General features: G+C 61.4%; 90 protein-coding genes and 8 pseudogenes. 48 read left to right on the top strand and 50 right to left on the bottom strand.

Annotated features, from left to right (window positions below; translation table 11 throughout):
* The 10 genes from QWY84_RS19730 to QWY84_RS19685 form a co-directional block, all read left to right on the top strand.
* Positions 1 to 307, top strand: a 307-nt coding sequence (locus QWY84_RS19730) for a Spy/CpxP family protein refolding chaperone (RefSeq protein ID WP_290204771.1), incomplete at its 5' end; no start/stop codon positions are given.
* A 92-nt stretch (positions 308 to 399) separates the two neighbouring features.
* Positions 400 to 600, top strand: a complete 201-nt coding sequence (locus QWY84_RS19725) for a DUF2933 domain-containing protein (protein WP_290204770.1) — start codon at positions 400 to 402, stop codon at positions 598 to 600.
* Positions 601 to 729: 129 nt separating this feature from the next.
* Positions 730 to 3,249, top strand: a complete 2,520-nt coding sequence (locus QWY84_RS19720; RefSeq protein ID WP_290204769.1) for a heavy metal translocating P-type ATPase — start codon at positions 730 to 732, stop codon at positions 3,247 to 3,249.
* Between the two features lie 41 nt (positions 3,250 to 3,290).
* Positions 3,291 to 3,773: a cupredoxin domain-containing protein gene (locus QWY84_RS19715; RefSeq protein ID WP_290204768.1), complete on the top strand. Its 483-nt coding sequence runs from the start codon at positions 3,291 to 3,293 to the stop codon at positions 3,771 to 3,773.
* 188 nt (positions 3,774 to 3,961) lie between these two features.
* Complete coding sequence (locus QWY84_RS19710; protein ID WP_290204767.1) at positions 3,962 to 4,300, top strand: SHOCT domain-containing protein; 339 nt, start codon at positions 3,962 to 3,964, stop codon at positions 4,298 to 4,300.
* A gap of 25 nt (positions 4,301 to 4,325) precedes the next feature.
* Positions 4,326 to 4,760 (top strand): DUF411 domain-containing protein, encoded by a 435-nt coding sequence (locus tag QWY84_RS19705; RefSeq protein WP_290204766.1) that lies wholly within the window; start codon positions 4,326 to 4,328, stop codon positions 4,758 to 4,760.
* Between the two features lie 15 nt (positions 4,761 to 4,775).
* On the top strand, positions 4,776 to 5,582 hold the full coding sequence (gene lgt / locus QWY84_RS19700) for a prolipoprotein diacylglyceryl transferase (protein ID WP_290204765.1): 807 nt from the start codon (positions 4,776 to 4,778) through the stop codon (positions 5,580 to 5,582).
* Positions 5,583 to 5,834: 252 nt separating this feature from the next.
* Positions 5,835 to 6,758: a cation diffusion facilitator family transporter gene (locus QWY84_RS19695; protein ID WP_290204764.1), complete on the top strand. Its 924-nt coding sequence runs from the start codon at positions 5,835 to 5,837 to the stop codon at positions 6,756 to 6,758.
* A complete protein-coding gene (locus tag QWY84_RS19690; protein WP_290204763.1) occupies positions 6,755 to 7,681 on the top strand; it encodes a DMT family transporter in 927 nt (308 codons plus the stop codon). Before QWY84_RS19695 ends, QWY84_RS19690 begins: the two co-directional genes overlap by 4 nt.
* Positions 7,682 to 7,881: 200 nt before the next feature.
* Positions 7,882 to 8,358, top strand: a complete 477-nt coding sequence (locus QWY84_RS19685) for a hypothetical protein (protein WP_290204762.1) — start codon at positions 7,882 to 7,884, stop codon at positions 8,356 to 8,358.
* A gap of 214 nt (positions 8,359 to 8,572) precedes the next feature.
* Here QWY84_RS19685 and QWY84_RS19680 read toward each other — a convergent pair whose 3' ends face one another.
* From QWY84_RS19680 to QWY84_RS19670, 3 genes are all read right to left on the bottom strand, one after another.
* Complete coding sequence (locus QWY84_RS19680) at positions 8,573 to 9,388, bottom strand: acyl-CoA thioesterase (protein WP_290204761.1); 816 nt, start codon at positions 9,386 to 9,388, stop codon at positions 8,573 to 8,575.
* Between the two features lie 120 nt (positions 9,389 to 9,508).
* Entirely contained in the window at positions 9,509 to 10,099 is a 591-nt protein-coding gene (locus QWY84_RS19675) for a 2-hydroxychromene-2-carboxylate isomerase (protein ID WP_290204760.1), read from the bottom strand.
* A gap of 22 nt (positions 10,100 to 10,121) precedes the next feature.
* Complete coding sequence (locus QWY84_RS19670) at positions 10,122 to 10,856, bottom strand: SDR family oxidoreductase (protein WP_290204759.1); 735 nt, start codon at positions 10,854 to 10,856, stop codon at positions 10,122 to 10,124.
* A gap of 102 nt (positions 10,857 to 10,958) precedes the next feature.
* Here QWY84_RS19670 and QWY84_RS19665 point away from each other — a divergent pair, with 102 nt between their 5' ends.
* From QWY84_RS19665 to QWY84_RS19650, 4 genes and pseudogenes are all read left to right on the top strand, one after another.
* Complete coding sequence (locus QWY84_RS19665) at positions 10,959 to 11,450, top strand: winged helix-turn-helix transcriptional regulator (RefSeq protein ID WP_290204758.1); 492 nt, start codon at positions 10,959 to 10,961, stop codon at positions 11,448 to 11,450.
* 161 nt (positions 11,451 to 11,611) lie between these two features.
* A pseudogene (locus tag QWY84_RS19660) lies at positions 11,612 to 13,050 on the top strand (IS1182 family transposase).
* 390 nt (positions 13,051 to 13,440) lie between these two features.
* Complete coding sequence (locus QWY84_RS19655; RefSeq protein WP_290204757.1) at positions 13,441 to 14,211, top strand: MBL fold metallo-hydrolase; 771 nt, start codon at positions 13,441 to 13,443, stop codon at positions 14,209 to 14,211.
* 23 nt (positions 14,212 to 14,234) lie between these two features.
* The gene (locus QWY84_RS19650; protein WP_290204756.1) at positions 14,235 to 15,194 is read left to right on the top strand and encodes a GlxA family transcriptional regulator; all 960 of its coding nucleotides are present in this window, start codon (positions 14,235 to 14,237) and stop codon (positions 15,192 to 15,194) included.
* A 40-nt stretch (positions 15,195 to 15,234) separates the two neighbouring features.
* On the opposite strand, the gene QWY84_RS19645 is transcribed toward QWY84_RS19650, so the two are convergent.
* The 5 genes and pseudogenes from QWY84_RS19645 to QWY84_RS19630 form a co-directional block, all read right to left on the bottom strand.
* Positions 15,235 to 15,534 carry a zinc-binding dehydrogenase gene (locus tag QWY84_RS19645; protein ID WP_290204755.1) on the bottom strand — a complete coding sequence of 100 codons (300 nt, stop codon included), beginning with the start codon at positions 15,532 to 15,534 and terminating at the stop codon, positions 15,235 to 15,237.
* Between the two features lie 112 nt (positions 15,535 to 15,646).
* Positions 15,647 to 16,051: pseudogene (locus QWY84_RS20185) on the bottom strand (alcohol dehydrogenase catalytic domain-containing protein); the annotation flags it as partial.
* Positions 16,052 to 16,275: 224 nt separating this feature from the next.
* Positions 16,276 to 16,554, bottom strand: coding sequence for a hypothetical protein (locus tag QWY84_RS19640; protein ID WP_290204754.1), 279 nt, complete (start codon positions 16,552 to 16,554; stop codon positions 16,276 to 16,278).
* A 160-nt stretch (positions 16,555 to 16,714) separates the two neighbouring features.
* A complete protein-coding gene (locus tag QWY84_RS19635) occupies positions 16,715 to 19,057 on the bottom strand; it encodes a heavy metal translocating P-type ATPase (RefSeq protein WP_290204753.1) in 2,343 nt (780 codons plus the stop codon).
* A 57-nt stretch (positions 19,058 to 19,114) separates the two neighbouring features.
* A complete protein-coding gene (locus tag QWY84_RS19630; protein ID WP_290204752.1) occupies positions 19,115 to 19,663 on the bottom strand; it encodes a cysteine hydrolase family protein in 549 nt (182 codons plus the stop codon).
* A 117-nt stretch (positions 19,664 to 19,780) separates the two neighbouring features.
* On the opposite strand from QWY84_RS19630, the gene QWY84_RS19625 reads away from it, so the two are divergent.
* Entirely contained in the window at positions 19,781 to 20,755 is a 975-nt protein-coding gene (locus QWY84_RS19625; RefSeq protein WP_290204751.1) for a GlxA family transcriptional regulator, read from the top strand.
* A 26-nt stretch (positions 20,756 to 20,781) separates the two neighbouring features.
* Here QWY84_RS19625 and QWY84_RS19620 read toward each other — a convergent pair.
* Positions 20,782 to 21,066, bottom strand: a pseudogene (locus QWY84_RS19620) (IS3 family transposase); the annotation flags it as partial.
* A 44-nt stretch (positions 21,067 to 21,110) separates the two neighbouring features.
* Here QWY84_RS19620 and QWY84_RS19615 point away from each other — a divergent pair.
* The gene (locus QWY84_RS19615; RefSeq protein ID WP_290204750.1) at positions 21,111 to 22,484 is read left to right on the top strand and encodes an IS30 family transposase; all 1,374 of its coding nucleotides are present in this window, start codon (positions 21,111 to 21,113) and stop codon (positions 22,482 to 22,484) included.
* A gap of 25 nt (positions 22,485 to 22,509) precedes the next feature.
* On the opposite strand, the pseudogene QWY84_RS19610 reads toward QWY84_RS19615, so the two are convergent.
* From QWY84_RS19610 to QWY84_RS19600, 3 genes and pseudogenes are all read right to left on the bottom strand, one after another.
* Positions 22,510 to 22,707 (bottom strand): annotated as a pseudogene (locus QWY84_RS19610) (DDE-type integrase/transposase/recombinase); the annotation flags it as partial.
* 80 nt (positions 22,708 to 22,787) lie between these two features.
* The gene (ltrA, locus tag QWY84_RS19605) at positions 22,788 to 24,299 is read right to left on the bottom strand and encodes a group II intron reverse transcriptase/maturase (RefSeq protein WP_290204749.1); all 1,512 of its coding nucleotides are present in this window, start codon (positions 24,297 to 24,299) and stop codon (positions 22,788 to 22,790) included.
* A gap of 679 nt (positions 24,300 to 24,978) precedes the next feature.
* Positions 24,979 to 25,670: pseudogene (locus QWY84_RS19600) on the bottom strand (IS3 family transposase); the annotation flags it as partial.
* Positions 25,671 to 26,007: 337 nt separating this feature from the next.
* On the opposite strand from QWY84_RS19600, the gene QWY84_RS19595 reads away from it, so the two are divergent.
* Positions 26,008 to 26,976 carry an IS1595 family transposase gene (locus QWY84_RS19595; protein WP_290204748.1) on the top strand — a complete coding sequence of 323 codons (969 nt, stop codon included), beginning with the start codon at positions 26,008 to 26,010 and terminating at the stop codon, positions 26,974 to 26,976.
* Between the two features lie 275 nt (positions 26,977 to 27,251).
* Here QWY84_RS19595 and QWY84_RS19590 read toward each other — a convergent pair whose 3' ends face one another.
* From QWY84_RS19590 to QWY84_RS19520, 15 genes are all read right to left on the bottom strand, one after another.
* Positions 27,252 to 28,052 carry a GntR family transcriptional regulator gene (locus QWY84_RS19590; RefSeq protein WP_290204747.1) on the bottom strand — a complete coding sequence of 267 codons (801 nt, stop codon included), beginning with the start codon at positions 28,050 to 28,052 and terminating at the stop codon, positions 27,252 to 27,254.
* Positions 28,053 to 28,280: 228 nt separating this feature from the next.
* Complete coding sequence (locus QWY84_RS19585; RefSeq protein WP_290204746.1) at positions 28,281 to 30,035, bottom strand: SulP family inorganic anion transporter; 1,755 nt, start codon at positions 30,033 to 30,035, stop codon at positions 28,281 to 28,283.
* A gap of 156 nt (positions 30,036 to 30,191) precedes the next feature.
* Positions 30,192 to 30,512, bottom strand: coding sequence for an EthD family reductase (locus QWY84_RS19580; protein WP_290204745.1), 321 nt, complete (start codon positions 30,510 to 30,512; stop codon positions 30,192 to 30,194).
* A gap of 11 nt (positions 30,513 to 30,523) precedes the next feature.
* A complete protein-coding gene (locus QWY84_RS19575) occupies positions 30,524 to 31,999 on the bottom strand; it encodes a pyruvate carboxylase subunit B (protein ID WP_290204744.1) in 1,476 nt (491 codons plus the stop codon).
* 42 nt (positions 32,000 to 32,041) lie between these two features.
* Positions 32,042 to 33,379 (bottom strand): acetyl-CoA carboxylase biotin carboxylase subunit, encoded by a 1,338-nt coding sequence (locus QWY84_RS19570; RefSeq protein WP_290204743.1) that lies wholly within the window; start codon positions 33,377 to 33,379, stop codon positions 32,042 to 32,044.
* Positions 33,380 to 33,401: 22 nt separating this feature from the next.
* Positions 33,402 to 33,959: an acetyl-CoA carboxylase biotin carboxyl carrier protein gene (locus QWY84_RS19565; protein ID WP_290204742.1), complete on the bottom strand. Its 558-nt coding sequence runs from the start codon at positions 33,957 to 33,959 to the stop codon at positions 33,402 to 33,404.
* Positions 33,960 to 33,992: 33 nt separating this feature from the next.
* Complete coding sequence (locus QWY84_RS19560; protein WP_290204741.1) at positions 33,993 to 36,092, bottom strand: acetate--CoA ligase family protein; 2,100 nt, start codon at positions 36,090 to 36,092, stop codon at positions 33,993 to 33,995.
* Between the two features lie 41 nt (positions 36,093 to 36,133).
* On the bottom strand, positions 36,134 to 37,282 hold the full coding sequence (locus QWY84_RS19555; protein WP_290204740.1) for an acetyl-CoA acetyltransferase: 1,149 nt from the start codon (positions 37,280 to 37,282) through the stop codon (positions 36,134 to 36,136).
* Positions 37,279 to 37,701, bottom strand: coding sequence for a Zn-ribbon domain-containing OB-fold protein (locus QWY84_RS19550; RefSeq protein ID WP_290204739.1), 423 nt, complete (start codon positions 37,699 to 37,701; stop codon positions 37,279 to 37,281). The genes QWY84_RS19555 and QWY84_RS19550 overlap by 4 nt, the downstream gene beginning before the upstream one ends.
* A 1-nt stretch (position 37,702) precedes the next feature.
* A complete protein-coding gene (locus tag QWY84_RS19545) occupies positions 37,703 to 38,473 on the bottom strand; it encodes an ABC transporter permease (protein ID WP_290204738.1) in 771 nt (256 codons plus the stop codon).
* Between the two features lie 83 nt (positions 38,474 to 38,556).
* The gene (locus QWY84_RS19540) at positions 38,557 to 39,600 is read right to left on the bottom strand and encodes an ABC transporter substrate-binding protein (protein ID WP_290204737.1); all 1,044 of its coding nucleotides are present in this window, start codon (positions 39,598 to 39,600) and stop codon (positions 38,557 to 38,559) included.
* Positions 39,600 to 40,424: an ABC transporter ATP-binding protein gene (locus QWY84_RS19535; RefSeq protein WP_290204736.1), complete on the bottom strand. Its 825-nt coding sequence runs from the start codon at positions 40,422 to 40,424 to the stop codon at positions 39,600 to 39,602. The genes QWY84_RS19540 and QWY84_RS19535 overlap by 1 nt, the downstream gene beginning before the upstream one ends.
* Positions 40,425 to 40,502: 78 nt before the next feature.
* A complete protein-coding gene (locus tag QWY84_RS19530; RefSeq protein ID WP_290204735.1) occupies positions 40,503 to 41,288 on the bottom strand; it encodes an SDR family NAD(P)-dependent oxidoreductase in 786 nt (261 codons plus the stop codon).
* A gap of 184 nt (positions 41,289 to 41,472) precedes the next feature.
* Complete coding sequence (locus tag QWY84_RS19525; protein ID WP_290204734.1) at positions 41,473 to 42,498, bottom strand: ABC transporter substrate-binding protein; 1,026 nt, start codon at positions 42,496 to 42,498, stop codon at positions 41,473 to 41,475.
* Between the two features lie 116 nt (positions 42,499 to 42,614).
* Entirely contained in the window at positions 42,615 to 43,595 is a 981-nt protein-coding gene (locus tag QWY84_RS19520; RefSeq protein ID WP_290204733.1) for an ABC transporter substrate-binding protein, read from the bottom strand.
* Positions 43,596 to 43,919: 324 nt separating this feature from the next.
* Here QWY84_RS19520 and QWY84_RS19515 point away from each other — a divergent pair, with 324 nt between their 5' ends.
* Together QWY84_RS19515 and QWY84_RS19510 are read left to right on the top strand one after the other, a co-directional pair.
* Positions 43,920 to 45,155, top strand: coding sequence for an aconitase X (locus QWY84_RS19515; RefSeq protein ID WP_290204732.1), 1,236 nt, complete (start codon positions 43,920 to 43,922; stop codon positions 45,153 to 45,155).
* Positions 45,152 to 45,571, top strand: a complete 420-nt coding sequence (locus tag QWY84_RS19510; RefSeq protein WP_290204731.1) for an aconitase X swivel domain-containing protein — start codon at positions 45,152 to 45,154, stop codon at positions 45,569 to 45,571. Before QWY84_RS19515 ends, QWY84_RS19510 begins: the two co-directional genes overlap by 4 nt.
* A gap of 195 nt (positions 45,572 to 45,766) precedes the next feature.
* Here the strand turns inward: QWY84_RS19510 and QWY84_RS19505 are convergent, their stop codons facing one another.
* Complete coding sequence (locus QWY84_RS19505; protein WP_290204730.1) at positions 45,767 to 46,042, bottom strand: DUF4242 domain-containing protein; 276 nt, start codon at positions 46,040 to 46,042, stop codon at positions 45,767 to 45,769.
* An 81-nt stretch (positions 46,043 to 46,123) separates the two neighbouring features.
* On the opposite strand from QWY84_RS19505, the gene QWY84_RS19500 reads away from it, so the two are divergent.
* Complete coding sequence (locus QWY84_RS19500) at positions 46,124 to 46,786, top strand: TetR/AcrR family transcriptional regulator (RefSeq protein WP_290204729.1); 663 nt, start codon at positions 46,124 to 46,126, stop codon at positions 46,784 to 46,786.
* Between the two features lie 216 nt (positions 46,787 to 47,002).
* Here the strand turns inward: QWY84_RS19500 and QWY84_RS19495 are convergent, their stop codons facing one another.
* The 3 genes from QWY84_RS19495 to QWY84_RS19485 all read right to left on the bottom strand — a co-directional run bounded on the left by QWY84_RS19495 (position 47,003) and on the right by QWY84_RS19485 (position 49,475).
* Positions 47,003 to 47,743, bottom strand: a complete 741-nt coding sequence (locus QWY84_RS19495) for a DUF429 domain-containing protein (protein ID WP_290204728.1) — start codon at positions 47,741 to 47,743, stop codon at positions 47,003 to 47,005.
* Positions 47,740 to 48,396, bottom strand: a complete 657-nt coding sequence (locus QWY84_RS19490; RefSeq protein WP_290204727.1) for a DUF3320 domain-containing protein — start codon at positions 48,394 to 48,396, stop codon at positions 47,740 to 47,742. Before QWY84_RS19490 ends, QWY84_RS19495 begins: the two co-directional genes overlap by 4 nt.
* A gap of 77 nt (positions 48,397 to 48,473) precedes the next feature.
* Positions 48,474 to 49,475: a hypothetical protein gene (locus tag QWY84_RS19485; RefSeq protein ID WP_290204726.1), complete on the bottom strand. Its 1,002-nt coding sequence runs from the start codon at positions 49,473 to 49,475 to the stop codon at positions 48,474 to 48,476.
* Between the two features lie 170 nt (positions 49,476 to 49,645).
* On the opposite strand from QWY84_RS19485, the gene QWY84_RS19480 reads away from it, so the two are divergent.
* The 11 genes from QWY84_RS19480 to QWY84_RS19430 all read left to right on the top strand — a co-directional run bounded on the left by QWY84_RS19480 (position 49,646) and on the right by QWY84_RS19430 (position 58,346).
* The gene (locus QWY84_RS19480; RefSeq protein ID WP_290204725.1) at positions 49,646 to 50,533 is read left to right on the top strand and encodes an alpha/beta fold hydrolase; all 888 of its coding nucleotides are present in this window, start codon (positions 49,646 to 49,648) and stop codon (positions 50,531 to 50,533) included.
* Positions 50,534 to 51,307: 774 nt separating this feature from the next.
* Positions 51,308 to 51,580 carry a hypothetical protein gene (locus QWY84_RS19475; protein ID WP_290204724.1) on the top strand — a complete coding sequence of 91 codons (273 nt, stop codon included), beginning with the start codon at positions 51,308 to 51,310 and terminating at the stop codon, positions 51,578 to 51,580.
* Between the two features lie 58 nt (positions 51,581 to 51,638).
* A complete protein-coding gene (locus QWY84_RS19470) occupies positions 51,639 to 52,091 on the top strand; it encodes a hypothetical protein (RefSeq protein WP_290204723.1) in 453 nt (150 codons plus the stop codon).
* A gap of 799 nt (positions 52,092 to 52,890) precedes the next feature.
* Positions 52,891 to 53,115: a DUF4224 domain-containing protein gene (locus QWY84_RS19465; protein ID WP_290204722.1), complete on the top strand. Its 225-nt coding sequence runs from the start codon at positions 52,891 to 52,893 to the stop codon at positions 53,113 to 53,115.
* A 78-nt stretch (positions 53,116 to 53,193) separates the two neighbouring features.
* The gene (locus QWY84_RS19460; RefSeq protein WP_290204721.1) at positions 53,194 to 53,565 is read left to right on the top strand and encodes a hypothetical protein; all 372 of its coding nucleotides are present in this window, start codon (positions 53,194 to 53,196) and stop codon (positions 53,563 to 53,565) included.
* Positions 53,565 to 54,134: a tyrosine-type recombinase/integrase gene (locus QWY84_RS19455; protein WP_290204720.1), complete on the top strand. Its 570-nt coding sequence runs from the start codon at positions 53,565 to 53,567 to the stop codon at positions 54,132 to 54,134. Before QWY84_RS19460 ends, QWY84_RS19455 begins: the two co-directional genes overlap by 1 nt.
* A gap of 481 nt (positions 54,135 to 54,615) precedes the next feature.
* Entirely contained in the window at positions 54,616 to 55,044 is a 429-nt protein-coding gene (locus tag QWY84_RS19450) for a hypothetical protein (RefSeq protein ID WP_290204719.1), read from the top strand.
* A complete protein-coding gene (locus QWY84_RS19445) occupies positions 55,037 to 55,564 on the top strand; it encodes a 3'-5' exonuclease family protein (protein ID WP_290204718.1) in 528 nt (175 codons plus the stop codon). Before QWY84_RS19450 ends, QWY84_RS19445 begins: the two co-directional genes overlap by 8 nt.
* A 130-nt stretch (positions 55,565 to 55,694) precedes the next feature.
* On the top strand, positions 55,695 to 55,910 hold the full coding sequence (locus tag QWY84_RS19440; RefSeq protein WP_290204717.1) for a hypothetical protein: 216 nt from the start codon (positions 55,695 to 55,697) through the stop codon (positions 55,908 to 55,910).
* A gap of 760 nt (positions 55,911 to 56,670) precedes the next feature.
* Positions 56,671 to 56,937 carry a hypothetical protein gene (locus tag QWY84_RS19435; protein ID WP_290204716.1) on the top strand — a complete coding sequence of 89 codons (267 nt, stop codon included), beginning with the start codon at positions 56,671 to 56,673 and terminating at the stop codon, positions 56,935 to 56,937.
* A gap of 173 nt (positions 56,938 to 57,110) precedes the next feature.
* Positions 57,111 to 58,346 (top strand): site-specific integrase, encoded by a 1,236-nt coding sequence (locus tag QWY84_RS19430; RefSeq protein WP_290204715.1) that lies wholly within the window; start codon positions 57,111 to 57,113, stop codon positions 58,344 to 58,346.
* 126 nt (positions 58,347 to 58,472) lie between these two features.
* Here the strand turns inward: QWY84_RS19430 and QWY84_RS19425 are convergent.
* From QWY84_RS19425 to QWY84_RS19400, 6 genes and pseudogenes are all read right to left on the bottom strand, one after another.
* Positions 58,473 to 59,546 (bottom strand): annotated as a pseudogene (locus QWY84_RS19425) (IS3 family transposase); the annotation flags it as partial.
* A gap of 71 nt (positions 59,547 to 59,617) precedes the next feature.
* Entirely contained in the window at positions 59,618 to 61,180 is a 1,563-nt protein-coding gene (locus tag QWY84_RS19420) for a class I adenylate-forming enzyme family protein (RefSeq protein ID WP_290204714.1), read from the bottom strand.
* A gap of 4 nt (positions 61,181 to 61,184) precedes the next feature.
* Complete coding sequence (locus QWY84_RS19415; protein ID WP_290204713.1) at positions 61,185 to 61,937, bottom strand: enoyl-CoA hydratase/isomerase family protein; 753 nt, start codon at positions 61,935 to 61,937, stop codon at positions 61,185 to 61,187.
* Between the two features lie 47 nt (positions 61,938 to 61,984).
* Positions 61,985 to 62,977 carry an NADPH:quinone oxidoreductase family protein gene (locus QWY84_RS19410; protein ID WP_290204712.1) on the bottom strand — a complete coding sequence of 331 codons (993 nt, stop codon included), beginning with the start codon at positions 62,975 to 62,977 and terminating at the stop codon, positions 61,985 to 61,987.
* A 123-nt stretch (positions 62,978 to 63,100) separates the two neighbouring features.
* Positions 63,101 to 64,150, bottom strand: a complete 1,050-nt coding sequence (locus QWY84_RS19405; protein WP_290204711.1) for a TRAP transporter substrate-binding protein — start codon at positions 64,148 to 64,150, stop codon at positions 63,101 to 63,103.
* Positions 64,151 to 64,393: 243 nt separating this feature from the next.
* Complete coding sequence (locus QWY84_RS19400; protein WP_290204778.1) at positions 64,394 to 65,194, bottom strand: IclR family transcriptional regulator; 801 nt, start codon at positions 65,192 to 65,194, stop codon at positions 64,394 to 64,396.
* 565 nt (positions 65,195 to 65,759) lie between these two features.
* Between QWY84_RS19400 and QWY84_RS19395 the strand changes: the two genes are divergently transcribed.
* The 9 genes from QWY84_RS19395 to fnr all read left to right on the top strand — a co-directional run bounded on the left by QWY84_RS19395 (position 65,760) and on the right by fnr (position 75,062).
* Positions 65,760 to 66,308, top strand: a complete 549-nt coding sequence (locus QWY84_RS19395) for a TRAP transporter small permease (RefSeq protein WP_290204710.1) — start codon at positions 65,760 to 65,762, stop codon at positions 66,306 to 66,308.
* A complete protein-coding gene (locus tag QWY84_RS19390; protein WP_290204709.1) occupies positions 66,305 to 67,591 on the top strand; it encodes a TRAP transporter large permease in 1,287 nt (428 codons plus the stop codon). Before QWY84_RS19395 ends, QWY84_RS19390 begins: the two co-directional genes overlap by 4 nt.
* Positions 67,592 to 67,902: 311 nt before the next feature.
* Complete coding sequence (locus tag QWY84_RS19385; protein WP_290204708.1) at positions 67,903 to 68,457, top strand: OsmC family protein; 555 nt, start codon at positions 67,903 to 67,905, stop codon at positions 68,455 to 68,457.
* A gap of 457 nt (positions 68,458 to 68,914) precedes the next feature.
* The gene (locus QWY84_RS19380) at positions 68,915 to 69,325 is read left to right on the top strand and encodes a hexameric tyrosine-coordinated heme protein (RefSeq protein ID WP_290204707.1); all 411 of its coding nucleotides are present in this window, start codon (positions 68,915 to 68,917) and stop codon (positions 69,323 to 69,325) included.
* Positions 69,326 to 69,544: 219 nt separating this feature from the next.
* Complete coding sequence (gene gdhA / locus QWY84_RS19375; RefSeq protein ID WP_290204706.1) at positions 69,545 to 70,897, top strand: NADP-specific glutamate dehydrogenase; 1,353 nt, start codon at positions 69,545 to 69,547, stop codon at positions 70,895 to 70,897.
* Between the two features lie 48 nt (positions 70,898 to 70,945).
* Complete coding sequence (locus QWY84_RS19370; RefSeq protein ID WP_290204705.1) at positions 70,946 to 71,692, top strand: Crp/Fnr family transcriptional regulator; 747 nt, start codon at positions 70,946 to 70,948, stop codon at positions 71,690 to 71,692.
* Between the two features lie 78 nt (positions 71,693 to 71,770).
* Positions 71,771 to 71,980, top strand: a complete 210-nt coding sequence (locus QWY84_RS19365; protein WP_290204704.1) for a heavy-metal-associated domain-containing protein — start codon at positions 71,771 to 71,773, stop codon at positions 71,978 to 71,980.
* Between the two features lie 67 nt (positions 71,981 to 72,047).
* A complete protein-coding gene (locus QWY84_RS19360) occupies positions 72,048 to 74,024 on the top strand; it encodes a heavy metal translocating P-type ATPase (protein ID WP_290204703.1) in 1,977 nt (658 codons plus the stop codon).
* 273 nt (positions 74,025 to 74,297) lie between these two features.
* Positions 74,298 to 75,062: a fumarate/nitrate reduction transcriptional regulator Fnr gene (gene fnr, locus QWY84_RS19355; protein ID WP_290204702.1), complete on the top strand. Its 765-nt coding sequence runs from the start codon at positions 74,298 to 74,300 to the stop codon at positions 75,060 to 75,062.
* A gap of 128 nt (positions 75,063 to 75,190) precedes the next feature.
* Here fnr and azu read toward each other — a convergent pair whose 3' ends face one another.
* The 6 genes and pseudogenes from azu to QWY84_RS19325 all read right to left on the bottom strand — a co-directional run bounded on the left by azu (position 75,191) and on the right by QWY84_RS19325 (position 78,808).
* Positions 75,191 to 75,646 (bottom strand): azurin, encoded by a 456-nt coding sequence (gene azu, locus QWY84_RS19350; RefSeq protein ID WP_290204701.1) that lies wholly within the window; start codon positions 75,644 to 75,646, stop codon positions 75,191 to 75,193.
* A 225-nt stretch (positions 75,647 to 75,871) separates the two neighbouring features.
* Positions 75,872 to 76,108: pseudogene (locus QWY84_RS19345) on the bottom strand (transposase); the annotation flags it as partial.
* Between the two features lie 71 nt (positions 76,109 to 76,179).
* Positions 76,180 to 76,608, bottom strand: a complete 429-nt coding sequence (locus tag QWY84_RS19340) for an OsmC family protein (RefSeq protein WP_290204700.1) — start codon at positions 76,606 to 76,608, stop codon at positions 76,180 to 76,182.
* 42 nt (positions 76,609 to 76,650) lie between these two features.
* A complete protein-coding gene (locus QWY84_RS19335) occupies positions 76,651 to 76,872 on the bottom strand; it encodes a rubredoxin (protein WP_435373005.1) in 222 nt (73 codons plus the stop codon).
* A gap of 199 nt (positions 76,873 to 77,071) precedes the next feature.
* The gene (locus QWY84_RS19330) at positions 77,072 to 77,551 is read right to left on the bottom strand and encodes a plastocyanin/azurin family copper-binding protein (RefSeq protein ID WP_290204699.1); all 480 of its coding nucleotides are present in this window, start codon (positions 77,549 to 77,551) and stop codon (positions 77,072 to 77,074) included.
* A gap of 147 nt (positions 77,552 to 77,698) precedes the next feature.
* The gene (locus tag QWY84_RS19325; protein ID WP_290204698.1) at positions 77,699 to 78,808 is read right to left on the bottom strand and encodes a multicopper oxidase domain-containing protein; all 1,110 of its coding nucleotides are present in this window, start codon (positions 78,806 to 78,808) and stop codon (positions 77,699 to 77,701) included.
* Positions 78,809 to 79,242: 434 nt separating this feature from the next.
* Between QWY84_RS19325 and nirK the strand changes: the two genes are divergently transcribed.
* The gene (gene nirK / locus QWY84_RS19320; protein WP_290204695.1) at positions 79,243 to 80,328 is read left to right on the top strand and encodes a copper-containing nitrite reductase; all 1,086 of its coding nucleotides are present in this window, start codon (positions 79,243 to 79,245) and stop codon (positions 80,326 to 80,328) included.
* Between the two features lie 161 nt (positions 80,329 to 80,489).
* Here nirK and QWY84_RS19315 read toward each other — a convergent pair whose 3' ends face one another.
* The 3 genes from QWY84_RS19315 to QWY84_RS19305 form a co-directional block, all read right to left on the bottom strand.
* Positions 80,490 to 81,149, bottom strand: a complete 660-nt coding sequence (locus tag QWY84_RS19315; protein ID WP_290204694.1) for a DUF542 domain-containing protein — start codon at positions 81,147 to 81,149, stop codon at positions 80,490 to 80,492.
* 117 nt (positions 81,150 to 81,266) lie between these two features.
* Positions 81,267 to 82,106 carry a succinate dehydrogenase iron-sulfur subunit gene (locus QWY84_RS19310; RefSeq protein WP_290204693.1) on the bottom strand — a complete coding sequence of 280 codons (840 nt, stop codon included), beginning with the start codon at positions 82,104 to 82,106 and terminating at the stop codon, positions 81,267 to 81,269.
* 160 nt (positions 82,107 to 82,266) lie between these two features.
* Complete coding sequence (locus QWY84_RS19305) at positions 82,267 to 82,524, bottom strand: hypothetical protein (RefSeq protein ID WP_290204691.1); 258 nt, start codon at positions 82,522 to 82,524, stop codon at positions 82,267 to 82,269.
* A gap of 120 nt (positions 82,525 to 82,644) precedes the next feature.
* On the opposite strand from QWY84_RS19305, the gene fdxA reads away from it, so the two are divergent.
* Together fdxA and ric are read left to right on the top strand one after the other, a co-directional pair.
* Positions 82,645 to 82,968: a ferredoxin FdxA gene (gene fdxA / locus QWY84_RS19300; RefSeq protein WP_290204689.1), complete on the top strand. Its 324-nt coding sequence runs from the start codon at positions 82,645 to 82,647 to the stop codon at positions 82,966 to 82,968.
* A gap of 23 nt (positions 82,969 to 82,991) precedes the next feature.
* The gene (ric, locus tag QWY84_RS19295; protein WP_290204688.1) at positions 82,992 to 83,666 is read left to right on the top strand and encodes an iron-sulfur cluster repair di-iron protein; all 675 of its coding nucleotides are present in this window, start codon (positions 82,992 to 82,994) and stop codon (positions 83,664 to 83,666) included.
* A gap of 137 nt (positions 83,667 to 83,803) precedes the next feature.
* Here the strand turns inward: ric and QWY84_RS19290 are convergent, their stop codons facing one another.
* On the bottom strand, positions 83,804 to 84,238 hold the full coding sequence (locus QWY84_RS19290; RefSeq protein WP_290204686.1) for an RrF2 family transcriptional regulator: 435 nt from the start codon (positions 84,236 to 84,238) through the stop codon (positions 83,804 to 83,806).
* Positions 84,239 to 84,540: 302 nt separating this feature from the next.
* On the opposite strand from QWY84_RS19290, the gene QWY84_RS19285 reads away from it, so the two are divergent.
* Entirely contained in the window at positions 84,541 to 85,140 is a 600-nt protein-coding gene (locus tag QWY84_RS19285; protein ID WP_290204685.1) for a hemerythrin domain-containing protein, read from the top strand.
* A 111-nt stretch (positions 85,141 to 85,251) separates the two neighbouring features.
* Here the strand turns inward: QWY84_RS19285 and QWY84_RS19280 are convergent, their stop codons facing one another.
* Positions 85,252 to 85,410, bottom strand: coding sequence for a hypothetical protein (locus tag QWY84_RS19280; RefSeq protein WP_290204684.1), 159 nt, complete (start codon positions 85,408 to 85,410; stop codon positions 85,252 to 85,254).
* Here QWY84_RS19280 and QWY84_RS19275 point away from each other — a divergent pair.
* A complete protein-coding gene (locus tag QWY84_RS19275) occupies positions 85,409 to 85,645 on the top strand; it encodes a hypothetical protein (RefSeq protein ID WP_290204682.1) in 237 nt (78 codons plus the stop codon). The genes QWY84_RS19280 and QWY84_RS19275 overlap by 2 nt on opposite strands.
* Positions 85,646 to 85,687: 42 nt before the next feature.
* Here the strand turns inward: QWY84_RS19275 and QWY84_RS19270 are convergent, their stop codons facing one another.
* Both QWY84_RS19270 and QWY84_RS19265 read right to left on the bottom strand, forming a co-directional pair.
* Positions 85,688 to 85,936, bottom strand: a complete 249-nt coding sequence (locus tag QWY84_RS19270) for a hypothetical protein (protein WP_290204680.1) — start codon at positions 85,934 to 85,936, stop codon at positions 85,688 to 85,690.
* 57 nt (positions 85,937 to 85,993) lie between these two features.
* Positions 85,994 to 86,302: a carboxymuconolactone decarboxylase family protein gene (locus QWY84_RS19265; protein ID WP_290204678.1), complete on the bottom strand. Its 309-nt coding sequence runs from the start codon at positions 86,300 to 86,302 to the stop codon at positions 85,994 to 85,996.
* A gap of 236 nt (positions 86,303 to 86,538) precedes the next feature.
* On the opposite strand from QWY84_RS19265, the gene QWY84_RS19260 reads away from it, so the two are divergent.
* The 3 genes and pseudogenes from QWY84_RS19260 to QWY84_RS19250 form a co-directional block, all read left to right on the top strand.
* Entirely contained in the window at positions 86,539 to 87,708 is a 1,170-nt protein-coding gene (locus tag QWY84_RS19260; RefSeq protein ID WP_290204677.1) for an NnrS family protein, read from the top strand.
* 169 nt (positions 87,709 to 87,877) lie between these two features.
* Positions 87,878 to 88,075, top strand: a complete 198-nt coding sequence (locus QWY84_RS19255; protein ID WP_290204676.1) for a DUF3565 domain-containing protein — start codon at positions 87,878 to 87,880, stop codon at positions 88,073 to 88,075.
* A gap of 120 nt (positions 88,076 to 88,195) precedes the next feature.
* Positions 88,196 to 88,636, top strand: a pseudogene (locus QWY84_RS19250) (cytochrome P450); the annotation flags it as partial.

Genomic DNA, 88,636 nt, shown 5'->3' with positions numbered 1-88,636 from the left:
CAGCGAACACCGCCAGGAGCGGTTCGCCCGCATGGCCGACATGCTGGATCTGCGCGACGAGATGCACGTCCTCATGGCTGAGCAGCGCCCCGACCCCGAAGCCGTTCGGGAGCTCCATGGCCGCATGGCCGATCTCCACGGCGACATGATGGCCGATCGCATCCGCCTGCAAAACGACATGCAGGACATGCTCACCGACGAGCAGCGCGAGCAGATGCGTGAGCGCATGCAGGAACGGCCCGGCCGTATGGACGGCGAACGCGGCCGTAGCGGCGACTATCAGCGCCACCACGGGGGCGGTTCGTAGCCCACGGCAACGACGGAACGGTGTTGCCGGGGCAACTCCCGTCGGGATCGGGGCCGCCCCGGCGACACGCTTAACGCGAAGAGGACATGCACATGTGGACGCGCATCACGCAACGCCTGGGAACGCCTTTAACAGTGGTTCTGATCGCCGGGTCCGCCCTCATCGGCGGCAGCCTTGCCGCGGACCACTGGGAGCATATCGTTGGCTTCGCCCCGTTTCTCCTGCTGGCGGGCTGTCTGATCATGCATCTGTTCATGCACGGCCACGGCGGAGGGCACGGGCATGACCGGTAGGTCATCTGCCGTCAGCGGGCCTTGTGGGCGTAGCGCCAGGCGCGACATCGCCGGAATGGTCCAGGAAAGCACCGCGGCTGACGCCACTAGAAGGGTCTGATGTCACACCGGCCACAGGACAGCAAATTTATGAATGAGCACGCCGCACGGACTACCGCCCCGAATGCAAGCGCCGAAAGCGTCTTGGTGGTACCGGGAATGGGCTCGGACCACTGCGCCGGCATCGTCCGCGCCGCACTGGAGCGCCTGGATGCGGTGAAGTCGGTCAACACCAATATCGCCAACCATCACGTCACCGTGCGGTACGACTCGAGCGCCGCGGACGCCGAGTCGTTGCGCACGGCCGTGGAAGGTGCCGGCTATGACGTCGCCCGAGTGCACGCCGGCGGCGGTGAAGGCACCACCATCAAGCTGGTGGTCCCCGGCATGGGGTCCGATCATTGCGCCGGCATCGTACGCGCCTCACTCGAGCGCCTGGAGGGCATCGACGACATCCGTACCAATATCGCCGATCACCGGGTCACCGTTACCACGGCGGCCGGCGGACCAGACGGCGAGGCCCTTTCTACGGCGGTGGAACACGCCGGCTACGATGTCGCCGCCGTGGAGACCGAAGACGGCGACGACCACGCGGACGATGCCGCCATCGACGAAGCCTACGTCAAACAGGCCTGGCGACGGCTGTGGATCGCGATGATTCCGACTGCCGCGATCATGGGGCTGATGATGCCCCACATGCTCTGGCAGCCGATTCCGGGGTATCTCGCCATCATCGCCGTGCTCGCCTTTCCGGTGGTGTTCCTCGCCGGCGGGCGGGCGACGCACAGCTCCGCCTGGCGCTCACTAAAGTCCGGCCACCTGAACATGGACGTGCTCATCTCCATGGGTAGCCTGCCACCCTACTTCCTCGGGCTTGTGGGGTTTGTCTACCCCATGACCTCGTTCATGGAGATGGCGGCGACCATCATGGCGTTCCACATGCTCGGGCGCTATCTGGAGCACCGGGCCAAGGGGCAGGCCTCCTCGGCCATCCGCAAGCTGCTGGATATGGGCGCCAAGACCGCCCGGGTCGAACGCGAAGGCGAGGAAGTGGAAGTGCCGGTCAAGGAACTCCAGGCCGGCGCCATCATGATCGTGCGCCCCGGGGAGAAGATCCCCACCGACGGCGAGGTCATCGAGGGCGAGAGCAGCGTGGACGAATCCATCGCCACGGGGGAATCGGCCCCGGTCGAGAAAGCGACCGGCGCTACCGTGTTGGGCGCGACCATCAACCAGCAGGGGCTTCTCAAGGTGCGCGCCACCCGGGTGGGCAAGGACACCTTCCTCTCCCAGGTCATTCGCCTGGTGGAGGAGGCTCAGGGCTCCCGCGTGCCCGTCCAGGAGCTCGCCGACCGAATCACCGCCCGGTTCGTGCCCGCCGTGCTGGGCGTCGCCGCACTGGCGTTCATTGCCTGGCTGGCATTCAGCGGCGCCCTGGAGCCGATTCTCCGCTGGGGCGAAGGGTTCCTGCCCTGGGTAGACGCCGACCAGCCCCCGCTGGTGCTCGCCATCCTGGCCGCCATCGCGGTGCTGGTCATCGCCTGCCCGTGCGCCCTGGGCCTGGCAACGCCCACCGCGCTCATGGTCGGCTCCGGCATGGGCGCCGAGCGCGGCGTGCTCATCCGCTCCGGCTCGGCGATCCAGAGCCTCAAGGACATCCGCGTCGTGGTCCTGGACAAGACCGGAACCATTACCCGGGGCGAGCCGGCACTGACCGATGTCATCCCGGCCGAGGGTGTCGAGGAGAAGCGCGTCCTGGCCGCGGCGGCAGCCGTGGAGGCGGGCTCGGCCCACCCGCTGGCCGAGGCTATTGTCCAGGGCGCCAGGGAGCGTGGTCTCCCGATCGGCAACGTCACTGGCTTTCGGTCCCACACCGCCCGCGGCGTGGAGGCGCAACTCGACGGCGAGCGTGTGCTCGTCGGCAGCCGCCGGCTTCTCACCGAGCACGACATGGATATCACAGCCCTGGAGGAGACGCTGACGCGTCTGGAGACCGCGGGCAAGACGGCCATGCTGGTCGCCATCGGTGACCAGCCGGTGGGCATCGTGGCCGTAGCGGACACGCTGAAGGAAGACTCCGCTGCGGCAATACGGGCCCTCCAGGAACTCGGCATTCGGTGCGTCATGGTCACCGGCGACAACGAGCGCACCGCCTACGCCGTGGCCGAGCAAGTGGGCCTCGACGAAGTCCGTGCGGGGGTGCTTCCCGAGGGTAAGGTCGACGCGATCCGGGCGCTCCAGGAACTCCATGGGCAGCACGTGGCCATGGTGGGCGACGGCATCAACGATGCCCCGGCACTCAAGCAGGCCAACGTCGGCATTGCCATCGGAGCCGGCGCCGACGTGGCCATCGAGGCCGCCGACGTCACCCTGGTCCGTGGTGAGCTCACTAAAGTCGTGGAGGCCATCAACCTCTCGCGGCTGACGTTCCGCAAGATCGTCCAGAACATGTTCTGGGCCTGGGGCTACAACGTCGCCGCCATCCCCATCGCCGCCACGGGGCTGCTGCACCCGATGATCGGCGTCGTCGCCATGACGGCGAGCTCGCTGTCGGTAATCGGCAATTCGGTACTGCTGAAGCGCGCCCGCTTGAGCGACGGCGACGGATGAACCACGTCAACGCGAACCATCGACCGACACAGGAGTCGACCATGACATTGAAGCACGTTCTTGCAGCCACGCTCCTGGCCACGGCCACAGCGGTCACCGCCGGCCCCGGCGGCGAGGGCCACAGTCACGGCCATGCGGAAATGGCCGGCGGGCGGCCGGGCAACGCCGACGCAGTGGATCGCACCATCCATATCGATGCCGCGGATATCGAGTTCAACCGACAGAAGATCGAGGTCGACGCGGGCGAGACGATCCGATTCGTGGTCACCAACACCGGCCAGCTCGATCATGATTTCACGCTGGGTACGCCGGCGATGCAGCGCGCCCACCAGGAGGAGATGCGGAAGATGATGGCCGAGGGCGGCATGCAGGGCCACGACGACCCCAACGCGGTCATGCTCGAGCCCGGCGAGACGAAAGAGCTGATCTGGCGATTCGCCGAGGCCGATGAACTGGAGTTCGCCTGCAACGTGCCCGGCCATTACGAGGCCGGGATGCGGGGCGAGGTCGTGTTCGATGGTTAGCAGAACGGCCGAGTGTCTCCAGGGCGTACCCTTGACCCCGGTCAAGGCGTCCGGAGTCCCGGTTGATAGGCTTGAGCCTGTCGCAAGGACACCATGGCTCGCAGAGCCGGTAATCCACCGGGATATGCCAACGACCTGATCGCAGCACGTTGCGGCGATCGGGTCATCGATTCACCAGGAGACCGATAATGAAAAGCCGGTTGTACGCCGCGTTCTTGTTTCCGGCCGGGCTGCTCCCGGCGTTGCCGGCCGTCGCGCAACGCTATGATGAGATGCATGGCATGTGGCATCCCGCTTCCGGCTGGGGACACATACTCTTCGGCGGCTTGATGATGGTGCTCGTCCTCGGTGTGGTGATCGGGCTCATCGCCGTAGTAGTACGCGGCCTGGCCGGCACCGGCACGGCACCGCCGGTGCGGACGCAAGCGCGTGGCCGCAGCGCGCTTTATGTCCTCGACGAGCGCTACGCCCGGGGCGAGATCGATCGCGAAGAGTATCAGCAGCGCAGGCAGGACCTGACCCGATAGGCACAACAACCGAGAGGACCGACGCATGATCCACCAGCTTCGACGACTCGCCATGGTCGCCGCACTTGTGCTCCCCGGAGCCGCACTCGCAGCCACGGCCACGGTGCACAAGACGCCCACCTGCGGCTGCTGCAGTGCCTATGCGGAGCATCTGGCGGCGAGCGGCTTCGATGTGCAGACGGTCGATCACCACAGCATGACGTCCGTCTTCCGGGAGGCCGGGATCGGCCGCTCCCTGGCCAGTTGCCATATCACCCAGGTCGGCCCCTACACGGTGGTGGGACACGTTCCCGCGGCCGTCATCGAGGATCTTCTCGCCGAGCGCCCCATGATCCGCGGCATCGCCCTCCCCGGGATGCCCACGGGCTCACCCGGCATGCCCGGCGACAAAGATGGGCCATTCACCGTCTACCGCATCACTGGGGACGCCGAGGATCCGGAGGTGTACGGGCGCTACTGAAGCGCCCGGTAGGCCATGCTGACCTATCGCGACATCGACCCGGTCGCCATCCAGCTCGGCCCCGTTGCCGTGTACTGGTACGGCCTCATGTATCTGATCGGCTTCGGCGCCGCCTGGCTCCTCGGCCGCTGGCGTGCCCACCGCGATGACAGCCCAATTCATCCCCGGCAGATGGAAGACCTGCTTGTCTACGGGGCCATCGGGGCCATTGTGGGTGGGCGAATCGGCTACGTCCTCTTCTACGGACCCGGCCTGCTCACGACCGACCCGCTCGCCGTCATCCGCATCTGGGAAGGCGGCATGAGCTTCCACGGCGGCCTGATCGGCGTGCTCGCCGCTCTGTGGTTGTTCGGCAAGCGCACCGGCAACGTCTTCTTCCGCCTCGCCGACTTCGCCGCACCCCTGGTGCCCATCGGCCTCGGCGCCGGGCGCATCGGCAACTTCATCAACGGTGAGCTCTGGGGCCGGGTCGGCGACGTCCCCTGGGCCATGGTGTACCCGCCCATGGGCCCCGATCCGCGCCACCCCAGCCAGCTCTACCAGTTCTTTCTGGAAGGCGTCGTGCTGTTCATCGCGCTGTGGCTGTTCACCCGCAAGCCGCGGCCGACCATGGCCGCCTCCGGGCTGTTCCTGGTGCTCTACGGCAGCTTCCGCTTCATGGTCGAATTCGTGCGCCTGCCCGACGAACACATCGGCTACCTCGCCTTCGACTGGGTGACCATGGGGCAGGTCCTGTCGCTGCCCATGGTGGCGCTGGGGGCGGTGCTCGTCTTCCTGGCATACCGGCAGTCCGCGAAATCGGAATGGCCTGTGTCCCCATAACCACGTCGTGGGAGGCCCAATGACGATCACCTCGTTGCCAGTTGCGGCCAGGCCGAGGGGAACGCCACCTGTGCGGGCAATACGCGATTTGGTCATAGTACATTCCGCGCCATATCCATGGAGAATCAACCGTCCGGAGACGCGCATCACTGCCCAGAATCGATTACCACGACCATCGTTGACCCGTTGCAGACAGCTACGGAATAGTTGCCTTCACACGGATTCCAGCCACCAAAAGCCGGGAAAGCGCATATGCATTCTAACCACGGCGGACACGCCGGCCACATGCCAACCAGTGGCCGGGGCATGGCCATTTCGGCCTGGCTCACCGGTATCTATTTTGTCGTCGAAATGGGCATCGGCCTCTGGACCGGTTCCGTTGCCGTCATCTCCGATGCCTTCCACACCTTCTCGGCGGTCGGCGGCGTTCTGGTGGCCATTCTGGCCGCGCACCTGGCGCGGCGTCCGGCCGACGAAGACCGGAGTTTCGGCTGGTATCGGGCGGAGATCATCGGGGCACTGGTCAATGGCGGTTTTCTGCTGGGCATGGCCCTGATCGTGATCGTCATGGGCGCTTTCCGCCTGGCCGAGCCCATCGAACTCCCACCCGCCCCCATGCTCTGGGCGGCGGCCGGCGGCCTGGTCACCGAGATCATTTCCCTGAGCCTGATCTGGAAGCAAAGCCGCACCGACATGAACGTCAAGGGCGCGCTCTGGCACATCATCCAGACCTTTGTCGGCAGCCTGATCATTATCGTCACCGCCCTGGTCATCCACTTCACCGGCTTCCTGCTGATCGATCCGATTCTCGGCATGGCCTTCGGCTTCGTCCTGCTCTGGGCGAGCTGGGGTATTCTCCGCGATGCCATGCATTTACTCATGGAAGGCACCCCCGCCGATATCAGCCTGGCCGAGGTGGTGCGTGCACTTGAAGAACTCGACGGCGTGGCCAATGCTCATCACGTGCACGCCTGGGCGCTCACCAGCGGCCGCTATGTGTTTTCGGGCCACTTGCGCACAAGCGACGGGACGGATGCCCAGGCGGTGCTCCGCTCGGCCCATGAAATGCTGAAGGCCCGCTTCGGTTTCTTTTTTGTCACCCTGCAGGTTGAAAGCGCGTGCCTGGACGAATCCGGCGCTGAAGCCATTGATGTAACCCGTGGCGGCGCGCCATGAAAACGGTTTTTCTGCTGATTCTGATCACGCTGTCCGAAGCCACCATCGGGGTATTCGTCAAGCTCACCGATGACCGGATCCCCATTCAAACACTGAACTTCTACGCCCTGTCCTTTGCGGCCGTCCTTCTTCTGATTGCCCTGCCGCTGGCCACGGGGCAGCGTCAGCACTTCCCCCGGGACAACCTCAAGGATACCGCCTTCATCGGCCTTTTGATCGCGCTGCAGATCAGTGTCTTCAACTTCGCCATGACGGTCGCGCCCATCGCGAACGTGGTGATCTTCTGGAGCATCGCGCCCTTTTTCACCTTTATCTTCTCCTGGCTATTCCTGGGCGAGAAGGCACACAGGAGCTACATTCTGATCTTTGCTGTAGCCATCACGGGCATTGTGCTCGCCAAGCCGCTCCAGGGCGGCCATATGCTGGGCAACCTGGTGGCGCTGGCGGACGGCGCCGTCTATGCGGCAATGGTGACCTACATGCGCTACGAGGGAAAATCGGAGACGGGTAATGATATCGCCTGGTCCATGCTGGCCGGCGCGGTCATTCTGTCGCCCTTCCTTTTGTTCTTCGGCCCCGGCGACGTCACCGGAACCATTCATTACCAGGCGCTGGGGCTGGAGCTGCCGGTCATGCTGTGGGCTTTCTGTCTGGGCGTGGTATCCACCGGCTTCGCCTATCTGGGCATCTCCATCGTGCTCAAGAGCCTGAACGCCAATGTCTATTCCCTGGTGGATATCATTGTCTCGCCCATCGTTGCGTCGACCCTGGGTTATCTCATCTTCGCGGAAGTTCCGGCCCAGGGCATGATTTACGGCGGAGTCCTGCTGCTGGGGGCAGGCTTCTGGCTGACCCGGGAAATGTCCCGGGAGCCCACGAAAAAAGCTGTCCATCCTTGCCAGTGTGGGCTCGCCCGTTATTAGACCGGGTTCTGCATGATTCGATGCCCGAACACCGAGAACCGTTTTGCCGGAAAAAACGGGACCACTTTACTTATTGAAGCGCGAGAGGGAGAGGATCTCCATAGAAATCGCTCGGGCGCTCTACGCCATCTGCGGGACGCCGTGCGGAGAGCGACCGGGTATAGTACTCACGGCCATTTCCACACGACCTGAAGGTTTTGATGGCAAAGAATACGCCGACCGACACCCGACCCCGCCGCGGCGTGCTTGAGCTTCCGGAATTCAACGTCGTCTTGTTCGCGTGGCTGCTCAACTATCCATGGGAGTTCCTGCAGGTCCCCTTCTTCCGGGACATGCCTACGGCCGATCACTGGGAAGCGATCGTGCTCTGCACCCGGGCCGCGGGCGGCGACACGTTAATCGCCCTGTTTGCTTTCTGGGTGGTTGCCCTTGCCTGGAGGAAGCGCGGCTGGGTCCTCCGGCCTCATTCCGGACATGTCGCAGCATTCGTCCTGGTCGGCGTCGCGGTGACCGTTGGCTTCGAGTGGCACGCGACCGTGGTCGCCGACAGGTGGGCGTACGCATCCCGTATGCCGGTCGTGCCTGTAATCGGCACGGGGCTGTCGCCACTGTTGCAATGGATCGTTCTGCCGCCGCTCGTGGTCTGGCTGGTGCGACGGCAGATCGGACCGAGATAACGGGCACCGGGAAAGCGCATCAGGGAAAAGCGAGTGGAGTTATCGTGTGGTCACAGCACTTCCTGTTGCGCATTTATGGGCCGGGATATTCTTAAAAGCGGTCATTCATCACTGCATTCCAAAGGTCCGCTCAGGGTCGTCACCCCCGCAAGCATGATCGGGAAAGCCGTCGCTCGTGCCCCTGGAAGCGCCCGGCCTCGGTGCCCACCTGTCGTCATTCCTTGAAGTAGACAACTTGATGCGTGGAGGCGAGGAGACGGCCGTCGGTGCTCCACACTTCGGCGCTCTGGTCGAAGAACCCCTTACCGAAGTGCACCCCGCGAGCGACCCCTAGGAGGAATTCGGTGCCCTGATCCCTCACTTGCGTTTGGTCGGCATGGAAGTACGTCGTCAGAGCCACGGTTCCGATAGGAACCCACGTCCCTCGACGGACGAAGATGCGCGGGAAGAAGGCGTCACACAGCGCCGCCAGTGACGCAAAATCCAGCGGTCGGGGTGGGTCATCGCGCAGCCACAGGCGGCTCTGCGACGGGATTTCCTCGTTGGTTGGCCCCTCGATGGTCCCGTCGATGAACCGCATGTCGTAACAACTGGTCCAGGGGGCCCGACTGCGCGGCGCGGCGGGGGAAAGGGTTGTAGCGGACGGAACCGTCGGGAACGTTGCGTCGGTCGCTTCCCAGGTGTCCCGCCGGATGCCGGTCACCGCGGTGGCGAAGGCGACCACCTCGTTGTCCTGCACCAACTCCACGAACCAGTGCTGGGTGCTGCGGTTGGTGCGCATGGCACGGACCGTGACGGAGAACGCCCCGTCGGCAATCGGGGCAGCGAAATGGACAGTCAATGCGACCGGGTCCCCCAGGCGTTGCGGCTCGACCATGACGGCGTTGAGCAGTGCGGCGGCAATGACACCACCGAATGGGCCGACCATGTTGGCGTAGGCGTCATGGGTGTGGCCTGTATATCGCCCATCGCCATGGGCTGTGAGCTCAATGGCCTCATCAAACGCGTGCCTGTTGGAAGGGGCTGCCATTGCGCATGCTCCTGATCGGGTGGATGTGGTTACAGTAGAGGGCGAACTGCCCGGGCGTCGACTTCGCCCATTTGTCGAAGGGGCGTCGACACCGTGCCCCGAAGCCGGCTCGCCCCGCATTCACGCCCGGCGCAGCGCCGCGGCGATCCAATCGAGCCGATCCTGTCCGAACCACATCTCCTCGCCGACAAAGAACGTCGGTGCACCGAAAACACCCCGCGTCACGGCCTCCTCGGTGGTCGCCTTCAAGCCCTCCTTTGCTCGGGGCGATTGGGCCTGCTCGAGTGCCTCCCCCGCGTCGAAACCGGCCTCTTCCAGCGTACGTGCGACTTCCTCCGGATCGTTCAGATTCCGAGGCTCCACCCACATGGCTCGGAAGACCACATGCAGGTAAGCATCAAACGCGGGGGTATCCCGATACGCTTCCGCGCCACGCATCAGCAGCAGCGTGTTGATGGGAAAGTGCGGGTTGTATTGGAACGGCACCTGGTACCGCTCGGCATGGCGCACAAGATCGCGGTGCGTGTACTGGCCCTTGGCCGGCACCTCCACCGGCGATCGGTTGCCGGTGGCCTTGAACACCCCGCCCAAGAGCATGGGCTTCCACACGATGGCCGCACCGGCCGCATCAGCTATCCCGGGTAACTGCGTCCAGGCCAGATAGCTGGCCGGACTGCCGACGTCAAAGAAGAACTCGACCTGCTTGCTCACGATGCTCGACTCCCTTCCAGGGTTACTGGATGCCGAAAACGCTCTCGCTCCACGGGCGCAGGTCCAGCTCGAACGTCCAGCAATCCCGCGGCTGCGTGTGGAGCTGCCAGTAGGCGTCGGCGATATGCTCCGGATCGAGGATGCCCCCGTGCGCCTTGGCCTTGTAGCGCTTCGGGAAATTGTCGCGGATAAACGCGGTGTCGATGGCACCGTCGATGACGGGGTGGGCCACGTGGATTCCCTGCGGCGCCAGTTCCCGCGCCATGCTCTCGGCCAGAGCGCGCAGGGCGTGCTTGGCTCCGGCGAAAGCCGAGAAACCGGTGCGGCCGCGGACACTGGCCGTCGCCCCGGTGAAGATAATGGTGCCGCGCTGCCGCGGCACCATTACCCGCGCCGCCTCGCGCCCGGTGAGAAAGCCGGCAAATGCACCCATCTCCCAGACCTTGCGGTAGACCCTCTCCGTGGTCTCCAGGATGGGGAAGTGGACGTTGGCACCGATGTTGAACACTGCCACCTCGATGGGCCCAACCTCTTGCTCGATGGTCTGCACCATCCCCACCACCTGCTCTTCCTGGCGAGCGTCGCAACCGAAGGCGCGTGCCTGGCCGCGGTCTGCATGGATGGCATTCACCAGCGGCGCAAGCTTGTCTCCATTACGGCGCGCCACGCAGGCGACGTACCCTTCCCGGGCGAACCGCCTGGCAATAGCGCCGCCTGTTGCGTCGCCCGCACCGACAACGAGAGCTGCCTTATTCACGTGGAACTCCTTCAGGGTTCTTTTTTGGAACTTGGCTTGAACGATATAGTTCTTTTTTGGAACCTGTCAAGCTGTGCAAAGATCAACCTATAGGAGTCGGCCATGCGCTGGGAAGAACTGGACCAACAACCCTGCTCCCTGGCCCGGGCGCTGTCGGTCGTTGGCGACCGGTGGACTCTCGTTATCCTGCGTGACTGCTTCCTCGGCGTGCGCCGTTTCGATGACTTCGAGGCACGACTGGGCATCACACGGCACATCCTCTCTGACCGGCTGAAGAAGCTGCTCGACGCGGGTGTTCTGGAGAAACGTCCCTATCAGGAACGCCCACGGCGCGACGAGTACCGACTCACCGTCAAAGGGCGAGATCTCTACCCGGTGATTCTCTCCCTCGTGCACTGGGGCGATCGGTATATGGCCGATGACAGGGGCCCGCCGATCCGGCATCGCCATCGTGGCTGTGGCCATCGGATGCGTGGCGTCCTCGTGTGCAGTGAATGCGGTGACGACCTCCACCCCCGGGACGTGGAGGTCGAGGAATCACCGGCGTGGGAAGGACAGCTCATGCCGCGCAAACGGAGCCAGAGCCAAGACTGAAGTGAAACAGCGTGTCGGCTTTGGTCGTCTGCGAGCCATACCATTCGAAGCATCATGACAGGTTAGGTAGTTTCGCAGCGCTCTGAACTTCGCGAACCGACCCAGGCTGTGTGAAAACGCGGTCCCCGATACAATTGCTGGAGTACACAGGGGGCTGAGCCATGACGCGTTTCGTACGGGGTGAGGCTCGTGGTCAGAGCACGCTGTTTCCGGAGTGTCTGGACGACTTCATCGCAGAGGACAACCCGGTCAGAGCCATCGAGGCGTTCGTCGAGACCCTCGATCTGCGTGGACTCGGCTTTGCCGGCGTCGATCCCAAGGAGACGGGGCGACCCGCTTATCACCCGGCGGCGATGCTCAAGATCTACATTTACGGCTACCTCAACCGGATTCAGTCGAGTCGGCGCCTGGAGCGCGAGGCGCAGCGCAACGTGGAACTGATGTGGCTGACCGAGCGGCTCAGTCCGGATTTCAAGACCATCGCCGATTTCCGCAAGGACAATGGCAAGGCCATTCGGGAGGTGTGCCGGGAGTTCGTGGCGCTGTGCCGCCGCCTGGAGCTGTTCTCTGAGGCCATGGTTGTCATCGATGGCAGCAAGTTCAAGGCGGTCAACAACCGGGACCACAATTTCACCGCCGCGAAGATGAGGCGGCGCATGGAGCAAATCGAGGAGAGCATCGAGCGCTACCTGGGTCAGCTCGAGACGTCGGATCACAACGACGCCGGTGTTCTCCGGAGGCGGCGACGGGCCATCTCAAGGAGAAAATCACGAGGCTCCAGAAGGAAGTCGAGCGCCTGCGGGCGATCGAGGCCCAGAGGCAGGAAGCCCCCGATCGGCAAGTCTCGCTCACGGACCCGGATGCGCGCTCCATGGCGACCAGCGGCCGCGGTACAGGGATGGTGGGGTACAACGTACAAACGGCCGTCGACAGCGACCATCACTTGATCGTCGCCCACGAGGTCACCAACGTCGGCCACGACCGCACCCAACTTGCCAACATGGCGCACCAGGCCTCAGACGCCCTCGGGACGGAGGAACTGCACGTCATTGCCGACCGCGGCTACTTCAAGGGTGAGGAGATCCTTGCCTGCGAGCAGGCCAACATCATGACCTACGTGCCCAAGCCGCTGACATCAGGCAACGGCGCCGAGGGGTACTTCCCGAGAGAGGCTTTTCGGTACGCGCCCGAGGAGGATGCCTATTATTGCCCTGCCGGCGAGCGGCTCATCTGGCGGTTCTCCAACGAGCAAAACGGGCAGATCCAGCACGCCTACTGGAGTTCCGCGTGTCCGAGCTGCTCCATCAAGGACCAGTGCACGCGTGGCGTGCACCGACGAATCCGTCGGTGGGAGCATCAGAGCGTGCTTGACGCTGTGCAGTCACGCCTGGATCGCTATCCCGAAGTCATGCGACTGCGACGACAGACAGTGGAGCACCCGTTCGGGACCCTGAAAGCCTGGATGGGCTCGACCCACTTCCTCACCAAACGACTCCCTGGCGTGAATGCCGAGATGAGCCTGCACGTGCTCGCCTACAACTTCAAACGGGCCATGAACATCCTCGGCCCCGGACCGCTGATCCAGGCCATGCGAGCCTGAGATCGGTCCGGCCCGCTGTCATCGCGTCTCACAGCGCGGATGACCAGAACGATGCGTTCCAAGCCGGTGGGGAAAATTCGATGACCCTAACTGGCCGTTTCTGGATAGACAGGCCGCATTCCTCCTGAGGGAAAGGCTGCGTCGTTCACGTTCGCCGTCGTTCGCATCACCCCGGCCCGTGAGCGCGACGCCTTCAGAGTTTTCACACGGCCTGGACCCTGAGCAGACCGTAGAGGTCTGATTCCGAACGTCCGCTATCGATTTCACCAAGGTTGAGCGCATACTGCAATTGGCCCGATTGCGACGATAGCTGTCTTTTGGGCCATTTTCGTCGTAGGAACGGGCCGTTACGGTGTCGCCTTATCCATACCGAGGATGAGGAACATCGCCATGCTATTGACCCAAGTCCGCAACGCCACCTTGAAGCTCGAATACGCCGGCAATCGGATCCTCGTCGATCCGATGCTGGCGGACAAGGACGCCTATCCCGGCTTCGAGGGCACCGTGAACAGCCACCTGCGCAACCCGCTGGTGGCGCTGCCGATGCCGGTGGAGGAGTTGCTGGACGTGGACGCCATCCTAGTGACGCATCTCCATCCGGACCATTGGGACGAGGCCGCCCGGACCCGGGTGCCTCGCGACATGCCGATCCTCACCCAGAACGGCGAGGACGCCGAGGTAATCCGGGCCCAGGGCTTTACCCGGGTCGTGCCTTTCACCGGGGCGGGCGTGCTCGGCGACATCGCGCTCACCCGCACGCCCGGCCAGCACGGCTCCGATGCCGCCATGGCTGCCGCTGGTGCGCGGCTGGGCAGGGTCAGTGGCGTGGTCTTGCGGCACCCTGATGAGAAGTCGCTCTACATTGCCGGCGATACGGTATGGAATGGCTACGTGGCCGATACCCTGGCCACCCAGGCGCCGGATGTCGTGGTGCTGAACTGCGGTGATGCCGGCATCGAGGACCTGGGCTCGATCATCATGAATGCCGAGGACGTGCGTGAGGTCCACCGTGCCGCCCCGGACGCGACTCTGGTCGCCAGTCATATGGAAGCGGTCAACCACTGCGTGCTGACCCGGGAGCAACTGCGGGCCTATGGCAGGGAGCAGGGCATGGCTGAGCACCTCCTGGTGCCCGAGGACGGAGAACCGCTGACACTGTGAGCACGATGCACGAGGAGGCCCGAATGTCGATACCCACGGTGGCCGTGGTGGCCTTCAACCACTTCAGTGCCTTCCACGTCTCGGTGCCCTGCGTCATCTTCGACGATATCCTCCCCGGCCAGCGCCTCTTCGATCTGAGGCTCTGCGCCGGGGAGCCGGGGCGGCTGCGCTCGGACCAGGGCCTCGTGCTCGACACCGGGCACGGCCTGGATGCCCTGGCCGAGGCGGAGATCATCGTCGTGCCCTACTGGCGCGATCCCTCCGAACGGCCGCCCCGGGCGCTGCTGGATGCTCTCGTCGCGGCGTATCAGCGCGGTGCGGAGGTGGTGGGTCTTTGCATGGGCACCTACGTGCTGGCCTATGCCGGGCTGCTCGACGGCCGCCGTGCCGCCACCCACTGGGGGCTCGAGCAGGACTTCCTGCATCGCTTCCCGGCGGTGCGACTGGATACCAATGCCCTCTACGTGGATGATGCGCGCTGCATTACCTCGGCGGGCACCGCCGCGGGCTTGGACTGCTGCCTGTATCTCGTGCGCCAGCGTCATGGCGGTGCCGTCGCCAATCGGGTGGCACGCCGCATGGTCATCCCGCCATACCGCGAGGGCGGTCAGGCACAGTTCATCGAGCATCCGGTTCCGACGTCGACCCGCGATGGCCGAGTCAATGACCTGTTGGAGTACCTGCGTACCCACCTCGATGGACCTCATTCCCTGGATGCGCTCGCCCGCAGGGTCAGCCTGAGCCGGCGCAGCCTGACGCGCCACTTTCAGCGTGCCACGGGCCTGTCCGTGGGCGAATGGCTGCAGGCCGAGCGGCTGCGGCGCAGCCAGGAGCTGCTCGAGACCAGCGCCCACTCGGTCGAGACCATTGCCGGGCTGGTCGGCTTTCCCTCGGCCGCTGCACTTCGCCAGCACTTCCGGGCCCGCTTCGGCGCCACGCCCACTGAATGGCGGCGTCGCTTCCAGCCGCAGGCGACGGTGTGACGCCGAGTGCAATATGTCGTGGGCAGAACGTGCAGGCGCCTTACTCGCGCACCAGGATGCCAACCTTGCCCACATGGGACTTGGACAGGAAGGCCTCCTGGGCGGCACGGAGGTCTCGCAGCGGATACGTGTCGGCGATCACCGGACGGATCTCGCCAGCCTCGATATAGCCGACGAGATCCGTGAACACGGTAGCCGGTTGGTGCGTGCAGCCGAAGAACGACAGATCGCACGGATAGAGCGTGCGTAGGTCCAGCTCCACGATGGGGCCCGCGATGGCGCCCGCCGTTGGCCAGCGCGTCGATGAAATCGCTCCAGCGTCCACCCCCGACGAGGTCAAGAACCATATCGACGGCGCGCCCGGGGATGTCGGCGTCGGACAAAGCGGACCGGACTGGGACCGCGTCTTCCGCTGCAACAGTCGTGTATTCGGCGAAGGCGTCGTCACGTTCCGAGCCGAAGGTCGCGATCGACAGATCGGCGCCGTCCGTCTTGGGGGACTGGACGGCACGCACGACGACCCGTTCGCCGACCCTTGTATCGTGAACCCCCTCCCCGACGGCCACGATCACACCGCAGCAATCCGCGCTCTGGATGCGCGGAAAGACCAAGGCATCCCCGGACCAGCTTCCATCCTCATTTGCCTCGTCGCCGTAGCCCTCCGACGCGCCCGAGGCGGTGTCGCCAAGGACGCGTTTCGAATACCACCCGATGCGCGTGTTCACATCCGTGTTGTTGACAGCCGAGGCTGCAACCCGGATGAGGACCGATTCGGGGGTCGGAGCGGGGACCGGCAGATCATCCCGCCATTCGAGCTTCTCGAGACCTCCATGGCCTGTCAGGACCACGCCACTCATTGTTTCCGGGAGTGCCATCGTTGGCCTCGCCGAGCAGAAGGATTCCTGTACCTGCGCAGGTGGAGGCGGATTCTACATCGTCACTGATGACCGTAGGGCTGGGGAAGATTCCATGCACGGAATATAGCTTTTCTCGAGACATACACAGCCAGGCTGAACGCCGTCCGCGAAGCCTGTAACGGCGGATGTGACACCGTGCAAGGCCTCTGGGACTGCTTTGCTCCTCAGCGCTGCTGAGCCCTTTCGGCTGAGGCGCCCTTGCAGGAGCAATCGACGCTGCAGGCCTTTCGGTTCTTCTTCAGTGCCAGATAGAGAAATATGCCTCCGCTCGCCACGAAGAAGCCGAGGGCGGCACGCTCAAAGTACACCCCAAGCCCAGCAACTGCGGTGAAGCCAAATGCGAGAGCGAGCACCGGAATAGCGCAGCACCCGACGCAAGCAGCGCCGGCCACCCATGCGAGGCGTCTGGCAGTTGTAGTTCGCGAGACCGTCTCAATAGTCATGCCTGCTCCTATTTCGTCCGCGGGGCGAGTGGAGTCTAGACTGTGGACCATACTCCACAGTCAGGCGTTGGCCGGAAGGTCCTCCCGCTGAATGGATGTGTGGTGGACAGACCAGCAGGCTGGGAACAAACTCGGCCGGCTGTTTCTTACGAGCGCTCGATTATGGCCCTGACAGGCGTACAACTCGCAATCTGAGCGCATTGGCAATCACGCTGACCGACGACAGGGACATGGCTGCAGCCGCAATGATGGGAGACAGCAGGATCCCGGCGAATGGATAGAGAACGCCCGCCGCAATCGGCACGCCAGCCGAGTTGTAGACAAAGGCAAAGAACAGGTTCTGGCGAATGTTGCGCATGGTTGCCCGCGACAGCCGCCTTGCCTCGACAATGCCCATCAGATCCCCGCGCAGCAGGGTCACCCCGGCACTCTCGATGGCGACATCCGTACCGGTATCCATGGCCACACCCACGTCGGCGGTTGCCAGTGCGGGTGCGTCGTTCACGCCATCGCCGGCCATGACCACGACCCGTCCTTCGTCCTGCAGGCGTTTCACCACCCTGCCCTTGTCCTCCGGCAGCACCTCAGCCTCGACTTCGTCGATCGCCAGCCGCCGCGCCACCGCCTCGGCTGAAGTCCGGTTATCCCCCGTGAGCATCACGACTCGGATGCCATCCTGCTGCAGTGCCCGGATGGCGGCTTCCGTCGTTTCCTTCACGGGGTCCGCAATGGCCACCAGCCCGCGGATGCGCCCGTCGACGGCCGCGAAAATGACCGTCGCGCCGTCCCGCCGAAGCTGATTCGCTTCCTCCTCGAACGCCTCTACGGCCACACTTTCCGCTTCCATCAGTAACCGGTTCCCGAGCAGGATTCGATGGCCGTCAATCCAGCCGGTCACCCCCTTACCATTGGGCGAATCAAAATCCGTCACCTCGGGCAAATCCAGTTCCATGGTTTGCGCCTTCTCGAGGATGGCGCGAGCCAGGGGATGTTCACTACCCTTTTCCACGCCGGCCGCAAACCGCATCAAGGTTTCCTCGGTATCGCCTTCAGCCGGGACCAGTCGGGTCACCTGGGGCCGCCCCTCCGTCAGGGTTCCGGTCTTGTCGACCACCACCGTGTCGACCTTTTCCATACGCTCCAGAGATTCCGCATCCCGAATAAGCACCCCGCTCTGGGCGCCCCGGCCAACCCCCACCATAATGGACATGGGCGTGGCCAGACCCAGAGCACAGGGGCAGGCGATAATCAATACGCTGACGGCCGCGATCAGTCCGAAGGCCATGGGTGGTTGCGGCCCGAAAACGGACCAGGCGACAAAGGCGATGACAGCAATCACGATCACGGCCGGGACGAACCAGGCCGCCACCCGATCCGCCAGCCCCTGGATGGGCGCCCGGCTGCGCTGGGCATTCGCCACCATCTGGACCACCTGAGACAGCATGGTGTCCTGCCCCACGCGGTCAGCTCGCATGACGAAGCTGCCCTGCTCGTTGATGCTGCCGCCGATGACCGAGTCACCCGGTTCCTTGCTGACAGCCAGCGGCTCGCCGGTGACCATGGATTCATCCACGCTGGAGCCGCCCTCCAGTACTTCGCCGTCCAGGGGCACCTTGTCGCCTGGTTTGACCCGAAGACGGTCGCCTACCTGCACCTGGTCCAGCGACACCTCGGCTTCATTGCCTTCAGCGTCCAGTCGGCGGGCCGTTGCCGGCGCCAGCTCCAGCAGTGCCTTGATGGCGCCGGACGTCTTCTCCCGGGCCCGCAGCTCCAGCACCTGCCCCAGCAGCACCAGCACCACGATCACCGCAGCGGCCTCAAAATAGACCGCGACCGATCCATCCGGCTGGCGGAAGGCGTCCGGAAACACCGATGGCGCCAGCGTCGCGACCATGCTGTAGGCCCAAGCAACGCCGGTGCCGATCGCGATGAGCGTGAACATGTTCAGGCTGCGATTGACGACCGATTTCCAGCCCCGCTGGAAAAACGGCCAGCCACACCAGAGCACGACCGGCGTGGCCAGCAACAGCTGGATCCAGTTCGACGTCTGGGGAGCGATCAAATGCGTGAGGCCGATCAAATGACCGCCCATTTCCAGCAGGAACACGGGAAGGGCCAACACCGCACCGATCCAGAACCGGCGTGTCATGTCCGTGAGCTCGGCCGAGGGCCCCATATCCGTAGTCACCTGCTCCGGCTCCAGGGCCATACCGCAAATCGGGCAGTCACCCGGCCCTTCCTGCCGGATTTCCGGGTGCATCGGGCAGGTGTACATGGTTCCGGGTGGTACCGGCTCAGCGGCGTTTTCCTTACCGGAAAGGTAATAGTCCGGGTCGGTCTCGAATTTGGACTGGCAGTGGGCGGAGCAGAAATACCAGGAACGGCCCGCGTGCTGACTGCGGTGTTCCGCGGTGCGCGGATCCACTGTCATGCCACAGACCGGATCTCTGGTACCCGGATCATGTTTCTGCTCATGATCGTGAGCGCACTGTCGGTCAGACATGTCGCCTCCCAAGACTCGGCCCCCCGGGGTGGTTCAATTCATCCTGAACGATCGCATCTATTGAGTCAGAAATTCCTTTGTGGTTGTCACGGTCCCGTAAGCGAACACCAACGCCGCCATGATCGTGGCGTGAACTTGACCCGCCGGAACGGTTACCCCGTCAAACTCAAGATCACGCGTCGCGCAAGCATCCTGAACAATGGTGGTCTTGTAGCCAAGATCAGAGGCCGCGCGGCTGGTTGCGTCGATGCACATGTGGCTCATGGCCCCAATGATCACAACCTCCTCGACCCCCTGTGAATCTAGGGTCTCTTTCAGTCCGGTCTCGAGAAAGGAGTTTGGATAGTTCTTCACGATCACCGTTTCCGACGCCAACGGCGCAACTGCCGGATTGGTTTCAACACCGTCAGTGCCGGGGTTGAAAAACGGTGCCTGTGGGTCGGGGAACTCGTGCCGGAAGTGGATGATCTGATCGTTCGCCCGTCGACCGTGCTCAATAACCCTGGCTGCATTCGCCGCGGCTTTCTCAATGCCCACCAGCGGCAGCTTACCGCCCGGAAAGTATTCGTTCTGGATGTCAACAGCGATAATGGCGCGCTTGCTCACGTCGGTACTCCTCTTTCCCGGTTTGTGGCGCTTCTTCAGAGCGTATTGACATCATCGCTCGGAGGTAGCCATATTGCCCATTGGCTAAATAGACACAATAGATGGCGAATACGACAAATGAGCACCGGCTCGCCTATCGAGATTGGTCTTCTGCTCTATCCTGAAGCGCAGCACTCGGCTGTTCTGGGCATGACAGATCTGTTCGAAGTCACGAACCGGTTTGTTTTGCCTCAAACAGCACCCGGAGGTGAGCGTATCCGCGTCAGCCATTGGCAGCTGGACTCTGCCCAAGCGACTCCGACCCGGGTTTTCGATACCGTGCCGGATGGCGTCGGCGAGCCCACAGTGTTGGTCATGCCACCGAGCCTGGGAGAGCCTCCGGCCCCAGAGACAGCGGCGCCCTACCGTGATTGGCTCCGCCAGCACCACAGGGCCGGGGACGTCCTGACGTCGGTATGCGCTGGTGCGTTCATGCTAGCCGAGGCGGGACTGCTGGACGGGCGCCCGGCGACCACACACTGGATGTATGCGGATCAGTTCCGGGAGCGATTCCCGAAGGTGCACCTTGATGCTGATCGGCTGATCATTGACGACGGCGAGGTCGTGACAGCTGGGGGTGCTATGTCTTGGACGGATCTTGGTCTCAAACTCCTTGATCGCTTCCTGGGCCCGACGATCATGATGAGGACGGCGCGGATCCTTTTGGTCGACCCCCCAGGGCGTGAGCAGCGCTATTACAGCGTCTTCGCCCCAAGGCTCAAGCATGGCGACAAGGCCATCCTGAAGGTGCAGCATTGGCTACAGCAGACCGAAGCGAAGGAGGTCGCGCTCGGTCGGCTTGCACGCATCGCGGGGCTCCATGAAAGGACGTTCCAGCGCCGATTCTTCAAGGCCACCCGAATGACCCCGCTGGAGTACTGCCAAAGGCTCCGTGTGGGCAAAGCGCAGGAGCTTCTGCAGTTTGCCAGGTCATCCATCGAAATCGTCGCGTGGGAGGTCGGCTACCAGGACCCAGGGGCGTTTCGCAAAGTGTTCACACGCATCGTCGGCCTGTCTCCAGGTGACTATCGTCAGCGCTTCACGGCCGACTAGAATCAACGTGAATCGTGCCGGGGGTTCTACCCCGCTCCCACGGACGGTTGAGTTAAGTCGTCATCGTCCTTTCTTCGCTTTGCAGCGCGCCGCCGCATCCTCGGGTTATGGAACCGCTCGATGTAGTCGAAGATATCCGTACGCGCCTCGGCGTGGGTGCGGTAGTGGCGGCGATGGACACGCTCGCGCTTGAGCATTCCGAAAAAGCCCTCGGCCGCCGCGTTGTCGGCACAACTCCCAACAGCGCTCATGCTGCACACGATATTGTGACCGGCGAGAAACCGCTGGTATTCGTCACTGGTGAATTGGGCGAATTCAATCGGTCGTCGCAACATCTCGAAGTTGGAGGTGTTGCATGGGACGACCAAGGGGTTGGGCAGCGGAACAAACAGGGCGAGCGCCAATGCACTCGCCGGGCCGACCGGGCGTCAATCAGCGGGAGACAAAACAGGCATTCTGGAAGTACATCGCCGACGGCCTGCCGAGTGAGGGCGCGGCTTTGGCGTGCGGTGTGTCGCAGCCGCTGGGTCCACGTTGGTTTCGTGAGGCAGGCGGGATGGCACCGATCAGTTTGGCACCGCACTCGGGGCGGTACCTGTCATTCACTGAACGCGAGGAGCTGGCGCTATTGAAAGCCGAGCAGCTTGGTGTTCGCGAGATTGCACGCCGGCTGGGCCGATCGCCCGGGACGATCTCACGCGAGCTGCGGCGTAATGCAGAGACTCGCGGCGGTACGTTGAAATATCGGGCCACGGTCGCGCAGTGGAAGGCAGAGCGGGCGGCAAAGCGGCCCAAGACGGCTAAGCTCGCTGACAACGAGCGGTTGCGAGATTTCGTGCAAGCGCGGCTCGCGGGGGTCGTCACCGATGCGGACGGCAAACCCATTCCTGGTCCCAATGTGCCATGGAGAGGGCGGCGTCATGGTCGTCGAGCAGACCGGCGATGGGGTACCTGTTGGAGTCCGGAGCAGATCAGTCAGCGACTGCGGATCGACTTCCCGTTGGATGAGACCATGCGGATGTCTCATGAGGCGATCTATCAGGCACTCTACGTCCAGGGCCGCGGTGCGCTACGACGCGAGCTCTCCGCGTGCCTGCGTACTGGGCGAGCGTTGCGGGTGCCACGCGCCAGGACAAGGCAACGCGGCAAGAACTTCATCACCCCGGAGGTGATGATCAGCGAGCGCCCGGCCGAAGCTTCCGACCGTGCTGTCCCCGGCCACTGGGAGGGGAACCTCGTCCTCGGGCTGAACAGCTCCGCCATCGGTACCTTAGTCGAGCGCATGACCCGGTTCACGATGCTGCTTCATCTGCCACCCATGCCCGGTCATGTCCGCGGCGGTGGCGTTAAAAACGGGCCGGCGTTGGCCGGTCGCGGTGCCAAGGCTGTCCGCAATGCCATCGCCACGAAGATCGTGGCGCTGCCGGGGCAACTCCGCAAATCGCTGACCTGGGATCAAGGCGCAGAGTTGGCCCAACATGCACAACTCCGGATCGATGCCGGTGTGGCAATCTATTTTTGCGACCCGAGAAGCCCTTGGCAGCGGGGAAGCAACGAGAACACAAACGGGTTGTTGCGCCAGTACTTCCCCAAGGGAACCGACATCAGCAGGTACTCTGAACAAGAACTCGACGCCGTCGCGGCAACGCTCAACTGCAGGCCTCGAAAAACACTTGGCTGGAGAACGCCTGCTGAGGCGCTCGATGAGCTACTATCCTTGGCACAATAAGCCAGTGTTGCGACGACTCCTTGAACCTAACCTGGCAGCCGCGGTCCGAATGTAAGACCACCGGGTCATGGCTGTCACGTTGCCAAGAAGCCATCAGGACCGCCTGGAGGACGAGCTGCCGGTCCTGGCGATGACTCATCGACCAGCCCACGACCACCTGATTCCACAGATCGAGCACCACCGCCAGATACAGCCAGTTCTCAGCGGTGCGCAGTAGAGTAAGAAGCAGGGCGTAGTCGGACTATTTCCCTGCTTCTCCTCTCCGAACCGTACGTGCGCCTTTCAGCGCATACGGCTCTCCATTCAAGCGTGACCCATGGCCAAGGCGACGTCGCGATACCGGGAGGTGACCGTGTTGCGTTCCACCTCCCGCGGGAGATACGGGTTCGTCTCCGGAACCCGCCACCGGAATCGGCCTTTTCGACTGCTGACGAGACGTCGCAGGGCAACCGCGCAGAATGTCCCGTTGCGGTTGGGCCCGAAGAAGTGCCAGGTCTTGGCGCCGCCCTCCGGTGGCCGCCGGAAGGAGCGCTTCATCAGAGACCTGATGGTGGTGCGATACTTCCGGGCAAGCCAGTGAGCGAGGCGCCAGAACACGACCCCGTCGAGTTTCCTGTACGTCATCGCGGTGTAGTCGGTGAACTGGTAGAAGTTCGCCCACCCCGCCAATCGGCGATTCAGGCGATCCACCAGGTCGATTCGGTTCTCGTCATGATTGCCAGACAGCTCCTTCGCGAGCGACGCCGCGAAGTCCCTGAGCTTGTCTCTGGGGATCGATGTGACCGGGCGTATGGTGCCAGCAGGCCCCCGTTTGCGAATGATCCGGTGTCCGAGGAAGACAAAGCCGTCGTTGACGTGCGTGATATGGGTTTTCTCCATATTCAGCGTCAGCGACAGGTCTTCTTCCAGGAACTGTCGGCACTTTTCGCGAATGGCCTGGGCCTGCGCCTTGGTGCCCTTGACGACGATGACGAAGTCGTCAGCGTACCGGCAGTACGCCACCCCAGGTCGCCATTGCCGAGCTTCCCGGATAGCGATCGGGCGTTGGCGTTGGATGCTGGCGTTCCACACCCAGCGATCCTGTCGTGCTTTCTTTCCGAGGTAACGCCGATCCAGCCACTGATCGAACTCGTTGAGCATGATGTTCGACAGCAGCGGCGAGAGCACACCCCCTTGCGGCACTCCATCATGGGCGGCATGGAAGAGTCCTTGATCCACGTGTCCCGCCTTGATGAACCGCCACAAAAGCACAAGGAATCGCCGATCACTGATTCGCTTGCGTACACTCCGCATCAGCTTGCGGTGATGGACGGTGTCGAAGTAGCTGGCCAAGTCACCCTCGATGACCCATCGGCCGGCCGTGGTCGATCCGTCCGTCAGTTGCAGCTTCACGGTTCGGATTGCGTGATGCACGCTGCGCTCCGGGCGAAAGCCATAGGAGAGGCGATGAAAGTCGTTCTCCCAGATTGGCTCCATGGCCATGAGCATGGCGCGCTGGACGATCCGATCACGCAAGGTCGGAATCCCCAGCGGACGCTGTTTACCGTTGGCTTTGCGCAGATAGGTACGGCGTGCTGGCTGGGGCACATAGGTGCCCGCCAACAGCTCGGAGCGGATCACGTCCAGATGATGGCTGAGATGCCGCTCCAGGCGTTGCCGATCCATCCCGTCGACACCCGCGGTCTTCGCTCCCGGCGACGACAGCGTCCTCTCTGCAGCCGCCCGGAGCCAGTCACGCTGAGCAATCAGTCGCAACAATCGATCAACGCGCCGATGCGGATCGGCGGCTGACCAGGTCGCCAACTTGCTCTGCATTTCCCTGATTATCAAAGGTCTTCACCTCACTACTGTCAGGTAATCAGCCGAGCAAGCCACTTGAACTGCCCCCCTTCGCCATGTAGCGGGCTCTCCCCGCCGCAGACTACTACGGAGGCTCCGCCAGCTTGCCGGGCATCGGGGGCGCACTCCCTTGGCATCCCGTGCAAGCCTTCCCTCGTTGACATGCTGGACTCGAACGCACCGAGGAGGTTGCCGATCACAGTCTTTGCCCTTGCTTGCCGCAAGTCGGTCCCTACGCCACGGAGTAGCTGCGCTCTTGCCGTGGCCGACCGCCCGTGCCATACCTGTACCCGGACGGAAGGGACGGGGTCGCCTACTTATCAACCCAGCCCGATACGGACACCACCTGCTAAGCCGTGTAGGTGGTGGCGACATGTTCAGCCCATAGACGCGGATCAATCGGTTCGTGTTCCTCAACCTCTCGGTACTCAGCCTGGAGGTGCATCTTGGCGTAACGGCTTCGCCTCACACCCCGTTTCCCACGGGTTACGTCACCCTGCCAGTGCACAGCAGGTCACCGCCGCTTCGGCTCATGCCCTCCCGCAGCGAAGGGCAGCCCGCTGCGTCGCCCCTTCCCTGGGTTGCACAGCGGAATTCCAGTCATGCTCGTGCCCCTTCCGCCTTCTCTCCAAGGCCTCAAGGGACGAGGCACACGGTAGGTGATATCGGTCACCCACTTGGTGTTGGGAGCATCGGCGGCGAAATCCCGCCCCAAGTGGTTGCCGATGCCGTCAGGACGCGCACCTGCCTTCTTCCGGTTCCACCGTCGACGCTGCGGGATCCCTCGTAGCCCTTTGGCCCGCATCAATCGGGCGACACGGTTATGGCCACAGCCTTCGCCTTCGTAACGCAGTGCCTCCCAGATCCGCGGACTGCCAAGCACGCCGTCACTTTCCTCGTGGAGCGCCTCGATACGCTTCGAAAGCCGTTGATTGTCCGCTTGCCCCGGACTCATCGGGCGCTTCGCCCAGGCGTAATACCCGCTCGGCGAGACATTGAGGCATCGACACATCAGGCGCACTGGATACGCGCTGCGGCAACGATCAATCGCCCGGAATCTCACTTCGATTCCTTCGCGAAGAACGCTGCCGCGTCCTTTAAAAAATCACGTTCCTTCCTGACTCGCGCCAGCTCGCGCCGCAGCTCGGCAACCTCCTCGTCGCGGGGACTGCCTTGGCCCTGGAACGCAGTCGAGTGATCCCTCTCATGCTCGCGGCGCCAACGCGAGAGCATGTTGCCGTCGATCCCCAGCTCTCGGGCCACCTGACTCGTGGAGACATCCGACCGCTTGACCAGCTCCACCGCCTCGCGCTTGAACTCCGCCGAGTACTTCGTGCGTTTCGCCATCAGACACCTCCCAGCCCGCATTGGGCCTTAATGGATGTGTCCGTGCAAACGGGGTAGAACCCGCCGGCGTTGGTTAAAGTGCCGAGACGCTAGCCCACTGCCTATGAAGCGCTTCAATCCGATCCAGTAGATCCTCTGGTACTCCGGGCAAATCTGCAGGATGCTTCATCAGGGCGCCTTTGCCGCAGAGGAAGTTGAGAGCGAACTGAAGATTAGCCGCATCAAGGCTGATAAGATCGATTGCGCTGAAATTATAATTGCGGCTGATCGCGCGGCTCTGTTCAATTTGGAGGTTGATTGGTACAGTGCACCGTTCCCCGCAACGGCCTGAGTGTCTATGGATCCCAAGAAATTCAAAGAATTGCTTTCCTCGGTCGAGAGCCTGACCCCGACACAAAGCAGGCGCCTGCGCGAGACGCTGACCCAGGGTCAGGGCGCGGGGTCGAGCCTCGCTGTGATTGAAGCCGCGAAGCCGCCGGTATGCGCTCACTGCGAGAGTGAACGGGTTGTGCGCAACGGCCGTCGCCGTGGACTCCAGCGCTGGCTGTGCCGGGACTGCGGCAAGACGTCGAACGCCACCACGGGCACGCCGCTGTCCCGGCTGCGCGACAAGGAGTTGTTCGCTGCGTATGCGGACTGCATGCGCCAAGGCATGACCATCCGCGCCACCGCCCGGGAACTCGGGATGACCATCGACAAGGCGTTCCGCTGGCGCCACCGCTTTCTGGAAAACGCGGTCGAGCACCAGCCCGAACAAGTCTCTGGCCTTCTGGAAGTTGACGAGACCTACTTCCGGCGCTCGCAGAAGGGGTCACGCAAGATGGCGCGTGCGCCGCGCCGGCGTGGCGGCGGACAAGGCGGCGGTGGCCGTAGTAACGACAAATGGGTTCCTGTTCTCGTCGGGCGCGTGCGCGGGCAGCCATTCACGACAGATCGCGTGTTGGAGCGCGTCTCGGGTGTCGAGATCAGTAAGGCACTCGCGCCTGTTGTGAAGGATACGGATACAGTTGTCTGCACTGACGGCCACTCCGCCTATGAGCGTGTCGGTGAGAGGTTGGGCATCACCACCAAGCACTTCGTCGCCAGCTATCACGGCCACGTGCGCGACGGCGGCTTCCATGTGCAGAACGTCAACAACTACCACGGCCGACTCCAAGGCTGGATTCTCTACGGCCTTCGCGGCATCGCTACGAAGTATCTATCGAACTATCTGGCCTGGATGCGCTTGATGAGCTGGAAGCCTCAGGGCATCGACGCGGACGAAATCGTGGCCTCGGCAATGGGACGACAGGCGATCAACCTTTAAATTGAACAGAGCCAGCTGAGGCATGTCACGAGCTAGGTGGACGTGCTCTGATAATCGTTGTGTGGTATTCGCTGATGGCCGGAGATTGCCATCGAGGGTCGTCCTCACGACGCGACGGACAATCACACCGCTTCCGGCAGCAGTCGGCCGTCTCTGGATCATCGCTAACAGGCATCCGGATGACTGTGTTTCCTGACGCACCAACAATCGTGCTCTCAAAAGGACGGTCTCGGTGCCCCTCGATAACTTATTGGAGATTTACGCAATGGAGTGCTTCACTTTTGTGTTCCAAAAGTAAATGAAACCGGGCGGGAGTGATCCGTGCCCACGGTGGTCCGCAATTCAAACGCATCCGGTCGAAGCGGCGCAGTCATGACCTCAAGAACTTCGCCATCATCACCATAAGAAACGCGTTTAAGACAAGGAATCAGGTCTCCTTCATTGAGTTCAAGAAGTGACGCAATATGCGGTTTCGCCGCAACACAAGTTAGTGTGATATTAGCGTAACGTGGCTCTTTACCCGCACGCTCTTGTAATACCTGATAAATAGGGTGCTCTTCCACATCAGCTCGCGACATGAATCGGCCAAAACGCTCCGGCACATAGATTTCTGCTATGGCGTGGGGAACGCCTTCTGCTCGATAAAGGCGCCGGACAAAAAGTATACCCCCCTCCTGCTTTGCTAAAGGATCAGGAGCGCTATCTGAATCCGCAAACCATGTATACTCTAGCAGAGACACTATCGGCGTTAGCCCCGAGGCTGTGAACGACTCTACAAACGGGGCAAGCCTGTCGACCATTTGCACGGGACGCTTACCCGCAACGTATGTACCCTTTCCCTGGCGGCGGACAAGTAGCCCTTTGTCCACCAATGTCTCTATCGCACGCCGAACAGTACTTCGGCTAACGTTAAAGCGCGCAACAAGCTCCTTTTCTGTAGGGAGCCTCGCGCCTGCTTTCTGGCTCTCAATCTCCCTTCGCAAGGCCTCGGACAACTGCTCATGGACTGCGACAGCGCTGTCCGCATCCAACTCTGAAGAGATATCAATTACTGCCTCTTCTTTAACTTCTTCCACCGCTACGCTCCTAACTGTATCCCTATACATATTATAACATATGCAGACGTCCGCATTATCTCATGCGCAGTATTTACCTCGCGAGTCACAGGGTCGTGACCGTTGTTCTACGCGGGAAGCTTCCAAGTGTCGGCACAGTCCGACGCTCCGACTCCAGCTACGGACATAGGTAGTGCAGGCGAGACAGGCCTAGATGGTGGTAACTAAGGTCTAGACTTAACACGCCACCTACGGCAGATAAGGTGTCGGCTGCCTCGTCACCCGCTCGTCCGTGCTTTCACGAGCACCGTCAATCAACCGACAACAGCGTCTGTCCTCTTGTCGACACTCACTGCACAGCGGAGTCTCCGAAAAAATCGCTCCAATGGCGTCGTCCGGCGAGCCATGGATATATTTCGCGCCAATTGCGTCTCGAAAGACGCGATAACGTAGTAATTCCCCCGCCGGTTCCTTGAAACTACAAAGCCACAATCCGCCACCGAGACTGCGAAAACGCTCTGCCTCCTGTGCGAGCGTCTCCGCGGCCGCAACGTCCACAAAATCGACGCCACTGCCCTCAAGCACCACATGACTGTAGCCAGCCTCGGTCAACTGCCCAAGATGCCCCTGTAGATGGTCTGCCGAACCGAAAAACAGCGGGCCGTCGATGCGCAGAATTTTGACTTGCGGGCACTCCGCCAGACCGCGTTTGGCAGCGTTCCGCAACGGCCGGCCGGGCCGCCCGTGCATTGGCGCCACAGCAACGATGTAGGGCCGGGCGCTACGCTTGAGGAACAGCAATAAAGACAGAAGCACACCCGCGTAAATAGCGAACTCCAGATCCAGCAACAGAGTCGCCAGGAATGTCACGACCAAAATCGCCGTCTCTTCACGGCTTACACTGACAATCTGGCGCAACCGCCCAAGATCTACGAGATTCCAGGCGATGACCAGTACCACGGCAGCCATCGCCGGCATTGGTAGATAGGCCGTCACACCGGGTACGGCAAGCACAACAACAAGCAGGATCGACGCCGCGAAGACCGCAGCGAGCGGGGTACGAGCCCCAGCCTCATAGTTCGCCCCTGTGCGTGTGAAAGACCCGGACGCCGCATAGCAGGAGAACAAGCTGCCGACAATATTGGATAGCCCCTGACCGATGAACTCCTGGTCGCCGTCGATACGCTGGCGGGACCGCATCCCCACGGCCCGGGCAATGGCCACTGCCTCAATCAACGCGATCACCGCAACCGCTAGCGCACCTGAAGCGAGTTCAGGCATTGCCTCCGGCGAGAGCAAATGGAATGACGGCGCCGGGAGCTCGCCGGGAATAGCCCCAACCCGCTCGACACCATAGCGCTCGGCGCCCAAGACAGTGCCCGCAACGCTTCCGACAACCATGGCGATAAGTAACCCCGGCGAACGCGGCCATAGCCAGCGCACAGCCATTGCGGTAATCAGCGTGATCCCACCGATGGCGACCGCCCACGGATTCGTCGCGGGCAAGGCGCTCATCACTGTCGATACGGTCTCGGGGAAGGAAGCGCTGCTGCCGACATCCAGGCCGAGGAAATGACGCAGCTGACTCACGGCGATCACCACCGCCGCACCGGTCGTAAATCCTACCACGACCGTGTGCGAGATAAAGTTCACCAACGTGCCCACTCTTGCCAACCCGAGCATGAACTGGATGGCGCCAGCCATGAAGGTAAGGGTGAGCACGTACGGAACGAACTGCGGGCTATCCGGTGAGACAACGCCGCTGACGACGCTGAACACGACAATTGAGATCGCAGCAGTAGGACCTGAGACCAAGTGTCGCGACGAACCGAACAAGCCAGCGATAACCGGTGGCACGATCGCCGTATACAACCCATACTGCGGCGGTAGCCCGGCTATCAGTGCATAGGCGACGCCTTGGGGCAAAACGATGACCGCTCCCGTGAGCCCAGCCAGAAGGTCCGCCCACAACGTGCGGACCGTGACGCTCGGCAGCCACGCCAAGAACGGCAAGGCTCTCCGAGAAACCATTGGTATGCCTCGCGCCTGGCCCATTCTCCATGACCTGCCGTTGCTACACTTACACAAGCATCCTCGACGCCGCCCAGCGTTCTACCGGTCACATCGGGCTCAGACTGCCCCCTTGGTCGAAGATCCTTCTTACTCTTCGAGAATATGTCTTGTCTCCTTAATCCATGTCCGAATTGCTTTGGCCCCGCTTTTGGCCGTGTGTTCTCGTGCCTCATTCCACTCCACTGACTGATAAGCCTTCATGGCAGACTCCCAGTCGTCGAACTCCAAGTAATCCGTTCCGGCAATTTCAGGCTCTTCACCTCCTTCACCCTTGGCACTTAAATTGATCGTGTAGCCCCGAAGCCCAGGCATTTTCCGGGCCATCGGTGCATGCTCTTCAAGCCACCACCGGTGCTGCTCTTCAAGCGACATACTGTTCCTGAAAAGGATAATCGCAATTTTTACCATGACTCCGCCCTCTAGTCCGCTTGATATGTTACCGTGATTTTCTTTTCTTGATTTTCAAATGAGAATTCGTCGATGTCCGTTTTCGTGACTGCCTCACGCATTAAGAATGTCGTAGCGTTTTTCGGGGTTCTTCGGTAGCCCTCCCAGTTCTTGAGATTCCACTTATCCAGGATTGGCTTCGAATAGAAGATATTCAGAACCAGGTCTTCCTCCGTCTGAAAGGGACCGTTTTTCTTTCGGAACTCCTCGACCATTGGCTCAAGAACTTCTCCAGGACGCTCCTTGATCGGTTCCGCACCGTTTAGGATCTTGTCTTGGATGTTCTCGTCCACGGGCCCAGGTGGCGTCCCGTAGTACCCGAGCAAGTAGTTTCTGACTTCGTCGGGAACCACCTCATACCGCCCTGCAAGCACATTTAGTACCGCGGTGGTACCCACATATTGGGCCATCGGGCTGACAAGAAGGGGATAACCCAGGTCATGGCGAACCCGCTGGACTTCTTCCAATACCTCGGGCAAACGGTCCGCACAGCCTTGATCCTCGAGTTGGCTCCGCAGATTACTGAACATCCCACCTGGCACACCGTGCCGCCGGGTCCCTTCCCCTTCACTTTTAGAAACGGGCTTGCCCTCCGGAAGCCCTCGTTTCTCAGCTAAATAGCGGAGGTAAGCGCTCATGTCTCGGACGGCTTCCATGTCCAAACCGACGTCGAACCCCCTTTCCACCAAGTTGTCGACCAGAAACTCATGCGAAGGATGCGAAAGGCCCCATGCCAGTGGCGGTGCCGCACCGTGATACACATCCGGCCCTTCTTCGCCCATATCCATTGCTGCCTTATGGACCTCCTCCCCGGTGCCAGTCGACGTATGACAATGTAACTGCAATGCTTGGCCATGAAGCACTGATCGCATCTGCCTTAGCAAACCTACGGCGCGCTCCGCGGTTAATAGCCCGCTTGGGTCCTTGAGGGAGACCGCATCCACACCCATCTCAACTAAATCGCGAGTCTTCTCCACGAAGTGTTCGTCGGTGTGATACGGACTGATGGTGTACGTCACGCTTCCAATGACATATAGTCCGTGTTCCTTTGCAATCTTCGCCGAAAATTCCAGATTCCTCATGTCGTTCAGGGGATCAAACAACATGATCGACTTGATGCCGTTACGAGCGAACACTCGAATTGTTAATTCCGCTACATCATCGGGGTATTGCGTCCACCGAAATACGCTCTGACCTCTAGAGTTAAAGTTTAATCTCGAATTCGGCATCAATTCACTGAGTACCCGACAACGCTCGAACGGATCCTCCTGCAAATACATGATACTCGTGTCGATCGCAGCGCCCCCAGTCAAATCAACAACCGTGAACCCCGCTTGATCAATGGTCTTAGCGATAGGAACGATTTCCTCCGTGGACAATCGTGTCGCCCAAAGGCATTGAGCACCGTCCCTTATCGTTATATCCTCAATTTCAACTCTCTTACCCATCTTCGAGTCCTCATACAAAATTCAGTATTGCGTAGTAAATCTTTATCTTCTCTCCAACCATCCAGTATCGATGTCGTCGTTAACGAAATCGGTTGAAGAAACAATTTCAAGAAGGAACTTTGAATTCGTTTTGACGCCCGTTATATCGAACTCCCGAAGAGCTCTTTGCGCTCTAGCAATAGCCTTTTTGCGATTGATGTCGTGCACAATCAGCTTGGCAATCATCGAATCATAAAAAGGAGAAATTTCTGCCCCTGGTCTCATATGGGAATCAAACCGTACGCCCGGACCACCAGGTATTGTCATATTATTAATTCTCCCAGGGCATGGTGCAAAATTCGAATCGGGATCCTCGGCGTTAATTCTCAATTCTAACGCATGTCCCCTTAGCTCATTACTCGCCTGCGCATCCTCGGAAAATCTTCCGTTTGATGCGACTTCGAGCTGTTCCCTGACGAGATCGACACCTGTAATCATCTCCGTTACCGGATGCTCCACCTGAATGCGGGTATTCACCTCGATAAAGAAGTGCTCCGCCGTTTGGGCATCAACAACGAACTCAACCGTTCCTGCCCCGGCGTAATCCAGGTGAGACGCAAGCCGCACGGCGTCCGATGCAATCTCTTCGCGTTTCTCCGGTGAAAAATAGGTCGCCTGTGCCTCCTCCACGACCTTCTGGTGACGCCGCTGCAACGTGCAATCACGCGTTCCGAAGTGGATGACTTCTCCTTCGCCATTGCCCATCACCTGCACCTCTACGTGCCTGATTGAGGGTAAGAACCGCTCCGCATACACCGTCTTGTCACCAAACGAGGACAGCGCTTCTGCCTGTGCATCCTCAAACTGTCCCTTAAGCTCGTCCTCGCTCCAGACAATGCGCATTCCCCGGCCGCCACCGCCTGCGGCCGCCTTGAGCAGGACCGGAAAGCCGGAACGTTGAGCGAGCGCCGCTACGTCATCGAAACTCACCTCCGTTCCCTCGGTTCCGTCCACAATCGGAACTCCTGCCTCCTTGGCAATAAGCCGCCCTTGGACCTTGTCCCCCATTGCCCTGATGATGCTGGCGTCAGGCCCAATGAACGTGAGTCCTTCATCGGAGCATTTCTGCGCGAACTCAGGGTTCTCCGAGAGAAAACCGTATCCGGGATGGATCCCGTCACACCCCGTAGAAAGCGCTATCTGGATAATGGCGTCCATGTTCAAATAGCTGTCGGTAACCCGTGCAGGTCCCACGCATATCGCCCGGTCGGCCAGCTCCACATGAAGAGCGTTCGCGTCTGCCTTGGAGTACACGGCTACCGCTTCGATATTCATCTCGCGACAGGCGCGGATCACGCGGACCGCGATTTCTCCACGGTTAGCGACCAAAACCCGTTTCATGACCGTCCTCCTTGCCCAGAGCTCAGCCGCTCGTGGCCTCTGCCTCGTTCGCCTCCGCGATCCACATGAGAACCGAGCCGAACTCAGCGAGTTCTTCGTTCTCGAGGCAGATTTCGCGCACAATCCCATTGCTGGGTGCGACGATCCGATTCATCAGCTTCATCACTTCAATGATCCCGACCTGCTGCCCCTTCTCAACGAAATCACCCACCTCAACGAACGGTGCTTCGCCCGGGGAGGGAGTTCGATAGAAAACTCCGGCCATGGGGCTTTCCACGGCCGTCCAGCCCTCAGGCGCTTCATCAGCCCGCGTCGCCGCCGCGCCCGTATCACCTGTCCGCCCGGCCGCGCTAGCTCCCTCAGCGGCTGGGGGCTTCTCGCTTGCGGTGGGGGCCGGTTTGACTGCCCGCGTCGGCTCCGGCAACGTCGTGCTCCGTGCTTCGCCCCCTCCCCCAACTCTGATCTTCAGCGAGGCCTCACCAATCTTTAACGTCACCTCTCCTCCACGAGGTACGTCATCCATGATTCTCAGGATTTCCGTGACTTCCCGAAAGGAGAGAACATTATCTGTGTTACTCATAAACATCTCCTGACTATTGGCTCGTCAATTCCGTCATTTTCTGGCAATCGCTAGAGCATCCACGGCAATAACACTGTCTTCATTGATAATCACCGGGTTGATCTCAGGCTCCCCGAGATCTCCAGCGTGATCCAGAGCAAATTGCTGCAGCGCAGAAATAACCGTGATGAGCGAGTCAAATTGATGATGCTGGGATTCGAACTTGCGCACCGCATGCACGCGCCGAACCTTGTCCCGAATCTCGCGGGTCGTGGCTGGCATCGGTATGAGTTGCACATCCCGCTTCTTCTCGACGTCCGTCCCACCGCCGCCACACAGGAGAAAATCCCCCAAGACGGCGTCCCGTACATACCCGCAGATAATCTCGACGCCCGGACGGCTTTTACGCTGCATGACAACGCCGCGGATCTCTGCGCCGCTGACCTTCGAGGCAGCGTCCATGATTTGCCTGTAAGCCGTAATCGCATCGTCCTCGGACTCAACAGTCAGGGCGACACCGCCGATCTCCGCCTTGTGCGCGATATCCGGCGACTGAACCTTCATGACGACCGGTGTGCCGACATCCTTCAGAGCCTGCGACACGTCACCCTCATCGGTGACAAGTCTCTGCTCGGGGACGGCAACACCGTAGGTCCGCAGCATCTCCAGCGTGTCGAACTCTGTGAGCCTCGTTAGCTGCTTGTCCTGGCTCGCATCGTATTGGCCGTCCAGCCGTTCGGGCAGCTCCGTCGGCCGCGCTTCTTTCTCCTTCTCCCGAGCCGTCAGCGTTATGCCAAATGCCGCAACGCGGTCAAGCGCCCGCAGCGCCCGCTCTGGGGAACGAAAGATCGGAACCACTTTTTCATCTAGAATTCTGAAGGCGGGCGCATTCAATTCATCGCGGGACGCCCACACGGTCACGATCGGAACACCAACCTTGCTCTGCGTATCCGCAATGGCTCGTGCGATCGTCTCGCCGACCTCGCCGTGGACCGAGGCAATGCAGGTAACGATCACGTCGACCTCGTTTTCCTCGCATACGGCCCCGACCACCTTTTCGAAGAGATCAGGCTCGTTGAAAATCTGTGCGGTCACGTCAATCGGATTCCGGCTCGTTGCGAATCCGGGTAGAAGTTCCGAGATTTTCCGCTCTGTTTCATCTTTGAAATCAACGAGTTCGACGTTCTCGGCTTCCTCTAGACAGTCCGCGGCGATTACCCCCGCACCGCCTGACACCGACACAATTCCAACGCGCCTCCCGTGCGGAATACACTGCATCTGGGCAAGTTTTAACGTGTCTGAGAGATCTTCAGTGTCATCTACTTCGACAACACCGTACCTTTCGAAGACCGCACGATACCGATCGATATCCCCGGCCATTCGGCCGGTATGAGAGACGACAGCCGTGCCACTTCGCGCTGACTTTCCGGCCTTCCAGGCTATAATCGGCTTGCGGGCCACCAAGGCGCGTTCAGCGACCTGCCGGAAGCGACTGTTGTTCGCCAGGCCTTCCAGATAGGCGAGGATCACATTCGTGTCGGGATCATCGACGAACGCCTCGATCCCGGTTTCGATGTCGATATCCGCTGCGTTCCCCGTATGGAGAAAATGGCTGAACCGGATGCCTCGTTCTTCCAGGATTGTGAGAAGGCCGCCACCAACACCACCGCTTTGCGTCACAAACCCGACCGGACCCGACGCAAACTGATAGTCGAAAAATGCGCCAAACCCTCCATAGAAGTTGTGCGTCATCGAGATGTATCCGACGCAGTTCGGCCCCAGGATTCTGACGCCATACTTCTGAGCGGTCTTGACCAGACGTTCTTGAAGCTCGATCCCGTCTCCACCGGCGTCCGCAAACCCGGAACTTAGGACCACGGCGTACGGGATTCCCTTCTTTCCGCACTCCTCGACGACCCCCTCAACGTTTGGTGCCGGAACAGCAATAAGCGCCACATCGACGTCACCGGGAAGCTCGCTGACCGAGGGAAAACATTCGAGTTCCTGGACAGTGTCCCGGTTCGGGTTGACGGGGAGTACACGCCCCGAGTACCCGTGGTTGAACAATTGCCGAATAGGCTGGCCGCCAATAGCCTTCGGATTGGTTGATGCCCCAACAACGGCAATACTCGACGGTGAAAGTAACCTTCGCATTACGCACTACTCCGAATCATTCTTTGTTTCAAAAAGGGTGCTCAATCGCTCCCGAGAATCACCGTGCAATGACTTGACATCGTTCCCCCGATGCCGTGCGCAAGAGCGATTCGGGCATGGTCAACCTGTCGATCACCCGCCTCGCCGCGCAGTTGCCGGACGTTCTCGAGCAACGTGAAAATCCCGAACATCCCGGGGTGGGTATAGGCCAAACCTCCACCGCTCGTATTCACAGGCAAATCTCCCCCAGGGCTCGCCCGCCCCTCTGCGAAAATCCGAGAGCCGGCGCCTTTGTCACAGAACCCGAGGTCTTCCAGGATCATGATCGGGTTGATGGTGAACGCGTCATAGATCTGAACGACATCGACCTCAGATGGCTCTAAACTGGCCTGCTCGAAGGCCACTCGTCCGGTCCTAATGGCTCCGGTTGAAGCGAGGTCCGGCATATTGATCATGCCTTCGTGTTCCGTCACCTCGCCTGTTCCGAGAACATGTACGGGACGTTGACGAGCAGACCGTGCGCGGTCTCTCGTGGTAATTACCAACGCACCACCGCCATCAGTAATCAGGCAACAATCCTTCGCCCGGAGGGGGCTGGACAGAAGTGGCGACTGCAGAACGTCGTCAACCGTGATGACGGAACGGCGGAACGCATCCGGGTTCAAACTCCCCCACTGACTGGCGGTAACGGCAACATTGGCCAGATCTTCCCGGGTCGTACCGAACTCACTCATGTGCCGTTGCGCCATCAGCGCGTAGGACGTCACGGGGAACATCGGACCGTAGGGCGCCTCCAGCGGCGGAGGAACCGCCACCGCCGGTCGCGTGCCGGATCGCTTGAGTTCCGAGCGCTGGGTACTTCCGTAGACGATCAGCGCGACCTCGCACTGTCCACTCTGCAAAGCGGCAATCGCGTGACGGACATGGGAGAGGTTTGACGCCCCGCCGTGGACGGTGGAGTCAAAATACGTCGGCCGAATACCGAGGTACTCCGACAGCGACAACGTCGGCAGATGCACCTGCGCCGTCGCAGTAAACAATCCGTCGACCTCGTCCTTACCGATTCCCGCATCCTCGAGGGCCCGATGTGCGGCCTGCGCCATGAGGTCAAGGGTACTGAAATCCGGCGTATAGCCCAGGTCCGAAGTCGCCGCGCCAACAATCGCAGCGTCGGTTCTTGCTCCGTTCATGCATCCTCCCGTGGCACGAGCACCGGCAGACTGTCTCCGTTTCTGTCACTTCGGATAACAACCTTCACGGGCAACCCCGTGTAGATGTCCGAGGGATCAACGTCGAACACGCGAGCGTAGAATCGGCTGCCTGTGCCAAGATCCTCAATGTCAGCCAATGCGATCACATAGGGTACTTCCGCTTTCAGCCCTTCATTCGGTGCGCTATGAATGACCGTGTAGGTATAGACAGACCCACGTCCCTGGCTTTCTCTCCAGCCAATATCCTCCGATCCACACGCGGGGCAAAACCGCCTCGGCGGAAGAAATTTCTTTTGACACTTCCGGCATGAAGGAATCGCAAATCGGCCGGAACGAACATAATCCCAATAGACGTCAAGTGGATTTTTTGCCTGATCGGTTGCTACGTCGGTTTCCATATCAGCGCCCGCCCCAATGCACAAGCTTTTTCTCGGCCACACCAATGAGCCCATTCAACGTCATACCGATAATCCCGATGAGGATAATTCCGATGAATACCGTCGGTATGTCGAATAGAAGGGCGGCGTTATTAATCATGTATCCAAGACCCTTCTGGGCACCGACCAGCTCAGCGGCAACCACAACGGCCCAGCTGAGCGCAAGCGCAACGCGGAGCCCGGTAAAGATGGCCGGAAGCGCCGAAGGTACGATAATCCGCATGAATTCCTGAAACTTTGAAAGCCCAAGTGTCGCCGCCGCTCGCCGGTATGCGATGGGTGTTCCTGCAGCTCCTGCCTGAGCGTTAACCACTGAGTAATTGAATGCCGTCACCACGATCAGAACGATCTTCCCTGTCTCGCCCAGCCCCAGATAAAGCACCACCATCGGAATGAAAGCGATCGGAGGAATGGGACGAATAAACGCCATTATTGGTGTAATCACTGCACCAATTATCCGGCTATATCCACCCGCAAGGCCCACGACGATTCCAGCCGTGGCCCCGATGAAAAACCCGATGAGTGTTCTTCCGAGGCTCGCTTGGATCTGGACCAGTAATGCCGTTCCCTGATAGCCGTTCTCCGCCAGGGTCAAAAACTGGCTGAATAGCGCTTGCGGCGCCGGCAATTGCCTTGGTCCAACAACTCCTAGATTCGTCACTAGGTACCAAATGAAAAGTAGTATGGCGATTGCGGTAATCGAAATGACCGGTAACGGAACTCTGCGAAGCATGCTGACGCTCCCCTTCGAAGCAGACCCGCCTGCCGCTCTGCTTGTGTTGCGGGTTCTATCCACTGGTGTTGTTACAGCCATGGCTAATCATTCCTCCCGGCCGCCAACTCGCTTTTGATGTAATCGGCGTCGATGGCACGTAAGATTTCGTCCTCACTGAGGGCCCCATCAAGGACGCCGAGCTCTGCAAATGTCTCGGCAGCCAAAACCAGCTGCGCGACAAGTCCGTCCGCCCCGACCAGTGCGTATCGCGAGTCAGGACTCAACTGTTCTGCAAAAGAGGGGACCCCTTGGAGATACCTATCGAGAACGGCCTCCGCGACCTCCCGGGAGACATTGAGCCGCGACACGATGGCCTGGACGCCAAGGTCCGGATTGCTCTCCAGCGCTTTTCTGGCTTCTGCGTTGACAGCCGCCAGACGATGACCCAGTTCCGGGTTCTCCTCGAGAGCGCCCTTTCGCGCCAACGTCATGTCCGGACATGCCCCGCCGCCAGGTACCCATTCGGGATCGAACCCGACGACCTCGTGACCCTGCGCCTGCAAATCCAGAAGGTAGGGTGACCAAGCCAAGCCAGCGTCGATCGACTCGCTGTGAAACGCGTTTGCGTACAAGGGAGGTGCGATATCGACAGTATCCAGCTCCTTATACGGAATCCCCGCCTTGTCCGCGGCGTGGAAAAGGGAGACGTGAGCGCACGTACCTGTTGGCACGCCGACGGTACCTACCTGGCTCAGGTCTTCTACGGACTGCATGTCCACACCGTCCCGAGCGACCAATCCCTCCGCTTGAGCGGCATCGCCTTCCCAGAAGAGGTAGACGACAGGGATCCCACGTCCAACGGCGAAGATCGACGCGAGTCCCGTCGTCACAACGTCGAGACTTTCACTCTCAAGACCGGCAAGAAGGGGGGCACCCGAGTCGAAATAATGGAAGTTCGGCTTCAGCCCATGCTCCTCGAAGAGCCCTAAATCCTCGGCTACATACAACACCGGATAGACAGAGGTCGGAGCCCCGTAATTGAACTGAATCGGCGCTGTACTATCGGCTCCTGCCGTGCCAGTAAGCGCTAGAAACCCGGTAACGCCGGCTATAGCAAGTGCTTGGGTCCACCGTGTGTTGAGCATCAGGTGGTCCTCCTGTCGCTATTACTTGCGCCAAGCCCAATGGTTCCGATCTCTTCCTGGACGGAGGTCAGCACGCGGTGCTCGATCTCAGTGAACTGGCTATCGGTAAGCGTGTCGATTGTCCTGGGCTTGGCAATGGGAACATCGGCGACGGTCTTGAGCCGCCCCGGACGCTGCGTCATCACGCCGACTCGGTCCGAAATAAACACGGCCTCGGTAACGTCGTGTGTAATGAAGAAAATCGTTGGTCTGAATTCGATCCAAAGCTCGAGGAGGAGCTGCTGCATTAGGAGTCGGGTCTGGTAATCCAGCGCACCAAAAGGCTCATCCATCAGGAGCACGCTCGGGCTACTAATGAGTGCCCGTGCAATCTGGACGCGCTGCTGCATTCCACCGGAAAGTTGATACGGATAGCTCTTCTCAAATCCGGACAGCCCGACGGCATTGAGGAGTTCTCGTGCCTTCGCCATGTACTCGCTCTTGGGCATCCCCCGGCACTTGACGCCCAGAGTGACGTTATCCAGGGCCGTCAGCCAAGGGAACAGGGATTGATGCTGAAACACGACAGCCCGATCCGGCCCGGGATTGGCGATGGGCATTCCATCCAGGGTCAGTGCACCGGCACTCGGGTATTCGAACCCCGCGATCATGTTTAGTGCAGTCGATTTTCCGCACCCTGTCGGCCCTACGATCGAGAATATCTCGGACTCCTCCAACGCAAGAGACAGATCGCCAATTGCCTCAACCGGTTCACCTGATTTCTTGACAGGTGGGTACACCTTCTGGACGTTTTCGAACTCTATTTTCGGGGTACTGTTGCTCATCTCTCCTCCTCGCGAAGCGCCACAATCTACTGCCTAGCGCCTGCATTTATGTTCGGCTCTCCCCCACAACAGCCGGGCTCAACCGCTAATGCGTGAAAGGCCGTCAGCCGCGCTCCATCCACCATCGACTGCGAGATTTGCGGCGGTAACGAATCGCGACGCGTCGGAGGCAAGAAACAGCGCCGGACCGACGAAATCGTCGGGCTCTGCCCACCGCCGCAGCATTGACCGGTTGGCCGTTGCCTCGAACCACTCCGGACGACTTCTTACGTCTTCCGTGAGCCGCGTTGCGACGGGGCTTGGCGATATCAGGTTTACGCGTACGCCGTCCGGCCCGAGCTCTGCGGCGAGAGTTCTGAGCATTTGCAGAACGGCAGCCTTGGTTGCCGCGTACACCCCCGAACCAGGCTCAACAAGCTCCGCCCGGACACTTGAGAACCCGATGATGCTGCCCCGACCCCGCTCAGCCATTGCGCGACCGAAGCCTCGCACCACCCGGAACGTCCCCTTCACGTTGAGGTTGACTTGCTTGTCGAACTCGTCGTCGTTCTGCTCCGTGATCCGCTTACGTACCAGGATGGCCGGGGTAACAACGAGGATCTCGGCGTCTCCATACTCCGTCGTAAGGCGGTCTAGATCCCCATCGGAGAGCACGTCCGCTTTCACCGACTCCGCTTGTCCTCCATCGTTGCGGATCGTGGTCGCTGTCGTTTCTGCGCCATCTGCGTCCACGTCCACGCAGATGGTCCGTGCACCGTTCGCTGCCAGTCCTCTGGCCACCGCGTGCCCGATACCGCCCGCCGCGCCAATGACTACGGCCGCTTTTCCTGAAACGTCATGCAGGTTCTGGTAATCGCTACTCATGGAGTTACTCCGGTTATTGGAGTGTATTGCTTAGGGCTCGCCGATAAGGGAACCTCTTCCTCTGGACTGATCGCCACTACGGACCATCCATGGTCCTCAGCCGGCCTCCACAGGATTGCTTCATCGCCCGAGAGGGGTGGGTGTACAAAGCCAGTCGAGCATCTGCGCATCCCGCGAAGTCCCGCTAGTCATTCGCGTACTCCTGGACATAGCGCGGTTCGACCGCGTCGCTCAGTGTCTCGACGGATAACGTCTCGGAAATAACACCGAGCTCTTCGAAGGTATCGGCGGCAACCTTGAGCTGAGCCACGACCCCCTTCTCTCCTACCAGGGAATAGCGAGAGTCGGCGTCAAGCTGCTGCTCAAACGAGGGAAATTCGTAGAGTTCAAACACCTCCCTCGCCACGTCGTCATTGAGGCTCAACCGCCGTTTAACCGCGTCGAGCGCGAGTGAGGGGTCTTCGGCGATTGCGGCACGCGCCTCGGCGTTGATCCGAACCAGGCGCCTTGCTACCTCCGGGTTCTCTTCAAGGAAAGGCGTTCGCGCCATCGTCATCTCCGGGCACGCACCTCCCTCGGGCATCCACTCGGGGTCGAGTCCAACCAGGTCATGGCCGTCTTGCTTCATGGAGATCAGATAGGGAGACCATGAGACCCCGGCATCCAGGGACGCGCTGTGGAAGGCGTTGGCATACATCGGTGGCGCCACGTTGACCCGGTTCAGGTCGTTGTAGTCGACACCCGCGTGGTCCGCGGCGTGGTACAGGGAGATTTGCGCACAGGTACCGGTGGGCGCCCCGATAGCGTCGATCCGTCCCAGGTCCTCGATGGATTCCATGCCGACTCCGTTGCGAGCGATAATCCCTTCCGCCTGCGCGGCATCACCCTCCCACATGATGTACGTAATCGGAATGCCCTTCCCAATGGCAAATACCGAGGCAAGACCGGTGGTCACCACGTCCAGGCTCTCACTCTCCAATCCCGCAAGCAGTGGCGCGCCTGAGTCGAAGTGATGAAAATTGGGATCCAACCCGTACTTGTCGAAAAGCCCAAGATCTTCCGCGACGTAGAGGGATGCATAGAACCCCGACGGAATCCCGTAATCAAAAGAAACTGTTTCGCCTTCTGATGCCTGGACAACCTGACCAAAGGAGATCTGTGCCACGAGCGTGACTAGGGCGCCTTTCGCAATCGCTGTTTTGATACTCATCGAACCATCTCCTCCTCATTGCCCCGCGCATGGGGCTGATTGTTTTCCTCGACGAGCCTACTGGCAGTAAGGAATCCCCCGTGCACCCCGAAGCGACTCCGCAGTCCCCACCAGGCTCAACACTCACCGTTCAGGAATTGCTCGACATACTCCGGCGTTACCGCATCATCCAGCTTCTCCCTGGAGACCGGCTCAGGAAACACCTCGGCACTATGAAGGGCCTTGCTCGCAGTGTGCAGCTTGTCGACAAGCCCCCCGGGCGCTTCTGTCAAGGACCAGGCGGTTCCATCCTGGATCTGCGACTCGAGCGACGGGATTTCCAGGGTCTCGTAGGTCTCCCGGGCAAGCTTTTCGGAAAGACCCAACACCCGTTGAAGGGCGGTCACCGCGAGCTCCGGATTGGCTTCTGTTGCCTCCAGGGTTAGGGCCTGGGCTTTCACCAGCCGGCACCCCGCTTCCGGATGCTCTTCAAGGAAGGATGGCCGTGCGGCAACATTGGTCGCGCACACCTCACCATTGTAGTCGCGGTCCCAGCTCACCACCGGATATCCCGCTTCCTGCAGCTGCAAACTCCACGGCCCCCAAATGAAGGCAGCGTCGATATCCCCATCCTCGAGCGCTGGCTGCAGGTTTTCAGGGCTGACGTTGCGACGATTCACCTCGTCCATCGACACGCCCGCCGCATCGGCAGCCAGACTTGTCGCGATGTGCGCACACGTCGCCGTCGGCGCACCAATCGCCGACGCTTGTGCAATATCCCGGTACGACTCAATCCCGGTATCGGGGTTCACGATAAACCCTTGCTGACTCGAGGAATTGAGCGGTGTGTAGAGATACGTAAGCGGAATGTCCTGGTGGACCATGAACAACGTTGCAAGCCCCGTCCAGGCCACATCGATGCTCCCGGACTGCATCGCAGCGATCAAGGGAGCACCTGAGGTAAACATATGAAACTCGGGCTTGAATCCGGCTTCCTCAAAGAATCCCTGCTCGCGGGCAACGTATCCAGGCCAGTAGTTGGATATCGGAAGCCCGATACTGACAGGGATCAGCTCGTCATCCTGCGCAGCACTGGTATTAGCGACGCCAGCCGTCATTGTAATCGCGCACACACACAGCCCTGCGGAAACCACACGGCGCCGGAGTACTGATAAGGACGTTCCCATTTCACACCTCCCGTTTCGTCTCGAAGCAGGCATCCTGCCTTAACGCGTCCCCGAACCTACTCGACTCAGTCAGTAGCAGATTGCTGCAACCAACAACATAACCATAGGTCTGCATACCTCTTGTGTCAAATATTGACATACCTATGCATACCTTTCAAACTCCCATCCAAATGAACCACGAGGGTAGGCCCAAGGGCGCGGAGTCGCAGATCACACGTGCTCAGGTCAGTCCTCTCCACATTACGGGGAACGGCAATGAAGCTTTCACGGGAAGAGCAAGAGATACTCAACGGGGATGCCGGCGAGGCGCTTGCCGCGGTCTTCGCGCAGCAGTATCAGGTAGGGCAGTTCTTCGATGCGGATGGTTTCGTGCCCGTCACGAACGCTCACTTCATGGGCGATCCGGAAGTCTTCGGAAGCATGGGACTATCGTTCCTACAAGACCTTGCGCGGGCAGGTCTTGCAACTCGGATCCCTACCACGCGCAACCCCTCATGTGTTGACTTCGAGCATGCCGACTTTCTCAAGCAGGACACTGGGCTCGTTGAGGGCGAGACTCAAGTCCTTGCGCTCTTACGTCAACTCGGCGTACTCACCGCAAACACGTGCATTGGATACCAGACGCACTTTCAACCGACCAAGGGAGAACACGTCGCCTGGGGTGACACAGGGACTGTTGCCTACGCCAATTCCGTCCTCGGAGCACGTACCAATTATGAGTCCGGACCCGCCTCGCTAGCAGCCGGACTAACGGGTCGCACCCCAGCGTACGGCTACCACCTCGACGTAAACCGTCGCGCTAACGTCATCGTCCGCCAAGAGGCGCACCTCGACGACTACGCCGATTGGGGTGCCGTCGGCGCGATCGTCGGTGAACGCTTCCGTAGCTACTGGAATGTCCCAGCATTCTCCATGCCTAATAGCGCGCCCTCCTCGGACAACCTCAAACACTTGGGCGCGAGCCTTGCAAGTTTCGGTTCCATGGCGATGTATCACGTCGTTAATACAACCCCTGAAGCACCGAACATGGAAGCAGCGGTAAATGGTCGCTCTATTCTGGACGAGACGGTGATTACGGAGCGGACACTCGACGACTATTTCGAGTCGCAACAAACCAATGAAAACCCCGATCTCGTCGTCTTTACCGCGCCACAGCTATCCCTTTTCGAGATGAAGAAAATCGCCTCTCTTCTTTCAGGAAAGAAGGTGTCAGAGAACGTACAGCTCATCCTCACTACGAACACGGCCGTTCACTTTGTGGCGGAAGAGCAAGGGATTGCGCAAACCATTCGCGACGCTGGTGGACTAATTCTAAAAGGAACGTGCTGGTACATCATGGACCCCGCCGCCCAGCGAGAACAGTTTGGGTGGAGAAATGTGGTAACGAATTCAGCAAAGCTAGTGAACATTATCAAAGCTCATGGATATCAACCCATTCTCCAAAGGACTGAAGACTGTGTTCATGCAGCCATTACGGGTAGACTAAAATGACTAATGATGCGACGCACACGATCTTCTACATCGCCCAAGCTACAGACTCGCTGATTGAGGCTCCGGCACTTGTGGACCCCTTACCTTTCAGTGCGCGCTATGACCTGAATAGAAAGACCGGTGCGTTTTCCAGACAATCGCATCCACTCTTTGGCAAAAAGATCAATGGCTATATTCTGGTGTCACCAGGGGTTCAGGGTGGCGTAGCCGCAGGGTGGGCTCTACCAGCCATGGCAAACCTCGGCGTTGGATTTTCCGGACTCATCTTCGGTGAAATCAATCCGGTAATGGTGCAGGGTGCTGTTGCCGCCGGTATCCCGATTGCCTCAGGAGTGGACTCCAAGATTTTCGACTCGATTAAAACAGGAGACATACTCCAACTGGACGGGGCTCGCAGAACGATCAAGGTCCTGTAGAGGAGTGCTTTCTTTGCGGATAGCGAATGAAACGCTAATCGAACGTTTCAAGACCGGTGTAGCTCGGCTACACAAGAAGCTGACATTGGGCGAGGCAAGGGCATAGGTCGGGTATGGGTCGGGGCACGACAAGCCAGGTGTGCGCAGTGTGGAGCTACGGCGGGCCTGCCACCGCAGCTCCATCTTTGATCGCAGCTACTCTGCAGTGGAAGGGTCGGTTACGGCCTGGACTCGGGCGATCCGGTTCGCTGGGATATCCAGGCAGCGGGCATGCTCATGGATTATGTCTTCGTTGGCCGCAATGTATACGCAGTAGATCTTGTCATCGCAAATGTAGCTGTTGAGCCACTGCAGCTCCCTCGGGCCGAGCTCGTCGCGTACGGCATTGGATGCACGCGATGCCTCCCGGAGTTGTTCCGCGCTCATCTCGCCCACCCCGGGGATTTCGCGTTCAATCACGTACTTCGGCATGACTACCTCCCGTTTGCCTCATTTGCATACCGGTAGTATGTTGTATAGATACTGACGGTATGTATGTCAAGGAGACGACGGATGGCAACGGTTTCGAGAAAAGCAGAGCAGGGGCGAGTGACTCGTGATGCGCTCATCGTGGCGGCGCGCAAGCAGTTCGCCAGACAGGGCTATGCCAATGCGTCCGTCGACGACATCGTGCGTCTGGCCGAGGTCACCAAAGGCGCGTTCTACCACCACTTCGCGGGGAAGGAGGATTTGTTCCTGCGGGTGTTCGAGAACGTCAAGAAGGAACTCAGCCGCGGTGCGTTCATCACCCACGCCGAGCACAAGCCGTTCTCCCCGGACGATAGCCATGCGCTGCACCTGGAGCGCTTTACCGCGCAAACGAACGCGAAGGTCTGGGCTGAGCTGAGGTCACGCTGCCGGCGGTACATCGAGCTCCACAGTGACGCGTCCATTCGTCAGATCGTGCTGGTTGATGCCCGCTGGGTCCTTTCCTGGGAGGATTGGCAGCGCGTCGAAAGCGAGTACGGCGTGACGTTGCTGCGCGCCGACCTCCGGCGCGCCATGCAGCGGGGCATCATCAAGCCTCTTCCCTTGGCAATGCTCGCCGGGGTTATCGCCGGCGCGCTCAATGAGGCCTGCTTACTTGTTGCGAATGCGGCGGATTCGAATGAGGCGCTGGACGAGGCCATGAGCGTCATCGAGCCGATGCTCAACGGTTTACTCGTTGACGGATAACTGATCGTCTGGATAGGCGTTTCCAATCCAAGCACACCATCGCCTGTCCTTTCGTTCCTGGTAGTCAGTATCGTCCAGTGCAATTTCGAGGTTGTGTTGATCCTAATTCTGGCCTCTGATCTTGGAAGCGGACGCTTGACTCGCATGGCCGGACGTCTGGTGAGGGCCGATACCACCCAGTCGCGGCTACGACGTGCCGTTTCCGAAGCGTGCTCGTCAATATTTCGGAACACGTACCCATATCCACCCCTCGGTCTCCACCGGTGCACTGGGTTCCGGTGGCAGAGCCACCTCGGCCAAGAAATCCCGTGCGGCGAGCGTACAGAGTACCGCGTCGATGCCATCCGAGGAGTAGCCGATGTCGGGGATGGCCGCGTCCACACTCAGGCGTTCCCGGACCGCTGAAAGCACACGCTCTCGCGCTTGGCCTCCTGCCACTGCCTTATAGCCTGTCGGGCGAATCCCATGCGCAGCGAGCGTGGCGGCCGGATACACCTCAATCGCCTGCACGCCGGAGATGGTTGGCTGCCATGCCAGGGGAATGGCCTCACCAAGCCGCTCGCGGAGTCCTTGCAGCATCTGCAGCGCCGCGTGGGCGGTGCGGGCGATTCGGTCTGCGCCAACGTCGAGGGACTGTTTGCCAATGTTCTCGCGGATGAAGCGGTCGGTGTGCCGACGGAAGAGGTCGTTCGCGGTGCCGGGCAGGGGCTGTCCTGCCTGATGCGTTGGCAGCGCCGTGCCCAAGGTCGCCGGCCAGCCGAGTGGTGCGTCGAGGGCCAGCAATGCGGGGCTGTTGTCCCGACTGAGCCAGGCCGCAATGGCGTCGACCGGAGCGGCGACAGCCGAACCTGCAGCGACCTTCTCAACGATGGTATGGCCGTTACGGTGCATGGCGAAGGCGTACCCGACGCGCCGGGCGTCGGTTGCACAGTCGATTCCCACGATGCGGACGGTCATGCGGGACGCGGCCCCGAACGCCGCACGAAGGCTTCAGGCCCGAGCGTGATGCTCTCTCCTCTCTTCGTGAGCATTGCCTCGTCGATGAGCCTTTGCAGCGGGGCCTCGAGTCGCTCGCGTGCATTGTCCGTCAGCCTGGTGAATCCGATCCGGTACAGTCCGTTGTTCATGGCTGTGTCGGCATCGATGCCCTCCTCTTCCAGCACCGCACGGAACAGGCACAGCATGAGCTCACTATCGTGGACGTGGTCGAGCTGACGCGTCTTCTCCGGGGCCTCTCCCCAGTCCCGAAAGGGAGGCACCAGGAACTGCTGCCATCGACCAATGAAGTCGTCCCGCCGCTCGAGTCTCCCGCCCTCCTCCAGACCCTCCAGGTGGGACTCGATTCGGGCGCGGATGCGCGAGCCCAGCCGGCCGACGTCCGCTGCGGTGAGCAGGCGATCGGCCAGGGCCCGGAAGTGGACAGGCCCCTCCCCATCGACAACCCGCAACACGGCTCGGTCGAGCGCATCATCCGCGATGTCGTGGAAGCTCTCGGTGCCGGCCAGCCCGAGCTCTGCCGAGTCGACGGCTTGATACAGGGCGATGGGCTCGAAGGTCGGCGTCCACCGCTCGGGCGGATCCAGCCACCCCGGGTGGAGTGCATCGCTCATTGCGTCCGCATCCGGGGTGCGGACAAGGTGCTCGTGGATGGCCACAACACCCTGAAAGCCGTTCGCTTCCTCTCCGCTCACCCTTCCCCCTCCAGCACCAGGTCGACGTCCAGCGTCTCCGCGAGGAGGTCGATCATCGCTTCCTGGAGCACGGTCCGGGGGCCGGCGGCCAGGCAGGCGTCATCCAGGGAGAGCAGCGCCTCCGCCCGGGTCGATGGATCGACCTTTCGCCCAAAGGCCGCGGCCAGATGGTGCAGCACGCCCAGGGTTGGCTCTGGTCTCTGGGCGTCGGATGAGGCATCCAGCCACTGCCGGATCTGCTCCCCTGCCGTGCGCACATCGTGCAGGAGGACATGATCGGCGGCGTGGTCTGGCGCCTCCATCCCGACGGCTGCCGGATCGAACCACGTCCGACCACGCCCCAGGCAAGTCACCGTGAACACCAGCGCCGCGAAGAGATCCCGGTGGGGCTCCTTTTCCAAGGCCACGTCGTTTGCCTCCAGAATTCTTTTCCCTTCATCGGCGACGTCGGCCACCGTGAGGTCGAGGCGCTCTTGCTCGCGTCGGGCCTGCTCCCGACGGGCAACCAGGGCCTGTACGCCCCGGACCAGCAAGCCGACGACGAAGCCCAGCACTTGGACGATGAGGCCGACCACAGCAACGACTGCCGCGATCAGCAGATAGATCACCTGCAGATAGGCCGCCTTGTGGCCGCGCACCTGGACGCCGGCCATCTTGAACGAGGACCGACCGGGCTTGATCCAGTTGAACGCGCCCACCGGCGTCTTGGTGGACACCGAGACCCCGCTTTTGGAGAGATTCACCTTGGCCGCGTCGGAACCGTAGCGTCCACGGAGGATGAAGCGGCCGTTCTGGAAGGCGACCTGGGTGTTCTTCGCGAGCCGCGTGGACACGCGCACACCATGGCTCGTGTTACCGGTGACGTTGACCCCGGAGACGCGGGTGTGAGCGCGCAAAGAGACGCCTCCGGTGCGGCTCGCACGCAGGTACTCTCCGGTGTGCTCGATGCGCTTCTGGCGGCCTTCGCGGTCCTTTTCACCGATCTTGAACAAACTCACCCCTCAACTCCCACGACCGCACCCGCGAGACCGTGCGGCGTTGCATACCGGAACACGGTCCTCGGCCTCCCATCTCACGTTGCCATCTCGGGGGCTACACTGAATGCACGGGATCAAGCCATGCGTGCACCCCTTGCCGCACCCGGTCGAGCGCCTGCAGGAGAAGTCTGATGAGCGAAGTGCAAACGATCACGGTCCCGCACCTGCGCAACTCCCGTATCGGGTACCGCTTCGGGAGAGCCTTTGACGCGTCACTCCCGACGCTCGTTCTGGTGAACTCCTTCAGTACGTCGTCGGAACTCTATCAGCCGCAATTCACCGATGAGACGCTGAGTACCACCGCGAACCTCCTCGCGATCGAGCTATTCGGTCATGGCCAGACGCGGACATCGTACGAACAGTTTACGTACTGGGACACCGCCCTTGCCAACCTGCAGGTGCTCGAGGCGCTGGGCATTTCCGAGGCGTTCGTGCTGGGGACCTCGCAGGGAGGATGGGTGGCTGCGCGCATGGCGATGCTCGAGCCCGAGCGGATTCGGGGCATCCTCCCCCTCGGCACTTCCATGGACTACGAGAGCCAGCGCAGTCGCGATCTTGGCTGCTGGGACGGGAGCGAGGTGTGCACGCCGCTGATTGATTCACTTTCGCAGCCCGTCGGCGATGACTGGACCGTCGACGATGAGTTCACGGACTTCATCTTGAGCGTCGGCATTGGTGACCAGGTTTCCGCGCAGGAGCGCGAGCGCTGGCGTGCGCTGCATAAGGCGAACTACCAAGGGGACGACGGCCGCAAGCGGCTACGCATGTGCGCCATCAATCTCCGGGACCGCGACGGCCTCCGCGGCCGGCTCGACGCGGTGAAATGTCCGGTGCTCTGGATGCAAGGCACGCATGATCAAGTCTACTCAGTGCCTAACGCCGAAGAGGAGATCACGATGTTCACCAACGCGGCCGACGCCCAGCTTCGCGTCGTCGACAACGGCCAACACTTCCTCAGTGCCTCTGATCCAGACGTCGTGAACAGGGCGAGCATCGACTTCATCAAGACCTGGACTTAAGGCTGCGCGACTCGCTCAAACCAGAATTTGCCGGACATCAAAAGTCTTATAGTATCCGAAGTCAGAAGCCAGCCTACGGATCTCAGCGGACAGGCAGGAGGCGCTAAGTAGTGAGAATTTTTTAATTTTCTCCGCGCGCGAGACCAGCGCGAGTCTCCCGTGTAGCCTAAGTACCCTTGTGTTGTCCTCCTCGCGCGCGCGTACGCGCATCTGCCTAAGTTGACAAGAGTGTTCATCCTCTATATAATTTATGTAACAATAAAAGGTTGTCTTGCTCATTCGCATCGCAAGCCCGACCTTCGCCTTAGTAGGACCCAAGGGTCCTGCGCTATCCCTTTTGCCGCACACGCGGCCCCTCAGTAAGCCACAAGCCATCCCTACGAGGACGCAATGGAGATTGTTGTCGCAATCCTGAGCGGACGCTCGGCGCAAGCGCTGACAGCCTTTGGTTGTCTCCTGCTGTCGAGCTCCGCGAGGACCTACGCCGTCGCAACCCAGTGAGGTGCTTATGATCAAAGCGCTCGATCGTATCGTGGTGACCCTCATGTTCCTCTACATGGGCAGCCATTGGGTCATCGCCCTCACGCAGTAACGCAAGCCACTTAGGAGGCGCCTCTGGACTTCGCAGAACGCATCGTACGCGAGCTCGGGTTCGCCACCGCTGGTCTCCTGGATCGGGAGGTCGGCACTGCGCCGAGCAACGAGCCCACCTCAGGTCCGGCCTGGGGGCTGATCCCGCGATCGAGCGCGCCGCTCGTGGACAGCTCCCAGGCCATGCGCCTCAAGCGCCGAGTGGCGCTGCTCGAGGAGGAACTCCAAGAAGAGCGCGAGAAAAATGAGGCCTTGAGCGAGCAGGCGACCCTTGAGTTCGCCGACCACATGCACACGACCACCCAGGCCGATGACAACCAGCGGCTGATCAACCAGATGGCGCGGCTTATGGACAGCCTGCCGCTGGAGGTCCACGAGCGACTCGAGGCCTACAGAGACTATCGCTTCCTCAGGGTCGAACTTGCGCTCGCGCGGAGCGACAACAAGGACGACTGAGGCCCTCCCGTGTTTTCTCGACATCGAAGCCTCGGGCCTCAAGCCCGGGAGCTTCCCCGTGGAGATCGCTTGGAGCCTGCGCGATGGAACCATCGATGGGGCGCTCGTGCGCCCGCACCCTGAGTCCGATATGGACTCCTGGGATCCGCGGGCCGAAGAGCTCCACGGGCTGTCCATCGACTACCTGGAGCAGCACGGCGAGGACGCGGGCGTGATCATCAGCCGGCTCTTGGCCGGTATCCAAGGGGCGCCCATGTACTGCGACGCGATAACCTTCGATCCGCACTGGTTCGAGATGCTCTGGATGGTCTCGGGGGCATGGATCGCTAGAGGCGACTGCCCGCCCCGTTGGCCTGCCTATTGGCCTTTCTCGGATGTCCCCGGGGCACCCATACAGGCAATGGAGAACCTGCGTGAGTGGATTTTCCAGGACGACCTGACTCTTCGGGCAAAAGATGACGTGAGAGCGATTCTCACAGCGTATCTCTTGCGCAAGAAAAACCCCGGGTGAGGGCCCGGGGTAAACACAAGGTTAGACACAAGCGAACTCTCGAACGGTAATAGCGCAAAGGCGCTGAACCGCAGATACATGCGCTTCGATAGCCCAGTACATGGTCGATGCCTCGGGCGATAGACCCGCCTCAGTTGAACGTTGGCGTCGCATGATTCCGTGCTGATGCGCCCATCTGAACCACGAACGGAACGAATGTCGAGGCCTGGGCCACACAAGCTGTCGCCGAGGGTCGGCAGGCGGTCCTCTTTGGATTGGACTCGTCATCACCTCGGATGCTCAGTATATCGGTGCAGCGTATATCACGGAGGTGGGACCGATACGGGATAGCCACCGCGCCCGACAACAAAATCGGTTCAGGCTGTGGCGAACGGGCGAATGAGACCGGAAATCTCCTAAGCCATTGACTTCCAATATTTTTTCCTGACTCGACAAGCCCGGGCGATCAATTATGCCTTGACAGAAAGCGCGAGAATCATATAATATCGCTCATGTCAAGTCCGGCGCTCCCCCAGAACGCAACCTCGTGCTACCGGCCAGCACCGACGTCCGAGCCATCTCAGGATCGGTCCGGCGTGCGCTGGGTCCACACGGTATCCGTGCCGCGTCCGTCGCCCTCCCTCACCTCGACGACGATGTGCGCGCTAATGCGCGGGCACTGCCCAACACCAAGAGCGAACACGCCGCAACGCCTGCTCGTCCCTTCGCGGGCACTCTCATCGCAGCTGTTGATGCATCCGCATACCTCCCGCGCGGTCAGAAAAGCCAAGGCAAAAACGTCATCACGGAGGGCGACCGCATGACGCAGTCCCTTTTCCTTACCCACGAAGAAATCGTCGAAATGACGGGCAAGCAACGCAAGCCCGCGCAACTGCGCTGCTTGCGTGCGATGAAGATTGAGCACCGTGTACGCATCGACGGCAGTCCTGCGGTGACGCGTTCGCACGTCGAAGCCACGTTTGCCCCGAAACAGGGAACCCGAAACAAGCCAAGAACCCACGAGCCGGATTGGAGTAGCCTGTAAAATGCCGAAACCACGTCTAAGCAAGAACAAAGGGTTACCTCCGCGCTGGGTTCACGAGCGCAATGCCTACTATACCGAGTGCCCCCGGGCCAGGAGGCGCACTGGGGCGGCAAGAAGAAATTTCTGCTTGGACACACCCTGACCGAGGCCTACCAGGCCTGGGCAGCGCGCATGGAGACGCGGGAGACCATCACGACCATCGGGCAGCTCATCGAGCCCTATGAACGGGAAGTGATTCCCGGCCACAGGCTCAGCACACGGCGAAACAAGCTCGGGCATGTCTTCGGCGCTATGCCGATTGACGCAATCGAACCCTGGCACATTTACGCGTACGCCGATCGGCGCGGCAAACGGACGGCGGCCAAGCGGGAAATCGAGACGCTGTCCATATCTACACGAAAGCAGTTGAATGGGGCGTTCTGTCGCGCCATCCGTTCAAAGGCGAGGTGATGATCAAAGGCAACGGTCCGCGCACCCGCTACGTCGAGGACTGGGAGATCGACGAACTCGCCAAAGTCACGCCAAGGCGCAAGCGGGGCAGCATCCGGATGATTCAAGCGTACATCGCTCTTAAGCTCATGACGGGCTTGCGCCGCAAGGATCTCCTCAGCCTGAAGGTCACCGACATGCGCGATGATGGCCTCCACGTCGTCACCAGCAAGACGAACAAGCCAATGATTTTCGAGCGCACGAAAGCACTCGAACACTGCTTCGAGACCGCACTTGCAGCAAGACCCGTGGACATTGGGCCGTATGTGTTCTGCAACCGCCGCGGTGATTGCTACCTCCGGGCGGACGGGCGTGCGGAAGGCTGGAACAGTATGTGGCGGCGGTTCATGGACCGCGTACTCACGGAAACGCAGGTGAGTGAGCGCTTCACGGACCACGACCTGCGGGGCAAGGCTGCGTCCGACGCAGAAAGCCTGGAGCGTGCCCAGCAGCTATTAGGGCACGCCGATCCGGTAACCACCCAGCGCGCTTATCGTAGGGGGCCGGCATTCATTCCCGTAAAGGACTAACGGCTCGGAGACGCGATCTATGACGCAACCCCGAATCTATGACGCAGATCGAGGCATCCGTGCCTCTGAAACCTGCTTGTATGGCGCGCCCGGAAGGATTCGAACCTCCGACCGCCTGGTTCGTAGCCAGGGTGTTTACTCCCGGAATTTAACTTACAAAACAATTCCTTACGTTTTTTGTTCTACGTCATAGTACAAATCCGTGTTGGCACTTAATCTCTTGATTTTCCGTGTACGGAGTTAGTTCTATGACGCAGAAAAAACGCACCTGGCGCGCTCCCTCGACGCCCTGTGAACACGGGCTGAATATCCGCTCATCGGCGTCGGTCAACCCCTCTCGACGCCGACGGATCACCCCGTTGTGCATGACATACAACACGTCCCCGAGCTGAGATCACCACGCCGTACTCGAGGGGGACGAACCGCCGAGTCGCCCTTATCCCGAGACCGGATCGAACGCCATCGGAGGTCAGCCGCTCCCATGAGCTTTTCCCAGCGTCTGCTACAGCAACTCGCCATGTCGACCATCGGCTTGCTGGACCGTGAGGTCGGCGGCCTTCCAGCGAACACGGTACGTGACGGCTTCCCCTGGGGACGCAGGAACCGCCAACCAGACCAACCCGAGGTATCCAGGGCTTTACGCCTGCAGCGCCGAATCACTGACCTCGAAGAGCAACTCCAGGAGGAGCGCGAGAAAAATGACCGGCTGAGCGCGGAAGCCGTCGTTGAGTTCGTCGACACCATCGGCACCGAGGATGAACTCCACACCTGCAGGCAGGGGTTGATCCACGCCGCGAGGCTCATCGAGAGCCTCCCGGAGGAGGCTCAGGAGAGGCTACGTGATCATGACTCCTATCACGAGTTCCTGCTCGCACTGAGTCTTGCTAATCGAGGAACGCCAAATGCGTGAACGTACCCTACCCCGCTTTATCGACGTCGAGGCGTCGGGCCTCGAGTGCGACAGCTATCCGGTCGAGGTTGCCTGGTCGGACGCCGAGGGCCACGTCGAGTCCATGCTGATCGCGCCCCCAGAAGAGTGGCAAGTTCACCGCTCCTGGAGTGAGCAAGCCGAGGCGCTTCATGGCCTGACGACGGAGGCACTCCTCGCCGAGGGTACGCCGATCGAACGAGTCTGCATGAAACTGATCGAGACGGCTCGCACTGAGACCCTCTACTCCGATGCCGCACCGTTCGACCGGTTCTGGATCGGCGTTCTGCTCACTGCCGGGGGGTATCCGGATCACGCGCTTCGCATCGTCAGCGCCGACCGCCTGATTGCTCTTGCCGGCGCCTCTCCCTCCCACGAGTCCGTGGAGGCGGCCAAAACCCAAGCCCAAGCAAAGCTCGGCATCGGCCACCATCGCGCAGGAGATGATGTCAGGGCGCTGGTCGAAGCCTATCGGCTCAACCGCACCCATTGCGACTCATAGGCAATAGGCACCCGTCCCCGACAGACCGGTTTCCACCATTCCGAGACCCGATCCGCGTCATTTTCAGGCCACGCCATTGCGCGTGCCGACACGCCGCATATTATGGAATTCAACGCTTCTGGAGATGCCTATGCCCACGATCACAGCCGTCCAGCACACCGTCGAGGATCGGGGCAACGACGAGCCCGCAGTGCACCGGTTCGAATTCCTCGGCCCCTGTGACGTCGAGCCCCTTGTTATTCACGGCCCGCTGCGCACTGCCGACTTGGTTTTCGTTGCGTGGCACCTCATGGATGCCATGGGCTTCGGCCGCGAACGAGAAACCCACGAGGGGCACAAAAGATAGCCCCGCCTCACTCCGGTCACGGATCACGGCTATCCGAGATGATTGCGCCTCGGTTGGAGCGATCGTTTGTCACCGGGCGTCGAGACGACAGCAGTCGAATCGCCCGGTGACACCGCTCTATTGATTTTCCCCAATGGTCCCCGACGCTTTCATCGCACGAATACCACCGGAGTTTGTACAAAACGTCGCTGTCGTCGACAGTGACATCCTCCGAGCTTTCGCTCGCGACTTTGCGAGCATCGGAGCCTATGCGCAAAGCCCAATGCGAACCGACTATGGCCATCATCAAGGCCGCAGTCCGGTACTGGCACCGTTCCTGCCCGTTCAGGCAGGCAAAGTGCCCCGTAAGGCATCGAAACTGCCACGGCTGGCAGCAGTTTTTTCGCCCAACCCGCGCCAACACCCCACAGTGTTTCGGTGAAAAGAACCTCTACCTTATATGCGTTATATAACTTTATAATTGTTATAACCGTTATAATAGTTATAACATCTTTTTCCTCAAAAGGGAATCCTCTTTTTGCTTCTGTCAATGCGGTCTTTCTATTCATTGAGACGCTGTTGCAATGATGAAAGCAAAAGCTTATCCGAAGCGTCTGATTCTTAACAACGGACTGAGACTGGCGAGCGTGTTGTATGCTTGTACAACCGCCTCGGAAGATATAAAGAACGATGGTCTATTCCGATTTTTAAGGAGCTTTCTATTGACGAATAAGGCAAGGATTATTATAATATTCAATCAGGGTTGGCAATGAGAAAATCCATGAAACACATTCTGCCTCTCCTGGCGCAACTCCTCCGGCACATCAAAGCCGCCTTTTTCGGCTGGATCTCGGGCGAGGCATTCGGTCTCGTCACGCAGCCCCTGCGCCGGATGATCGAGATAACAATTGCCGTGCCACTGGTGCTAGGGCAACCAACGGCCGACAGTGCCGACCACCAACATGGGTCGGCCCGTCTCCCGCAAGCACCGACCACAGTCGCCGACGGCGGTGACTCAACCCCGTGCGGCGGAATGACCGACGTCTGACTGGATCGCATACACACGGCCGTTCAGCCAGCACCGAACTCAACCGGCTGGTTGAATCCAGCTGTGGGCGAACCAGTATCGGCGCCGGGCCTACTACATCCATCGCTCGTCATGGCCGTTGACGCCGGAGCTAGATCGCCTCACCCAAAAGCAACGGGAGGTATCGGGCACGTATGTCTCAATCCACTCCGCGCGGCATCACCATTACGCCGAACGACACCATCCAGATTGCATTCACGTGGCATGGGCGACACTACCGCGAGCGCCTGCCCTTGCCCCCAAACCGGGCGAACCTTCGCTATGCTGCGCAAAAGCGTGCCGCAATTCTCTACGAGATCGAGCACGGCCGGTTCGATTTTCGCGAGCACTTTCCGAACTCCCCCCGCGCGCGGCAGCTCAGCCACAACGCAACACCACGTGTCCGCGAAGCCCTGCGGGTGTATCTCGCCGACGTCACACACCACTGCGCGCCCAGCACCGCCCGCGACTATGCGTGTGTGGTGCACACGCATCTGCTGCCCGCCTTCGGTGATCTCCAGCTCCATGAAGTGACGGTCGCGCGCCTGCGGGCATGGATGCGCAGCTGGCCACACGGCACCAAGCGCCTCGGCACGGTCCTCACACCGCTGCGTCGTGCGCTTGGCGACGCCTACGCGGATGGCCTTATCGACCGCGACCCCCTTGATCGTATCCGCATACCGGTCGAGCGGCACCGTGCGCCACCACAGCCTGACCCGCTCACCCCGGAGGAGCTACAGCGAGTCCTTGCGGCATGCGAACGTCGGAGTTTCGCACGGCTGGTGCGATTCGCCGTTAGTACCGGGCTTCGCACCTCGGAGCTTCTGGGACTCGAATGGTCGGATATCAATTGGTCGCGGGGGAGCGTGCGCATAAACCGGGTGATCGTCCGGGGACGCGCCAAACCAGTAACAAAGACATTGGCGGGCCAACATGAGATCGAGCTCTTGCCAGTCGCCCGAGAGGCCCTTGTCGCCGAGTATCGTGCGCAGGTACGCATCGGCGGGCGCATCTGGCGGGACCCCGCAACGGGGCTTCCATATGCGAGCGACGCTGCGATTCGCCGGCACTGGCGTCATACATTGCGCGCAGCTAGTGTGCGGTATCGTCCTCCGTACCAACTGCGCCACACGTACGCTTCGTGGCTGCTCACTGCTGGAGAAGATCCGTCCTGGATCGCAATGCAGATGGGTCATGCGGACTGGGCTATGATACGCCGCGTCTACGCACGCTGGATTCCGCAGATTCACCAATCTGCCGGCGAGCGCGGGGCGCAGCTATTCGTTGAGGCGCTGTCGAACAATACCTACTTCGCCAGAGGGTACGCTACCGGTAACCGGATACTCGCGTCAGGCACGATGCCCGGGCGGCAAGCTAGGGCGCAATCGTGATAACGGCGAGGACGACCAAACACAAGTTCCCATCGACGCGGCGGTACTCGCTCAGCATCTCCTCGCTGTGGCTGAGATCTCGCCGGATAACTGACCGGTCATAAAGTGGAGAATTCCGGTCGCCTCCATGCTCTGGCGGTACTCCCAGGGCGATTGCATCTTCAGCCCCTTATGCGGATGGAAGCGGTTGTAGTCGGCGAACCATCGGGGCAGTCGCGCCAGCACCGTTGCTGCATCCGGCAGATCGTTCAGGTATACGTAGTCGCGCTTGAACGCCTTCACGAACGCCTCGGCCATGCCGTTGCTCTGCGGGCTGCGAACAGCGGTGGTGCATGGCAGAAATCCGAGCTGGCGGGCCATGGCCCGGGTCTGCGCCGCGGTGTAGCAACTCCCGTTGTCGCTGAGCCACTCGATCGGATGCGGCAGCCGGAAGACATCGCCGAAGCGGTATTCCATCGTCTCGACCAAAAGATCCTGGATCATCTCCCTGGTGACGCCACCGGTGGTTGCTACATACCGCATGGCTTCCCGGTAACAGCGTCCAGGCTGAATGCCACGCGCACTGCCTCGCCATTCCAGCAGCGGATCTCCATGACATCCGAGCACCACCGCAGATCGGACTTCAGCGTGATGACCTGGCCATCGTGGGCCTTGTCGGTGACCGGCCTGCCGGTGTAGCGCGTGAGCAGCAGATCATGGGCCTTCATCAGTCGATAGATCCGCTTCGGTTCACCCGCTCGCCGGCGGCGGCCAGATCCCGGTTCAGATGCGCTATCACGCGCCGGTAGCCGTAGGCACCGCGAGCCGTGCAGATGGCCCGCACCTGCGGCAGCAGCCGCTCGTCGTCGGCGACCCGGTAGCGCGAGGGACGCCCACAGTGGCGGCCGGCTCTGCGCTCGATCAGGTTCGAGCGCGCCACGCCCAGCACCTCACTGATGCGCTTCACCGGGAATCGTCCGGCGGCAACAAGGGCATGCGCGAGATCAACTTTTTTGCCTGAGCCACCTCCAAGGCTTCCTTGAGAATCTTGGTCTCCATGGTCTTGCGCCCCAGAAGGCGCTCGAGCTCACGCACCTGGCGCTTCACCGCCTTCACCTCGGCGGCGCTGACCATCTCGTCGCCCGAGCCAACCGCCGTCATGCCACCGTCGTTCATCAGCTTTTTCCGCCGGAACAGGAGACTCGGGGATATACCATGGCGCGCCGAGGTACAGGCACAGACCAGATGAGCTAAACTCTTGAAGCGTTGCCAGAGGGTAGTTATCCTCTATCTCACTCGGCCTCTTCCGCCAGGAGTTCCTGTCTGAGCTTCACTTTATCCACTTTTCCGATCGCCAGCATGGGCAAGCTATCCCGCACGAAGATCCGCTTTGGGATCTTGTAATTTGCCAATTGTTCGCGGCACCAATCTCGGAGCTCTGTCTCGTCGAGGTGTGCGTCGGAGCGAGGTACCACAAACGCGTACCCGATCTCCGAGTACAATTGGTCCGGCACGGCGACGACCGCCGCGATGTCCACGCCGTCTTTTGCTTCGATCGTCAGCTCGATTTCGCGCGGGTACACGTTGTAGCCACCGGATTTGAACATCTCCGAAGTCCGGCCAACGAAACGCAGATTGCCCCGCGGCATGACCTCGACCAGATCCCCGGTCTTAAGCCAACCATCCTCGGTGTAGGTGTCGCGAGTCGCCTCGGGCCGATTCAGATATCCTGCCATGCAGTACTCCGGGCGAACCTGAATCTCGCCTTTCTCGCCCTCCGCGGCGGCGGTTCCGTCCTCCTTGTGGACTCGTACCTCCCCATTCGGTACGGAACGACCAATAGTGATCGCCAAGGTGTCGAGATCTTCGTCCGGGTAACCGTACGTCACCGAACCACACGTTTCGGTCATGCCGTACGAAGTGCCAATGCGCCCGCCTGCCGCCCGAAGGCGACGGAGAATTTCGCGCGGCATCTGGGCGCCTGAGAAGACGAACCACTGGACAGACGCAAATTTCGCCACATCGAAGTTGGGCGACGACGCAATGAGCTGATACATGGTCGGAAGGAGGAGAAGTATATTGATACCGAGGTCGTGAACCAGGTCCGGCACAGTATCGGCTTCGAACTTTTCACGGAAATGAATCGCTCCGCGGCCGACCATGGCGTAGCACGAGAGAAAATGCATTCCGCCGATGTGGTTCATAGGGAAGGAGTTGTAGATAACGGGAGGATCGCTTAGTGGCCAATGCTCCAGTTGCGTCAGGCTGCGGCGAATCATGGCTTTGTTCTGCAGCAGAACGCCCTTTGGGCTACCGGTCGACCCGGAGGTATAGACAAGCAGCGCCGCATCCTCGGCCATATCTTCCCCCAACTCGGACGGGTGGGGCGAAGTCGGCTCCTCGTACAGCGATGACAGGGTCGTTGCGCCGGTTGCGGTATCATCGAGGCTGACCGTAGCTTTCACGCTGGCGGCATCGCTGGCCAGACGCCGCACGTCGTCCCTGTATTTTCGCCCCTCAAGTTCACTTATGAAGAACAAGGCAGCCGGTTGTGCATCTTGGACGACGTAGTCCATTTCCCGGTAGGTGTGCTTCGGGTTAATCCCCAACCATGTGACACCGATGGCGTTGGCGGCGAGGAACAACGTATAAGCGTCCGCGCGCGGCGTCGTCAAAACACCGATACGATCACCGCGCGATAGCCCGAGCCGGCGTAGTCCGGCCGCGAGGCGGGCGACGCGGCTAGCGAGCTCCCGATACGTTACGTGCTCCTCAACATTTCCGAGTGCGATGCGTTCGGGCGATTGGGAGGCTGTTTGGAACACGAATTCGGCGACGGATGTTTCCCGTGGCATGGCTTTACTCCCCGGGTCTTTCGTTAAAGGAGGCGACGCAAGCCAGCGACTGGACCATGTCGCCATGTGAGGCGACGTCCACTAATGCATTGCTCACCGCGTTAATCGCTCGCTTGCTCGTCCGCACCGCCAGGCGAGGCTTGTGAGCGAAGGAGTCCGCCAACTCGGTCGCGCGAGCAAGTGCCTTGCCTTCAGAGACTACAAAATCAACAAGCCCCCATGTCTCCGCCTGCTCTGCGTAGATTTTCTCGGCGAGCAGCACGATACGTTTGGTTCTCGCGGGGCCAGCGTAGGCAACAAGCCGGGGAACGGTATTCCAGCCGTAATTGGAGCCGAGATCGATCTCTGGGACATAGATGAACGCATTGCGCGCAAACACGCGAAAGTCGGAACTAAGCGCCAGTGTCAACCCGCCCCCAACGACAAACCCTTCGACAGCCACGATGGTGATTTGCGGCAACCGCTCCCAGAACTGGATAACCTCGCCGCCGAAGTTGCCGACGTCGGCTCGTTCATCCGCCGGTATGTCGGGAGAGAAGAACAGGTTCTCGTTGAGGTCCGCACCGGCACAAAAGGCAGGGCCATTGCCCGAGAGCACGACGGTGGTAAGGTCCGTACGCTGACGCAAATCACGACATATCTCGTCCAGCTCGCACATCAGTTGATGGGTCAAGGCGTTGCGCGTTGCAGGACGATCAAGGGTCAGGTACGCGGTCGCACCATGTTCAGTGACTTGGATATTCGAAGTCGAATCCATGGGAACCTCTTCCGAGTAATTACTGGTTCGGAGCAAGCAACCTCTCGCTACAGGCCAAAGCGAGCTACCGCTTTGCCCAGAATCTCGCCCTGTTGTTGCGCGCGCAGCGTCCTGGTGATCTCTGTCGGCTCGACCGAAACCGCGATGTGAGGCTTGAGCGTGCCTTGCCGGTAGTAGTCGAATAGGCGCTCGAACATGTGCTGCGTGTCCTTGGGGCGGCGGTGGTAATAGTCTCCCCAGAAGAAGCCGATCATGTCCGCGTTCTTCAGTAGGAGATGGTTGGTCGGAATCTGGGGGATCGTTCCGCTGACGAAACCGACCACGACGTGCCGTCCTTCCCAGGCGATGCATTTCAGTCCCAGACGTGTCGCATCCCCGCCGACGGGATCAAAGACCACATCTACGCCGTGGGATTCTGTCCATGCCCGCACCTGGTCCCGAGCATCCTCGGCATGGATCGCAACCGTAAAATCCGCTCCCTGCTCTCGGACGAAAGCGGCCTTATCTGGGTCGCGTGTGCCGGCAATGACGGAACAACCAGTTGCTTTCGCAACCTGTAATGCGGCAAGACCGACGCCGCTACTGGCGCCGAACACGAGAACGGTTTCCGAAGGGGTGAGGCGGCAGCGATGCAACAACGCGGCGCCAGCGGTGCCGTAGGCGACGTAGAAAGCGGCCGCCTCGTCGTCACTCATCTCTTTCGGTACATGCTGTGCGCGGCGGGCGTCGACAACCGTGTAGTCGGCAAAGGCCCCGATATCAACTTGGGCCATGACTCTATCGCCGGGGCAAAAATCTGTGATGTCTTCGCCGATGGCGATCACCTCCCCCGACAACTCTGAGCCCGGCACAAAGGGAGGTTCATGGCGAATCTGATAACGCCCTCCCACGACGAGAGCGTCGGCGAAGTTGAGGCCCGCAGCGTGAACCCGGACGAGTAGCTGTCCATTGTCTGCTCGGGGCACGGGTGCCGTACCGAGAACGAGATCGTCAACATCTCCGTACTCGCGGCACAAGAGTGCGCGCATGGTCGCGGTCATAATTGGCTGTCCGGTTCCGGTGAAAGCGTTTGCTGCCCCAACTATATTTCCGAGGCAACGGGGCGCCCCGTTAGCAGGCCTACTTATCCTGCCAACGGGGCGCTGCGTGACGTCGGGTGCCACCTATTGGCTTTGGCGCTCCGCGACCGCATCATTGAAGGTGCTTAGCACTTCACTCGCTGGACGACCCGAGTCCTCCATGGTCTCCACCCACTCGGCACGGGCTTTCTCCAAGCCGCGGTTCAGCTCCTCGAGATCACCCGGTTCCATCTCGACCGCTTCGAGGCCGTCGGACTCGAGGCGTTCGACAATTTGTTCTGAGGCGGTATCAATCCACTCGCATGTGCGTTGTGCAGCGGCGCGGCTGGTCTCTTCCAGTACGGCCTGCTGCTCGGCATCGAGCTCGTTCCATGCGCGCTCGCTGATGGCATACACGGAAACGAAGCTCGCCATGCTGCCATCAGTGGTGATGTAGTTTAGAACTGTTTGAAGATCAAAGGGATAGAGGCTCAGCAACGGGGCAAATGTCCCGTCCAACGTGCCCCGTTGCATGGACTGGAGCATTTCCGGGCCAGTCATATCCATGGGCACCGCGCCCACGTTGCGCGCGGTTGTGGACATGCTGCCCCCGGCACTACGAATCCGTAACCCGCTCAGGTCTTCCATGGTTCGCACCGGTGGGTCGACGGTGACAATGCGGTACGGTTCATAGGTGTGCGCCCACAGCACCCGGACGCCACGCTCTGCGTATTCGGTTTCGTGCACTTCAGAGCCGGGCGTAAGTAGCTGCTGCACCGCATGCGTTCCGTCGCAGACTCGTTCAAACAGTCCTGGTAGTTCCGCGACGCCCGATAGCGGCAGTTTGTCCGAAAGGTAGGCAGGAGAAAGATGCACGACGTCCGCTACGCCAGAACGAACCAGGGAAAGCATCTCCGAGGCGTCGCCGATCTGCTCGGCGGGGTAATAGTCGAACTTGATGCTGCTGTCCGACGCTTCCTCCACATCCTCCATCCACGGCTGAATACCTTCTTCGACCACATAATGGCTCGTGGGAAGCCAGTCCGCGAACCGTAACGTTGTCTCCGAAGCCTCACTGGGCAGTGGCAGCGATGCCGCCATTGATACGCCTAGCGCGACCGTGAGGGCACTGGTGCTTCGTACTTGGATCTGCATGATTGCTCCTCCGCTTTCATCGTTACTGCTCTTATGTCGTTTGCTCGACTCAGTGCCCCGCAGGTACGCGGCACTTGCGGCCCCGCAGGTACGCGGCACTTGCGCTGTCCATGCGCGAATCGCGTTGACTTGGGCAGCCATTCACAATTCCCATAATCCGATAATGTTCTTAGAAAATGGCACGCCCATGCCTGGCCGTCAACTATAACTTGGTCGCTTGGCGGGCTCGTGCGCCCGGTTGCACTATTCAGCGCCTACCGCGCCGTCGCTCGCCGAAGACTTTGCGGACTCGGTCACGAGCCCATATCCATCCCGGTACCCGCTGATCACGGTTCCCAATGTGCGGGCCATGTCCAGCACGTGCTTGGCGAAGAAATCTGTCCCGAGGTCGTTGGCCCGACTTATTAACGTCGTTACACCGATGCTCAGGCGCACGTCAGAAAGGCGGGTTTCGACCGGGGCGGCGATGCTGTAGACACCTCGCGTGATCTCCTCACGACATTCCGCATAACCTCGGAAGCGGACCTCGTCGAGCTCGGCGAAGTACTCGCGCAGGTCGGATACCGTATTGGCGGTTAAACCCTCTAAGTGGATCTCTTGAAGCAGTTGTTGTACTTGGGCGCGGTCACGAAAGGCAAAAATTGCCTTCGCAGAGGAACACGCATGCAGCGGTACTGGTCCGCGGGCCGGGTGCACATACGCGGCATCGGCGCGAGTAGGGCCATAGACGGCAATGAGTTCCACTTGGTTCTGGTTGAAGCGCGAGACGAAGGCAGACTCCCCAACCCGATCGGCAAGCTGAGTCAGGTACGGAGCTAGCGCCGCGCTAAGAGTGCTCGGCTGGGAACCGCGTAACGCGGCATCAACAATCGCAGGTCCGATATGAACCGTTTCACCGTTTGGTCCTACGTCCAGGAACTCCAGCGACAATAGGCTTTGTACCATCCGGTGTACCGTGCTCGTGGGGAGATCTAGCTCCTTCGCAATGGTCGCTCGCGTCGCGCCCTCCGGTGCGCGTGCGACCGCCTGTAGCACACGCGACATCCGTCGTAGGGGTTCAGAGGCCTGCTGTGACATGGGGTATCCCGTTTTTTGGCAAATTTTGCGAAAACTAGACCCTCTTGGCGACGCCTGTCAAGCTGCGAGGGCTACCCCTGACACAGGTGTTCCATGACTGTATCCCGTCGTTCAGGTCTCCGCTCCCTGAGTCACGCGCCAGCTAGGCAGACGCCAACGAGGAAGCTACGATCGCTACACACTCCATCCGCCCCTCCCTCGACCCGAGCGCTCCAGGCCGAGCTCCATCCTGCATTCGACCGCTTACGACGTCGGGCTCCAAGAACAAAACCCGGCAGTCCCTGTCACTCTTACTCTTCCTTGCTCGCAGCACGATTCGGCCACGTCCGACCCCATCTGCCTGCGCGGCGGCTCCGCCATGTGCTACACCCATAGCACTCCAGCCTCTGTTGACATCTACATGCCCGGCTGCTGTAATTCGATAATATTATCAAAATACGGGACGTCGCCTTTGCTTCGTCCGTCAACCCCAAATGCGTGGGGTCTCACGGGCCAAGTTTGGTGTATATGTCCGCGGCTCGGAGGAGAGAGAATGCGATCCGCTTATCGATTGGTTGGGCTTTTTTTGTTGTGGATCGACCGCGCGCTTATGTTGATCGTGGGCGTGTGCTTATTGGCTATCATGGGAATCATTGTTGCCGATGTTGTCTTTCGTTATGCGCTCGATAGCCCGCTCCAATTTAGCACACACTTAATAACCTACTACTTATTTCCGATTACGGTTTTCTTCGCCCTCTCTCACACATTTGAACGCAACGAAAACGTCCAAATCGACTTTTTTGCGCAGTTCTTTCCGCGATGGCTCGGGCTAGCGGTAAATTTTTCTGCCTCTCTATTTATCTCCCTCGTCTTTTTTACCATCTCTTACAAGTTCTACGAACGCACGATCAACTCGCTTGTCAATGCGGATACCGTTTATGGCGTTATACAGTGGTTGACGTGGCCCACTTGGGGCCTGGTTACGGTTGGCTTCTTTTTCCTCGGAGCAAGAGTTCTCTACCGTCTTCTTGGCTCCTTCCTCGGTGAGGACGAAATTTTCTCAGTCGAACAAATGAATAAAGTTCCGGAGGGGGGAGAATGATAACCATATTCATATTGATTCTTCTAATCTTCCTCTTGGCCGCAAAGATTCCTGTTGCTTTCGCCCTATTTATTTCCGGTTCGGTCGGCCTTTCCATTCTGTTTGGTCCTTGGATGGTGGTCGGGATACTCGAGTCCACACCGTTTTCAGCTATCGCGAACTTTGAGCTCTTAACGATCCCCATGTTCATACTTATGGGAAGCTTGCTCGTTGTTAGTGGGATTTCGGATAGTCTCTTCAAAGCAGCAGCGGTGTGGATCGGTCGAACGAAAGGTGGACTCGCCATTGCGACCGCCGTGAGCGGAGCCGCGTTTGGGGCGATTTCCGGGTCGAGTACGGCAGCCGCAGCCACGCTCTCGAGCACCAGCATCCCCGCAATGATCAAACAGGGATATGAACGCCGCCTCGCGGCGGGTGTCGTCGCGATCTCGGGAACTCTTGCCATGCTCATCCCGCCAAGCATCGGGATTATCTTCTACGGTGTTCTTAGCGAAACGAGCATTAGCAAGCTTCTGATCGCATCGATTCTTCCAGGGCTAGTGGTAACCGCGGCGATCATCCTCACCATCATGGTGCTGATAAGCCGTAAACCGGAGCTCGCACCTACAAGTAGGTCGTTCACTTGGCGCGAAAAGCTCTCTGCGCTCAAGGTTCTTGGGCCTTTCCTGACGTTGTTTGCCTTGGTCACAGGAACGATCTACCTTGGTATCGCAACACCAGTGGAGGCGTCAGCACTGGGTGCGTTCGGGGCATTCGCTTTCGCGCTGGCTTTCCGTTCTTTAACTTGGCGCAAACTCTGGGATGCCTTAGCTAGCACTGCCCGTATAACGGCGATGTTGGCACTAATCGTTATTGCTGCTGATGTCTTCAGTACTTTCCTCGCGTTGACGCAAACGCCGCAGGCTATCCTGTCAGCCGTCGCAGAATCCGGCCTTCCGACGTGGGGAATCCTACTCGCGTTGATCACCATTTATTTGATTATGGGCTGCTTTCTGGACTTGATTTCGATATTGGTTCTCACCATTCCGGTCGTTATGCCACTTGTTCACTCTCTTGGTATCGACCCAATATGGTTTGGTGTCATCGTAATTCTCACGGCCGAGATCGGTCTTGTCACACCCCCCGTTGGACTGAATGTCTTCGTCGTCGCCAAGTATACGAAGATACCGGTAATGGATGGTTTTTATGGCGTTGCGCCGCACGTCTTGGCTCAGTTGCTCGTTCTAGGGCTTCTCTGCGCTTTTCCCGCCATTGCAACGTGGTTGCCAAGCTTCATGGATTAAAGTAGCCCGCCGAGAGCGTCACCACTGGACCACAATTTGGTCCACCGGACGGGCACTGGTTGATTTGGGCCCGGTGTAGACCCGCCGCGACGCGGATTCAGAGGAAGCGGTGCTCGTTGGCCCAGTTCTTACGTCGGAATCACATTGACGGATTCCCGAAAAGCAGGCCGCTAATACCGGACAGGTACCGGTGCGGGCGCGCTAAAGAGGAGCAAGACAGGCCTTACTTCAGCATTCTTTTGGGGAAAGCTGATTCAGTGGCTGCTCGTCAGCCGGAGCAATAGTGTTGTTACAACGTGATGGAGAATCATATGAGTAGTGATGCAGTCAGAAACGGTGTAGATGTGACCGCTCTAAACTCTGCCAGGGAGGGGATTACTGAGTCCCCCGAGAGTGGTATTGCCGAGTACGGAGTTAACGTGGAGTGGAACGGCGGAACGTCAGCCCAGGCGAGAGCGCTCCCAATTACGTTGGGTGGCGAGAAGGTGGACCGGGATTTTTCATGGAAAGTGGATGAACCGACTCAGCTTCTCGGTAAGAATAGCGCCCCGACACCACAGGAGTATCTTCTGTCCGGTGTGGGCGCGTGCATCATGGTTGGATTTGCAGTTGGGGCGTCGGCCAAGGGGGTAAAGCTGGACCGCTTGAATGTCGAAATTTTCGGACAACTCGACCTATCAGGCTTTCTGGCGCTTAACGATACTTCCCCCGTGGAGTTGGCAGAGGTTAGGTACGTCATCCACGTCTCGGGTGATGCCTCGGAGGAGGAGTTCCGAGAGCTTGAGAAAAAAGCTGTTGAACTAAGTCCGAATGCGATGAGTATCGCGAACAAGGTCCGGTTGTCAGGCGACCTGACTATATCCTGATACATGAGTACTGAAATAGGGAATCCGTAATTTACCGGTTTGTTAAAGGTTACGCGCTTGCAGGTGCGGCCTGTAGGCGCGTTGCAATCTCTATCGAATAGGTGTACCAATCACCGAAGGAGTGGTTTGTCTTCTTCATCACCTCTACGGACACCCCGGTGCCCACCCCTTCGATGCTCATGAAGGGGCAGGTGTCGGATAAATACTAAACGGCTTCAGCCCGCCCTCGCTTTCGACGCGTCAGCGTGCACCGTCTATCGTTCCCTTTAGGGGAGGTGAAGCCATGACCCTGCGCCGCCCGTAGCGGGCAATGGCTGGAATACTTACTCACTTATTGATGTATTCTATATACACGTTATAGTAACTTGATCGTCTCTTTGGGGCGACTACGAGCACTCGGGAGGAGACGGATGGGCCAGGGAGGCGAGGCAGCAACCCAACGCGAGGAGAAGTGGCCATGACTGGATATAGTACCGATCAGACTCCGATTGGCAGCGCCTGCCCGGCGTTCTCCGCTGGTGAGAAGCAGGAGCGTCATGTAGGACCACGGGGCTGGCGAGCGGCACGCCGCGTGATCGCTGTGGCGGCGTTCGCAACCATGCTCGGGCTCGGCGCGAACAGCGCGCTGGCTGAGCAGAACGGCGACGAAGACGGCTTGAGCCTGATCACGGATACCCCACAGGAGGGCTTCGCAGTGGCGGTTCAACTCGCTCAGAAGGGTGTCGCCACCACGCAGCCGGATGCCGAGGTTCGCCAGAGCCTCCGAGATGTCTACGAACGCGACGCGGATAGCTTGATGAAGGCCTCAGAAGTCATCGCGATCCACTTCCGAACCGTCGCTGAGGCCAACAACTACTGGCGTGAGTAAGCTTGGCAGCGCACCCCTGAGGACCGCTCCCATCGTGCGGTGCCTCAAGGGCATGATAGGAAAATTCCGGGGGAGAGAGACGGACCGTCTGGTAGCCGACCAGCACGGCCAAGGACGAGACGACGTGCCCCAAGAACCTGAGTGCAACCGTCCCCCTCACTGTTAACGCTCATCTGCGCATCAACCTGTAAAGTCAAGTCCCTTGAGAGGATAATTCCCTTGTCCTACGCGCACGAGATTTTGAAGAACCTCCAACGCAGTAGCCCGGCGCAAAGCGAGTTCTACCAGGCCGCGGAAGAGGTGCTCGCCTCGCTTGGCCCAGAGCTCGAGCGCGATCCGCGCTATCTCCGCCACGGCATTATCGAGCGGCTCATCGAGCCCGAACGCCAGATCCTATTCCGGGTCGCCTGGATGGATGATGCCGGCGGCGTGCACGTCAACAAGGGCTACCGGGTACAGTTCAACTCGGCGCTGGGCCCGTACAAGGGTGGCTTGCGCTTCCACCCGGCCGTCACGGCCGGCGTGATCAAGTTCCTCGGCTTCGAGCAGATCTTCAAGAACGCCCTGACCGGCTTGCCCATCGGCGGTGCCAAGGGCGGTGCCGACTTCGACCCCAAGGGGCGCTCCGATGCGGAGATCATGCGCTTCTGCCAGGCGTTCATGACGGAGCTACACCGCCACATCGGCGCCACCGTCGACGTCCCCGCCGGTGACATCGGCGTCGGCACGCGGGAGATCGGCTATCTCTATGGCCACTACCGCCGTCTCAGCGGCCGCTACGAGGGCACGATCACCGGCAAGGGACTGGATTGGGGCGGCTCCCTGGGGCGCAAGCAAGCGACTGGCTACGGGTGCGTGTACTTCGCAGAGAACATGCTCAACGCCCGCAACGAAAGCCTTGAGGGCAATACGTGTCTAGTCTCCGGCGCGGGCAACGTGGCCATCTACACCATCGAGAAGCTCTACCAGCTCGGGGCTTTTCCCGTGACCTGCTCCGATTCCCGGGGCACGATCCACGACGAGCATGGCATCGACCTAGAGCTGCTGAAGCAGCTAAAAGAAGAGCAACGGCAACCGTTGTCCCGCTACCTCGAGTATCACCCGAAGGCGGAATACACACCAGCGGAGGACTACCCGCAGGGCGGTCATGCCGTGTGGCGCTACAGCGCCCGCGCCGCCTTCCCCTGCGCGACCCAGAACGAGCTCAGCGGAAGCGATGCCGAGGCATTGCTCGCGAACGGCATCGCCTGCGTCAGCGAGGGCGCCAACATGCCGAGTACCCGGGAGGCCGTGGAGCGCTTCCTCGAAGCGGGGATCGCGTTCGGCCCCGGCAAGGCGGCGAACGCCGGCGGAGTGGCCACGAGTCAGCTCGAGATGCAGCAGAACGCCGGGCTGACCCAATGGCCCCTGGAGAAGGTCGACTCCCACCTGCGGGCGATCATGGCGGATATCTTCCGGCGCTCCAGCAGGACCGCCGCCGAGTTCGGCCAGCCCAGCAATCTCATTATGGGGGCCAACATCACCGGCTTCCGACGGGTCGCCAATGCCATGATCGAGCAGGGGCTGTTCTGAGTGGCCCGGTAAGCCCCGCTTCGTTGAGATCCCTAAGGAGCCTTCTTCATGCCCCGCAAACGAACCACGCCCCTTCGCGATGAAACCCTAGAGGCCGGGCACTGCTCCGCGGAGCTGCGCCGGCGGATCCTCGGCGATGCCCATTACTTCCGGGACCTGTCGGCGGAGGCGCTGGACGCGGTCAACGCCCGGTTCCGCGAGCAGCATCATCCGGCGGAAGGGGTTATCTGCCGCGAGGGCACCGAGGCCACGCGGCTTTTCTTCGTCGCCCACGGCAAGGTCAAGCTCGTGCGGCACAGCCCGGACGGCGATGACGTCCTTCTCGACCTCCTGGCCCCGGGGGCGTTGTTCGGCGGTGTTGCCGCCATCGGCCAGCGCCACTACCGAGAGACCGCCATCGCCCAGACCGAGTGCTGCGTCCTGCGGATCACCGCCGAGGCGTTCGAGGACATTCTGGAGCACCACCCGGAGGTGGCGCTGAAGGTCCTGCACGCCGTCGCCCACGAGCTGGATGAGGCCCGCGAGAGCATCCGCCAGCTCGCCGCCGCCCCGGTGGAGGCGCGCCTTGCCACGGCACTGCTCAAGCTCAGCGAACGCCTGGGCGAGGCCACCGAAGTCGGCCTCCTCATTCAGTCGCCGCTGCCCCAGCAGGACCTCGCCGCCATGGTGGGCGCGACCCAGGAGACGATCAGCCGCACCATGGCCGCCTTTCGGCGCAGCGGGGTCATCGACACCGGCCGCCAGTGGGTCGCCATCCGCGACCCGGACCGCCTTCGTGCCATCGCCGGGAGTTGATTGCGCCACATCATACATCCTGCCCCACCTCCGGTCGTACGGTATTCCTGCCATTTAGACGACGAACCGGAGGTTGCCATGAAGACCATTCTTCGCAGCGACGAACTCAACTGCCCCTCCTGCGTGAGCAAGATCGAGAAGGCCCTGACCACGCTGCCCGGCGTCGACAACGCCACGGTGCACTTCAACACCGGCCGCATCGAGGTCGAGCACGAGCAGGTGGACCCGGAGCGGTTGCGCCAGGCCGTGCGCGAGGCCGGCTACGAGGCCCGCGTCAGCGCGTTCTGAGCCGCGCCCCGGGTGCCCAGCGGGCACCCGGGGCGGGTCCCTGCTCATTCCCTGAAGGAGGCACGACATGTCTGCTGCAACGCTTCTCCCGTGGACACGGGATCTCATCGCCTCACCGGTACGAAGCCGGGCGGCGCTCACCCTGGTCAGCGGCGTGTTCGCGCTCGCCGGGGTTACCAGTCACTTTGCCGGCGGCCCGGGGGCGCTGACCGACGGGCTGTGGCTCATCGCCGCCGTACTCGCCGGCACGCACGTCGCCGTGCGGGCTGTTCACGCGCTGCGCCGGGGCAGCATCAGCATCGAGCTGCTGGTCACCATCGCCGCCGTCGGGGCGGTGGCCATCGGCGAGTACTGGGAGGCCGCGGCGGTCACGCTGCTGTTCGTCCTGGGCGGCTACCTGGAAGCCCGGACCCTGGCGCGCACCCGGGCCGCCCTGAAGGATCTCCTGGATCTCGCGCCCACGGAGATCACCGTGCTGCGCGACGGCGACGAGGTCACCGTCGGTCCGGCCCAGGTCGCACCCGGCGAGACGGTGATCGTGCGTCCGGGTGGGCGCATCGCCGTGGACGGCACCGTTCTCAGCGGCCGGGCCGCGGTGGATCAAAGCGCCATCACCGGCGAGCCCATGCCGGAGACCAAGGAGCCCGGGGCGGCCGTGTTCGCCGGGACCATGAGCCAGGATGGCTATCTCACCATCCGCGCCGAGGGCGTTGGAGCGGACACGACCCTGGCACGCGTGATCCAGCGCGTCGAGCAAGCCCAGGAAGCGAAGGCGCCGACCCAGCGCTTCATCGAGCGCTTCGCCCGGTGGTACACCCCGGCAATCATCGTTCTCTCCGGCGGTGCATTCGCTGTCACGCAGGACGCGGTGCTGGCGCTCACCCTTCTGGTCATCGCCTGCCCCGGGGCCCTGGTGATCTCCACGCCCATCTCCGTGATCGCCGGCATCGGCCGCGGAGCGCGCCGGGGCATTCTCATCAAGGGCGGCGAGCACCTGGAGACCGCGGGCCGCATCCGCGCCGTGGCCTTCGACAAGACCGGCACGCTCACCGTCGGGCGTCCGGAGGTGGCGTCGGCCGTTGCGTTCGCTGGTCTCGAGGATGTTCCGGGTATGCCGTCCAGTGATGACCGGCAGCGGCTATTGGCGTGGGCAGCCGTGGCGGAGGGCGGCTCCGAGCACCCGCTGGCCCGAGCCGTGCTGCGTGCGCTCGGCGAGGCGGACCCGGGGCTGCGGGCGGACGCCTTCGAGACCGCCGTCGGCGGCGGCATCCAGGCCCAGTGGCAGGACCGGCACATCGACGTGGGCCGCCCGGACTGGGTTCACGGGCGTGCGCAACACTGGCCGGCCGCCGCCGACGAGGCCCTGGCCGCAGTTCGGGAGCGCGGCGAGACAGCCGCCGTCGTCGCAGTGGACGGTCAACCGGTCGGATTGCTCGGGTTCGCCGATGCCATTCGCCCGGAGGCGGCCGCCGCCCTGCAGCGGCTGCGCGAGACCGGCGTGCGGCTGGTCATGCTCACCGGCGACAACCAGGCCAGTGCCGAGCGTATCGGCGAGGCGCTCGGCATCGACGATATCCGCGCCGGCCTGCTGCCCGAGCACAAGCTCGACGCCATCGAGGAACTGCGCCGGGAGGTCGGCGTCACCGCCATGGTGGGCGATGGCATCAACGACGCGCCCGCGCTCGCCGCCGCCGATATCGGCATCGCCATGGGCGCGACCGGCACGGACGTGGCCGTGGACACCGCGGACATCGCCCTGATGGCGGATGATCTGAACAAGGTCTCCGAGGCCGTGGGCCTGGCCCGGGCGACGGTGGTCAACATCCGCCAGAACGTCGTCATTGCCCTGCTCACCGTCGCGGGCCTCCTGGCGGGGGTGTTCGCCGAGACCGTCCACATGGCCGGGGGCATGTTCGTCCATCAGGTCTCGGTGCTCGTGGTGGTGGTCAACGGCATGCGGTTGCTGCGCACCCGGCACCGCGGCACAAAGGCGGGCGAGGCTCGCGATGGCACGGCACAAGCCCGCGAGCGGCCCGTCACCTGATCCATCGACCGGTTTACGGGCTTCCTGGACAGCGTCCGCCCTCCATGGGCGGGCGCTGGCCTGCTACGCCCCGCCTGTAAGCCGACCACCCCAGTTCGCCACGCATATCGCCATTTCGCGGAACAAACGGCTATGCTGACCGATAGCACTCGTACCACCATATCGGAAACAAAGTGGCCCACTGACGCAAAGGAGAACACAGCCTGTTGGAACAGGTGTCCCGGAGCCTGCGGTGACACACCGGAACACAAAAAGGACGGAGGAGGCCCCGCCATGGTCGAACGCCAGCCCGGCGCCGAACCGCGCATCCATAACCTCCGGGAGAGCTGCACGAGCTGCAGCCTGAACGATCTGTGCCTGCCGGTCGCACTGGATGCCGCCGGCATCGAGACCCTCGACGGTATCGTGCAACGGGGACACCCCCTGGTGCGGGGGCAGATCGTCTATCATCCGGGCAAGCCGTTCCACTCGGTTTACGCCGTCCGTGCCGGCGCGCTGAAGAGCGTAACCGTTACCGAAGACGGCGAAGAGCAGATCACCGCGTTCCACCTCCCTGGCGAGCTGGTGGGGCTCGATGCCATCGGTTTCGATGCCCATCCGTCCACTGCCGCGGCCCTGGAAACGACCCGTGTGTGCGAGATCCCGTTCGCAGAGCTGGAGGGCCTGTCCGAACACGTGCACGGGCTGCGCCGGCACCTGGTCCGCCGGATGAGCCAGGCAATCGCCGCCGAGCAGGAGATGCTGCACCTGCTTGCGCGCCGCAACGCCGAGCAGCGCCTCGCCGCGTTCCTGGTCCACTTGTCGGACCGCCACGTCCAACGCGGCCTTGCCGCCACGCCGGTTCGCCTGCCCATGTCCCGGCACGAACTCGGCAACTATCTCGGGCTCGTGCCGGAGACCGTCAGCCGGCTCTTCCGCCGGTTCATGGACCACGGCTGGATGAGCGTCCAGGGGCAATCCATCGGTCTGGACAATCCGGGCGCACTGCGCCTTCTGACCCGTAGTTCCTCCCAGGTAGTCCAGGAGCACAGGACTTAGTAAGGTATCCGCCGGCCGGGGGCTTTAGTCTGTGAGTGCTGTCCGTTCTGGCGGCTGTTCGTTATCTATCCCTCCGGCCGCCGGGACAAAGGCCGGGCCGCGGACGGCCCGGTAGCCATTCAGCTAGCTTACTCGACGATCAGCTTGCCCCTCATGACCGAAGAATGGCCAGGGAAGGAGCAGAAGAAGGTATAGTCACCGCCGCTGTCGAGCTGGGAGACGTCGAAGGTCACACTCGTGGTCTCACCACCGCCGATCACGTCGGTATAGGCAATCACGCGGTCGTCGTCCTGGGGAACGTAGTCGTTCTCCATGCCGGCGTTCATGCCCGCCTGGGCAACATCCTGAAAATCACCGGTCTCGGTGAGAACCCAATTGTGGCCCATCTGGTCGGCAGGGAGCTCGCCGGTGTGCTCAAGCTCAACGGTGACCTGGTCACAGTTGGCATCGACCACCATTTCGGATTTGTCGAACTGCATCTGATCGTTGCCGGAAATCGACAGCTCGCAGGTCTCCGCTGACGCCGACACGGGCATCATTAGAAGCAGTGCGGGTGCCAGGAGGCTCAGGGAAAAGAATCGCATGGCTGTCTCCTTTCGGTTGCCATGGGTGGATTGCAAAAGGCTTGTTCGCACGCTTCCAACACGATGACTCAGCTAGCGAACGAGGCTTACACCAGAAGCAGCCAAAGGGCTGTTTAAATATGCTCACATAATACATCGAATGTTTTGCGTTGTGCCATCCTCCGCTTTATCCGCTCCGAGCTCGAAGCCCGCTGCGAGTTCCACGCCACGGCAGCTAGTGCCCTGTCACGCTTCTAATGTCGTATAAAGCGCCGGCGGATTGATGCGGGTTTCCTCGTTTGTGAACTGCCGGTGCACCTTTGTCTGAAGCCAATCCCGTGCCGCCTGCCGGGCGGCAACTTCATCGCGGACGGTCTTGAGAGAGTCGATGCGTTGGTTGAGGCACTGTCGGTTCATGACGTTGAGCTCGATCTCGGCCACATTCAGCCAACTCCCATGCTTGGGCGTGTAGGCGAATTCGAAGGCGTAGACGGCAGAATGCCGCCCCACGGTTGTATGCGTCAGCACCCAACCGTGGCGGGCCTGCATCCGACTCAACTGCGCTTCAGATGGGCTGTCATCGTGATCTCGGCATTGAACAGCTTGGAAACGGGGCATCCCGCTTTCGCCTGCTCGGCCGCCTTCTGGAAGTCATCGGCATTGATGCCGGGGACGTCCCCGTAAACATCCAGGTGCACGGTCGTGATGGTGAAGCCGTCGTCGCTGGGCTCGATATTCACCGATGCCGTGGTGTCGATGCGCTCCGGCGTGATATCCGACTCACCGAGAACCAGGGACAGAGCCATCGAGTAGCACCCCGCGTGAGCCGCGGCAAGCAGCTCTTCCGGGTTGGTCCCCGTGCCGTTCTCGAATCGCGTGCCGAACGCGTACTGCGCCGCGGAGAGAACCCCGCTCTCCGTGGAGACCTCGCCCCCACCGTTCTTCAAGCCCCCTTTCCAGACTGCTGCAGCATTGCGTTTCATGGGTTGTCTCCTTTCGTTGCTGTGGAATGGCGTGCAACACGCCTAAGTTCGGATCTTGTCAAAAGCATCCTTGCCGACGCCGCACTCCGGGCAGACGAAATCTTCCGGAATGTCGTTCCATGCCGTTCCGGGGCGAATACCGCCTTCCGGCAGACCATCCTCTTCGTCGTAGGTCCAGCCGCAAACGGTGCACATGAACAACGCGGACGGCGCCTCGGCACCAGCGCATTCCGGCTCTTCACCCTCGAAAGCTCCTTCTGCCATCGTGATCACCTCGCCGATCCGGAACAGCTGCCGGGTGAACGTCCACCTCCGTAACCCCATTAACGGGGACACACAGCAATGAACGCACCCCGGCAGCATCGCTTCATCACCACAGGGCTATGGGCATCCTAAACATCCATACCATGTACATTATATACATTTTAATGAGCGTTAACCGGCCTCCCTGTGGATGGTCCAGCTACTGCGCCGCCGCGGCTTCGACTTCATCGAGCATCTCGGCCAGCCGCGCACGCCCCTGATCGGAGAGCGCCTCGCTGTCTTCCATCTCCGAGGCAATCTCATCCAGGTTCACGGACGGGTCACCCACGACGACGACACCGACCATACCCTTCTCCTTGTGGGACTCGCAGTGATAGACATGCACGCCCTCTGCGTCGAACGAGACTTCCAGGGGAGCGTTGCGGTATCCGGTGAAACTCTCCGCATCGTCCGGCCGGAGACTGTCGAGGCCTTCGACATCGTGCCCAAGATCCGTGGCCTTGAAGTAGACAGTTTCGCCCGGGTCGATGTGGACGACATCGGGCTCGAATACGCGGGCTTCGCCATCCGGCCCGCGATCGAGCATCTCGACCTCGGCAGCCGGCTCGGCATGGGCCGGCTGAGCCAGCACAAAGCCAGTGACAGCGGCAAGAAGGGGTAAACGATACGGAAGATTCATATCATGGTCTCCTTATCATCAGGACGTGGTTACGAGTTACCGGCAGGTCGGTTCACATGCGTCGGAGTGAAAGCTCAGTGGCGAACGACAGTGAGCCGTCGCCCACGCGCTCCAGCACCCGCGCCGTGGGGTGGCCGACCGTACCGTCTAGAAGGACCGCCCCCGGAACTGCGGCTGCTCGATCAAGCCGTAGCCGCGCTGGAGGCTCTCCTGGAAGTAGAAATCCGGGTCGTATTCCTTGCGGGCCCAGTAGTACCAAGGATCGTGCTCGATCTCCTCGTACTCGACGACGAAGAACAGACCTCCGGGCGTCTTCCCGTCATTGCTGAGGTGGTGCTCCTGGTGATCGTGCGCGGGCCACCGGCCAGGGTTGTTCATACGGACGATCACGTCCTTGCGCTGGCCGAACGCGACATAGACCACGTCAACGAGTTCCGGACTATTCAGCGGCCGGCCGTCCTGATGGGTGACGAGCATGTCGTGGCCGTGGAGATGGAAGGCCACGTCCGCACTGACGGACATCAGGCGCAGTCGCAGAACATCGCCCTCCCGGACGCGCAAAGGCTGGTTGTGCGGAAACGCCCGGCCATTGATCGAGAAATACCGCATGCCGCCGGTCGGATCAGACAGGGCGAAGTAGTCCTTTGCTACATCCGGATTCCAGCCGGAGAACATGAGGATCGCATCCTTTGTGACCTCTCTCTCCAGGGGAATGGGGTCTTTCGGATCGACGATGAGGGGGCCCCACATGCCTCGGATACCCACATGGTTGGGCACGCCCTGGTGGCAGTGATACCAGAGCGTGCCCGGCTTGTTCGCCGTGAAGCGGTACGTGTGGCTGCTGCCCGATGAGACGCCGGGCTCGGTAATCCCCGGAGCACCGTCGCTGCGCCATGTGCCCGTCTGCGGGATGCCATGCCAGTGGATCGAGTGCATCTCCTCGGTGCGGTTCTTGAGAACCGCCTCGATCGTGTCGCCTTCCCGGACGTGAATGAGCGGGCCGGGGACTTGCTCGTTGTACGCCCAGACCTTGCTTTCGAACTCCGGCGTAACATCGACCATGCGCTCCTCGATCGACATCTCGAACTGATGGATCGTGCCACTGCCAGGTTCAGCGCTACTCTCGGCAGACGACGCGTCACTGATCGCGCCGGTGCCCGCGTTCGCCAGGATCGGGCGTGCACCCATGGCCGTGACCGTTCCCGCACCGACGAGTTGCATGAATCTCCGTCGCGCTGGCTCGTAGTCCGTGCTCATACCGTTTCGCTCCCGTTGGTTACTTCACCCGTTTAAATCAAGGACGTACCCGGTGAGGCGGTGTCTGACAGGAACCGGTTGCCCGTTCCTTCAGGGCATGCTCGCCAAACATGTATTTACAATACATCGTTTAATGCACTTGTCCAACCCGCAAGCCACGTCGCGAAACCCAGGGCGACAGTGCACCGTCCCGGGCGAACGCTGCCGGAGGCTCGGCTGCACCTGACCCCAAACCCGCGGCCACAGCCGCATTGCAAGGCATTGCCATCAGGTTGTGTTGCATCGCCCGATAAATGATGTATACGATATACATCGTTTTGAGCCGAGTAAGCCCGGCCCATAACCAAGAAGGCATCGACGGGGATTACCCACCCGGGGAATACCCGCAGTCCGAGCCTTTCTCTGTCAGCCCGAGAAAATGAAGGAGTCCTAACGTGAAGCCCACAAGCAAGCTATCCGCACTGTCCCGTCGGGAGTTCATGCAGATCGCCGGTGCCGGGACTTTGGCCGCTGGCGCGGGGAGTCTCCCGACCTTGACCGGCAGCGGTACAGCGCACGCCGCTTCCAGCGGAGGCGCCGCCCTGAAGGGGGCACAGGCGGAGAACGGAAGCCTCATCGCTGACCCGACCAAAATCCCTGCGCCCATCGACCGCACCGAGGCGATGACGCATGACATCGAGCTGGTGGCCGAGGAGCGCATCGCCGAGGTCATGCCGGGCGTACGCCATCGGTTCATGACCTTCAACGGGCAGATCCCCGGTCCCATGATCCGCGTCCGAGTCGGTGACACGGTGAACCTGACGCTGCGCAACAGCGAGGACAGCGAGGATTCCCACAGCGTGGACCTGCACGCCGTCTATGGCTCAGGCGGGGGAGCGCATTACAACGAGGTGGCTCCGGGAGAGTCCAAGACGTTCACATTCAAGGCCACTTACCCCGGGGGGCTGATCTACCACTGCGGTGTCGACAATGCGGACATGCACATCAGCCGGGGCATGTTCGGCATGATACTCGTCGAACCGGAGGAAGGCTTACCACCGGTGGACCGGGAGTTCTACCTTGGGCAGCACGAGCTCTACACCGACAGCACCTTCGGGGTGCCTGGCGATTACGAGTTCCACGACCGTTCCATGGTCCGCGAAGACCCGACGTACGTCCTCTTTAACGGAGCTGTTGCCAGCTTTACGGACATGGCGCTCGGTCCGCTCAAGGCAAACGTCGGTGAGACCGTGCGCTTCTTTATCGTTGTCGGGGGGCCGAACCTGACGTCTGCTCTGCATCCGATCGGGAACATCTGGAGCCGGTACTGGCCGCAGGGAGCGCTCGCGAACGCGCCGCTGCGCTATGTCTCCACGGTGCCGATCTCTCCGGGCTCCTGCCTGGTGGGGGATATGGAGTTGCCCGTTCCGCAGTCGATCCGTGTTCTCGACCATGCCCTCTCCCGTGCCGTCCACAAGGGCGTAGCGGCAGACCTGGTCGTCGAGGGTGACGAGCGCCCGGATCTTCTCAAGGCAAACTGACAATCCCCTGCGCCGGGGCCCGTAACGGACCCCGGCGCCGGCTGATTGCCGACGTCCGCAGGCATTGGTGGCGCGGTATACCTGTCTGCGGAAACCCGCCCCCGAGCACAACCAATATCTTGAATCCTGGAGTCGTCCTGCCGAACGGATTCGGCACTCAGTCACACCGCGACAAACCGCGGGAACAGGACATTGTTCTCCAAGTGGACATGGTCCTGCAGGTCATCAACCAGGGCCGCAAGCCCGGAGTAAAGCAGTCGCCAGGATCGGCATGCGTCCGGTGGCGGCGTGAACGCGTTGGTCATGAAGCGCAAACGCTGCAGCAGGGACCCGACTCCGAGGTGCTCATGGGTTAGCACTGCGATCAGATCGGGAACGAACGGTCCATGGCGTCGGCGAAGCATCGCAGGGAAAAGCGTTTGCTCCTCGTCGTGCATGTGCTCGTCGAGGGCCTCAAAAGCGTTCTCCAGCGTCACTGCGAGGCCACACGGGACGCTGGCATGGGCTGCGTGGACGGCCTCCACGTGCCGGGACAACCGGGCCAGCTCCGGAAACCCGAGGCGGTGGGCACGGTGATAGCGCTGTACGATGTGCTGGATCAGGGGCCCGGTATCCTGTTCAGCCGTGCCCTTGCTGAACCGTTCAACGGTGCGGCAGACCGTCAGCCGGTGTTCGATCTCCTCCACGCTCAAGGCCCGCCGCGCCGCAGCCTCGGCAAGCAAAAGCTTGCCTTCGCAGCAGAAGTTCAGGCCGAATTCACGGAACACGCGATCCGCTCCCGGCAAACTCGCCGCGATCGCACCGATCGTCTCGTCGCGCAAGGATTGCCCCCGGAACCTCCTCCCCATCGTCAAGCTCCTTTGCAGACAAACCACCTATAAGATGCATCGTTCATACATTTTATAGGTGGGCGCCCTATGCAGGAACCACGTCTTCGTTCAGCTACGGCGCTCGATCATCTGCTTCTTGATCTGGGCGATGGCTTCCGCCGGGTTCAGGCCCTTCGGACAGGTATAGGTGCAGTTTATGATCGAGTGGCATCGGTACAGGCGGAACGGGTCCTCGAGCTCGTCCAGGCGCTCGCCGGTGGCCTCGTCACGACTGTCCGCGAGCCAGCGCTGCGCCTGAAGCAGGACGGCCGGGCCGAGATAGCGGTCGCCATTCCACCAGTGACTCGGGCATCCCGCAGTGCAGCAAAAGCACAGAATGCACTCGTACAGGCCATCGAGCTTCTCCCGATCCTCCTTCGACTGGAGGCGCTCCCTGTCCGGCGGCGTCGGGCTTTCCGTGCGCAGCCACGGCTTGATGGCGGCGTACTGCGCGAGCAGGTGCGTCTGGTCGGGAACCAGATCCTTTACAACCGGCAGGTTGTTCAATGGATAGACGGTGAGCGGATCCCGCGTCTCATCCAGTGCGCGGGTACACGCGAGCCAGTTTCGGCCGTCGATATTCATCGCGCACGAGCCGCAGACCCCTTCGCGGCACGAACGCCGGAACGTCAGCGTCGGGTCGATCCCGCTCTTAATCCCGATAAGGGCATCGAGCACCATGGGTCCGAATCGATCCAGATCGATCTCGTAGATGTCGATACGCGGATTGGCCCCGGAATCGGGATCGTACCGGTAGATCCGGAGCTGCTTGGTCCGTGTGGCGCCCTCAGGGGCTGGCCACGTTTTCCCTTCCGTGATGCGGGATTGCGGGCCGAGCGTGAACTTCGAGAATGCCCGAGAGCGCTTCGCAGGCGCATCACCTCCGGGACGCGACGTATCGCCAGCCATAGACTCCTCCTGACAGCGACCATGGGCTCGTTGCTACAGGATGCTCCCCCGGGACGATGCGCCACAATGCACACGACCCCGCCGGGATGCCAGAAGGCGGCACGCAGCCGATCCGGTTCCGTACCGGGGCTGTCTGTCCCGAGGCACGCGCCCTGCGCGGTTACGGCGCGGGCCTTGAGGAGGGCTCGCAGACAAGATGAAGCTCATTCAGCAGAGCCCGTATGCGCGCCCGCTCCATGGACGGATGCGTCTGCCTTGCCAGCACCATGAACGCGTCCATGGCCCGCTCGCGCACCTGGCAAAGGGGCAGACCCCACTCGCTCTGAAAATGCATCCGGTTTACCATATCCGGAAGATCCAGATCCCGCCGCAGGCGCTCCAGAGACCCTTCGTCCAGCCGGCAACACCAGTACGTCATACCCCCTCCCTGCACGCAGTCCGTCGGCGCGATTCACTCGCAGGCTTGCGTACCATGCTAAACGATGTATTATTTATACATGTTTAATGCAGTACCTGCAACGCCCGAAGAGGACACGCCATGACCTACGTCGTCACCGACAACTGCATTAAGTGCAAGTACACGGACTGCGTCGAGGTCTGCCCCGTGGACTGCTTCCACGAGGGGCCCAACTTCCTGGCCATCGACCCGGACGAGTGCATCGACTGCACCCTGTGCGAGCCGGAGTGCCCGGCGGAAGCCATCTACTCCGAAGACGATTTGCCGGACGAGATGAGCCACTTCCTGGAGCTCAACGCCGAGCTCTCGCGCCAATGGCCCGTGCTCACGGAGATGAAGGATGCTCCGGAGGATGCGCAAGACTGGGACGGCATGCCGAACAAGCTACCGTACCTTGAACGATGACCCGAAGCCGAGGGAGACAAGCCATGGAACATCAAGCCAATCCATCCGACCTGACCCGTCACACGCTCGGCGAGATCGCGGCGAACATCCCGGGCGCTACCCGCGTTTTCCGTGAGTATGACCTCGATTTCTGCTGCGGCGGTAGCGCAACGCTGGACAGTGCGGCCCGCGAGCGCGGCATCGACCCCGCCGAGGTCCAGCGCCAGCTTGCCGCCCTGTCCTCGGGCGAGACCGCTGACAGCGACATGGACACGGGTGCATTGGTGGATCACATTCTTACGCGCTACCACCACATGCACCGCAAGGAATTGCCGGAGCTCATCCGCCTCGCGCTCAAGGTGGAATCCGTTCATGGAAGCCACCCCGAAGTACCGGCTGGTCTCGGTGGGGCCCTGGAGGAGATCCAGCAGACCCTCGACGCCCACATGCATGACGAGGAGGTCGTGTTGTTCCCGTATGCAAAAGGCGAGATTCGGGATCTGTCCGGGGAAGTCTTCACGCAGTTGGAACAGGACCACCGGGATCACGGCGAGACGCTTCGAAAGGTCGAGATGATCGCCAACGGGTTCCGGCCCCCACGCGACGCATGCCGGACCTGGCAGGCCCTCTACGCGGGGACGGCGAAGTTCGTGAACGACGTCAGGGAACACGTGCACCTGGAGAACAATGTGCTGTTCCCGCGGCTGCGGATGCATTGACGCCGCGGCCGCGGCGGCCGGATGGCCGTCGCGGCGTCCCCTGCCCCCGGCACCGGACGCGTGCATAGCAACGCCAAGCACGGACGGAACGGGGCGGCCGTACCCTCGGTCGGCAACGGGCGCACGGACGGCGGCGATCAGGCCGTGACCGGCAGGCGCGACAACCGATTGAACGTCTCCGTGTTGCCAACAAGATCGGCAAGCGTGACGGTATTCAGGTGGGCGAGAAAGGCGGCGCGCGCGCCTTCAAGGCTTCGCTTCAGAGCGCACCCGCCTCGCAGGGCGCACGTCTTGCGCTCGCAGTCGACGATCTCCATCGACGACTCCAGCGCTCCGACGACCTCCCCCACCCAGATCGACTCCGGCGCACGCCCGAGGGCAAGGCCACCGGTTCGGCCCTTGGTGGTAACGACGAAGCCGTGCAGCGCCAGATGATGGACTACCTTGCGCAGATGCTCCATCGAGATCGCGTACGCCGAGGCTATCTCGCGCATCGGAATGCGCCGCCCCTCGTGCGTCGCCGCGTACATCAGCACGCGCAAACCGTAATCGGTGTGATACGTCAATTCCACCGCGTTGCCCTCCGCACTGCCGGCACCCCGCGACAGCCGTTGCTTGCCATTCCCCGCGATTGAAGTCGCAGGGGCTCTATCAATGGATCCATAATACATTGATTATGCCGCAGTAACCAGTGGCAGACTTGTCTGCGCCCCGATCCCCCAACGCGTCGCCGAATCCATGACCGGCTTGGCGATATCCGACCGTCCCTGAGCGCGCCCTTGTTACACATATTCAGGGCTGTGGTTGCCTACTGGATTTTTTGATGTATTTTTTATACACTTTTTATAGGATCCAGGAAAATAGGAGGTGCGCCATGAACGATCAGGTGTTGAGCCGGCTGCGGCAGGATCACGATAACCTTCGGCCGTTGCTCCGGGTTCTGGATCAGCAGCTCGAATGCATCGAGGCCAACGGGGACGCGGATTATGTCCTGATGGCGGATATCCTCGATTACCTCGTCCGCAAGCCCGAGCAGTATCACCACCCGTTCGAGGAACGCCTCGGCCAGCGGCTGCTCGCACGCGAACCCGCGGCCGCCGACGCGGTGTCGCGTATCCGTGCTCAGCACCACCGTCTGACGCGCTTGGGCAAGAGACTACAGCGACGACTCGACGAGATCGCGGCCGACAGCCTGGTCAGCCGGACGCGCTTCGTGCGCCTCGCGCACGCCTACGTTCGCCTCTACGAGACCCATCTTGATGACGAGGAGCGGGAGCTATTCCCCGCCCTGGATAACACGCTTGCCGCGGCGGACTGGATCGAGGCGACCACGGCCTTCCAATGGACCCTGGATCCGGCATTCACGGCCGACAACGCCGCCGACCACCGCGACCTACGGGACCGGATCGAGCTCGCGCTCAAGGTCCAGCTCCCGCAGTCGGGCACGGGCTTCTGCCCCCTGTGCGCACCGTAGCCAAGGCGCTTTCACCATGAACGCCGAGCATCATACTCGCGCAACCCGTGCCACCTGGCGCGGGACATCGATCGTCGGTAATACAGCGGCGAACGTGCCTTCACACTGGCCCTACGCTACCGGCGAATCCTCTCGCCGGGTCGTGTACTGGGATTCCGTCGACGAGGCGTCCTGGGAGAGCTTCCCGGCGAGTGATCCGCCGGCCTGGACGTAATGCCGGCCCGCGTACACTCGGACCACCTCGGCGTGAACCAGGGAGATCGTAGCCATGTACGTGAGCGGTTATCCCGATGCCTACAATCTCGCTGTCCGCCTCGACGGACTTCAGGACAGCGCCGAGCGCGCCTGCACCGTGTGTCGTGAGCAACCGCCCTGGGTTCAACGGCAGTGCGCCGAACTACTGGCCAGGGCGCACGTCTGCATTTGCGCCCTTACCACGCCTGCGATCCTGGAAGCGGTACAGGCGGATGTACTGGCGGGCCGTCTGGACGCCCACTCCGGGTAAGCGCCGGATTCTGTCAATCGCCCTGCGCGAGAGTTAGCCGCATCAGGGTGATGGGCCACTTTGACGATTCCGTTCAAGGTAGCGCTTGAGGTAGCAGTAGGAACCCAGCAAGCGCAGGCGAAAGACCTTCTCCCCGGCTGGCGCGGCCCGCTGCACCACGGCGCGCCGATACACGCGCAGCGTTTGTTCTGCAAACGACCGGGCATCCGCCTCGCCGCGGGTTTCCTCCAGGAAGACGATCCGTTCCGCTTCCTGTCGTTCGCTGTCGCGAACCACCTCGGCCGGATTCATGGCGCCGCCCCGGCGTGCGACTGCGCCGGCGATGGCTCGGACAGCCGCCGGCGGTGATCAGCGATCATCCAGTGCCTCGAGCGCCCGGCGTGAATGGGCGACGGCACCCCCGGCACGCATCTCGGCGGCGACCCAGATGGCCTCCATGATCTGCTGCTCGGTCGCGCTTTCACGCGCGGCTCCGGGGGTGTGGTTCTGCAGGCAATCCGGGCACTGGGTGACATGCGCCACGGCCACGGCGATGAGCTGCTTGGTGCGCGCATCCAGGGCGCCGGCCTGGAAGACGGCCTTGCTGAACGCGCGCCAGGCCTGTTCCGCTTCCGGAGTCAGATCCTCGCGGCGTCTCCCGGGCGATTGCTGCGTCATGACCTTCACCTCTCTTTGCTGCGCTCTCTCACCAGGCGGTACCAGGATGGCCGGCCTCTGGCTTCACATCGTCGACCTTGTTTCACCTAAAGCAAAAATGTATATTCAATATACATCTTTTAGCGGCCAACTCAACCAATGACTCCCCAGATGCACGATTCACACGTATCCGGGCTCCGGGCCCGGGACGTCCACAACCACGCTCGTTGTTCCGGGTCTTCCTGATGGATGGAACCATGGTACTGCGAGATGTCGGCCGCGGTGCGTGGCAGCTTTTCGGCTATCCGTTCCGCATCTTCTTCCTCTCTCTCGCCGTGCTTGCGGTCTTCTGGATCCCTCTGTGGGTAACCGTGGTGGCCAGTCCGCTGACACTGCCGCTGGCCCTGCCCGGCTACTACTGGCATCAGCACGAGATGGTGTTCGCCTTCCTGCATGTTGCCATCGGCGGATTCCTTCTGACCGCCGTGTGCGTATGGACGGGCACGCAGCGAACCCACGGACGTGCTCTGCTGGCCATGTGGCTGGTATGGCTGGCCGGCCGCGTGGTCATGGTCGCAGGGGGCGGATTTCCCGGCTGGCTCGTCGCCGGCGTCAACCTGGCCTTTCTGCCGCTCATCATGGCCGACGCGGGCTGGCGGATCTGGCAGGCAAGGCAGAAGCGGCAGACTGTGATTGTCGCCGTTCTGGGGCTGCTGTGGTTGATGCAACTGGGCTTCTTCATGCGGCCTCAGGGCGCATTCATCAATGCCGCGCTGGTGCTCGCCATGACACTGATGCTCGTCATCGGCGGACGCATCACGCCGAACTTCTCCATGGCATGGCTGCGCAATCAGGGACTGTCCACCCAGGGCGTCCGCATCATCCCCGCCCTGGAGTGGGGCGTGCTTGCCGGCATGGGGGCAACACTGCTTGCCGTGCTGAGCGGCCACGGCACGGCCATCGCGGCGACGGCGCTGGTGGCCGGGGCCCTGTCACTGATTCGCATCGTGCTCTGGCAGGGCTGGCGCGTGCGATCGGAGCCGCTTCTCTGGATTCTGCACGTATCGCTGCTGTGGATTCCGGCGGGACTGTGGCTCCTCGCGGGCAGCGCCGCCGGCTGGTGGTCCGCCACGGTCTGGGTGCATGCCGTGGGGGTCGGGGGCATGGGCGGACTGATTCTCGGCGTCATCAGCCGCGTCGCCCTCGGCCATACCGGCCGGGCGCTGCAACTACCACGCGGCATGGTGGCCGCGTTCGCCGCAGTCCATCTTGCCGCCGTCATACGTGTTGCGGCCGGCTTCGGGCTGGTGCCGTGGCAGGCGGGGCTCGGTGCCGCAAGTGCGCTGTGGATCGCGGCGTACGGTCTGTTCCTGGTGCGCTACTTCCCCATCCTGACCGCCCCCCGCGTCGACGGACGCCCCGGTTGAGGGAGCGCCGAGCCATTCGCCGAACGGCGGGACCGGGGCCATCGGATGGACATTCACCTGACGGGCGACTCCGCCCTGCCCGCCAGCCTGCGCACGCGCAACCGCCCACTGCGCGCCGACGGCTGGCCGTCGCTGGGGGCAGCAAGCTGAAATCATGACCGGGGACGGCATGCAACAACGCATCGTCGACTTCCACACCGACGACGAAGACCACTGGGTGGCGGACCTGGAGTGCGGCCATACCCGCCACGTCCGCCATCAACCACCCTGGGTGCAGAGGCTCTGGGTGATCACCGCACGCGGCCGGCGGAACATGCTGGGCTACCGCCTCTGGTGCAAGCGCTGCGCGGACGGCGAGCCACCGTAACGGGATCCCCGGGGCACGCTCTTGATTTTCATCAAATCCCTGGCGGCCGGCAGCACGTACGATTCATGTGCCGGGCTCGGGACGAAGGCCCGACTCCCGGATCAACCACGGGGAGACGCCATGCCACCATCCCGACCACAGGACTGGCTGCCTGCGTCGCAGGACATTCTCGCCGACCAGCGCGCCGCCTACGACGCCATGCGCCATCAGTGCCCCGTCGCCTACAGTGACCTCCAGGGCTGGACGCTGTTCCGGCACCGCGACGTCGTCGACGTGCTGCACGACCCGGGGACATTCAGTAACAGCGCCTCCCGGCACCTGTCCGTGCCCAACGGCATGGACCCGCCCGAGCACACGCCGTTCCGCCGGCTTATCGAGCCGTACTTCGAGGCCCCGGCCATGCAGTGCTTTGAGCCGACATGCCGGGCCATCGCAGCCGAGCTTGCCGACGGCCTGCAGGCCGGGCGCGAGGTCGAGTGCATGGACGCCTTTGCCCGTCCGTTCGCCGCCCGCGCCCAGTGCGCCTTTCTCGGCTGGCCGGAGTCGCTGGCGCCGGCGCTG

This window comes from Aquisalimonas lutea (assembly GCF_030409225.1).
In the GTDB taxonomy this organism is placed as follows: Bacteria; Pseudomonadota; Gammaproteobacteria; order Nitrococcales; family Aquisalimonadaceae; genus Aquisalimonas; species Aquisalimonas lutea.
This window is presented reverse-complemented; position numbering and strand designations above follow the sequence as displayed.

What these genes read in the sequence shown, in the direction of transcription:
- QWY84_RS19725 (WP_290204770.1), top strand. Translation starts at nt 400, where the DNA reads ATGTGGACGCGCATCACGCAACGCCTGGGAACGCCTTTAACAGTGGTT.
- QWY84_RS19720 (WP_290204769.1), top strand. Translation starts at nt 730, where the DNA reads ATGAATGAGCACGCCGCACGGACTACCGCCCCGAATGCAAGCGCCGAA.
- QWY84_RS19715 (WP_290204768.1), top strand. Translation starts at nt 3,291, where the DNA reads ATGACATTGAAGCACGTTCTTGCAGCCACGCTCCTGGCCACGGCCACA.
- QWY84_RS19710 (WP_290204767.1), top strand. Translation starts at nt 3,962, where the DNA reads ATGAAAAGCCGGTTGTACGCCGCGTTCTTGTTTCCGGCCGGGCTGCTC.
- QWY84_RS19705 (WP_290204766.1), top strand. Translation starts at nt 4,326, where the DNA reads ATGATCCACCAGCTTCGACGACTCGCCATGGTCGCCGCACTTGTGCTC.
- lgt (WP_290204765.1), top strand. Translation starts at nt 4,776, where the DNA reads ATGCTGACCTATCGCGACATCGACCCGGTCGCCATCCAGCTCGGCCCC.
- QWY84_RS19695 (WP_290204764.1), top strand. Translation starts at nt 5,835, where the DNA reads ATGCATTCTAACCACGGCGGACACGCCGGCCACATGCCAACCAGTGGC.
- QWY84_RS19690 (WP_290204763.1), top strand. Translation starts at nt 6,755, where the DNA reads ATGAAAACGGTTTTTCTGCTGATTCTGATCACGCTGTCCGAAGCCACC.
- QWY84_RS19685 (WP_290204762.1), top strand. Translation starts at nt 7,882, where the DNA reads ATGGCAAAGAATACGCCGACCGACACCCGACCCCGCCGCGGCGTGCTT.
- QWY84_RS19680 (WP_290204761.1), bottom strand. Translation starts at nt 9,388, where the DNA reads ATGGCAGCCCCTTCCAACAGGCACGCGTTTGATGAGGCCATTGAGCTC.
- QWY84_RS19665 (WP_290204758.1), top strand. Translation starts at nt 10,959, where the DNA reads ATGCGCTGGGAAGAACTGGACCAACAACCCTGCTCCCTGGCCCGGGCG.
- QWY84_RS19655 (WP_290204757.1), top strand. Translation starts at nt 13,441, where the DNA reads ATGCTATTGACCCAAGTCCGCAACGCCACCTTGAAGCTCGAATACGCC.
- QWY84_RS19650 (WP_290204756.1), top strand. Translation starts at nt 14,235, where the DNA reads ATGTCGATACCCACGGTGGCCGTGGTGGCCTTCAACCACTTCAGTGCC.
- QWY84_RS19640 (WP_290204754.1), bottom strand. Translation starts at nt 16,554, where the DNA reads ATGACTATTGAGACGGTCTCGCGAACTACAACTGCCAGACGCCTCGCA.
- QWY84_RS19635 (WP_290204753.1), bottom strand. Translation starts at nt 19,057, where the DNA reads ATGTCTGACCGACAGTGCGCTCACGATCATGAGCAGAAACATGATCCG.
- QWY84_RS19625 (WP_290204751.1), top strand. Translation starts at nt 19,781, where the DNA reads ATGAGCACCGGCTCGCCTATCGAGATTGGTCTTCTGCTCTATCCTGAA.
- QWY84_RS19615 (WP_290204750.1), top strand. Translation starts at nt 21,111, where the DNA reads ATGGGACGACCAAGGGGTTGGGCAGCGGAACAAACAGGGCGAGCGCCA.
- ltrA (WP_290204749.1), bottom strand. Translation starts at nt 24,299, where the DNA reads ATGCAGAGCAAGTTGGCGACCTGGTCAGCCGCCGATCCGCATCGGCGC.
- QWY84_RS19595 (WP_290204748.1), top strand. Translation starts at nt 26,008, where the DNA reads ATGGATCCCAAGAAATTCAAAGAATTGCTTTCCTCGGTCGAGAGCCTG.
- QWY84_RS19580 (WP_290204745.1), bottom strand. Translation starts at nt 30,512, where the DNA reads ATGGTAAAAATTGCGATTATCCTTTTCAGGAACAGTATGTCGCTTGAA.
- QWY84_RS19575 (WP_290204744.1), bottom strand. Translation starts at nt 31,999, where the DNA reads ATGGGTAAGAGAGTTGAAATTGAGGATATAACGATAAGGGACGGTGCT.
- QWY84_RS19570 (WP_290204743.1), bottom strand. Translation starts at nt 33,379, where the DNA reads ATGAAACGGGTTTTGGTCGCTAACCGTGGAGAAATCGCGGTCCGCGTG.
- QWY84_RS19565 (WP_290204742.1), bottom strand. Translation starts at nt 33,959, where the DNA reads ATGAGTAACACAGATAATGTTCTCTCCTTTCGGGAAGTCACGGAAATC.
- QWY84_RS19560 (WP_290204741.1), bottom strand. Translation starts at nt 36,092, where the DNA reads ATGCGAAGGTTACTTTCACCGTCGAGTATTGCCGTTGTTGGGGCATCA.
- QWY84_RS19555 (WP_290204740.1), bottom strand. Translation starts at nt 37,282, where the DNA reads ATGAACGGAGCAAGAACCGACGCTGCGATTGTTGGCGCGGCGACTTCG.
- QWY84_RS19550 (WP_290204739.1), bottom strand. Translation starts at nt 37,701, where the DNA reads ATGGAAACCGACGTAGCAACCGATCAGGCAAAAAATCCACTTGACGTC.
- QWY84_RS19545 (WP_290204738.1), bottom strand. Translation starts at nt 38,473, where the DNA reads ATGCTTCGCAGAGTTCCGTTACCGGTCATTTCGATTACCGCAATCGCC.
- QWY84_RS19540 (WP_290204737.1), bottom strand. Translation starts at nt 39,600, where the DNA reads ATGCTCAACACACGGTGGACCCAAGCACTTGCTATAGCCGGCGTTACC.
- QWY84_RS19535 (WP_290204736.1), bottom strand. Translation starts at nt 40,424, where the DNA reads ATGAGCAACAGTACCCCGAAAATAGAGTTCGAAAACGTCCAGAAGGTG.
- QWY84_RS19530 (WP_290204735.1), bottom strand. Translation starts at nt 41,288, where the DNA reads ATGAGTAGCGATTACCAGAACCTGCATGACGTTTCAGGAAAAGCGGCC.
- QWY84_RS19525 (WP_290204734.1), bottom strand. Translation starts at nt 42,498, where the DNA reads ATGAGTATCAAAACAGCGATTGCGAAAGGCGCCCTAGTCACGCTCGTG.
- QWY84_RS19520 (WP_290204733.1), bottom strand. Translation starts at nt 43,595, where the DNA reads ATGACGGCTGGCGTCGCTAATACCAGTGCTGCGCAGGATGACGAGCTG.
- QWY84_RS19515 (WP_290204732.1), top strand. Translation starts at nt 43,920, where the DNA reads ATGAAGCTTTCACGGGAAGAGCAAGAGATACTCAACGGGGATGCCGGC.
- QWY84_RS19510 (WP_290204731.1), top strand. Translation starts at nt 45,152, where the DNA reads ATGACTAATGATGCGACGCACACGATCTTCTACATCGCCCAAGCTACA.
- QWY84_RS19505 (WP_290204730.1), bottom strand. Translation starts at nt 46,042, where the DNA reads ATGCCGAAGTACGTGATTGAACGCGAAATCCCCGGGGTGGGCGAGATG.
- QWY84_RS19500 (WP_290204729.1), top strand. Translation starts at nt 46,124, where the DNA reads ATGGCAACGGTTTCGAGAAAAGCAGAGCAGGGGCGAGTGACTCGTGAT.
- QWY84_RS19495 (WP_290204728.1), bottom strand. Translation starts at nt 47,743, where the DNA reads ATGACCGTCCGCATCGTGGGAATCGACTGTGCAACCGACGCCCGGCGC.
- QWY84_RS19490 (WP_290204727.1), bottom strand. Translation starts at nt 48,396, where the DNA reads ATGAGCGATGCACTCCACCCGGGGTGGCTGGATCCGCCCGAGCGGTGG.
- QWY84_RS19480 (WP_290204725.1), top strand. Translation starts at nt 49,646, where the DNA reads ATGAGCGAAGTGCAAACGATCACGGTCCCGCACCTGCGCAACTCCCGT.
- QWY84_RS19475 (WP_290204724.1), top strand. Translation starts at nt 51,308, where the DNA reads ATGCGCCTCAAGCGCCGAGTGGCGCTGCTCGAGGAGGAACTCCAAGAA.
- QWY84_RS19465 (WP_290204722.1), top strand. Translation starts at nt 52,891, where the DNA reads ATGACGCAGTCCCTTTTCCTTACCCACGAAGAAATCGTCGAAATGACG.
- QWY84_RS19455 (WP_290204720.1), top strand. Translation starts at nt 53,565, where the DNA reads ATGATCAAAGGCAACGGTCCGCGCACCCGCTACGTCGAGGACTGGGAG.
- QWY84_RS19450 (WP_290204719.1), top strand. Translation starts at nt 54,616, where the DNA reads ATGAGCTTTTCCCAGCGTCTGCTACAGCAACTCGCCATGTCGACCATC.
- QWY84_RS19445 (WP_290204718.1), top strand. Translation starts at nt 55,037, where the DNA reads ATGCGTGAACGTACCCTACCCCGCTTTATCGACGTCGAGGCGTCGGGC.
- QWY84_RS19440 (WP_290204717.1), top strand. Translation starts at nt 55,695, where the DNA reads ATGCCCACGATCACAGCCGTCCAGCACACCGTCGAGGATCGGGGCAAC.
- QWY84_RS19435 (WP_290204716.1), top strand. Translation starts at nt 56,671, where the DNA reads ATGAAACACATTCTGCCTCTCCTGGCGCAACTCCTCCGGCACATCAAA.
- QWY84_RS19430 (WP_290204715.1), top strand. Translation starts at nt 57,111, where the DNA reads ATGTCTCAATCCACTCCGCGCGGCATCACCATTACGCCGAACGACACC.
- QWY84_RS19420 (WP_290204714.1), bottom strand. Translation starts at nt 61,180, where the DNA reads ATGCCACGGGAAACATCCGTCGCCGAATTCGTGTTCCAAACAGCCTCC.
- QWY84_RS19415 (WP_290204713.1), bottom strand. Translation starts at nt 61,937, where the DNA reads ATGGATTCGACTTCGAATATCCAAGTCACTGAACATGGTGCGACCGCG.
- QWY84_RS19410 (WP_290204712.1), bottom strand. Translation starts at nt 62,977, where the DNA reads ATGACCGCGACCATGCGCGCACTCTTGTGCCGCGAGTACGGAGATGTT.
- QWY84_RS19405 (WP_290204711.1), bottom strand. Translation starts at nt 64,150, where the DNA reads ATGCAGATCCAAGTACGAAGCACCAGTGCCCTCACGGTCGCGCTAGGC.
- QWY84_RS19400 (WP_290204778.1), bottom strand. Translation starts at nt 65,194, where the DNA reads ATGTCGCGTGTGCTACAGGCGGTCGCACGCGCACCGGAGGGCGCGACG.
- QWY84_RS19395 (WP_290204710.1), top strand. Translation starts at nt 65,760, where the DNA reads ATGCGATCCGCTTATCGATTGGTTGGGCTTTTTTTGTTGTGGATCGAC.
- QWY84_RS19390 (WP_290204709.1), top strand. Translation starts at nt 66,305, where the DNA reads ATGATAACCATATTCATATTGATTCTTCTAATCTTCCTCTTGGCCGCA.
- QWY84_RS19385 (WP_290204708.1), top strand. Translation starts at nt 67,903, where the DNA reads ATGAGTAGTGATGCAGTCAGAAACGGTGTAGATGTGACCGCTCTAAAC.
- QWY84_RS19380 (WP_290204707.1), top strand. Translation starts at nt 68,915, where the DNA reads ATGACTGGATATAGTACCGATCAGACTCCGATTGGCAGCGCCTGCCCG.
- QWY84_RS19370 (WP_290204705.1), top strand. Translation starts at nt 70,946, where the DNA reads ATGCCCCGCAAACGAACCACGCCCCTTCGCGATGAAACCCTAGAGGCC.
- QWY84_RS19365 (WP_290204704.1), top strand. Translation starts at nt 71,771, where the DNA reads ATGAAGACCATTCTTCGCAGCGACGAACTCAACTGCCCCTCCTGCGTG.
- QWY84_RS19360 (WP_290204703.1), top strand. Translation starts at nt 72,048, where the DNA reads ATGTCTGCTGCAACGCTTCTCCCGTGGACACGGGATCTCATCGCCTCA.
- fnr (WP_290204702.1), top strand. Translation starts at nt 74,298, where the DNA reads ATGGTCGAACGCCAGCCCGGCGCCGAACCGCGCATCCATAACCTCCGG.
- azu (WP_290204701.1), bottom strand. Translation starts at nt 75,646, where the DNA reads ATGCGATTCTTTTCCCTGAGCCTCCTGGCACCCGCACTGCTTCTAATG.
- QWY84_RS19340 (WP_290204700.1), bottom strand. Translation starts at nt 76,608, where the DNA reads ATGAAACGCAATGCTGCAGCAGTCTGGAAAGGGGGCTTGAAGAACGGT.
- QWY84_RS19335 (WP_435373005.1), bottom strand. Translation starts at nt 76,872, where the DNA reads ATGGCAGAAGGAGCTTTCGAGGGTGAAGAGCCGGAATGCGCTGGTGCC.
- QWY84_RS19330 (WP_290204699.1), bottom strand. Translation starts at nt 77,551, where the DNA reads ATGAATCTTCCGTATCGTTTACCCCTTCTTGCCGCTGTCACTGGCTTT.
- QWY84_RS19325 (WP_290204698.1), bottom strand. Translation starts at nt 78,808, where the DNA reads ATGAGCACGGACTACGAGCCAGCGCGACGGAGATTCATGCAACTCGTC.
- QWY84_RS19310 (WP_290204693.1), bottom strand. Translation starts at nt 82,106, where the DNA reads ATGGCTGGCGATACGTCGCGTCCCGGAGGTGATGCGCCTGCGAAGCGC.
- QWY84_RS19305 (WP_290204691.1), bottom strand. Translation starts at nt 82,524, where the DNA reads ATGACGTACTGGTGTTGCCGGCTGGACGAAGGGTCTCTGGAGCGCCTG.
- fdxA (WP_290204689.1), top strand. Translation starts at nt 82,645, where the DNA reads ATGACCTACGTCGTCACCGACAACTGCATTAAGTGCAAGTACACGGAC.
- ric (WP_290204688.1), top strand. Translation starts at nt 82,992, where the DNA reads ATGGAACATCAAGCCAATCCATCCGACCTGACCCGTCACACGCTCGGC.
- QWY84_RS19285 (WP_290204685.1), top strand. Translation starts at nt 84,541, where the DNA reads ATGAACGATCAGGTGTTGAGCCGGCTGCGGCAGGATCACGATAACCTT.
- QWY84_RS19275 (WP_290204682.1), top strand. Translation starts at nt 85,409, where the DNA reads ATGTACGTGAGCGGTTATCCCGATGCCTACAATCTCGCTGTCCGCCTC.
- QWY84_RS19280 (WP_290204684.1), bottom strand. Translation starts at nt 85,410, where the DNA reads ATGGCTACGATCTCCCTGGTTCACGCCGAGGTGGTCCGAGTGTACGCG.
- QWY84_RS19270 (WP_290204680.1), bottom strand. Translation starts at nt 85,936, where the DNA reads ATGAATCCGGCCGAGGTGGTTCGCGACAGCGAACGACAGGAAGCGGAA.
- QWY84_RS19265 (WP_290204678.1), bottom strand. Translation starts at nt 86,302, where the DNA reads ATGACGCAGCAATCGCCCGGGAGACGCCGCGAGGATCTGACTCCGGAA.
- QWY84_RS19260 (WP_290204677.1), top strand. Translation starts at nt 86,539, where the DNA reads ATGGTACTGCGAGATGTCGGCCGCGGTGCGTGGCAGCTTTTCGGCTAT.
- QWY84_RS19255 (WP_290204676.1), top strand. Translation starts at nt 87,878, where the DNA reads ATGCAACAACGCATCGTCGACTTCCACACCGACGACGAAGACCACTGG.